The sequence below is a fragment of the Phocaeicola sp. RTP21359st1_B8_RTP21360_211022 genome (assembly GCF_040911965.1).
Taxonomy (GTDB): domain Bacteria; phylum Bacteroidota; class Bacteroidia; order Bacteroidales; family Bacteroidaceae; genus Phocaeicola; species Phocaeicola vulgatus.
The window spans coordinates 1-83395 of record NZ_JBDFXP010000022.1; the positions used below are offsets into that span (position 1 = coordinate 1).

The 83395-nt window shown below is 44.0% G+C and carries 58 protein-coding genes and 1 pseudogene; 43 read left to right on the top strand and 16 right to left on the bottom strand.

Annotated features, from left to right (window positions below):
* From AB5062_RS12545 to AB5062_RS12560, 4 genes and pseudogenes are all read left to right on the top strand, one after another.
* Nucleotides 1–316, top strand: a pseudogene (locus AB5062_RS12545) (glycosyl transferase family 2); the annotation flags it as partial.
* Between the two features lie 73 nt (nucleotides 317–389).
* Nucleotides 390–1079, top strand: a complete 690-nt coding sequence (radC, locus tag AB5062_RS12550) for a DNA repair protein RadC (RefSeq protein WP_005840682.1) — start codon at nucleotides 390–392, stop codon at nucleotides 1077–1079.
* Nucleotides 1080–1115: 36 nt separating this feature from the next.
* A complete protein-coding gene (locus AB5062_RS12555) occupies nucleotides 1116–1436 on the top strand; it encodes an iron-sulfur cluster assembly protein (RefSeq protein ID WP_005840684.1) in 321 nt (106 codons plus the stop codon).
* A gap of 131 nt (nucleotides 1437–1567) precedes the next feature.
* On the top strand, nucleotides 1568–2335 hold the full coding sequence (locus AB5062_RS12560) for a UDP-2,3-diacylglucosamine diphosphatase (protein WP_005840686.1): 768 nt from the start codon (nucleotides 1568–1570) through the stop codon (nucleotides 2333–2335).
* 65 nt (nucleotides 2336–2400) lie between these two features.
* On the opposite strand, the gene AB5062_RS12565 is transcribed toward AB5062_RS12560, so the two are convergent.
* Together AB5062_RS12565 and pta are read right to left on the bottom strand one after the other, a co-directional pair.
* The gene (locus tag AB5062_RS12565) at nucleotides 2401–3597 is read right to left on the bottom strand and encodes an acetate kinase (protein WP_005840688.1); all 1197 of its coding nucleotides are present in this window, start codon (nucleotides 3595–3597) and stop codon (nucleotides 2401–2403) included.
* 25 nt (nucleotides 3598–3622) lie between these two features.
* The gene (gene pta, locus AB5062_RS12570) at nucleotides 3623–4636 is read right to left on the bottom strand and encodes a phosphate acetyltransferase (RefSeq protein WP_005840690.1); all 1014 of its coding nucleotides are present in this window, start codon (nucleotides 4634–4636) and stop codon (nucleotides 3623–3625) included.
* 202 nt (nucleotides 4637–4838) lie between these two features.
* Here pta and AB5062_RS12575 point away from each other — a divergent pair, with 202 nt between their 5' ends.
* From AB5062_RS12575 to AB5062_RS12590, 4 genes are all read left to right on the top strand, one after another.
* A complete protein-coding gene (locus AB5062_RS12575) occupies nucleotides 4839–5192 on the top strand; it encodes a CidA/LrgA family protein (RefSeq protein WP_005840692.1) in 354 nt (117 codons plus the stop codon).
* Nucleotides 5173–5868, top strand: coding sequence for an LrgB family protein (locus tag AB5062_RS12580; protein ID WP_005840694.1), 696 nt, complete (start codon nucleotides 5173–5175; stop codon nucleotides 5866–5868). Before AB5062_RS12575 ends, AB5062_RS12580 begins: the two co-directional genes overlap by 20 nt.
* Nucleotides 5869–6091: 223 nt before the next feature.
* Nucleotides 6092–6994 carry a DUF2156 domain-containing protein gene (locus AB5062_RS12585; RefSeq protein WP_118292371.1) on the top strand — a complete coding sequence of 301 codons (903 nt, stop codon included), beginning with the start codon at nucleotides 6092–6094 and terminating at the stop codon, nucleotides 6992–6994.
* Nucleotides 6978–7988 (top strand): GNAT family N-acetyltransferase, encoded by a 1011-nt coding sequence (locus AB5062_RS12590; RefSeq protein WP_118292372.1) that lies wholly within the window; start codon nucleotides 6978–6980, stop codon nucleotides 7986–7988. The genes AB5062_RS12585 and AB5062_RS12590 overlap by 17 nt, the downstream gene beginning before the upstream one ends.
* Nucleotides 7989–8065: 77 nt before the next feature.
* On the opposite strand, the gene cdaA is transcribed toward AB5062_RS12590, so the two are convergent.
* Both cdaA and folP read right to left on the bottom strand, forming a co-directional pair.
* Nucleotides 8066–8830 carry a diadenylate cyclase CdaA gene (cdaA, locus tag AB5062_RS12595; protein ID WP_005840698.1) on the bottom strand — a complete coding sequence of 255 codons (765 nt, stop codon included), beginning with the start codon at nucleotides 8828–8830 and terminating at the stop codon, nucleotides 8066–8068.
* Between the two features lie 31 nt (nucleotides 8831–8861).
* Complete coding sequence (folP, locus tag AB5062_RS12600) at nucleotides 8862–9719, bottom strand: dihydropteroate synthase (RefSeq protein WP_022508186.1); 858 nt, start codon at nucleotides 9717–9719, stop codon at nucleotides 8862–8864.
* Between the two features lie 118 nt (nucleotides 9720–9837).
* Here folP and murF point away from each other — a divergent pair, with 118 nt between their 5' ends.
* From murF to AB5062_RS12620, 4 genes are all read left to right on the top strand, one after another.
* Nucleotides 9838–11136, top strand: a complete 1299-nt coding sequence (murF, locus tag AB5062_RS12605; protein ID WP_005840702.1) for a UDP-N-acetylmuramoyl-tripeptide--D-alanyl-D-alanine ligase — start codon at nucleotides 9838–9840, stop codon at nucleotides 11134–11136.
* A 422-nt stretch (nucleotides 11137–11558) separates the two neighbouring features.
* Complete coding sequence (locus AB5062_RS12610; protein ID WP_118292373.1) at nucleotides 11559–12833, top strand: BNR repeat-containing protein; 1275 nt, start codon at nucleotides 11559–11561, stop codon at nucleotides 12831–12833.
* Between the two features lie 91 nt (nucleotides 12834–12924).
* Nucleotides 12925–15240, top strand: a complete 2316-nt coding sequence (locus AB5062_RS12615) for a DUF2264 domain-containing protein (RefSeq protein ID WP_057280237.1) — start codon at nucleotides 12925–12927, stop codon at nucleotides 15238–15240.
* A gap of 141 nt (nucleotides 15241–15381) precedes the next feature.
* Nucleotides 15382–16422, top strand: a complete 1041-nt coding sequence (locus AB5062_RS12620; protein ID WP_005840707.1) for a DUF3810 domain-containing protein — start codon at nucleotides 15382–15384, stop codon at nucleotides 16420–16422.
* Nucleotides 16423–16630: 208 nt separating this feature from the next.
* On the opposite strand, the gene AB5062_RS12625 is transcribed toward AB5062_RS12620, so the two are convergent.
* Nucleotides 16631–20554 (bottom strand): hybrid sensor histidine kinase/response regulator transcription factor, encoded by a 3924-nt coding sequence (locus AB5062_RS12625; protein ID WP_230326081.1) that lies wholly within the window; start codon nucleotides 20552–20554, stop codon nucleotides 16631–16633.
* Between the two features lie 410 nt (nucleotides 20555–20964).
* On the opposite strand from AB5062_RS12625, the gene AB5062_RS12630 reads away from it, so the two are divergent.
* The 5 genes from AB5062_RS12630 to AB5062_RS12650 all read left to right on the top strand — a co-directional run bounded on the left by AB5062_RS12630 (nucleotide 20965) and on the right by AB5062_RS12650 (nucleotide 31005).
* Nucleotides 20965–24066, top strand: coding sequence for a TonB-dependent receptor (locus tag AB5062_RS12630; protein WP_022508191.1), 3102 nt, complete (start codon nucleotides 20965–20967; stop codon nucleotides 24064–24066).
* 13 nt (nucleotides 24067–24079) lie between these two features.
* Nucleotides 24080–25771 carry a RagB/SusD family nutrient uptake outer membrane protein gene (locus AB5062_RS12635; protein ID WP_032953026.1) on the top strand — a complete coding sequence of 564 codons (1692 nt, stop codon included), beginning with the start codon at nucleotides 24080–24082 and terminating at the stop codon, nucleotides 25769–25771.
* Between the two features lie 284 nt (nucleotides 25772–26055).
* Nucleotides 26056–28512, top strand: a complete 2457-nt coding sequence (locus AB5062_RS12640) for a family 43 glycosylhydrolase (protein WP_032953025.1) — start codon at nucleotides 26056–26058, stop codon at nucleotides 28510–28512.
* Nucleotides 28513–28536: 24 nt separating this feature from the next.
* On the top strand, nucleotides 28537–29679 hold the full coding sequence (locus AB5062_RS12645) for a glycoside hydrolase family 43 protein (RefSeq protein ID WP_005840720.1): 1143 nt from the start codon (nucleotides 28537–28539) through the stop codon (nucleotides 29677–29679).
* A 324-nt stretch (nucleotides 29680–30003) separates the two neighbouring features.
* The gene (locus AB5062_RS12650) at nucleotides 30004–31005 is read left to right on the top strand and encodes a glycoside hydrolase family 43 protein (protein WP_032953024.1); all 1002 of its coding nucleotides are present in this window, start codon (nucleotides 30004–30006) and stop codon (nucleotides 31003–31005) included.
* A gap of 119 nt (nucleotides 31006–31124) precedes the next feature.
* On the opposite strand, the gene AB5062_RS12655 is transcribed toward AB5062_RS12650, so the two are convergent.
* The gene (locus AB5062_RS12655; RefSeq protein ID WP_005840724.1) at nucleotides 31125–32678 is read right to left on the bottom strand and encodes a RagB/SusD family nutrient uptake outer membrane protein; all 1554 of its coding nucleotides are present in this window, start codon (nucleotides 32676–32678) and stop codon (nucleotides 31125–31127) included.
* A 12-nt stretch (nucleotides 32679–32690) separates the two neighbouring features.
* On the bottom strand, nucleotides 32691–35762 hold the full coding sequence (locus AB5062_RS12660) for a TonB-dependent receptor (RefSeq protein ID WP_022508518.1): 3072 nt from the start codon (nucleotides 35760–35762) through the stop codon (nucleotides 32691–32693).
* Nucleotides 35763–36342: 580 nt separating this feature from the next.
* On the opposite strand from AB5062_RS12660, the gene AB5062_RS12665 reads away from it, so the two are divergent.
* The 8 genes from AB5062_RS12665 to AB5062_RS12700 all read left to right on the top strand — a co-directional run bounded on the left by AB5062_RS12665 (nucleotide 36343) and on the right by AB5062_RS12700 (nucleotide 55955).
* Nucleotides 36343–38286: a family 43 glycosylhydrolase gene (locus AB5062_RS12665; RefSeq protein ID WP_032953023.1), complete on the top strand. Its 1944-nt coding sequence runs from the start codon at nucleotides 36343–36345 to the stop codon at nucleotides 38284–38286.
* A 27-nt stretch (nucleotides 38287–38313) separates the two neighbouring features.
* Complete coding sequence (locus tag AB5062_RS12670) at nucleotides 38314–40812, top strand: alpha-L-arabinofuranosidase C-terminal domain-containing protein (RefSeq protein WP_032953022.1); 2499 nt, start codon at nucleotides 38314–38316, stop codon at nucleotides 40810–40812.
* A gap of 16 nt (nucleotides 40813–40828) precedes the next feature.
* Nucleotides 40829–43177, top strand: coding sequence for a beta-galactosidase (locus tag AB5062_RS12675; protein WP_032939354.1), 2349 nt, complete (start codon nucleotides 40829–40831; stop codon nucleotides 43175–43177).
* Between the two features lie 187 nt (nucleotides 43178–43364).
* Nucleotides 43365–46205 (top strand): helix-turn-helix domain-containing protein, encoded by a 2841-nt coding sequence (locus tag AB5062_RS12680; RefSeq protein ID WP_032947441.1) that lies wholly within the window; start codon nucleotides 43365–43367, stop codon nucleotides 46203–46205.
* Between the two features lie 211 nt (nucleotides 46206–46416).
* A complete protein-coding gene (locus AB5062_RS12685) occupies nucleotides 46417–49365 on the top strand; it encodes a TonB-dependent receptor (protein ID WP_005850901.1) in 2949 nt (982 codons plus the stop codon).
* A 21-nt stretch (nucleotides 49366–49386) separates the two neighbouring features.
* Nucleotides 49387–51021, top strand: a complete 1635-nt coding sequence (locus tag AB5062_RS12690) for a RagB/SusD family nutrient uptake outer membrane protein (RefSeq protein ID WP_005850903.1) — start codon at nucleotides 49387–49389, stop codon at nucleotides 51019–51021.
* 69 nt (nucleotides 51022–51090) lie between these two features.
* Nucleotides 51091–53550 carry a glycoside hydrolase family 31 protein gene (locus AB5062_RS12695; RefSeq protein ID WP_005850905.1) on the top strand — a complete coding sequence of 820 codons (2460 nt, stop codon included), beginning with the start codon at nucleotides 51091–51093 and terminating at the stop codon, nucleotides 53548–53550.
* 53 nt (nucleotides 53551–53603) lie between these two features.
* Nucleotides 53604–55955 (top strand): glycoside hydrolase family 127 protein, encoded by a 2352-nt coding sequence (locus AB5062_RS12700; protein ID WP_032953020.1) that lies wholly within the window; start codon nucleotides 53604–53606, stop codon nucleotides 55953–55955.
* Between the two features lie 52 nt (nucleotides 55956–56007).
* Here the strand turns inward: AB5062_RS12700 and AB5062_RS12705 are convergent, their stop codons facing one another.
* Both AB5062_RS12705 and AB5062_RS12710 read right to left on the bottom strand, forming a co-directional pair.
* The gene (locus tag AB5062_RS12705) at nucleotides 56008–56349 is read right to left on the bottom strand and encodes a type II toxin-antitoxin system RelE/ParE family toxin (RefSeq protein WP_005840761.1); all 342 of its coding nucleotides are present in this window, start codon (nucleotides 56347–56349) and stop codon (nucleotides 56008–56010) included.
* On the bottom strand, nucleotides 56339–56614 hold the full coding sequence (locus AB5062_RS12710; protein ID WP_005850911.1) for a hypothetical protein: 276 nt from the start codon (nucleotides 56612–56614) through the stop codon (nucleotides 56339–56341). Before AB5062_RS12710 ends, AB5062_RS12705 begins: the two co-directional genes overlap by 11 nt.
* A 171-nt stretch (nucleotides 56615–56785) precedes the next feature.
* On the opposite strand from AB5062_RS12710, the gene AB5062_RS12715 reads away from it, so the two are divergent.
* The 4 genes from AB5062_RS12715 to AB5062_RS12730 all read left to right on the top strand — a co-directional run bounded on the left by AB5062_RS12715 (nucleotide 56786) and on the right by AB5062_RS12730 (nucleotide 62643).
* Nucleotides 56786–57988 carry an exonuclease SbcCD subunit D C-terminal domain-containing protein gene (locus tag AB5062_RS12715; protein WP_005840765.1) on the top strand — a complete coding sequence of 401 codons (1203 nt, stop codon included), beginning with the start codon at nucleotides 56786–56788 and terminating at the stop codon, nucleotides 57986–57988.
* Entirely contained in the window at nucleotides 57985–61068 is a 3084-nt protein-coding gene (locus AB5062_RS12720) for an AAA family ATPase (RefSeq protein ID WP_032953019.1), read from the top strand. Before AB5062_RS12715 ends, AB5062_RS12720 begins: the two co-directional genes overlap by 4 nt.
* A gap of 414 nt (nucleotides 61069–61482) precedes the next feature.
* Nucleotides 61483–61935: a hypothetical protein gene (locus tag AB5062_RS12725; protein WP_005850918.1), complete on the top strand. Its 453-nt coding sequence runs from the start codon at nucleotides 61483–61485 to the stop codon at nucleotides 61933–61935.
* Between the two features lie 291 nt (nucleotides 61936–62226).
* Complete coding sequence (locus AB5062_RS12730) at nucleotides 62227–62643, top strand: hypothetical protein (RefSeq protein ID WP_229096956.1); 417 nt, start codon at nucleotides 62227–62229, stop codon at nucleotides 62641–62643.
* 250 nt (nucleotides 62644–62893) lie between these two features.
* On the opposite strand, the gene AB5062_RS12735 is transcribed toward AB5062_RS12730, so the two are convergent.
* Together AB5062_RS12735 and AB5062_RS12740 are read right to left on the bottom strand one after the other, a co-directional pair.
* The gene (locus tag AB5062_RS12735) at nucleotides 62894–64204 is read right to left on the bottom strand and encodes an acyloxyacyl hydrolase (protein ID WP_032953017.1); all 1311 of its coding nucleotides are present in this window, start codon (nucleotides 64202–64204) and stop codon (nucleotides 62894–62896) included.
* A gap of 171 nt (nucleotides 64205–64375) precedes the next feature.
* The gene (locus AB5062_RS12740) at nucleotides 64376–65248 is read right to left on the bottom strand and encodes an NAD kinase (RefSeq protein ID WP_005840775.1); all 873 of its coding nucleotides are present in this window, start codon (nucleotides 65246–65248) and stop codon (nucleotides 64376–64378) included.
* A 118-nt stretch (nucleotides 65249–65366) separates the two neighbouring features.
* Here AB5062_RS12740 and AB5062_RS12745 point away from each other — a divergent pair, with 118 nt between their 5' ends.
* The 14 genes from AB5062_RS12745 (at nucleotide 65367) to folE (ending at nucleotide 76927) form a co-directional block, all read left to right on the top strand.
* Nucleotides 65367–66083: a pyridoxine 5'-phosphate synthase gene (locus AB5062_RS12745; protein WP_005840777.1), complete on the top strand. Its 717-nt coding sequence runs from the start codon at nucleotides 65367–65369 to the stop codon at nucleotides 66081–66083.
* The gene (locus tag AB5062_RS12750; RefSeq protein WP_005840779.1) at nucleotides 66080–66796 is read left to right on the top strand and encodes a MotA/TolQ/ExbB proton channel family protein; all 717 of its coding nucleotides are present in this window, start codon (nucleotides 66080–66082) and stop codon (nucleotides 66794–66796) included. The genes AB5062_RS12745 and AB5062_RS12750 overlap by 4 nt, the downstream gene beginning before the upstream one ends.
* A 6-nt stretch (nucleotides 66797–66802) precedes the next feature.
* Nucleotides 66803–67222, top strand: coding sequence for a biopolymer transporter ExbD (locus AB5062_RS12755; RefSeq protein WP_008781468.1), 420 nt, complete (start codon nucleotides 66803–66805; stop codon nucleotides 67220–67222).
* 9 nt (nucleotides 67223–67231) lie between these two features.
* Nucleotides 67232–68125, top strand: coding sequence for a TonB family protein (locus AB5062_RS12760; protein WP_005850928.1), 894 nt, complete (start codon nucleotides 67232–67234; stop codon nucleotides 68123–68125).
* A gap of 3 nt (nucleotides 68126–68128) precedes the next feature.
* On the top strand, nucleotides 68129–68680 hold the full coding sequence (locus AB5062_RS12765) for a DJ-1 family glyoxalase III (RefSeq protein ID WP_005840787.1): 552 nt from the start codon (nucleotides 68129–68131) through the stop codon (nucleotides 68678–68680).
* Entirely contained in the window at nucleotides 68677–69336 is a 660-nt protein-coding gene (locus AB5062_RS12770) for a 2-C-methyl-D-erythritol 4-phosphate cytidylyltransferase (protein ID WP_032953016.1), read from the top strand. The genes AB5062_RS12765 and AB5062_RS12770 overlap by 4 nt, the downstream gene beginning before the upstream one ends.
* A gap of 1 nt (nucleotide 69337) precedes the next feature.
* A complete protein-coding gene (recG, locus tag AB5062_RS12775) occupies nucleotides 69338–71434 on the top strand; it encodes an ATP-dependent DNA helicase RecG (protein ID WP_368326823.1) in 2097 nt (698 codons plus the stop codon).
* Between the two features lie 220 nt (nucleotides 71435–71654).
* Nucleotides 71655–72119 (top strand): nucleoside-diphosphate kinase, encoded by a 465-nt coding sequence (ndk, locus tag AB5062_RS12780; protein WP_005840793.1) that lies wholly within the window; start codon nucleotides 71655–71657, stop codon nucleotides 72117–72119.
* 22 nt (nucleotides 72120–72141) lie between these two features.
* A complete protein-coding gene (locus AB5062_RS12785) occupies nucleotides 72142–73032 on the top strand; it encodes a M23 family metallopeptidase (protein WP_005840796.1) in 891 nt (296 codons plus the stop codon).
* Nucleotides 73033–73145: 113 nt separating this feature from the next.
* Nucleotides 73146–73688 carry a DUF1599 domain-containing protein gene (locus AB5062_RS12790; protein WP_005840798.1) on the top strand — a complete coding sequence of 181 codons (543 nt, stop codon included), beginning with the start codon at nucleotides 73146–73148 and terminating at the stop codon, nucleotides 73686–73688.
* Entirely contained in the window at nucleotides 73678–74979 is a 1302-nt protein-coding gene (locus tag AB5062_RS12795; RefSeq protein WP_005850935.1) for a BT_3928 family protein, read from the top strand. The genes AB5062_RS12790 and AB5062_RS12795 overlap by 11 nt, the downstream gene beginning before the upstream one ends.
* Nucleotides 74980–75009: 30 nt before the next feature.
* Nucleotides 75010–75765, top strand: coding sequence for a triose-phosphate isomerase (gene tpiA / locus AB5062_RS12800; RefSeq protein WP_005840803.1), 756 nt, complete (start codon nucleotides 75010–75012; stop codon nucleotides 75763–75765).
* 105 nt (nucleotides 75766–75870) lie between these two features.
* Nucleotides 75871–76329 carry an SPOR domain-containing protein gene (locus AB5062_RS12805; RefSeq protein WP_005840806.1) on the top strand — a complete coding sequence of 153 codons (459 nt, stop codon included), beginning with the start codon at nucleotides 75871–75873 and terminating at the stop codon, nucleotides 76327–76329.
* Between the two features lie 4 nt (nucleotides 76330–76333).
* The gene (gene folE / locus AB5062_RS12810) at nucleotides 76334–76927 is read left to right on the top strand and encodes a GTP cyclohydrolase I FolE (RefSeq protein WP_005840808.1); all 594 of its coding nucleotides are present in this window, start codon (nucleotides 76334–76336) and stop codon (nucleotides 76925–76927) included.
* A 12-nt stretch (nucleotides 76928–76939) separates the two neighbouring features.
* On the opposite strand, the gene dnaG is transcribed toward folE, so the two are convergent.
* The 5 genes from dnaG to AB5062_RS12835 all read right to left on the bottom strand — a co-directional run bounded on the left by dnaG (nucleotide 76940) and on the right by AB5062_RS12835 (nucleotide 83011).
* The gene (dnaG, locus tag AB5062_RS12815; RefSeq protein WP_005840811.1) at nucleotides 76940–79015 is read right to left on the bottom strand and encodes a DNA primase; all 2076 of its coding nucleotides are present in this window, start codon (nucleotides 79013–79015) and stop codon (nucleotides 76940–76942) included.
* Nucleotides 79016–79092: 77 nt separating this feature from the next.
* Complete coding sequence (locus AB5062_RS12820) at nucleotides 79093–80094, bottom strand: malate dehydrogenase (protein WP_005840814.1); 1002 nt, start codon at nucleotides 80092–80094, stop codon at nucleotides 79093–79095.
* A 182-nt stretch (nucleotides 80095–80276) separates the two neighbouring features.
* The gene (locus AB5062_RS12825; protein ID WP_011965362.1) at nucleotides 80277–81932 is read right to left on the bottom strand and encodes an IS1182 family transposase; all 1656 of its coding nucleotides are present in this window, start codon (nucleotides 81930–81932) and stop codon (nucleotides 80277–80279) included.
* Between the two features lie 220 nt (nucleotides 81933–82152).
* A complete protein-coding gene (locus tag AB5062_RS12830; protein WP_005840816.1) occupies nucleotides 82153–82443 on the bottom strand; it encodes a transcriptional regulator in 291 nt (96 codons plus the stop codon).
* A 10-nt stretch (nucleotides 82444–82453) separates the two neighbouring features.
* Nucleotides 82454–83011 carry a hypothetical protein gene (locus AB5062_RS12835; RefSeq protein WP_032947443.1) on the bottom strand — a complete coding sequence of 186 codons (558 nt, stop codon included), beginning with the start codon at nucleotides 83009–83011 and terminating at the stop codon, nucleotides 82454–82456.
* Nucleotides 83012–83395: the final 384 nt, after the last annotated feature.

Here is an 83395-nt window from a genome sequence, read left to right on the forward strand (position 1 = left end):
CAATCTGTATAAAAAGTATCCTGAATCATTGAAAGTTGTACATTTGTTACCGGCACTTTTTACTATAGGAATTGTATTCCTGTTGTTATGTTCGTTGGTTTGTAGCTGGAGTTTGTCTTTGCTGCTGCTTTTTGCTCTTATCATTTGTGTAGACTCCACATTGCGAAATAAAAGTTTCAAAATAGGATTATTATCCATCCTTGCTTCTTTTATTCAGTTGATTGGCTATGGAACTGGTTTCCTGCGGGCCTGGTGGAAACGCTGTGTGTTGGGGAAAAACGAATTTGCCGCATTTGAGAAGAATTTTTATAAATAGAATTTTACCATGAAGAGGTATTAAAAGTGATGGACTTTTTATGCGTCTTTATGGCGGGGAAAAATAAAGAAAGATGGCAGAAAAACTAACCATAAACCAATGGGCGGAAGAAGATCGTCCTCGTGAAAAGATGATGTTGCATGGAGTGGGGACACTTTCGGATGCTGAGTTGCTTGCTATTCTGATAGGTTCGGGAAATACGGAGGATTCTGCTGTGGAGTTAATGCGTAAAGTGTTGAGTGATTATCATAATAGTTTGAATGAATTGGGTAAAACTACCGTAGATGAACTGTGTCACTATAAAGGAATAGGTCCTGCCAAAGCTATCACCATTTTGGCGGCTTCCGAATTGGGAAAGCGCCGAAAGGAGGAAGAAGGAAAAGAACGTAAGGTCATTCTCAGCTCCCGTGATGTTTATCAATATTTTTATCCGTTGATGTGTGATTTGCCTACAGAGGAATGCTGGGTCTTGTTGTTGAATCAAGCTTCCAAAGTAATTGACCGTATAAAGATAAGTTCCGGAGGCCTGGTCTCTACAGCGGTAGATGTCCGTTGTGTATTGAGGGAAGCATTATTGAAACGGGCCGTTGCCATGGCACTTTGTCACAACCATCCTTCCGGCAGTATGCGACCTAGTACAGAGGATGATCGGTTGACGGAACATCTTGACAAGGCGGCAAAAGTAATGAACATAAGACTGATAGATCATGTTATTTTAACGGATGGCAAATTTTATAGCTATGCTGATGAAGGAAAAATATAGAAAATCATTAAATTTGCAATTAAAACAACGAGAGATATGGATGCAGATACCCGTTTAAAAACAGAAGAGAAGATTATAGCCATGTTGAAAACCGTATATGATCCCGAGATTCCGGTGAATATATACGATTTAGGCTTGATATATAAGATTGATTTGCAAGATGATGGAGAAGTAGTGTTAGATATGACATTGACTGCCCCCAATTGTCCTGCTGCTGATTTTATTATGGAGGATGTCCGTCAGAAAGTCGACTCTGTGGAAGGAGTTACTTCATCGGTCGTGAACTTGGTTTTTGAACCCGAATGGGATAAAGATATGATGAGTGAAGAAGCTAAATTGGAATTGGGTTTCCTCTGATAAATTGAAAGTTGAGAATTAAAATTGGAAAATAAGAATTGCCAATATGTCTAAGTTATTGGACAAGGTGTTGTTTTTTAATTCTCTATTCTCGGATTTTTAATTTATGAGGTATTTAATTTAGTAAGATTATGAAGAATGTATATTTCCTTTCCGATGCACATTTAGGTTCTCGTGCCATAGCACACGGGCGGACACAGGAGCGCCGTTTGGTGAATTTTCTGGATAGTATAAAACATAATGCTGCAGCAGTGTACCTGTTGGGAGATATATTCGACTTTTGGTACGAGTTCAAACTGGTAGTGCCGAAAGGCTATACTCGTTTCTTGGGGAAGATTTCCGAGTTGACCGATTTGGGAGTGGAGGTGCATTTCTTTATCGGTAATCATGACATCTGGTGTGGTGATTATTTGGAAAAAGAGTGCGGGGTAACTATTCATCGTCAGCCGTTGACCTGTGAGATTTATGGGAAGGAGTTTTTCTTGGCGCATGGGGACGGATTGGGAGATAAAGATGCCAAGTTCAAATTGTTGCGTTCCATGTTTCATAGTACCACTTTACAAACGCTGTTTTCTACCATACATCCCCGTTGGAGCATAGAACTTGGCTTGGAATGGGCCAAGCATAGCCGTCTGAAGCGTGAAGGCGGTAAGGAACCCGAGTATATGGGAGAGGATAAGGAACCGTTGGTCTTGTTTACTAAAAATTACCTTAAAGACCATCCGGATATCAATTATTTTATTTATGGTCATCGCCACATTATGCTAGACTTGATGCTGAGCCGTACTTCACGTATGTTGATTCTTGGTGACTGGATACAAGATTTTTCGTATGCTGTATTTGATGGTGAAAATATGTTCCTTGAGCAGTATGTTGAGGGAGAAAGTCAATATTCCTAAAAAAGGCTACTATGCATCACGCGTAGCAGCCTTCTATAATTTATATATTTAACCAAACAATAAAATTACTTATTCAGAATAGCCAGAGTATCGCTGGCAATCATCAGCTCTTCATCAGTTGGGATAACAGCTACTGTCACTTTGGAGTCATCGGCAGAAATAATAGCTTCTTCTCCACGAACCTTGTTCTTTTCAAGGTCAATCTTCACACCCATGAATTCCAAACCTTCACAAACTTCAGAACGGCAATTGGCTTGATTTTCACCTACACCGCCAGTGAACAGGATGATGTCTACACCACCTAGAGCGGCAGCATATGCACCAATATATTTCTTGATGCGGTAGAAATACATCTTTTCAGCCAAAATAGCTTTCGGATTTCCGGCGGCAACAGCGGCTTCCAGTTCGCGCATATCGCTGGATACACCTGAAACGCCTAATACACCACTCTTCTTGTTTAGTAAGTTGGATACGCCGGTTGCATTTAATCCTTCTTTTTCCATGATGAAAGTAACGGCGCCTGCATCGATGTCACCACTACGAGTTCCCATTACAAGACCTTCCAATGGGGTCAGCCCCATACTGGTGTCTATACATTTACCATCTTTGATAGCTGAAATGGAACCACCGTTACCGATGTGGCAAGTGATAATTTTCTTTCCTTTCGGATCAACGCCAAGGAATTCGCATACACGTTGTGAAACATAGCGATGAGAAGTTCCATGGAAGCCATAACGGCGCACACCGTATTTTTCATACAGTTCGTATGGAATGGCATACATATATGCATAGTCGGGCATTGTTTGATGGAATGCCGTATCAAATACACCTACTTGGGGAACGTTGGGCAGAATGGCAGAAACAGCATTCACACCTTTCAGGTTAGCCGGGTTATGAAGCGGGGCTAAATCGTTGCAAGCGATAAAAGCATCCAGTACTTCTTTATTCAGCAATACGGATTCGCTGAAACGTTCTCCGCCATGTACCATACGGTGACCTACTGCGTTGATTTCATCCAATGACTTGATTGCGCCATATTCCGGGCTCACCAATGTATTCAGAATGAACTCGATACCTGCGGTATGTTCTGGGATGTCTTTTTCTAATATTTTCTTTTCACCGTTGGGCAAAGTCAGTTTCAGGAAAGAGCCTACCAAGCCGATTTTTTCTATACCGCCCTGTGCCAGGACTTCTTTGGTAGTCATATCAAATAATTTATATTTAATAGAAGAACTACCGCAATTGAGCACTAATATTTTCATGATGTTGTTGTTTTTTGGAGAATGATTATTTGTTTTCTTTAGCGGCAATTGCTTGATTGGCAGTAATGGCAATCATCTTATAAACATCGTCGATAGAGCAACCGCGTGACAGGTCATTCACCGGACGAGCGATACCTTGCAGGATCGGGCCGATAGCGGTAGCGTGTCCCAGACGTTCTACTAATTTATAAGAAATATTACCTACTTCCAGACAAGGAACAACCAATACGTTTGCCTTACCTGCAATTTCTGATCCCGGGGCTTTGCTTGCACCGATGTGCGGAACCAAAGCTGCATCAGCTTGCAGTTCACCGTCAATCTTCAAATCGGGAGCCATTTCCTTAGCGATTGCCAAAGCTTCCACCACTTTATCTACCACTTCATGTTTGGCAGAACCCTTGGTTGAAAAACTTAACATAGCTACGCGAGGATCAATTCCGGCAACAGCTTTGGCGGTCTGAGCGGTACAAACTGCAATTTGAGCCAGTTGGTTGGCATCCGGTACCGGGGTTACAGCAACGTCACCCATTACGATTACACCGTTATTTCCGTATTCGGGAGCATGAGTCAGCAACAGCATGGCACCGGATACGCAAGTGATACCCGGAGTAGTCTTGATAATCTGTAAAGCGGGACGAAGTACGTTACCTGTTGTGTTGCGTGCGCCGGCCAACTGTCCGTCGGCATCACCAGCCTTGATAATGAGACATCCTAGATACAGCGGATCGACAACCAGTTTGCGGGCCTCTTCGATGGTCATACCTTTTTTCTTGCGGAGTTCGCACAGCAATTGTGCATACTCTTCTTTTTTCGGGTGGTCTGTGGGATCGATAATAGTGGCTTTACCGATGTTCCCTAACCCCCATTGTTTAGCCAGGCTCATGATTTCATCGGGGTTTCCCAATAAAATAAGGTCGGCAACACCGTCTGTCAATATTTGGTTGGCAGCTTTTAAAGTACGTTCTTCAGTTCCTTCCGGAAGAACAATGCGCTGTTTGTTTGCTTTCGCGCGCTCAACGATTTGAGAAATTAAATCCATGATAATATATTAATTATGTACGTTCTAAAGACGAGTGTTGTTTTTCACGATGCAAAATTAGCTAATTTTGCAATATCTACATTGCAAAATCAATATTATTTTTGGTTTAAAGTATGCTAAAAGTGTATGTTATTGAACACCAAACGGGATGTTTCCTTAACTTTGCGCAGTTTTCAATAAGTATTTAATAAATTTATAAGGTATGATTCGTCAGTGCGCCATTTTATTTGGCTGTTTGGCTTTGGGTGAATTGATTGTTTTTTTGACGGGTATCAAGCTGCCGTCCAGTATTATAGGAATGCTGTTACTCACCCTTTTTCTCAAATTGGGTTGGATAAAACTGCAATGGGTGCAGGGGCTGTCCGATTTCTTGGTTGCTAATCTGGGCTTTTTCTTCGTTCCGCCCGGTGTGGCACTGATGCTTTATTTTGATGTCATTGAAGCACAGTTTTGGCCGATAGTAATTGCGACAGTGGTCAGTACGGTTTTGGTACTGGTCGTAACAGGATGGGTTCACCAATTAGTTAGAAAATCAAATGGAATATTTAGAAAATAAGTTCTTTTTGCTGGCATTCACCTTCGGGGTGTTTTTTTTGTCACGTGTCTTGCAGAAAAAGACTGGATGGGTGGTGTTAAACCCGATCCTGCTTACCATTGCCGTGTTGATTCTGTTTTTGAAATTTACCGGCATCAGTTATGAAACATATAATGAAGGAGGTCACCTGATTGAATTTTGGTTGAAACCAGCGGTGGTAGCGTTGGGCGTGCCACTTTATTTGCAGTTGGAGATGATAAAGAAACAGTTGCTTCCTATTGTCATTTCACAGTTGGCAGGTTGTTTGGTGGGATTGGTGGCCGTGGTGGTCATTGCCAAATTGCTGGGAGCCACTCCGGAGATTATTTGTTCATTGGCTCCTAAATCTGTGACTACTCCTATCGCTATGGAGGTTTCGAAAGCCACGGGAGGAATTCCGTCTTTGACGGCCGCTGTTGTGGTGGTAGTCGGTCTGTTCGGGGCAGTGTTCGGTTTCAAGGTACTTCGGGTAGGTCATGTGGGGAGTCCTATTGCGCAAGGTCTTTCTATGGGTACGGCTACTCATGCGGTAGGTACTTCTACAGCAATGGAAATCAGTGGGAAATATGGAGCATACGCTAGTCTGGGATTGACTTTGAACGGAATTATGACAGCGATTTTCACACCGACAATTCTTAGATTATTAGGTGTGATTTAACAAAAAAGCTGTTATCTTTGTTATATATAGAAAATCATCACAGATTATAGAGGATTGATTTGATTTTCAATAGGTATGGTCATTGGGGTGAGCATTGCTTATAAAAAGTCTATCCGCATTTAGTAGTAACAGAGCATTCTTACAGCAGTCTGATAACTATTGTCACTTTGAATGAAATGAAGATTCTGTGATTTGTGGTGAGAAAACAAGCAACCCATATTTTATGATAGAATTTAAAGATATAACTTTAGCGGATAAAGACTTGATACAGTCCTTTACCTTAGGCAGTTTGCGTCGTAATTGCGACTTGTCGTTTGCCAATCTGTGTAGTTGGATTTTCCTGTACCAGACTAAATATGCCGTGATGGATAATTACCTGTTGCTGCGTTTCTATGCGGGAGAAGAATTGGCCTACATGATGCCCGTCGGAACTGGAGATGTGAAACCAGTTCTTGAAGCATTGATAAAGGATGCTGAAGAGATGGGGGCAAAATTGCGTATGCTGGGGGTATGCGTGGGGATGAAAGCGGACATAGAGGCGGCGATGCCCGGACGTTTCACTTTTACAGAAGACTGGGATTACTTTGATTATATCTACTTGCGTACTGACCTGGCAACCTTGAAAGGAAAGAAGTTTCAAGCCAAACGTAATCATATCAACAAGTTCAAGAAGCAGTATCCTGATTATGAATACAAACCGTTGACTCCAGATCTAGTTCCCGAATGTTTGAAGCTGGAAGAGGAATGGTGTCGTGCCAATAACTGCGAGGAACAATTGGCATTGGGGGCAGAACGTAAGTCCATGACATATGCCTTGAACCATATGGAGGCGTTGGGTTTGACGGGCGGCGTGCTTCATGTCAACGGGAAGATTGCCGCTTTTACATACGGTGCTCCCATCAATCATGAAACATGGGATACTTGTGTTGAAAAGGCGGATACGGGAATAGAAGGGTCGTATGCCATGATTAACTATGAATATGCAAATCATATCGACGAACAATATATATATGTAAACCGCGAGGAAGACCTTGGTCTGGAAGGTTTGCGCAAAGCAAAACTTTCTTATCAGCCCGTTATTTTACTCGAGAAATGTATAGCAGAGCTCAATGACTACAAAGGATGAAGTGAAAACATTATGGAAACTCTGCTTCAATGATAGCGATGAGTTTACCGACTTATATTTCAAGATGAGATATAAGGATGAAGTGAACAGGGTGATTCGTGAAGACGGAAAGATTATTTCCGCATTGCAGATGATACCTTATCCTATGACTTTTTGTGATGAGGTGATTTCTACTTCGTATATATCGGGTGCTTGTACGCATCCGGATTACAGGAAGCATGGAGCCATGAAACGCCTGCTGAAGGAAACACATCGGTGTATGTATGAAGATGGAGTTTTGCTGGCTTCGTTGATTCCTGCAGAGGAATGGTTGTTCGGTTATTATGCCAGGTCGGGATATGCTCCAGTTTTTGGGTATGCGGTTGAGCAGGTAAGGGTAGACAGATTACGCCCTGCGCCCGGTTGCCGGATAGAGGTATGCGAATTTCCCGCTGTGGAACATTATCATTATTTTGATTCCCGTATGCATGGACGCAGGAGTTGCATTCAGCATCCTAAAGAAGATTTTCTAGTTATTATGGCCGATTTAAGACTGGGTAATGGCAAATTGCTGGTTGCCTGGGAAGCGGATAAAATAGTGGGGATGGCATTTACGGTAATGGGGGATGATACATTATATATAAAGGAATTGCTGGCAGATACGGATGCGGTGCAGGATACTTTATTGTATGAAGCGGCCCATATATATAAGGTACAGCGTATGGATTATTTCATTCCGTCGTCTGCCGATACTTTGTTTTTGGGGATGGCAAGAGTTATCCGTGCAGAGGAGTTGTTGAAGGTTTTCGCCCATAAGTATCCGGCATCCGAACTTTATATACATATTGAGGGAGATGAAGCGATTCAGGAGAATAACGGCTATTATACGGTACGGGATGGTTTCTGTTTTCGTGAGAGAGTACCGGAAAAAAAATATCACACTTATACGTTGGATGGTTTTACCCGGTTGTTACTGGAAGCGGAGCATCCTTATATGAGTTTGATGCTGAATTGATCTTTATTACTGGTTGCCTAGGTTGAATTTCTATGTTTAAGATTGATAATCAGTGGAGTAAAAATCCGGATAGGTTATTAGTCTTCTTTTGTCAGAATACGTTCCAGCTCTTCGGCAGTCAGTCTGAGATGGAATTGTCCTTTATAAGCCACGGATATGCCACCTGTTTCTTCTGAAACGATAATGGCCAATGCATCTGTTTCCTGCGATACGCCCATGGCAGCCCGATGCCTTAATCCCAATTCTTTAGGGATATTCAAGTCGTGAGATACCGGGAGAATACAACCGGCTGCTTCTATCCGTTTATGGCGGATAATCATGGCTCCGTCATGTAATGGACTGTTTTTGAAGAAAATATTTTCTATCAGTCGTTGGTTCACATTGGCGTTGATAATTTCTCCTGTACGGATGATGTCATTCAGAGGTACACTTTTTTCGATGACAATCAGTGCCCCCACCTTCCCTTTGCTCATGCTCATACAGGCAAGTACAATCGGCATAATATCCGCTTTTTCCGTCTTTTCCTGCTTGTTTCCCGTCAGGAAGCGGAAAAAACGTCCCAACTGTTTATGCGAGCCCAGTGTGACAAGGAACCGGCGTATATCATCCTGAAAAAGAATAATCAGGGCTAGGACACCTACACTGACCAATTTATCGAAGATAGACCCTAGCAGTTTCATTTCCAAAACCTGAGATACAATCAGCCAGATACCTATAAATACCAGGATACCGATGAAGATATTGATAGAACCCGAATCTTTCATCAGACGGTAAGTCTGATAAAGCAGATAGGCTACCAGCAGGATATCGATGAGGTCTTTTATACTAAAATCAATAAACATCTTTCTAGAATTAAAAATTGAAAATTAAGAATTAAAAGGCAGCGGAGTCTTTCATCTTCTGTACTATCTTCACGGTTTCTACAGCAGCTTTTACATCGTGCACTCTGAGAATATCCGCTCCTTTTAGTAGGGAAATGGTATCCAGCACTGTTGTTCCGTTCAAGGCATCATCAGGGGTTCCGCCTAGTAGCTTGTAAATCATTGATTTACGTGATATGCCGACCAGTAACGGTAGTTCGAACAGGCTGAATTCTTCCAAATGATTCATCAACTGGTAATTATGTTCCACTGTTTTTCCGAAACCGAAACCAGGGTCTAGAATAATATCTTTTACTCCTAAGTCGCGTAATTTCTGTACTTTTTCCGAGAAATAGAGAAAGACTTCTTTCAACAGATTGTCATAATGCGGATTCATTTGCATATTTTGCGGCGTGCCTTGCATATGCATAATAATATAAGGTACTCCCAGCCTGGCAATCATGTCGAACATCTGCGGGTCCATTTCTCCGGCGGCAATGTCATTGATGATTGCCACTCCGTACTCCTCTACACACATCCGGGCTACATCCGCACGGAAAGTGTCCACGGACACCACACAACCGGGATGATAGCGATTGATGATTTCCAGTCCGGTACGCAGACGGCGCATCTCTTCCTCGGGGCTGATGTGCTCGGCATTGGGACGTGAGGAATAGGCACCTATATCAATGATGGAAGCTCCTTCTTCTATTATTTGGGAGGTACGGTTGATAATATCTTTTTCCGTTTGCTGCCGGCTGCCGGCATAGAAAGAATCGGGTGTCACATTCAGGATTCCCATTACTTGCGGATGGGAGAGATCCATCAGTTTCCCATTAACATTAATATATTTGACGGTTTTGGTTTCCATTGTTTACGGCTTGTCATTTAGGTCGTACAAAAGTACGCACAATTCTTGAGTTTTTGTTATTTCATGAACTATTTTTCAGTTATCTTTGTTGCAACTTAATTTAAAAGCAAAGCGAAAGATGGATATTTCAGCTTTATATAAGTGTTTTACGGAATGCGGCAAGGTAACTACCGACAGCCGTAACTGCCCTGAGGGCTCTATGTTCATAGCTCTGAAGGGGGAAACATTCAATGGAAATGCATACGCGCTTCAGGCGCTGGAAAAAGGTTGCCAGTATGCCGTAGTAGATGAAAAAGAATATGCCGCCGATGGGCATCCGCGTATCTTGTTAGTAGACGATTGCTTGAAAGCATTGCAGGAACTGGCTAATTATCACCGGCATAAAATGGGTACCCGAATCATCGGCATCACGGGAACCAATGGGAAGACTACTACCAAGGAATTGATAGCCTCAGTGCTGCAAAAAAGATATGAAGTGCTTTATACACAGGGTAACTTGAATAACCATATCGGTGTTCCTCTGACTTTGCTGAGGCTGACTCCCGAGCATGAACTGGCTGTCATCGAGATGGGAGCGAACCATCCGGGTGAAATCAAGGCACTGACCCGTATTGTAGAACCGGATTACGGTATGATCACTAATGTGGGTAAGGCGCATTTGGAAGGCTTCGGGTCTTTTGAAGGGGTCATCAAGACTAAAGGTGAGTTGTATGAGCATCTGCGTTACAATGGCAAGCATATTATTTTCATAGACAAGGACAATGAGTATCTCACAGCTATCTCTCAGGGCCTTACCCGTATTTGTTATGGTATGGAAGGAGGAGAGGGACTTTATATCAGCGGCAAGCTGGGCGCTTGTGCTCCGTTTCTTTCGTTTGAGTGGGAACACGAGGGACAGAAGTTCGAGGTGAATACCCACCTTATCGGCAGTTATAACATGAAGAATGCATTGGCCGCCATTACGGTGGGCCGGTTCTTCAGTGTACCGTCCCGGCAGATTTGTGAGGCACTGGAGGCGTATGTTCCTCATAATAACCGTTCGCAATTGACAGAAACCACGGATAATAAACTGATAGTTGATGCATACAATGCGAATCCTACCAGTATGATGGCGGCTTTGGAGAATTTCCGGTTGATGAATGTCGCTCATAAAATGGTTATTCTGGGTGATATGAAAGAACTGGGAGAAACCAGTCATGAGGAACATCAGAAGATTGCGGATTATCTGGATGAATGTAAATTTGACCGGGTACTTTTGGCAGGAGAGGAGTTTGGCAAAGTGATTCCGTCCTTTGAACATTTTAAAGATGTGGTTGCATTGAAAGAGTCGTTGGAAAGATATAAGCCGAAAGGATATTATATTCTGATTAAAGGTTCCAACAGTATGAAGTTGGGCCAGCTTCAGGAAATATTATAGTTAACCGGTTGGCAGTTTCATTCACAGTAGGAGGATGAATGTGTCAAAAGTCCAAAGTAACTATTAAATGTGCTGTTTGCACCTGTATAGGTATATTGTCCCACCTGGGTGGAACTGCCATTTCACAAAGGTGGAACTACGCTCTCACCTGGGTGAAATGCCCATTTCACCCAGGTGGGATTTCTATATATGCTGCATGGAAACATGAATGGCAAAGATTCTTTGGGGAATGATCCTTCACATAGTCTGCCTCTATGGTAAATGTAATCATAGAATCTTTCTTCTTTATTATTTCTCTGAATTTTTCTTTAAAATAGATATAATAATCGGTTTTGACCGTTTTCTGACTCCTTCCTGCCGAATTATTATCCCGTGTTATTACAGAAATCAGTTACTTTTGCAATGTTATCAATAGAATTGCTATGAGGAACTTATTTCTACTAATCGCATTATGCTGTGTGGCTTTTTCTGTTTGTGCCCAACGTCTGGTTGAAGTGGGGAAAGGCTTTAGCAGTACTTCGGTAAATACTACTGTATTCCGTAATAACTCCATTGTGACGCATGGAAACACACAATACATTTCTTATTATGACGCTGAAGGATGGCTGATGTTAGGCAAACGCCGTCTGGGCACTGGGGAATGGATTTTGCACCGTACCCAATACAAAGGACATGTAAAAGATGCACATAACATTATCAGTATGATGGTGGACGGCGACGGCTATCTTCATCTTTCTTTTGACCACCACGGACATAAACTGAACTATTGCCGCAGCATTGCCCCCGATACACTTGTTTTGGGAGATAAAGAGCCGATGATAGGCAACGAAGAAGAGGATGTGACCTATCCTGAATTTCATTTGTTGGCTGATGGCGGTTTGCTTTTTGTATATCGCTCGGGCGCTTCCGGAAGAGGAAATATGGTAATGAACCGATATGATGTGAAATCCCGTAAGTGGGAGCGTGTGCAGGATGTCCTTGTAGATGGAGAAAACAAGCGGAATGCCTATTGGCAGTTGTATGTGGACCAATCAGGAACCATCCATCTTTCCTGGGTGTGGCGTGAAACCTGGCATGTGGAAACCAACCATGACTTATGCTACGCCCGTTCTTTTGACGGAGGTAGAACCTGGTATAAGACCAACGGACAGAAGTATGAGCTTCCTATCCGCCTGGGCAATGCCGAATATGCCTGCCGTATTCCTCAGAATGCCGAACTGATAAACCAGACCAGTATGAGTACGGATGCCGGAGGTCATCCGTACATCGCTACCTACTGGCGCAATCCCGATAGTGATGTTCCCCAATACCGCATCGTTTGGCATGATGGCGTGAACTGGCACAACCGACAGGTTTCCGAACGCAAGACCCCTTTCTCGCTCAAAGGGGGAGGAACCAAGATGATTCCCATGTCCCGTCCCCGGATGGTGGTGGACAATGGAGAAGTGTACTATCTGTTCCGTGACCAGGAGCGTGGAAGCAAAGTTTCCATGTACTATACCAAAGACATACAGTTTGGTGAATGGCACGTGAAAGACCTGACGGATTTTGCCGTAAATGCGTGGGAACCCAGTCATGACACGGAGTTATGGAAAATGAAGAAGCAACTTCATATTTATGTACAGGATACCCGACAGGGAGATGGCGAGAAGCAGGTGGAAACAGAACCGCAAATGGTTTATGTGCTGGAATTGTAAATAATGTGCTGATTTGCCAATGACCATGCGGCATATAGCGCAAGCACATTAACACATTAGTAAATTGGCAAATTGATAAATTATTAATATGATGAACAAATTATTGAAACAAACCCTTGTTTGTGCAGGTACCTTGCTGCTTTCCATGCAGGTTGCCGCCAAACCTTCTTCCGAAGCCAAGGAAGTACGGGGGATTATAGACAAGGTAAACACTTATTGGCAAACGCATAACAAGCCCGAAGTCCGTTCGTTTTGGGACAATGCCGCTTACCACACCGGAAACATGGAGGCATACTTTCTGACCGGTAATGAAAACTACCGTGCATATTCTGAAGCCTGGGCTATACACAATGAATGGAAGGGAGCCAAGGAAAAGGATAAGTCTAAATGGAAATACTCTTACGGTGAGAGTGATGAATATGTATTGTTCGGAGATTATCAGGTTTGTTTTCAGACATATATCGACCTTTATACTATTCTTCCGGACAACTATAAGATAGCCCGTGCCCGCGAAGTGATGGAGTATGAGATGAGTACACCCAATCATGATTACTGGTGGTGGAGCGACGGTCTGTATATGGTAATGCCTGTCATGACCAAACTGTATAAGGTGACGGGTAATCATCTCTATTTGGATAAATTGTATGAATATATTGTATATTCGGACAGTATCATGCTCGACCGGGAAACCGGCCTGTATTATCGGGATGCCAAATATGTTTATCCTAAACACAAGACTTCCAGCGGAAAGAAGGACTTTTGGGCACGTGGTGACGGATGGGTGCTTGCCGGACTGGCGAAGGTGCTGAAAGATCTTCCCGCTGATTACGAGCATCGTTCTTTTTTCGTAAACAAGTATGTGAAACTGGCCGAAGCAGTCGCAGCCATCCAGCAACCGGAAGGCTATTGGACCCGTAGCATGATGGATCCCACTCATGCTCCCGGACCGGAAACCAGCGGAACGGCTTTCTTTACTTACGGTTTCCTTTGGGGAATCAATAATGGCTATCTGGATGAGGCAGTGTATAAACCGGTGATAGATAAAGCATGGAACTATTTGGCAAAGACTGCTTTGCAGAAGAATGGTAAGATTGGTTACGTACAGCCGATTGGTGAGAAGGCCATTCCGGGACAAGTAGTCGATGCTGATTCTGAAGCTAATTTCGGGGTAGGTGCTTTTCTGTTGGCTGCTTGTGAATATGTCCGTTATCTGGAAGCTCCTGAAAATCAGGATCGCGCCTACTGGTGCAATCTGCTTTATAAGATGGCAGCTCCCGTACTGAGCAATATGGCGGAAGGTAATCTGAAAAAGAATATGCTGGTAGAGGTGAGCCCTAATTGGGATGGACGTAACAAAGGGGTGACTTATATGGAAACCTTCGGACGCCTTATGGCAGGTGTCGCTCCCTGGTTGACACTTCCCGATGATGATACGGAAGAAGGACAGATGCGTAAGCAACTCCGTGAATGGGCATTGAAAAGCTATGCCAATGCGGTGGACCCTGCCAATCCCGACTATCTGTTGTGGAGAGGACACGGACAGGCCTTGGTGGATGCGGCATACGTGGCCGAAAGTTTTCTGCGTGCTTACGACCAGCTTTGGATGCCTTTGGATGATACAACCAAGAAACGTTATTTTGAAGAATTTACCCAGTTGCGCCGTGTGGACCCGCCTTACACCAACTGGCTGCTGTTTTCTTCTACCATCGAGAGTTTCCTGGCAAAGGCAGGAGCGGAATGTGACGAATATCGTATCAATTCGGCTATCCGCAAGGTGGAGGAATGGTACACGGGAGATGGCTGGTATGCGGACGGCCCTTCTTTCGCTTTCGACTATTATAGCAGTTATGTCTTCCATCCCATGTATCTGGAAACGTTGCAGGGCATGAAGGATGCAGGGAAATACACTCGTATTCATTATAAAAAATATTATGACCGCGCCTTGAAACGTGCCAGGAAATTCAGCCTTGTACTGGAACGCTTGATTTCTCCTGAGGGTACTTTCCCGGTATTCGGCCGTTCCATTCCTTACCGTTTGGCCACTATGCAACCCTTGGCGCTGATGGCTTGGTATCAGCAGTTGCCCGAAGGGGTGAGCAACGGACAGGCGCGTGCCGCACTGACTTCTGTGATGCACCGGATGTATGACAACACCGAGAACTTCAATGAGGCGGGCTTCCTGACCATCGGTTTTGCAGGCCGTCAGCCCAATGTGGCGGATTGGTACACCAATAACGGCAGTCTTTATATGACATCATTGGCGTTCCTTCCGCTGGGGCTTCCTGCCGCACATCCGTTCTGGACAGATGCCGCACAACCTTGCACACAAGCCAAGGCATGGGGCGGACAGCCTTTCCCGAAAGACCATCACTGGAGTGATGATATACGCACTTGGGATTTATTCTGATTGCTTTTAAATCCGAACGCCGCAGATGATACGAAGTTGTTTTTATACTTATCCGTATCATCTGCGTTGTTCGTGTTTAAAAAATAAAAGCTTTGTGTCATCTGTATCTGAAAATGGCAAAAAGATAGTAGCTTTGCATCCATGAAAACAAAACTTCTCCCTATTCTGAGATATATAGTACTTGCATTGCTTCTTCTGTGCATTGTACTTTGCCGTTTTTTTCCCGTCATGGCCGAAGGGTATGCCCGTCATATCTATCCGTGGCTGTCGGCGGCGTTGTCCGCTATAGCTTCTGTTTTCCCTTTTTCCTTGGAGGAGGCGCTGGTGGTCGTAATCATTTTATGGATGATTATTTATCCTTTTCTTAAACGCCGGAAGAAGAAAAGCTGGAGATTTATTGTGGGCAGGGAAGTGGAGTTGCTGGCATGGGTCTATATCTGGTTTTATCTGGGATGGGGCTTGAATTATTTCCGTTACGATATTTACCGGCGGATGGAGGTGGAGCCTGCCGGTTACGATGAACAGGCTTTCCATCGTTTCCTTGCTTCCTATACAGATAGTCTGAATCAGTCCTATACGGCTGAGGTGAAAACGGACCCTGAAAGGATGCGGCAGGAGATAAAGGAGATTTACCGGCAGGTTCCGTCTATGTATGGTTTGGCTCTTCCCCGGGATTATCAGCATCCCAAGCAGGTGTGGTTCAATCCGTTTTATTCGGGTGTGGGGGTATTGGGATATATGGGACCTTTTTTTGCGGAGTCGCAATTGAATGAAGAATTGCTTCCTGTACAATTGCCATTTACGTATGCCCATGAACTGTCTCACCTGTTGGGGGTAAGTAATGAGGCGGAAGCGAATTATTGGGCTTACAGGGTTTGTCGCTCTTCAAAGCGGCCGGCGGTGCGTTATAGTGCCTATTTCGGTCTGTTGCCCTATGTGCTGGTCAATGCATCTTCTGTGTTGACGGAAGAGGAATTCCGTGAATGGATTAAGACGATCCGTCCCGAAGTGGTGAAGGATTATGAATATAAACGTATGTATTGGCATGAGCGTTATAGTACCCTGTTGGGTGAAGTGCAGAATAAAATTTATAACCTGTTTTTAAAGGGTAACAACATTCCTTCCGGTAGAAAGAATTATGCGGAAGTGATCGGGATACTGCTTTCTTTGGAAGAAAAATAGAAACAGAATGTTCAGGCTGGACTTGAATTCGATTGTGACAGTTATAACTTGATCCAAGAGTTCTACAACAAACGAGCTTTATATTGTTGCTCCACTGCTACCACTTTTCATCGGCATTTCAGCAGGAAGGGTGGTAGCAGAAATATAAAACTCTAAAGAAGAACTGCTCAGGATGATACCAAGCAATGATCAGAATCCGCCAGGGAGTCTACTGTTTCTGTTTCACATAATCCGAAGGCGACATTCCGTATTCGTCCTTGAAACATTGGCGGAAATAGGCCACACTGCTGAATCCTATCATATAGGCTATTTCTGAAATAGTATATTGTCCGGACATCAGCAGTTCCACTCCCTTGCGCATTTTTACCTTACGGATAAATTCGTTGGCGGACATATCTGTCAGTCCTTTTATCTTGCGGTAAAGGGTAGAGTGACTCATGCACATCTTGTCGGCAATGAAAGCGATATCCATCTTTTCCATTTCCAGATTCTCTTCGATTATTTGCGTGATTTTCTGCAAGAATTCATTATCCAGTTTGTTTAACGAACTCACGGCACTTTCCTGTTTGGGCTGTATATCGGCCAGTGCCAGCAAAGAGGCTATTTTCTTACGGGTTTCCAACAGATTGTTGATGCGACTGTGCAACAGCTTGGCACTGAACGGTTTGGTAAGATAGGAATCTGCTCCGGATGCATATCCTTCTTCCTTGTCTTGTAAAGAATCTTTAGCCGTCAGTAAGATTACAGGGATATGGCTGGTGCGCATATCCTCTTTTATTCGCTTGCAAAGTTCGATACCGTCCATGACCGGCATCATGATATCACTGACAATGATGTTGGGAATTCGTGCCTGTGCCAGTTCCCAGCCTTCTTTACCATCCTTGGCAGTGATTACTTCATAGAGTTCAGTAAAAGAACTCCGGATATATTCCCGTATGTCTGTATTGTCTTCTACCACCAGTACAATGGGATGATTCTCGGTTGGTGTATCGGTAATGGTGGTTTCCTCTGCATCCATCGGCTTCTTTTCCATATCATGTTGTGTATGAATAGCGTTGGGATACGTATTCTCGGTGGGCAGGCGCAGTGTGAATGTGGTTCCCGCATCCACTGTGCTTTCTACTTTCAGGATTCCTTCGTGTAACTCACTCAAACCTTTGACCAGAGCGAGCCCGATTCCCGAACCCGATGCCTGATATTTGCTTTTTGCCTGATAATAGCGATCGAAAATGTGTGGTAACGCTTCGGCGTCAATGCCATGACCGGTATCACTGACACTGATTTCCGTGTATTTTATCTGGTTCTCTTCTACTGAACGGAGTGATAAGGTGATATCTCCCTCGGAAGTATATTTGGCAGCATTGCTCATCAGGTTGTCCAGTATGATGGTGATCATGTCCGCGTCATAGAAGATTTCCGTATCTTCCGTTTCGATATGAATATGATAATTTACTTTGTTATTGGGATTCAGCTCTTTGTAACGCAATCCCACTTCCTGTACCAATTGTCCCAGATCTCCCTTGACCACAGATAATTTACGGTTCTGGGTCTCGGTCTTGCGGAATTCCAGTATGCGGTTTATCAGATTCAGCAGACGGGTGGCGCTATCATGAATGATGCTGATTTTGTTGGCGTGTTTGGGAGATAAGGTGGCATCACTCAACAGGTCTTCCAATGGACCTAGAATCAGCGTGAGCGGAGTACGCAGTTCGTGGGTGATGTTGGTGTAGAAGCGCAGGCGTTCTTCATTCAGTTCTTGTTTGTTCAGACTTTGCTTGCGCTCCACTTCCAGTGAACTCTCTAAGTCCAGTTTGCGTTTATAAAAACGTGACACTCCGTAAATGATCAGTATTATCAGCAAGGCGTAAATTAGTTTAGCATACCAGCTCAACCAGAATGGAGGGGTGATGCGGATATGCAGTGTAGCTTCGTCCTTTTCCCATTCCTGATTCCTTAAACGTGTTTTTACTTTAAAGGTATAATGTCCGGGTGGAATATTTCTGAAAATGATTTGCTTTTCGCCTTGTGTGTTGTACCAAGTGTTTTCCAATCCTTCCAGAATGTAAGAAAACTCTACTTGTGAGCTGATGGCATAGTCTAGTACATTGAATGAAATCTTGAATGTATTTTGATTATAGGGGAGCTGTATGTTGGCATCGGTGAGAGGAAGGGGATGCTCTGTATCTTTGCTTTCTGTCTGTTTGTCGTAAATAGAAAATTGTGTGATGGTGACCGGTGCCGGTTTACGGATAGAGTTGACTTCACCGGGAGTAAAGTAACAGGCTCCGCCTTGTGAACCGAAATAGAGGATTCCGTCAGTGGAAATGCAGGTAGATCCGTCCATAAAGTCTCCCATGGGTACTCCGTCATAGTGGTTGTAATTGTAGAAAGTCTTTGTCTTTTCGTCCAATCGTGAAATACCGGCATTGGTACTGAGCCAGATGGTTCCGTCATGGTCTTCCTGTATGGCGCGTACATTGGTGTTTTGCAGTCCTTCTTTCGTCCCATAATGGGAATAATCTTCCAGATGGCTGGCATCTCGGAAAACCAGGATTCCGTCATTGGTTCCTACCCAGATTCGTTTACGCGAATCCTCCATCAAATAATTGACGGAGCGTATGGGGAAACTTTGCTCTGTTGTCAGTTCCTGGAACAGTTGTCCTTTGTCATCGAACAGAAACAATCCTTTGGCTCCTATCCATAGTTTGCCGTTCTTGTCCCTTAGGATGCTTCTTATTCCTTTATTGGTCAATAGTCTGTTAATTTTATCTTCTTGTGTCAGCTCCCGGTTGTAGGCGGAATAAAGTCCACTTTGGGTACCTATCCATATTTTTCCGTCTGTATCTTCGTAGAAGCATAGGATGTCCAGGCTTCCATCTTTATCATCTCCGATACAGGTTATGCGTTTGGTGTCAGGATGATAGATGGCTACACCATGTTTGTGGGTACCCAGCCACAAGTCGCCATGTTTGTCCTGATGGATGACGCTGATATGTGTTTGTTTGTTTAGACGACATTGGTTTAGGGGGATGATTTCTATTTCTTTCCCTTCTTTGTAAATACCTAATTCGCCTTCTCCACCCAACCATATTTGTCGGTTGTTGTCTGCCCATAGCCCCCAGACTTGTTTGTTGCAGTTATGACCATACTTTTCTGTTTTGTAAGTGATGGTATTGAACAGGGGTTGGGTATGACTGATAAAGTCAATTCCTCCCCGATAGTTGCCTATCCATATGTTGCCGAAAGAATCCTGTATGATGCTTTGTGCATTGGGACTAGACAAACCGTGTCCGTCATTGCTGGCTGTGATACGGGTAAAGATGGCTTGTGCTGGAGGGGTGAACGTATTCTCGAGTAGGTTGAAGATGCTGACCCCGCCCAGATAGGTGGAAATCCATAACGTGCCGTCATTCATTTGTTTGATATCGGCTACTTGGTTACCTAACAGGGAGTGTTCATTATCCTCCATCTGTCTGAAAGTGGTGAAACTTTCTTTTTGAGGGTTGAATAGTACTAGTCCGTTATTGGTGCCTAACCAGATATTATGGCTTTTATCCTTATAAATGACGTTTACGCTGTTGTCGGGCAGACTATTTTGATTTCCGGGGATATGCCGATAGTTCTTGCAAAAGTTGTTTTTTATTGAAATGATACTCAACCCTTTGTCACTGTGGCCGATGTATAGGTTACCGTTTCCGTCATCGACAGCTGTCTGGAAAGGGCCTTTTAATCCCAGTACCGTCTGTGGGGTATAGCAGGTGGTGTCTTGTGCAGACCAATGTATAACTCCTGCAGTATAATGGGTAATCCATATACCGGAGTCGGTAGCAGCGGTCAGCCCCGTGATGTTTTTGTCCAAGTGACTTAGCGGAGTGGCATGGGGCATCATGCTTCCGGTAGGATAGTCAAAATAAAATAGCCCTTGATCAGTTCCAACCCATACGTTATCATTCGTGGGGTCGGCTAGCAGACTGTTGATCCAGTTTTGCTCTGTCTTATGATTGTCTTGTCCATAAAGAATGAATTTTTGTCCGTCGAACCGGTTGAGTCCTGATGAGGTCGCTACCCAGATATATCCTTTTTGGTCTTGGATAATTTTTTGTGTGTAGTTGCTGGATAGTCCGTCTTCCATTCCCAGGCGTTTAATGGTATAGGGCTGCGCTGATATTTTCTCAAAGCTTGAAAGTGAGACGATAAAAAATAAAGTAATAATGAACGATATGTTTTTCATGAGGATATTAATTTGTGTATGGCAAAATTAGCATAAATCTTTGATATGACATGCTGACGGAGGGTTAAGAATTCGGCAATAGGCTATTAAAAACTCGTTATGAACGATTTTTCTATGTTTCGTGAACGGTTTTTATTCATTTGTGTTTGATAACACCTTTTATATTTGCAGAAGAAAAATAAACCCGTTTGATGCTTATGAAGACATAAAGTTAACCAATTTTATCGAAGAGGATGTCTTTTAGGAAAAAAATCTTCTAGTGATAAAGTGAATAATTAATCACCTTGTAATAATCTAATAAAAGAAAAACGATGAAATCAAACTCGTTCTTAAAAAATCGAAAGGCTTTGACAGCCTTATTGCTTTGCACAGGTTTCGTTGCGACTCAGCCGTTCAGTGTGATGGCCGAAGAAATTGTAACTGCCGTACAAACTGTCCAGCAACAGAAACAATCCGTATCAGGTACGATTAAAGATCCGGTAGGGGAACCGGTTATTGGTGCCAGTATTTTAGAGAAAGGTACTACCAATGGTACAATTACTGATTTCGATGGTAATTTTACATTGAATGTGGCTCCAGGAGCTACATTGGTTATTTCTTATATAGGATATAAGAATCAAGAGATGAAAGTTATTCCGGGAAAATCACTTAACATTATTTTGCAAGAGGATACAGAAACGTTGGAGGAAGTGGTGGTAGTCGGTTATGGTGTGCAGAAGAAATCAGATGTGACCGGTTCTGTTACTTCAGTAGGGAAGGAGCGTTTGGGAAAACTTCCGGTGACGAATGTATTACAAGCTGTTCAAGGTGCGGCGGCAGGTGTTACTATTACACAAACATCTTCCATTCCGGGCGATGCACCGGATGCTTTGGTGCGTGGCCAGAATTCCATCAATGCTAATTCCGGGCCATATATTGTTGTGGACGGTGTGCCTATCAGCAAGTCGGGAGGTACATTGAATGATATCAATCCGAATGATATTGAATCCATGGAAATTTTGAAGGATGCTTCGGCCACTGCCATTTATGGTACAAACGGTGCAAATGGTGTTATTTTGATTACTACTAAGCGTGGTACTTCCGGCAAGCCGACTATTCGTTATAACGGATATTTCGGAGTGGAGGATTTTTCTCATAAACTAGATTTCTGTGATGGTGCGCAAATCACTCAACGTTATAGAGATTATGTGTCACAGAACCCCGGAGAAACCATGTATAATGATTATGTGAAGAATGCATACGAAGCGGAAAATCAGGCCAATGGTATAGAGAATGATTGGATTGATGCTGTATCGCAAACTGGTATCATCCAAGACCATAACGTAAGTATCGGCGGTGGGGCGGATAATGTGAAGTATTACGTTTCTGCCGACTATATGAGTCAGAAAGGTGTGTTGAAAGGGTTCAACTACAAACGTTACTCTATTCGTACGAATATTGATATGAATGTGACTGATTATATGAAGGTGGGAACTAATTCCTATATAGTATCTCATAACCGTGACGGTGGACGTGTTAACTTTCTGATGGCTGAGGCTATGTCTCCTTATGCAAAAATGTATGAAGAAGACGGCAGCTATTGCATTAATCCGATGTACAGTGAAACTTTGTTTACCAATCCGTTGATGTGGACTACTACTAATCCCGAGCGTCGTCAGTGGAATATCAATATAAACGGTTATGCCGAGATTGATTTCGGAAAGTTGATTTCTCCTCTTAAAGGATTGACCTATAAATTCAATGGTGGTTATGCATATATGCCCAAACGTTATAATAATTATGAAGGTAAGTCGGTGAATAATAAGACCGGTTATGCTGAAATAAAGAATGAAGAAACACAAAGTTATACCATAGAGAATATCCTTGCTTATAATCGTGATTTTGGAAAGCATCATTTGGATTTGACAGCTTTGTATGCCGCTTCACGTAAGAAATATCAACGTTCGCAAGCTATGGCCAGCAAATTTATTAATGACGACCAGCAGTGGCATAACATGGGTAGTGCGGAAACACCTAGCGTAGCTTCATATACCGACCTTTATACTACTGTTTCACAAATGGGACGAATTAATTATTCTTATGACAGCCGTTACTTGTTTACATTTACAGTGCGTCGGGACGGTTCTTCTGTTTTCGGTGATAATAACAAATACGGTGTATTCCCTTCTGTCGCTTTAGGTTGGAATATTGCTCGTGAATCATTTATGGAATCTTCCAGTAATTGGTTGAACACATTAAAGCTGCGTGCGTCTTATGGTAAAGCGGGTAATGAGGCCATCGGAGTATATCAGTCACGTGTGAAGATGGATTCAGGCATGTTGGCTTTAGGCGGAGCTTCGAATGCAGGTTTATGGCCCAATGATTTGATGGGGAATGCGGATCTGACTTGGGAAACCACAAAGAGTTTCAATGTCGGTCTGGACTTCGGACTTTGGAATAACCGTTTGACAGGTAATATTGATGTCTATTTCTCAAAGACCAACGATTTGCTTCTGAAACGTAATTTACCTAAAGTAACTGGTTACAATACCGTGTACTCCAATATGGGTGAAACAGCTAATAAAGGTGTGGAATTGACACTGAATTCCCGTAATATTGTTTCAGGCGATTTTACCTGGAGTTCCAATTTGGTATTTTCATGGAATAAGAATGAGATAAAAGACCTTTATGGAGACGGACAGAACGACTTGGGTAACCGTTGGTTCCTTGGACATCCGATAGGCGTGATTTATGATTATACAATGGTTGGAATCTGGCAGGAAGATGAGATAGCCCGTGGCGACCATTTGAATTGGGACCCGATTGCAGAAGCTGGTGATGTGAAGTTGGCGGATATCAGTGGCCCTGACGGAGTACCTGATGGCAAGATTGATGACAATGACCGTACCATCAAAGGGCAGACAACACCGAAATGGATTGGTGGTCTGACGAATACGTTCACTTATAAGGATTTTACATTGAGTATCTTTATCCAGACTACACAAGGATTGAAAAAGAACAATTCATTGATCGGTATGGCAGGTGATGAAATGGGACGTCGTAATACCACTACTGAAATAGGTTATTGGACTCCGGAAAACAAGAGTAACGAATGGCGTTCATTGCGTAAGAACTCAAACAAACATGGATATGGTTTCCCTTGTGATGCCAGTTATACACGTATCAAAGACATCACATTAAGTTATACTTTCCCACAGCGCATGATTCAGAAGATGGGTATCGGTGGTTTGCAGCTTTATGTGAGTGGACGTAACCTGTTTACTTTCACGGATTGGGTAGGTTGGGATCCTGAAGCTCGTCAGGTAGCTCGTGGTAATAGTTCATGGGATAGTACAAGAGGTGAAACTGTATATGACAGCAGTAACTACCCGATGACTAAGAGTTGTGTATTTGGAGTTAATTTAACATTCTAAAAAACGAAGAACTATGAAATTTAGAAATATATTATTAACAACTTTTGCTGCATCGGCATTTGTTATTGGGACTACATCATGCAGCGATAGTTTTCTGGATGAGAAAATGTACTCTAGTTATGGTCCGGAAGTATCAGATGTAAATGCGAAATTGGTAGGTCTGCACCGTCAATATGCTGCTATATGGGGAATGTCCAGTCAGCAGGGATTTGTAGGATGCTGGCAGGTAGGTACGGATGTAGGTGCTCCCGGTGACACTCAGGGGGTAGAGGTTCCTTTTTACAGATATCAGGAATTGAATGCAGAGAATGCAGGGGTAAGTTTCCTTTGGGAAAAATTATATGAGCTCATTAATAGTGCGAATCAGATTATCGCTTCACAAGCTGAAGGCGGTGATGCGGCGGCAATAGCCGAAGCCATGTTCTTTCGTGCTTATGCATACAATATGTTGGTGACATTATGGGGGGATGTACCTTTGGTGACAGAATCTACTAGTATTCCGCGTACAGATTATACCCGTAATGCGGTTGCCGAGGTGGATGGAGTCATTGATTCTGACTTGGTTTATGCCATGTCTAATCTTCCGGTAGTGGGAGCTGCCAAAAATGAAAGCCGTATAAATCAGGACATGGCAAGACAGTTGGCAGGAGAAGCCTATCTTCGGATGGGTATGCGTGATGCTTCCTATTTCAAGAAGGCGGAAGATGCGGTGACGCCTATTATAACAGGTGGTAAATATGAACTGATTTCAGCAAGATATGGTAAATATGCGGCCGAGCCGGGTGATTATTATCATGATATGTTCCGTTGGGGGAATCAGCGTCGTTCACAGGGGAATATGGAGGCTATTTGGACTTTCGAAATGGAGTATAACCGTGATGTGAATGGCGGTACAATTGATAATCCGCAACAACGTCGTAACTGGGTTCCTGCTTTCCATAAACTGGATGGTATGGTGAATGCGGATTCCATAGGCGGTCGTGGTAATGGTCGTTTGCGTATCAGCAATTTTGTGAAATACGGATTGTATGAGAAAGGTGATATCCGTAATTCTAATTATAATATCCGTCGTGTAATGTGGTATAACAAGCCCGGTTTTTCAAAAGAAGTTGGTATTGATGCTAAAGGGTTCTTGGTGGATAAAGACAAAGGTGTAAGAAATGTGACATTAAAAACGGGCGACCAGGTCATCCCTCACGAGGGAGATTCATTGAACGTATTTTATCCTCATCCCACTAAATGGGGGGCTTATGATGAAACCGATGATTTTGGTTATGCTGTAGTGAAGGACTGGCCTGTGATGCGTTTGGGAGAAACTTACTTGCTCCGTGCAGAGGCTCGTTTCCGTCAGGGGAATACACAGGGGGCGGCTGATGACATCAATGTGTTGCGCGACCGTGCCTTTAAAGACTATCGTGCGGTGGCTCCGGGTGCTGGTAAAGTAACGGCTGATCAGATTGACATTGACTTTATTTTGGATGAACGTGCCCGTGAATTGATTAGTGAGGAGAATCGTCGTATGACTTTAGTCCGGACCAATACGTTGGCCGAACGTATCAAATTGAATGGGGATGTGGAACCTGCCGCACCAAGCAATAAGGTGATTACAGGTTTTGATGCCAATATCCATACATTGCTTCCGATACCTCTCACCGAGATTCAATTGAACAAAGACGGAGATTTGAAACAGAATCCGGGTTATTAATTCTGTCGGATATAAGTAAGAAGATAGATATATAAAATATTGAAAGAGCATGAAGGGCATATCTCTTAAAGAGAGTGCCCTTATTTTATTTCCTCTAGTTTGGTGAATCCGACGTGATTTATTTCTTTAGAAAGAATAAAAAGCGGCTTTTGGCTGATTTCTGTCCTATTTTGCACGAATTATACCCCCTTTTTTATTAGCAGAATATGTATTTTTGAAGAATAAAAAACAGCTGTATCGGGTTGGAACTCGATGACAGGTAATGAATAACCCCATAAAATACTATGATGCGACTTTTATTATCTCTTTTATTGCTTTTGTCATTTTTGCAGATAAATGCACAGACTTATCCTAAAGTGATTCTTCCGGGTGATTATCCTGACCCTTCTATTATGCGTGACGGCAAGGATTACTACATGACTCATTCTCCTTTCTATTACGCTCCCGGATTCTTAATCTGGCACTCGCAGGATTTAATGAACTGGGAGCCGTTATGTCGTGTCATGCCTCAATATGAAGGCTCTGCCATGGCACCTGATTTGTTGAAATACAAAGATACTTATTATATTTATTATCCTGCCGCAGGAACCAATTGGGTGATGTGGGCGAAAGATATTCGTGGGCCGTGGAGCCTTCCCGTAGACTTGAAGGTAGGAGGAATTGACCCTGGTCATGTCGTGGATAGGGAGGGAAATCGCTATCTTTATGTGGATAAAGGGGAGGTGATCCGGTTAACAGAAGACGGACTTGCTACCGTTGGGGAGAAGAAGAAAGTATATGACGGATGGAAATATCCTGATCATTGGGATACGGAATGTATGTGTCTGGAGTCCCCGAAACTGAATGAACACAACGGATATTATTATCTTACTTCTGCCCAAGGAGGGACTGCGGGACCCGCAACGAGCCACATGGTTGTGTCCGCCCGTTCAAAAAGTGTGACCGGCCCCTGGGAGAATTCACCTTACAATCCCATTGTGCATACATATAGTGTAACGGATAGTTGGTGGTCTAAAGGCCACGGCACGTTGATAGATGATGTGAACGGTAACTGGTGGATCGTTTATCATGCGTATGCCAATGGCTATCACACGTTGGGACGCTCCACTCTGATTGAACCGGTAGAATGGACGGAGGACGGCTGGTATCGTACCGTATCTGCCGCTACCCCTGTCACTCCGGAGCAGGAAATCAAACATGGATTGGAACTGTCCGATGATTTCAAAGGTCCTCAATTGGGACTTCAGTGGACTTTTTGGAAAGAATATGCTCCCAAATCCCTGACTTTCAAGGAGGATATCTTATGGATGAAGGCCAAAGGTCGGACTCCTGCCGACGGACGGGTGTTGTTGACTACCGCTGAAGACAAAAATTACGAAACACAAGTGGAAATCCGGACAGGGAATGGAAATGTGGCCGGGCTTATCCTGTATTATAATGAAAAGGCTTATGCCGGAGTCGTTTCCGATGGAAAGAGATTCTATATTTACCGGAATGCGGAGCACAAGACGGAACTTCCCAATCGTATTGGGAAACATTTCTTTGCCAGACTGCACAATTGCGGTAACCGTCTGTCCGTCGAGGTGAGTAAAGACGGGGAAGAATGGACTGTCCTTGCCAGTGATATGGATGTTTCCTCCTTGCATCACAATAATTATGGTGGTTTTTATGCTTTGCGTGTTGGTCTGTTTTCCGCTGGAAAAGGAAGTTCGGGTTTCAGCCGCTTCCGTTATCGGAATGCAGTTCCGCGAGAGAAAGATATGAGCGCCTATCTGATGGTCTTCCACAAAGACGAGGACCATGGACTTCACATGGCAATCAGTCCCGACGGCTACACTTTTACCGCCTTGAACGAAGGAAAGCCCGTCATAGCCGGAGATACGATAGCTGAACAGAAAGGTATCCGCGATCCGCATATCTTCCGTGGTCCGGATGGAGCATTCTATCTGTCGATGACCGATTTGCATATTTATGCGCAGCGTGACGGATATCGTGATACAGAATGGGAACGCGATGGAAAAGAGTACGGATGGGGTAACAACCGGGGGCTGGTATTGATGAAATCTTGGGATCTGATTCACTGGAAGCGTACTAATCTGCGCTTTGACAAATTATCTGCTGCTTACAGTGAGGTAGGTTGCGCTTGGGCTCCTGAAGTGACCTATGATGATAAAAAAGGAAAGTTGATGATGTATTTCACCATGCGCTTTAAGAATGAAGCGAACAAACTTTATTATGTATATGTCAATGACGACTTTGATAAGTTGGAAACTTTACCTCAGCTTCTTTTTCAATATCCCGATGAGAAGATTTCTGCTATCGATGCGGATATTACCCGTATAGAAGATAAATATCACATGTTTTACGTTTCGCACGATGGGGGCGCCGGTATCAAGCAGGCTGTTTCGGATAGGGTAAACAGTGATTACGAGTATAATGCCCGTTGGTATGATCCTGAACCCACGGCGTGCGAAGCTCCGAACTTGTGGAAACGCATTGGTGAGGATAGATGGGTGTTGATGTATGATGTGTACGGGCAGAAGGTTCATAATTTCGGATTCAGTGAAACTTCCGACTTCGTACATTTCACTCCTTTGGGACAGTTTAACCAAGGAGTGATGAGGACTACTAACTTTACTTCTCCCAAACATGGGGCAATCATTCATCTTACCCGCCAGGAAGCGGAACGCCTGGCAGAACATTGGGGGATGTCTTACGATGCTTTGCTTCCATCTGAATAAGAAACATTTTATATAAAATAATTCATGATGAGTAAACTGAGAAACAGCTTGTGTGAGTTGTGCACAGCTTTGATTTTCTTTTGCGGATGCAGCAATGAACCGTTGCAACCCATTCGTTCAGGTGAGATATGGCCTGATAACAACGGAGAGCATATCAATGCCCATGGGGGCGGAGTAATGTACCATGATGGAACATACTATTGGTTCGGTGAGAATAAATGCGATACTACCAGCAGTGCCATGGTGGGAGTAATGTGCTATTCTTCTCGGAATCTTACTGACTGGAAGAACGAAGGCGTAGCGCTTTCTGTTGTTGATAACGACAGCAGCGACATAGCGCGTGGATGTATATTGGAACGTCCTAAAGTGATATATAATGCGAAAACAGGGAAGTTTGTGATGTGGTTCCATCTGGAATTGAAAGGAAAAGGTTATGCAGCCGCCCGTGCCGGGGTGGCAGTCAGTGATACTCCTGCCGGTCCTTACCGTTTCATCCGTTCGGGACGTGTCAATGCTGGTAAGCTGCCTGTGGATATGGACGGACAGGCTGTTGCAGTGCTGGATACTCTGAATGCCAAGAATTATGAAAAATGGTGGACTCCCGAATGGACGGATGCTGTGAACAAAGGCTTGATAGTAAAGCGTGATTTGGATGGCGGACAGATGTCTCGCGATATGACTCTTTATGTAGATGAGGATGGTAAAGCCTACCATATTTACTCTTCCGAAGAAAACCTCACACTCCAAATAGCGGAATTGAGCGATGACTATCTTTCACACACAGGGAATTATGTGCGTGTGGCTCCGGCAGGACACAATGAGGCACCTGCTATCTTCAAAAAAGACGGAACCTACTGGATGATCACTTCCGGTTGTACCGGTTGGGCTCCCAATGAGGCTCGTATGTTCTCGTCTTCTTCCATCTTCGGACCGTGGTCTCAGCACCCCAACCCTTGTGTGGGACCTAAGTCGGAACTTACGTTTGGCGGACAGAGCACTTATATTCTGAAAGTGGAGGGGAAGAAAGATGCTTTTATATTTATGGCGGATATCTGGCGTCCAGAGCATCCCAGTGATGCCCGTTACATTTGGTTACCTGTTCAATTCAAGGAAGGAATTCCATACGTGGAGTGGATGGACAACTGGACACTGGATTTCTTTCAGTAATCCCTGTTGAAAATAGTCTGAAGGATGGAAAATAGTGCAATAGTCTGTTCTTGACTGATTATTGCATCCATCTTGCTCGATTTTACCCCTATGGTTGTCAATCAGATTTTTTATCTTTGCTATCGGTAAAAAGAGATAATAGGTATTAAAGATAGGTTTTTAGGAAGAAGGTTAACATACTGTGATGTGATAATAGAATTTTAGGTTAGGTTAAGTTAGAATTGAAGGCATATTTCGTGAGGAAATGTGCCTTTCTGTTTTCATTACCTTTCTAGGTTCGTATATTTGTAATGTCGAATTTGTGAAACTTAAAATAGAATATGCATGAAAAAGATTGGATTGTTTTTGTTGTTAGGCTTTTCTCTTTCGTGGTTGGTGTCTGCTTGCCAAGGATGTCAGCAGGAAAGACGGAAGGAAGTGCCTTTGGATTCTATTGTACTAAGTGACCCTTGCATTTTGGCAGACAGGAAGACGGCTATGTATTATATGACCGGAACCGGCGGTATGCTTTGGAAAAGCAAGGATTTGAAACTTTGGGAAGGACCGTTCCATGTGGCAAAGACTGATTCCGGTTCGTGGATGGGACCGAAACCAATGATTTGGGCTGCCGAGTTACATCCGTATAAGGGCAAGTATTATTATTTTGCCACTTTCACCAATCAGGAGGTGAAGATTGATACGGTACAAGGGAATGTAATAGAGCGCCGTGCCAGTCATGTTTTGGTGAGCGATAACCCGGACGGACCTTACGTTCCGATGAAGGATTCCACTTACCTGCCTGCTGATAAACCAACCTTGGATGGGACTTTCTGGGTGGATAAGGACGGAAAGCCTTATATGGTATATTGTTATGAATGGTTGCAAGCCTTGGATGGTACGATAGAGAAAATAGAACTGAAGCCTGACTTAAGTGGAACCATAGGCGAAGGGAAATTGCTGTTCCGTGCCAGCGAATCGCCGTGGAGCCGTGAAAAAGATGCGGATGGCAAGGAGAAACCGAATAAAGTCACTGACGGTCCGTATCTGTTCCGTACAGGAACAGGTAGACTCGGTATGATTTGGACTAGTTGGATTTATAATGTGTACACTCAGGGAGTGGCTTATTCTGAAAGCGGAACCTTGGATGGACCATGGATACAGGAGAAAGACCCGATAACTCCTCCCAATTTCGGTCATGGGATGTTGTTTCAGACCTTGGACGGTAAATGGTTGATGTCTGTACATAGTCATAAGGATGTAAACGGACGTTATATTCGTACTCCTCGCTTGTTTGAAGTCGATTTTTCCGGAGATAAATTGGTGGTGGGAAAACCATATACTCCTTGAAAGTGCTTTATCTTTTTTCGAGAGGAAAGGTAATTACTTTTGCCTTCAATGAAAAGAGATGTGTAGAAAGAGTTGGAAGGACAGCTTTATGAGTCTGTCCCTCCAAATAAATGACCGGGTTAATCCCAACCCGGATTCTGTTTCAGTGCCCCCTGAGCCAGGTCTACCTCTTCCAAGGGGATAGCCCACAGATAGTCACGGTTGGCATTGAACTTGCGGGTTTCAATAAAAATGCTTTCTCCTTTTGCATTTACCCCGTATACTGGTTTAGTAACATCCTTTTCAGTTGTTTTATAGCTACGGGTATCAAACAGGTGCATTCCCTCGAAAGCAAATTCCAAACGACGTTCCAAACGGATAGCTTCGCGCATTTGATCTTTGGACAAGCCGGAAGGCAGAGGAGGAAGATTTACGCTGGGACGCTGACGGATTTGATTGACCGCATCATATACTTCCGTATCCGGAGCAGACAGATTTTCGTTACGAGCCTCGGCGAAGGTCAGCAGCACTTCTGCATAGCGGATATAGATAAAGTTGGTCCAGTCATAATTATTGATACCGTCATTGTCCGGATTGATGTACTTTTTCATGCTATATCCTGTACGGGTATGGCTGCCATCTCCCATATTGTTCAGGTTGAAAGTCTTTCCTGCTATTTGTGACCCGTTCCACAGTACAGAGAAGCCTAGACGGGGGTCACGGTCGGCAAACGGGTCTTCCGGATTATAGAAAGGAGACTCTTTGATTGATTTGCCATCTTTGCATGGATAGGAGTCTATCAAGTCTTGAGTAGGTGATAAAGCTTCCCATCCTCCCATCATGACGGGAGCGAAGAACTGTCCTATATAACTGCCTTCATTAGAGTTTTTCGGGTTTTCCAGATATTCGCGATCAAAGATGATTTCGTTACATAACTCTGCTACAGGTTGGAACAAGTCACCATAGTTATCATACAGTCCATACACATTCATGCCCATTACTTTGCGTGCGGCGGCTTCCGCCACATCATATTTGTGTGCGTAGAAAGCAACTCTGGCTTTCAGTGCGTAGCAGGCTCCGGCACTCGGTTTTCCGTGGTCACTGTTGCTGCGGATATCGGGCAAGCTGGCTGCTGCTTTATCCAATAATCCTACTATATGATTATAAGTCTCCTCTTCAGAACTGCGTGAAGGAAGTTTCTCGTTCAGTTCCAACGGATGATCCAGCAGGGAGGCGCCACCCATATATTTTAATATGTTAGCGTATGAGAAAGCTTCGAGAAACTGTACTTCAGCTGTCAGTTGCGCTTTTTCTTTTTCATCCATCGGCACATCGCCTATATGTTCGTAAAATACCAGGCATCTGCGGATGCATTGATAGGCATTTTTCCATAATTGTAGGAAATGTGGGTTGCTGGAAGTTGCCGTACCAGCAGACAACTGTCCCTGTTCGGCTGTGACATGTACAGGAATAGCATTATCTGTGTAGCAGTCTGTCATGATAGTATGGTTTTCCGGTTCTATCAGATACAGATAAATTCCGGTTGCAAATTTCTGGGCATCTTCTGCGTTTTTCCAGAAAGATGCATCGGATAATTGGTCTTTAGGATTTCTGTCCAGAAAACTGTCATTGCAAGAGCTCAGACCAAGGCCACATGCCAATATTAATCCTATAAAGTTATATTTTAGTCTCATAGTTGTCAGTGTTTAGAATGTTACATTCAGACCGAAGGAATAATTTCGGGTCAATGGATAATAGTTGCCGCTGATGGCTTCGGGGTCTACACCGTCGAAGCCGGAAATCATAAAGAGATTGTCGATACTGCAATACACTCTCAGACGGCTGATTCCGTATTTGGATATCAGCTGTTTGGGCAGGCTGTAACCTACTTGCAGGTTTCTCAGCTTGGCATAAGAGGCGTCCTGCATCCAGAAACTGGAAGTCACACGGTTTTTGGAGTCACTCATGGATAATCGGGGATAAGTGGCATTCGGGTTTTCCGGAGTCCAACGGTCCAGATGCTGTTCCGTTACTTTACCGCCATTGTAGAAGGCATATCTGATTTCAGCTACAGGAGCACTCTTTACATCAGCTGCACCTTGCAGCAGTGCACTTAGGTCGAAGTCTTTATATTGAACTGAAAGATTCAGACCGAAGTTGATTTTCGGGAAGTAGGAACCCAATACTTGCCGGTCTTTGCTGTCTACTACTTTGTCTCCGTTCAGGTCACGGTATTTTAAGTCACCCGGAACCGGAGTACCCATGCTCTGTGTAGGATGATTCTTGATCTCTTCTTCGTTTTGGAAGATGCCGTCGCATACGTAGCCGTAATATGCCCACAGTGGGTCGCCTACGGATTGCCCCGGTGTGTCACCGCCTTTCAAATCCATGATTTTGGTAGTTACATAGCTGAAATTGGCTCCGATAGAATAGCTCCAATCATTGATACGGTTGTTATGTCCCAGTTGCAGTTCGATACCGGTATTACGCACTACACCGGCATTTTGCATCGGAGCGCTGACTCCCATCATGTTGGGAACTGGAAGTTGCAGTAATATGTCCCGTGTTTCCTTGCGGAACCAGTCTGCGCCCAATGTCAGTTTATTGCCCCAGAAAGCGGCGTCCACACCTACGTTCCATTGATCGGTTTTCTCCCACGTAATATCTTGGTTAGCCATCGGGTTGGAAATGGAAATACCCGGAGTCAAAGTGTTGCCGAAACTATAGTCATAACCGAACAGATAGGTGTTCTGATACGGATAATAGTTAGAACTGTTGTCCGAGTTTACGGTTTCCTGATTACCTAGCAATCCCCATGATGCACGTAGTTTCAAATTATCCACCCAATCGGCTTTGAAGAACTCTTCTTCCGATATTCTCCATCCGATGGAGAAAGAGGGGAATGCGCCGAAGCGGTTGTTCTTGGGGAAGCGTGAAGTGCCGTCATAACGCAGGTTGGCTTCTAGCAGATAGCGGTCATCGTATGAATAATTCACGCGTCCGAAAGCTGAGCGGAGGGCGTATTCTATTTCTGTACCGTATGTTGTCTGTCCTGTCACTTCACCGGCGTTGATCTGGTCCAGTGAGTTGGAGTTGGGCAGGTTCTTACGGTAAGCTTGCAGATAGCGTGTCTGTTTATAAATTTGTGAGTAACCTAATAAGGCTCCTATTGTGTGTTTGCCGAAGGTTTTATTATAGTCCAGATAAGCTTGCAAGTTCAGTTCCATACTTTTGATGTCATATTCTGTGATGGAGTTAGTGGTTTTCTTTACCGGTGTGTCTGAACCTGCCTGATAGAATGTCATAGTATTGACGTGGGTGGGATTGTCGGTCAGGTTGAAAGTCGAGGCGGCGACTCCTCTCAGTTTCAGTCCGTCTATGATGTCCAGTTCCATTCCTACGTTACCTTGGAAATTGCTGTTTATCTCTTTGTAGGTTCCTCCTTCACGTGCATAGGCTACGGAGTTGTGCTCGTTTTTGAATAAAGCATAGTTGCCGTTGCTCAATTGGATGGGAGTAACCGGAGTCTCACGGAAAGCATAGTGCATCAGGTTGCTGATACCTGCCGCCGGAGCAGTCATATTACTGCGGTATACCGCCATATTTGTAGTCAGTTTCAGACGACTGTTTATCTGAGCGTCAATGTTGGCACGTACATTGAACTTGTTGTAGTTGGTATTGACTATCAATCCGTCTTTATCATGATAGTTGAATGCCAGCGAGTAAGTTACTTTGTCCCCACCGCCTTTGATACTCAAGTGGTGGTTGTTGAACAGGCCGTTTTCACTTAATAGCGTACCCAGCCAGTCGGAATTGGGATAAAAGTCGGGATCACTTCCGTCTTTGAACTTTTGTAGGGCTGTTTCGTCATACGGACCTTTCAAACCGTCATTGGTGTAAGCTTCATTCATCAGCACTGCATAATTGTAAGAATCCAAAAATTTGGGCATACGTGAGGCACTTTGCCAGCCTACATACCCATCGTATGATACAATGGTACGTCCTTTGGTTCCCTTTTTGGTTGTGATAAGGATAACGCCATTGGCAGCACGTACTCCATAAATGGCTGAGGCGGCTGCATCTTTTAATATAGAGATGTTTTCAATATCGTTGGGGTCCACGCTGCTCATGGTAGATTCTACACCATCCACCACAACCATGGCACTGGCATCTCCCATAGTTCCTAGACCACGCACACGCAGTACTCCGGCATCAGCTCCCGGCTGGCCGGTATTTTGGATAATGGTGACACCTGGCATTTGTCCTGCCAGCATGTTGGTGACATTGGCACTGGTGCGGTTGACTAGCTTATCGGATGAGATGGTTGCCACAGAACCTGTCAGGTTTACTTTTTTTTGAGTACCGTATCCTACTACTACCACTTCATCTAAAGATTCTGTATCTTCTTTCAAGATAATGGTGTAACTGTTGCTGTTGCCTACGGTAATTTGTTGGTCGTTGTAACCGATATACGAAACTTTCAGTTTAGCCCCTACGGGTACATTTAATGTGAATTTGCCATCCACATCTGTAATAGTACCGTTGGTGCTTCCCACTTGTACTACATTGGCACCGATTACAGGAGCTCCGCTTGCATCATTTACGATACCCGTAATTTGTTTGACATGCTGTTGCACGATGGCAGTTGACTGCGAAGCCCACAAAGGCATTGGGAAAGCCATTCCGGCAAATAGTGTAAGACATGCATAAAAAGAGGCTTTTTTCAAAATTACGTGTGTCTTTACACAATTTTCCCTTCTTTTCTGGTAGAATTGCATAGATTTATAAGGTTAAATTAGTAAATAGTTTGGTTTAGGGATCTTATTCCCTTTCTATTTCAGTTGCTGCAAATGTATTATTTTATAAGAATATAACGCTATCTTTTCTTTTATTTTTTTTTATTATTCTTAATAAATTACAGGTTATGACTAACCTGCTGTAGTTTTTGGTGGGTTATTCTTGTTATTTTGTATCTAGCGAGGAAGTAGAATGGTACATATTGCTTGAGAAATCAAACAATGAAATTCATATGGATAGAAATGTTAAATATGTCCTTTCTAAGGATTATTTTTGTATCTTTCTCAAAAGGTGTGATGAAAACTGAATATATTTCGCTAATAGTTATCATTTATAATGAATAATCAGAATTTATTGTGTAGCTGATTCTTTTGCTTTTTCCTTTTACTGAAACTGTAGTTTAATAGGGAAGAACTTTTTGTTTTTTTCTATGCCAGTCTTTCATAAACTTCCATTTTTCCCCCATTTGACCGAATAAAGTCCCTCTTTTGAAAGATTTATATACCTGAAAATAGGTTCCTATACTATATCTTTGCATCAAACAAATTCAGGACTAATTATATGAAAAACAAATTTTTTATCACCTTATTTGCCTGTTTGCTACCTTGGATGGCAGGGGCGCAGCAGACTATTTCCAAACAAAACAATGTAGCCGAAAAAGATTACATAGCTTATCTCTTTACCTATTTTACAGGTAACCACATCAGCGAGGAAGCCGTATGCTATGCGGTAAGTACGGACGGATATACCTATTGGGCATTGAATGACAACAAACCTGTCATTGATTCCAAAATCATCAGTTCTACCGGTGGTGTGCGCGACCCGCATATCCTGCGTTGCGAAGACGGAAAGACATTCTATATGGTGGTTACCGATATGGTTTCTGACAATGGATGGGATTCCAATCGTGCCATGGTGTTGCTGAAATCTACAGACTTGGTGAACTGGAACCATTCTGTCATCAATATGCAGAAACGTTATGTCGGACAGGAAAAACTGAAACGGGTATGGGCTCCTCAGACTATCTTCGATGCGGAAGCCGGAAAATACTTGGTTTATTGGTCAATGAAATATGGTGATGGGGCAGATGTGATTTATTATGCTTATGCCAATAAAGAATTTACCGACCTGGAAGGTGAACCGAAACCGCTTTTCATCCCTGAAAACAAGAAATCTTGCATAGACGGTGATATCGTATATAAAGATGGAATCTACCACCTGTTTTATAAAACCGAAGGACATGGAAACGGCATCCGGGTAGCAACTACCCGTTCACTGACTTCGGGACAATGGGAGGAAGAACCCGACTACAAGCAGCAGACCCCGGAAGCGGTGGAAGGTGCGGGAACTTTCAAACTGATAGGTCAGAATAAATACATCTTGATGTATGATGTCTATATGAAAGGTAAATACCAGTTTACCGAAACGACCGATTTGAAAAACTTTAAAGTGATAGACAGTGAGGTGAAGATGAATTTTCATCCGCGTCACGGAACTATCATCCCCATTACCCGTGCCGAGTTGAAGCGCATCACCGACAAATGGCCTTCAAAGGAAATGGGCAATATGACGATTCCCAACAATCCCGTGCTGCAAGGTTTCCATGCTGACCCCGAGATATTGTATTCTCATCAGACTAAAAAATATTATATCTATTCCACCACCGACGGACAGCCCGGATGGGGCGGATGGTATTTCAGTGTCTTCTCTTCGGATAATCTGAAGGACTGGAAAGATGAAGGGGTGATGCTTGATTTGAAATCCGATCAGGTGGCATGGGCAGATGGAAACGCATGGGCTCCGTGCATTGAAGAGAAAATGGTGGATGGAAAGTATAAATATTTCTTCTATTTCAGTGGTAATCCTGTAGCCGGAGGCGGCAAGCAGATTGGGGTGGCGGTAGCCGATTCACCCATTGGTCCGTTCAAAGACTTGGGACATCCCATTATTACTGAATCTCCCGTGGGCCACGGACAGCAGATTGATGTGGATGTGTTTACCGATCCGGTTTCGGGAAAATCCTATCTGTACTGGGGCAATGGTTATATGGCGGGCGCCGAACTGAATGAGGATATGGTTTCCATCAAAAAGAATACCTTGACCGTATTGACACCGAAAGGAGGAAGTCTGAAAGATTACGCTTTCCGTGAAGCGGCATATGTGTTCTATCGTAATGGTCTTTACTACTTTATGTGGTCGGTGGATGATACCGGTTCGCCCAACTATCATGTGGCATACGGTACGTCGAAATCTCCGCTAGGTCCTATAAAGGTTGCTAAGAAACCGGTGGTACTGATTCAGGATCCTGCAAAGGAAATCTATGGACCTGCGCACAATGCAGTCCTACAAATTCCGGGTACGGATGAGTGGTACATTGTATATCATCGTATTAATAAGAACTTTATAGATCGTGAGAAGGGTCCTGGCGTGCATCGTGAAGTATGTATAGACCGTATGGAATTTAATCCGGACGGAACCATCAGGAAGGTTGTTCCCACGTTATAAAAGAAACATGACAATAAAGCATATACCATGAAAAAGACCTTATTATCTCTGGCAATCGCCTCATTGGCAGCAGGCCAATCCGTCTGTGCTGCCGTGGAAAAAGTATATAATGAGCCCGATTCGGTCTACATCTTCTCTTACGCCCATCCGGAAGACGAGGGACGCAGCGGACTGAAATTCGCATGGAGCCCCGATGGCGACAAGTGGCTGAGTGTATCCGACGGCTTTGCCTATCTGAAATGTGATTTCGGGCGTTGGGGGGCGGAAAAGAGAATGATTAAACCTCTTCTGGAAAAAGCGGAAGATGGACGTTGGTATTGCCGGTGGCAGCTTACCCCCAGCGGAAAAGTATGGGGTACTTCCCATTCTTCCGACTTGTTGAAGTGGGCTCCCCAACAATATGTCAATGCGGAGAAGCCTGCCGTGCCCCGACTGGTCACTGCCCGGCAGATTGTCCTTGATAAAGATACCTTGAACGGTTATATGCAGAAAGTACCTTATGCGGATATAGAACAGTTGATTCGTTTTGCTGAGCATAAGAAATTCCGCGATATACAGAATAATGAGCGTACCGAACAGGATGCCGTCCGCTTTGCCGGACTGAAACCGGTCGCTGCCACCATCCGGGTGGATACCGGACGGGTGAAGCCCATTAGCGAGCATCTGATAGGTATTTTCTTTGAGGATATCAATTATGGAGCCGATGGTGGACTTTATGCGGAGCTGGTTCAGAACCGTGATTTTGAATATTCTGCCAAAGACGGTGCAAGAGATAAGAACTGGAACAGCACGTATGCGTGGAGTATACAGGGTACTGATGCGGAACTGTCTGTCAGTGAGGACAGTCCCATCCATGCTAACAATGCTCACTATGCAGTGTTAGAGGTACACCGCCCGGGTGCTGCCTTGGTGAATAACGGTTTTGACGGTATTGCCGTGAAAAAAGGTGAGAAGTATGACTTCTCTGTGTTTTCCAAAGTGCTGGATGATACGAAAGGTGGAAAAGTGCTTGTGAGACTGACTGCCAAAGATGGCAAGGAGATTGCGCAGGCTGCTATTCGGGTTTCATCTACAGAGTGGAAAAAACAAAAGGCTGTACTGACGGCAACGGCGGATGCTGCGGATGCCGTGTTGTCCGTTTGTCCGCAGATGGCTGGGAAGTATGCCTTGGATATGGTTTCTCTTTTCCCACAGAATACATTTAAAGGCAGGAAGAACGGGCTGCGCGCCGATTTGGCACAGACTTTGGCGGACCTTCATCCCCGTTTTGTCCGTTTCCCCGGCGGATGTGTGGCTCACGGAGATGGTGTGGACAATATTTATGATTGGAAAGGCTCTATAGGAGCGTTGGAGGAACGCAAGCCTCTGCGCAATTTGTGGGGGTATCATCAGACCCGCGGTCTGGGATATCATGAATATTTTTTGTTCTGCGAGGATATGGGGGCCGAACCTGTTCCTGTAGTGGCAGCCGGAGTGCCTTGTCAGAATTCGGGTACTTGCAGTCATCACTCGGTAGGCGAACTGGGTTGCGGCGGTCAGCAAGGCGGAATCCCGATGGAGGAAATGCCGCAGTACGTGCAGGATGTACTGGATTTGATAGAATATGCGAATGGAGATGCGAAGAAGACCGTGTGGGGAAAGAAGCGTGCGCAAGCCGGACATCCCAAACCTTTCAATCTGAAGTACATCGGTATTGGTAACGAGGATTTGATTACCGATATCTTTGAAGAACGTTTCACCATGATTTACAATGCGGTGAAGGAGAAATATCCCGAAGTGACCGTTATCGGAACGGTAGGCCCGTTCTATGAGGGCAGTGATTATGAGGAAGGCTGGAAATTCGCCACTAAGATGAGTATTCCGATGGTGGATGAACATTATTATAACACCCCGGGATGGTTTATCAACAATCAGGATTTCTATGACCGTTATGACCGTAACAAGGCGAAAGTGTATTTGGGAGAGTATGCGGCTCATTTGCCGGGACGTCCCAACAATATAGAAACAGCTTTGGCCGAGGCCTTGTACCTGACTTCCGTGGAGCGTAATGCCGATGTGGTGACCATGACTTCTTACGCTCCGTTACTGGCTAAGGAGGGACATACCCAGTGGAATCCGGATTTGATTTATTTCAATAATACGGAGGTAAAACCCACCGTAGGTTACTATGCGCAGCAGATGTACGGACAAAATGCGGGCAGTGAATACATCGCTTCTTCCGTGACTTTGGATAATGCGCAAGATGCGGTGAAGAAACGGGTAGGTGTGTCGGTAGTTCGCGACGGAAAGACAGGAGATATGATCGTGAAACTGGTGAATCTGCTGCCGGTAGCGGTGAATGCGCAAGTGGAGCTCCCCTCTTTGGAAGGAATGAACACCACTGCCGTAAAGACGGTTCTGGCAGGCAAGCCGACCGACAAGCAGGCTCGTCCTGTAGCCGGTACAATGGAAGTAAGCGAGAAATTCGGATATGAATTGCCGGCTTATTCATTTACGGTAATCCGGATAAATAAGAATGAAAAATAATAATAGATAAATGAAGATGAAGAAATTACTGACTTTGTTGCTGGCGGTCCTGCTGCTGGCAGGATGTGCCGGCAATAAGCCCGGGACATTCGAAGCGGGTAAGAATACCTTTCTGCTGAATGGGAAACCGTTCGTGGTCAAAGCGGCAGAGGTGCATTATCCGCGTATTCCCCGTGAATACTGGGAACATCGTATTGAAATGTGTAAAGCATTGGGCATGAATACGCTTTGTCTGTATGTCTTTTGGAATTTGCATGAGGAAACTCCCGGTAAGTATGATTTTACAGGTAATAAAGATATTGCAGCTTTCTGTAAATTGGCTCAGAAGCATGGTATGTACGTCATTGTGCGTCCCGGTCCGTATGTATGTGCGGAATGGGAAATGGGTGGGCTGCCTTGGTGGCTGCTGAAGAACGACAGCGTGCAGCTTCGTACTCTCGATCCTTTCTATATGCAGCACGTGGGAGCCTTTATGCATGAAGTGGGCAAGCAGTTGCAGGATTTGCAGATTACCCGTGGTGGTAACATCATCATGGTGCAGGTGGAAAACGAATATGGTTCGTATGGCACGGACAAGCCCTATGTGTCTGCCATCCGTGATACGGTACGCGCCGCAGGCTTTACTGAAGTGCCTTTGTTCCAATGTGACTGGAGTTCTAATTTCCTGAATAATGGTTTGGATGATTTGCTTTGGACTATAAATTTTGGTACGGGAGCTGATATCGACAAGCAGTTTGCCAAACTGAAAGAAGTACGTCCCGACGCTCCGTTGATGTGCAGCGAGTTCTGGAGCGGATGGTTTGATCACTGGGGGCGCAAGCACGAAACCCGTGACGGACAAATCATGGTGGATGGCCTGAAAGAGATGATGGACAAAGGTATTTCTTTCAGTTTGTACATGACCCACGGAGGAACGACCTTTGGCTGGTGGGGCGGTGCCAATAATCCGGCTTACTCGGCTATGTGCAGCAGCTATGACTATGACGCTCCTATCAGCGAAGCAGGCTGGACCACCGACAAGTATTTTGCTTTACGTGATATGTTGAAGGACTACTTGGACGAAGGACAGACATTGCCTGAAGTTCCTGAAGCTTTACCGGTTATGGAAATCCCTGCCATTAAATTCACTCAAATAGCTCCGTTGGTTGACAATCTGCCCGAACCGAAGCAGACAGAGGAAATCCAGCCGATGGAGAAATTTGACCAAGGCTGGGGAAGTATCCTGTACCGTACCCATTTGCCGGAAGATGTGAAAGCGGGAACCGTTCTGAAAATCACCGAACAGCATGACTGGACACAGGTTTTTGCCGACGGGAAACTGTTGGGGCGTCTGGATCGCCGTGGTGGAGAACAGGAACTTACACTGCCTGCATTAAAAGCCGGTACACAGCTTGATTTATTGGTGGAAGCCATGGGGCGTGTGAACTTTGACAAGTCCATTCACGACCGCAAGGGAATTACCGAGAAAGTGGAACTGGTGAACGGTAAGAATGCCGAAACGTTGAAAGGCTGGACTGTTTATAATCTTCCCGTAGATTATGAATTTGTATCTTCCCGGAACTTTCAGGATATGAACTCGTCTGCCGCCTGTGGCATAGAGAAAAATGATGAAAGTGTTCCGGCCTACTATCGCGCTACTTTTACCTTGGATAAGGTGGCTGATACATTCCTGAACATGGAGTCTTGGGGAAAAGGTATGGTATGGGTGAACGGTCATGCCATGGGACGTTTCTGGGAAATCGGTCCTCAACAAACCCTGTTCATGCCGGGCTGCTGGCTGAAAAAAGGAGTGAATGAAATCATCGTTCTTGACTTGAAAGGCCCGAAAGAGGCAACCATCGTCGGATTGAACAAACCTATCCTGGATATGCTTCGTGTGGCTGTTCCTGAAACGCATCGTAAACAGGGGCAGACCATCAAACTGGAGAAGGAAACACCGGTATCTGCCGGTACTTTCAAACCAGGTAACGGTTGGCAAGAAGTGAAAGTTCCTGTTACGAAAGGACGTTACTTCTGTCTGGAAGGGCTGTCTTCTTTTGATAATACCAACATTGCCGCCATTGCGGAGTTTGATGTGCTGGATGAGAAAGGACAGAAAATCTCTCGTGAAAACTGGAAGATTGTTTATGCCGACAGCGAGGAAACCCGTAGCGGTAACCGCACAGCCGACAAGATTTATGACTTGCAAGAAAGTACTTTCTGGCAGACGGTGGATAATACGGCTTATCCTCATCAGGTGGTGATAGATCTCGGCAAAGAATATAACGTGACCGGTTTCCGTATTCTGCCACGTGCGGAACAGGGAGCTCCCGGCATGATTAAAGATTATAAGGTGTATGTAAAAGCAACCGGTTTCGATTATTGATATACTTTTCCCGTAGGGGTGGAAACACAGACTGCTGAAGAAGCTACCGAAAAGAATTAAAGACACAGATGTAATGAGGAAGCTTCAAAAGAAGGAAACCTGTGAGTGGAGCAATTATCGGATACTTTAGCAAATTTTAAAATTTGCTAGAGTATCCGGTTTCTTTTTTATAACTTTGTGGCAGTCTATGATTCTAACCGAAAGCACAATGAAATATATATTGACCTTTATACTATCTTTTCTCTCCTTCTTGGTGTGTTCTCAGAACATAACTATTACAGATATCCCTACCATTGACCAGCTGCCGGTAAATGCCATTCATCGCGTATTCAGAGACAGCGAAGGATATATGTGGTATGGCACGGTGAACGGATTATGTCGTGATGACGGTTATCATGTGAAAGTGTTTCGTTCGGACATTGAAACTCCGGGATTATTAGAGGATAATTTGGTGGAGTGTATCGCTGAGGATAAGAAGGGGAATATATGGTTCGGTACAGACAAAGGGGTGTATATTCTTGATAAATCGGACTACAGTGTACATCCTATGGACCGGGAGCGTTTGAAGAATATTCCGGTGATGTATCTATATGCTACCAGTGACGGCTATATGTGGCTGAGCTATCGTTCTATATTGGCCAAATATGACATCAACGGACAGTTGGTCAAAGAGTATCCCCTCCGGAATAAGTACGGAAGAACTACTATTTCCGGATTTTGTGAGAGCCGCAACCATGAGATTATTATTTCTGTGTGGAATGGCCGGGTATATCATTTGGACAAAGAAAAAGACGAGTTCGTTCCTTATCCTGATAAGATGAGAAGACAAAATCCTACGGTGATGGTTCAGGATAATGAACAGGACTACTTCTGGTTGGCAACCTGGGGGGATGGTGTGGTGCGTTTTGACCCTTCGGCTCCTGAAGATTCTATGTTTGTATATTCTGAAATACCGGTCAATGCTGCCGGTGAGGAGGATGGGGTCATCCTTAGTCTGGTACAGGATGATAAACTGGGGTATATCTGGTTAACCACCGGGCACGATTTCATGTCCTTACAAATACAACCGGATAAGACGTTAAAACAATTGAAATTCCAGACAGGGCTTCTGCCTGTTAATCATATGTTGGTAGAAGTCCTGAAAGGGAGGGGATGTCTATGGGTGTCGGCCTTTGACCGTCCTAGTTTCATTGTACATCTGATGGATAATATGACCAAGGATTATGCCTTGCCCGCTTTGGCGGACAGAGTAAACCGCAGTCCGGCTGTAATGGCTTTGTGTGATGACGGAGACGGTATGATGTGGATGATGCAAGAAAGAACCGGGTTGGTGTTATATGACTTGAAGCAGGATAAAGTGAAAATCTATTCGGATTTTCCCGAGCTTGTTTCGTTGTCTTTGGATAACGGACGAGAGATGACTCGAGCACGTATTAATAACGGTATTTGGGTGGCAAAAGATTTGAATAGATTGGTTTATGGTATGATCCGTAAGGGTATGGAGATGTATCTGGTGGATCTTATTGATTTGAACGGGCAGGTGGAATCGAACGCTACGGTGACCAAATTGTATGAAGACTCGCACGGAATCTTGTGGATAGGCTTGAACAAAGGACTTTGCAGTTATGATGTCCGTCAGAAAAGAATTAAACAGGTTTATCCCGATGTGGGGCATGTGATGGGAATCGTGGAGAATAAGGAAGGGCTGATATGGATTTGTACTCAAGACAACGGTTTGTTTCAGACAACGGCGGATGAAAAACTTCGTTCTTTCAAATTGGACAAGAATTTCTCTTGTCTGTCTATTGCTCCCGATTGGATTTTGTGGTTGGGAACTTGTGACGGAGGAGTCTATTCTTATGATCCTTCAGAGAATAAGTTGGTCAGTTATAATGAGGCTTGCGGTATGAACGGTAATCAGGTGAATCAAATAGTGGCTGATGCATATAATCATATTTGGATTGATACAAACCAGAAACTGATAGAATTTAATCCTCGTAACGGTTCGTTCCGCACCTATCTTACCACGGATGGTTCTATCTTGTTGCGTCGCTTTCTTCCCACTGCTGTTTGTCAAGCAAAAGATGGCAATATTTATTGGGGCGGCATTCCGGGTATTTGCATGGTTACTCCATCAAACGGGTTGGAAAGAAAGGCTAGTGCAGTGAAGACCAAGATAACTGATATAAAGTTGCAAGGAGAATCATTGATATTCGGAGATAGAAAGAGTAGCAATTCCATTAACCGGATAGAATTGCATCCCGATGATCAGAATTTGGAAATTAGTTTTTCTTCTCTTAACCACCGTTATGCTTCAAAAATACGCTATGCTTATCGGTTGATAGGAGTGGACAAAGCGTGGGTATATGTGGAAGGTGGAAAAAACTCGGCTTTTTATAATCATCTGAGTAAGGGCACTTATACTTTTCAGGTGAAAGCGACGGATGAAAATGGTCTTTGGAGTAAAGAGGTAACTGAACTGACTATCCGACGCCTTCCTGCTTTTTATGAAACTTGGTGGGCGTATTTGTTCTATGTATTGATAGTGATGGGTGTATCCGGTTATAGTCTGTATCTTTATCTGAAACGCGTGGACCGTAAGAATAATGAAATGTGGGCGGACAGCAAGGAGATGATTAAAATGCGTATTTATTTGGATAGTAAGGTGAATTTGCCTGAACCTGAGTTTGTACAACTGGACAAACTTCTATTGGAGAAAGCGGTAAAAGCCGTGGAAGATAACCTTACTGAGCCTGATTTTGATGTGACAGCTCTAGCTGATGCCATGAATATGTCCCGTTCTACTTTGACCCGTAAATTGAAAGCCATAACAGGCCGAACTCCATTGGATTTTATCCGGAACATCAAGATGAAGCATGCCAGACACATGTTGGAAGATAAAGACAAAAGTGTAACAGAGGTTGCCGCTACGTTGGGGTATTTTAATCGGAAGTATTTCACCACTTGCTTTAAGGAGGAATTTGGAATGACTCCCAGTGAGTTCCAGAAATCACAACACGAAGAATAAACATCTTCCTGTCCTTTAATTGTTGCAAATAGGGGGTACAAATGCGTCAAGTTATAGCTAGAGCTATTTGTATCCCCTGTTAGCATGGTTCTTCACCTGTATTTCTATTTCCTATTTCATTCTTTTGCCACAACCTTTTACGGGGAGAAAAACACATCTTCTTCATTCATTCCCGCAGTAAAGGTATGTATAACTTTAAATTTAATATAGAATGAAACATTTGTTTTTGTTGCTTACTCTGTTAAGCTTTTCATTAACGGCCTTAGCCCAGCAAAAAGTGACGGGTAAGGTGAAAGATTCTTCCGGCGAGCCTGTCATAGGAGCCAGTGTTGTTGTAAAAGGCAATAATACCATGGGAACCATTACCGATTTTGATGGAAACTTTATGTTGGATGTTCCGGCAAAGAGTGTGTTGGTTATTTCTTATATTGGCTATGTCACTCAGGAAGTCCCGACAGCAGGAAAGAATTCATTAGAGATTGTTTTAAAGGAGGATACCAAAACCTTGGATGAAGTGGTGGTGATTGGTTACGGTACACAGCGTAAAGGTGATGTGACCAGTTCTGTAGCTAGTGTGAAAGCCGACAACTTTGTAAAAGGAGCCGTGAAAGATGTGGGACAGCTGATTCAAGGAAAAGTAGCCGGTCTGGCCATTACCAATCCTAACGGTGACCCGACGGGAAGTACTCAGATACGTCTTCGTGGTACAAATACCATTGGTGGAGCTAATACAGCTCCTTTGGTATTGATTGACGGAATTCCGGGAGAACTCGGTACAGTGGCTCCCGAAGATGTGGAGAGCGTGGACGTGCTGAAGGATGGTTCTGCTGCCGCTATTTATGGTACGCGCGGTACGAATGGTGTGATTTTAATTACTACCAAACAGGCTAAAGGAGTGGATATTAACCAGGTGGAGTATAATGGCTACGTCAGTACTTCTCTTATAGCCAAAAAGTTGGATATGCTGAATGCAGATGAGTTCCGTACCCTTTATCCTGACCAGGACCATGGGGCTGATACGGATTGGATTGATGAGATTAGCCGTACACCGGTTAGCCATGTTCATAACTTGTCATTGATGGGTGGCAATTCAAAGACTAATTATATTGCCAACTTGAACTATGCCTCTCGTCAAGGGATCATGAAAAAATCGGATTTCGAAAGTTTTCAAGGACGTATTGAGGTAACCCACCGTATGTTTGATGATAAGTTGAAGTTGAAATTCGGTTTGTTTGGTAAGAAAAACCAGATGGAATCTACAACTAGTGGGGGTAGTTTCAGAGGTTGGGTATATGGCCAGGCAACTCGTAGAAACCCGACTGATCCGGTAAGAAATGAGGATGGTACATGGAATGAGAATGTGAGCAAATTCGAATACGAGAATCCGTTGGCTTTGTTGTATGAGGCTGAAGGAAATGTAAAAAAGACGCAGTTGCGTTACAATGGAAATATTGTTTATAATCCTATCAAAGATTTGACTCTTTCTGCCGTATTCTCTTATATTCGTGACAATATGAACCGTGGCTACGGTGAAACTTTGAACCATATTTCTGCTTTGCGTGATGGATTGGCTGGTTGGTCTTCGGTAGGTGCTTATACCAAGATGGAGAAGTTGATGGAACTTACTGCACAATATAACAAAGAAATCGGTGCGCATAAATTTAGTGTCTTGGGTGGTTATAGCTACAATGAAACAGACTTTGAAGAGCTTTGGATTGATAACTATGGTTTTCAGGATGATTATTTTGGCGGATGGCATAATATTGGCATTGGTTCTGCTTTGAAAGACGGTAAAGCGAATATCGGCTCAAAGAAAACTCCTACAAATTTGATCGGTTTTTTTGGGCGGGCTACCTATTCGTTCAAGAATCGTTATTTGTTGATGGGAGCTCTTCGTTATGAAGGAGCCAGCCAGTTATGGGGTACTGATAATGCATGGGGGCTTTTCCCATCTATATCTGTAGGATGGAGAATTACCGAAGAAGCATTTATGAAGAATCAGAAGATATTTGATGATTTGAAACTTCGTGTGGGATATGGTGTGACGGGTTCACAGCCTAAAGATCCTTTCCTGGGGGTGGCTATGTTGAAATACGGCTCGTATGCTTTTGTAAATGGGAATTGGGTACAGACCATTGTTCCGGCATCCAATCCGAATCCTGATTTGAAATGGGAGGAAAAGAAAGAAACCAATATTGGTTTGGACTTCGTTTCATGGGGTGGCCGTTTGTCCGGTTCTATTGATTATTATAACCGTGATGTGGATGGCTTGATATACGAATATGGAGTACCGACTCCTCCGAACTTGTATAATAAGACGATGGCCAATGGGGGTACAATGAGAAACCGTGGTGTGGAAGTGTTGGTAACTGTGGTTCCTGTTCAGAATAAAGATTTTGAATGGAGCACTACCGGAACATTCTCTTTGAACTCTAATAAGCTAATCAGTTTGTCTGGCAGCATCTTTAAGTCGGATTATGACTATTTTAATACGGGTACAGTGGAATACTCCGGTCAGGTAGCCGATTCTCACAGAGTACAGGTAGGTGAAAGCATCGGTAATTTTTATGGCTTTAAAGTAGTAGATGTGGACAGTGAAGGTCGTTGGATCTACGAAGACAGGAATGGTGAGTTGGTGAACTATAAAGATTTTACTCATGCTCCCGAAGATAAGCATGTTATTGGTAACGGTCTTCCTAAATGGTATGCGGGATGGAACAATACTCTTCGTTATAAAAACTTCGACTTGAATGTGACGATGCGTGGCGCGTTTGGTTTCCAGATAATCAATGGTGGACGTATGAATTATGAGAATGTAAAAAACAGCCGTTTTGAAAATCGTTTGAAGTCTGTGAATGACTTGGTATTTGGCAAGCATACGTTGAGTCCGGAAGTGGAACCGGAATTCAATAGCTATTATGTAGAAGATGGTGACTACTGGAAGATTGACAATATCACTTTGGGATATAGCTTCGGTCAGGTAGGTAAATATATAAAGTCACTCCGTATTTATGGTTCGGTATTGAATGCTTTGACTATAACCGGATATAAAGGTATTGATCCGGAAGTATCAACAGATGGTTTGACTCCGGGGTATGATACACGTGACAGATATCCGAGTGTGCGCTCATTTACTTTCGGCGTTAATGTGAAATTTTAATGAACTAAAAAGGAATTGAAGATGAAAACAAATATAAAATTATGGACAATGGGACTGATGACAGCCGCATTGTTGGGAAATACAGCTTGTACTGATTTACTGCATGAGAGCTATGGACAGGTAGTGTCTGAGGATTACGTACCGAAAACGGAGGAAGATGTCAGTTATCTGGTAAATGCCGCTTATATACCTTGGCGTGAAACGTTGCTGCAATGGAACGGAGTGGTTCGTGCACAGGAATTGTGTGCGGATCAAGATGTTCTTCCTGCCCGTGATGGTATTGGATGGGTAGACGGTTATATCTATAAAAGATGGCATCAGCATACTTGGACTACCGAGGATGACGGTGTGCTTCAAGGATGGGAACGTACGTACAATGGTGTGAATACCTGTAACCGTATTTTATCTCAGATAGAAGAAGGTGTGATCAGTGTGGATGGAGAAACGAAAGAAAAGTTGATTGCCGAATTGAAAGTACTGAGGGCTTCATATTATTATATTTTGATTGATTTGTATGGTAATGTGCCCATTGTGACAGATTTTAAAGATACTTCTTTGCCGCAACAGTCTACTCGTAAAGAGGTCTTTGACTTTATTGTGAAAGAAATAACGGAGAATATGGATTTGTTGTCCGAAACGCCGAGAGGTTATTATTATGGACGTTTCAATAAGTGGGCGGCTCATACATTGCTGGCCAAAATGTATTTGAATGCTGAAGTTTGGTCGGGTACTGCTCAATGGCAGAAATGTATTGACGAGTGTGATATCGTGATTAATTATGCCGAGAAGTCCGGAGAATATGCATTGGAGAATAATCAGAAGGATGTTTTTGTAACGCATAATGAGAATTCTAAAGAAATTATCTTTGCATTGCCGTTTGATGAAATTTATGTGACAGGATGGAATGATTTTGATTTTCATATGTACACTTTAGCACCTGAGAATCAAGATACTTACCAATTGACTGCACGTCCTTGGGGAGGCGTGTGCGCAGTGCCTCAGTTTATTAATTCTTTTGATGAGGATGATGCACGTTTAGAGGATAACTATATTCAAGGTCAGCAATATACCTATTCCGGTGAAATCTTGAAGCGTAGTATTGATGGAAAACCATTGATTTATACGGTAGATGTCCCCTCTATTGATCAGTCGGATGTGGATGATGGGTTCCGTTGGGGTAAATTTGAATATGCCACCGGTATAACCAACCGTTTGAGCAATGACTGGCCGTTGTTACGATATGCGGATGTATTGATGATGAAAGCGGAGTCATTGATGCGTTTGGGCAAATCGGGAGCAGGTGCTTTGGTGACTCAGGTACGTGAACGCGCCTTCAAGAATGAACCTGAAAAAGCGCAAGTTACAGACGCGGAACTGATGGGAGGAAGTGTATATGATTATGGTCGGAGAGATAGTTATAAGACAGAACATGATGGAGGAACGGATATTAAATATGGTCGTTTCCTTGATGAGCTTGGTTGGGAGTTTTGTCAGGAAGGACGCCGCCGTCAGGACATGATTCGTTTTGGCATCTTCACTACAAAAGCTTGGTTCTCTCATGATAAGAGTGATGAAACCAAAAATCTGTATCCTATTCCAAATAAAGTATTGTTGACCAATAGTAATCTGAAACAGAATCCGGGATATTCTAAATAGTATTTATTGGATGTTTTTTTAAGGATGAAAAGGTTGTTTTTTCTTTTCTACATTAAATTAGAAAGAATTATGAGTAAAAAGATTTCAATAATTTTGTTGCTCCTCTGTCTGGGATTATTTTCCCAGGCACAGAGCTATCAGAAAATATCGCAAGGAGTTAAGACTACTGTACAAGGTATGGATGTTGAAGTGGCATTTTATTCTCCATCCATTGTCCGGGTTTATAAGACACCGGAGGGAAGTTCGTATGACAAGAAGAGCCTTGTAGTAATGAAAGAGCCTGAGGAGACCTTTGTGGAGTTTGCAATGAATAAAGAGTATATTCGTTTAAAGTCGGATGTATTACAAGTAGAGGTAAATTCATCTACAGGTGGAATCAATTTCTATGATGCAACCGGAAGGGTGTTGTTAAAAGACAAGGATTATGGAACACAGTTCACCCCGTTTGATGATGCGGGTACTTTTTCTTACAATGTCCGGCAGGCTTTTTTATTAGATAAGGATGAAGTGATTTATGGATTGGGGCAACAACAGACTGGAAAAGTGAATCAGCGCAATCAAAAACTTTTTCTTCGTAACAAGAATATGAGTATCTGTATTCCTTTTATTCATTCAGTGAAAGGTTACGGACTTTATTGGGACAATTATTCCCCAACTATGTTTACGGATAATCCGCAAGAAATGTCATTCGATTCTGAAGTGGGCGATTGTGCCGACTATTATTTCATTTATGGTAGCAATGCGGACGGCGTGATAGCCGGAGTCCGTGATTTGACCGGGCAGGCTCCTCTTTATCCGCTGTGGACACTTGGATTCTGGCAGTGCCGCGAGCGTTATAAGAGTCCGGATGAACTGTGCGAAGTGGTTGATGAATACCGTGATCGGAAAGTTCCTTTGGATGGAATCATTCAGGATTGGCAGTATTGGGGATGTGATTCTAACTGGAACTCCATGAAGTTCCAGAATCCTCGCTATATTAATAAGATGGGCGACAAAGAATACATGAAATATCTTCCGAATGGTGAGAATCCGGATGCACGTTATGGTACTCCAAGAATAAAAAGCCCTCAAGAAATGATTGACTATATACACAAGCGGAATGCGCATATCATGATTTCTGTATGGGCCTCTTTTGGTCCGTGGACAGAGATGTATCATAAGATGGACAGTCTGAATGCTTTGCTTCATTTTGAGACTTGGCCGCCTAAAGCCGGAGTGAAACCTTACGATCCGTTCAATCCTGTAGCAAGAAGTATTTATTGGAATGAAATGAAAAAGAATATCTTTGATCTAGGTATGGACGGCTGGTGGTTGGATTCTACCGAACCCGATCATCTGGAGATTCAAGATAAAGATTTTGATACAAAAACTTATTTAGGTTCTTTCCGAAGAGTTCACAATGCTTTTCCTTTGATGTCCAATAAAGGTGTTTATGAGCACCAGCGTGCTACCACTTCCGACAAGCGGGTATTCTTACTTACCCGTTCTTCATTCTTGGGACAGCAGCGTTATGCTTCACATTCATGGAGTGGAGATGTCGTTTCTACTTGGGAAGTGATGCGCAAGCAACTGGCAGCTGGCCTGAATTATTCTTTGTGTGGTATTCCTTACTGGAACACTGACTTGGGAGGATTTTTTGCTTGGAAATATAATAATGATGTTAATAATATTGCTTATCATGAGTTACACGTCCGTTGGTATCAGTGGGGAGCTTTCCAACCTATCATGCGTTCTCATAATTCCAGTCCTGTTGCTGTAGAGATCTATCAGTTCGGCGATAAAGGTGATTGGGCTTATGATGCATTGGAGAAATATACCCATTTGCGTTATCGCTTATTACCTTATTTATATAGTACTACTTGGGAAGTAACAAATAAGGCAGGCAGCATTATTCGTCCTTTGGTGATGGATTTTCCGAAAGACAAGAAAGTACTTGATATGGATACGGAGTATATGTTCGGACGTAGTTTTTTAGTACGTCCGGTAACTGATTCTCTCTATACATGGCAGGATAAAAAACAGAATGGTTATCAGAAAAATATGCGGAAAATAGAGAAAACGGATGTATATTTGCCTGAGGGAAGTAACTGGTTTGATTTCTGGACTGGGGCAAAGTTGGCTGGTGGCCAAACCATACAGCGTGAAGTACCTATTGATATCATGCCTGTTTATATCCGTGCCGGTTCTATAATTCCTTGGGGACCTGCGGTGCAGTATGCCACAGAAAAAAGTTGGGATGACCTGGAGATTCGTGTTTATCCGGGTGCTAATGCAACTTTTATTCTTTATGAGGATGAGAACGATAATTACAATTATGAAAAGGGAGTTTATTCTACTATCACTTTCCGTTGGGATGATAGTAACCGTACTTTGCACATCAGCGACCGTGAAGGAAGATATCCCGGAATGTTGGAAAAGAGGAAGTTCAAAGTAGTTCTCGTAAATCATAGATCAGGAGAAGGCGATAAACCATTGAAGGGAGGAAAGATGGTGAATTATACCGGTACAGCAATTGAGGTGAAACTTTAGAATGTTCATATTGAATATCCAGCAGAATAAATAAAGAAACGATAAAATACATTATGAATTTACTTAAAACCATTTTATCCACTTCCGTTTTTGCTATAGCTTCTGTAGCTTTACATGCTCAGCTACCCGCAAAAGTAGAAAGTTTTCCAGTCAGGGATGTGCGGCTCACCGCCAGCCCTTTCAAACACGCAGAGGATATGGATATCCGTTATCTGCTGGGAATAGACCCCGACCGTCTGTTAGCTCCTTATTTGAAGGAAGCTGGTCTTTCCCCTAAAGCCGAAAATTATACCAATTGGGAAAATACAGGGCTGGACGGTCATATTGGCGGACATTATTTATCGGCCCTTTCCTATATGTATGCCGCTACGGGAAATAAGGAGATCAAGGCGCGTCTGGATTATATGATAAGTAAACTGAAACGCTGCCAGGATGCCGCCGGTGACGGTTATCTGTGTGGAGTTCCAAACGGGCGCAAAATGTGGAAAGAAATAGAGGAAGGAAACATTCGCGCGTCCGGTTTCGGATTGAACGACCGCTGGGTTCCTCTTTACAATATTCATAAAATATATGCCGGCCTTCGTGATGCAACTCTTCAGACCGATAGCCGGGAGGCAAAGGAAATGTTGGTGAAACTCACGGACTGGATGATTCGTCTGGTATCCAAGTTGAGCGATGAACAGATACAGGATATGCTGCGCAGCGAACATGGAGGGTTGAACGAAACATTTGCCGATGTGGCCGCTATCACCGGCGACAAACGCTACTTGAAACTGGCTCACCAATTTTCTCATCACACCGTGTTGCAGCCTTTGTTGAGACAGGAGGATAAACTGACTGGTATGCACGCCAATACCCAAATACCGAAAGTGATAGGTTTCAAACGTATTGCCGATTTGGAAGGCAACCGGGACTGGAGCGAAGCTGCCCGCTATTTCTGGGAAACGGTGGTAAATCATTGCAGCATCACTATTGGAGGTAACAGTGTGCGTGAGCATTTTCATCCGGCTGATGACTTCAGCAGTATGCTCACCAGCGAGCAGGGGCCTGAGACTTGTAACACCTACAATATGCTCCGCCTTACAAAAATGCTGTATGAAACGAGTGCGGACGTTCATTTTATGGATTATTACGAACGGGCGCTTTATAACCATATCCTTTCCACGCAAGATCCTGTGCAAGGCGGATTTGTTTATTTTACCCCGATGCGTGCCGGTCATTACAGGGTCTATTCGCAGCCTCAGACCAGTTTCTGGTGTTGTGTGGGATCGGGGATGGAAAATCATGCCCGTTATGGTGAAATGATTTATGGACACAAGGATAATAATCTGTATGTCAATCTTTTCATTCCGTCTACCTTGCGCTGGGGAGATACCCAAATTGAGCAACAGACGGCTTTTCCCGATGAGGAGGGGAGTACTCTTGTTATTTCTCCGGAAAAGGGAAAGAAAGAATTTACCCTTCTTTTCCGTATTCCCGAATGGACGAAGCCGGAAGCATTACGCTTGTCTGTTAATGGTAAACGGCAGAACGTAACGGTCAAAGAGGGATATGTTAGCCTGAACCGTACTTGGTCAAAAGGTGACAAAGTAAGGCTGGAACTGCCGATGCATTTGCGTGCCATTGCACTGCCGGATGGTTCTGCCAACTATTCCATCTTATACGGACCGATTGTGCTGGCCGCCCGGTTGGGCAAGCAAAATCAGGATGGCATGTTTGCCGATGACAGTCGTGGCGGACACATTGCTGCCGGACCGCGCCTGCCTTTACAAACGATGCCTGTCATTGTGGGGGATAAGAACAATCTTCTTTCTCATCTGAAAAAAGTGGAAGGTAAGCCGTTGACATTTACATTGTCCGGAGTTTATCCCGAACGCTATGAGGGTATGACTGTGGAACCGTTTTTCCGTTTATATGAGTGCCGGTATATGGTCTATTGGCCTGTGCTGTCCGTACAGGAGTTGCAGGCAAGGCAGGAACAGTTGGCAAAAGAGGAAAAGGAGCGTGCCGCATTGGATGGTATGACCGCCGATAAAGTGATTTGTGGGGAACAACAACCGGAAAGCGACCATTTCATCCGGATGGAGAATTCCCGTACGGGGGATGATGAAGGGATTCACTGGCGTGAGGCGGCCGGTTGGTTCAGTTATCGTATGAAGACGAACGGAAAGCAGGTCAATAAAGTGCGTATCCGGTTCCGTTCCGAGATTCGTAAGGATGCAAAAGTATGGATAAACGGGCAGGAAGTAGGACGATTGGCTGGTAAACCGGCTTCGGATGTATCGGTTGGGATATTTGATGTACCTGCATCTATGCAATCCAATGAGCAACTGGAGATAAAGATCGGTAAAGGAAATGAGAAAGTGACTCCGCATATTTATGAGGTGCGGCTGGTGACTGAATGATGATAGATATACAAACCGGCCATGCCTCAGTTGGCATGACCGGTTCGTCTTTTCAGATAATTCCGTTGTCTTTCAAGACCGCTTGTAACTCTTTATCAGTGATATTCTCACGCTCTGATTTATCATAAATGAAATGTAAGCCAATCTCTTTTTCTTCTTTGGATAGAGTGGCGATGAGAGTGATCACTCTTGCTCCACCTCTTTTCCCTTTTCCTTTTGATGCTATACTCATGCGTACTTTGTGTAGGCCATTGCCTAAATCAGTACCCATGTCAGGGTTCTGCATGAGTTCTGCGGCTAAAATTGTCAAGTCTTGCTTCAATGATTTATATCGCTTGGAAAGTTTCTTAACTTCTTTTTCGAAGTGGCGATATACTTTGATTTTATAGTTCATTGAGCAATTCTTCTATGGGACGGCCTTTCAGCTTTCCTTCACGCATCAGTTTGATGTCTTTGCAAGCCTCGGACAGCCCGTCCATTATTTCACTTTTGGTCATGTAGGGTTCTTCATCCTCTGCCACCATGGTAGAAACAGATTCCATTTCCTTTTTAGCATGAACAAGAGTCTTCCTTACAGACTCCAACACCTTTACATTCTTGATGTCCAAGATTTCCCGAATCAGTTCGTTTTGTATTGATTCCAATGTGATTGTACTCATGACGTTCTCCTTTCTTCTTATTATTTATCTCGTATGGCAAAGATAGCGAAAAGGTGGCATGTCTGCTTGTTTTCTGCATGAAAAATAGTTTTCATTTAGAGGTTGTACCTAAAAGAAATACCTTTTTTCATTTAGTTTTCCTATTTTTGCAGGAAACAAACCGAACAGCTAATGAAAATTCTCCATACAGCAGACTGGCATCTGGGCCAGACTTTTTATGAATACGACCGGCGGGAAGAGCATCTCCATTTTCTAGAATGGCTGAAACAGCAGATAAGACAGCATGAAATAGATGTATTGTTGATAGCAGGTGATGTATTCGACAGCCCGAACCCTTCGGCGGAATCACAACGAATGTATTATCGTTTTCTAAGAGAAGTTACGTCCGAAAACCCTTCTTTGCAAATTATCATCATTGCCGGAAATCATGACTCGGCAGCCCGTTTGGAGGCTCCCAATCCCCTGTTGGAGGATATGAATGTCACCGTTCGCGGTGTCGTGCGCCGCAATGCGGAAGGTGATATAGACTTGCAACACCTGATTGTCCCCCTTTACACAGAAGGGGAAGTGACCGCCTATTGCCTTGCCGTCCCCTATCTGCGTCAGGGGGATTATCCTTCGGCTGAAAATTACTCAAAAGGAGTCCAACTGCTTTATGAGCAGCTTTTCAATGAAGTGAAGGAGAAAGGACTTCCCGTTATCGCCATGGGACATCTGCAAGCCACCGGCTCGGAAATCTCGGAGGACGACCGTTCGGAACGTACCGTTATCGGAGGCTTGGAATGTGTATCCCCCGATGCTTTTGATGAGGCTATCGCCTATACTGCATTGGGGCATCTGCATCGCTCCCAGCGTGTGTCCCATCGGGAGAATGTGCGTTATTCCGGAACTCCTATGCCCATGTCTTTTGCTGAGAGGAACAATGCTTCGGGAGTGGTCATGATAACGATAAGTGCTGAGGGTACCGGCATAGAGAGATTGGCATTTGAACCGCTAGCCGGCGTGATGAGTATTCCTCGTCAGGCCCGTCCGCTGGAAGAAGTGCTGCAAGCCATCGGCGATTTGCCCGATGGGGATGTCACGTTGCGGTCGCCCTATCTGGAAATAAAGATTTTGATGACCGAGCCGGAACCTTCTTATAAGTATAAGATAGAGGAAGCGTTGAAAGGAAAAGCAGTCCGCCTGGCACGCATCGCCGCTATGCTTCCACAAAAAAAGGCAAGCGGCATTGTCGCCACTTCCTACGAGGAGTTGCAAACCATCCGTCCGCTGGATATGGCACTGGATGTCTTTAAACGGAAATATGGAGGGACGGAGATGCCCGATACCATGAAACAATTGCTGGAAAGTGTAATCAAGGAGGCAGGAGTATGAAAATAGTAGCGATAAGAGGAAAGAATCTGGCTTCATTGGAAGGTGAATTTATGATAGACTTTACCGTCGAACCTTTGTGCTCGGCAGGTATATTCGCCATTACAGGCAGTACCGGAGCCGGAAAATCAACCTTGCTGGATGCTTTGTGTCTGGCTTTGTTTGACTGTACGCCACGTATGAACAAGGCGAAAGAGAATAACGTCTCTGTCATGGATGTTGCCGACAGAGGAATTGCACAGAACGATAGCCGTTCCATCCTTCGCCGGGGTACTGCCGAGGGGTATTCGGAAGTGGATTTCGTCGCTTTGACAGGAGAGGTGTTCCGTTCACGTTGGACGGTGCGACGTTCGCGTGGGAAGGTTAGCGGTTCCTTGCAAAAAGTGGAAATGACGTTGACCAACCTTACCTCCGGAGTGGAACAGCAAGGGACGAAGACCGAATTATTATCCCGCATCAGTGAACTGATCGGACTCTCTTTCGAACAGTTCAACCGCTCTGTGTTGCTGGCTCAAGGAGATTTTGCTACCTTCCTGAAGGCTCGTCAGCCTGATAAAGCCGAAATCTTGGAAAAACTGACCGGAACGGAAATTTACTCGCGTATCTCTGCTTCCATCTATGAACGCACCAAGCGGGCGGAAAGCGAATATAAATTATTGCAGGAGCGTATCAAAGGCATTGAGTTGCTGACAGATGAGCAATTACAGCAACTTTCGGCTGAAAAGGAAGAATTACAAGTCCGCTTGTCCGTTTCGAAGAAGAAAGAGGAGGCGTTGTCCGGCAAGTTGAAATGGCTGGAAGAAGAAGGACGCTTGAATACAGGATGCATACAGGCGGAAGAATCACTTTCCGGCATCAGAAAAGAAATAGAAGCCGCCCGTCCACGTTATGAACTGTTGGCCCGTATAGAGCAGGCTCAGGATATCCGCGATGTGTATATGGAACAGCGTAACGCCCGGAAGCAGATAGATGCCGGTCGTTCCCGGTTAGGCGAAATAGAGGTTGCCATCCGGCAGAATGCGGCTTTACAGACTTCCGCGAACGTGCAGTGGGAAGCCGCTCAGAAAGAACTGGCGGAATTTAAGACCTATTTGTCGCAGCAAGAACCGCAATTGGATAAAGCCAGAGCATTGGATGTGCAGTTGGTGGAAAATAGAAAGCAATTAGCGGAAAGTCAGAAAGAAGCGGCTTTGGCATTGCAGGCTAAAGATAATCTGCATCAATCCGTTTGTAAGACAGAGAAGGATATAAGTTTGTTGATGGAGAAGCAAACCGCCTTGCAAACCTGGTTTGAACGATATACCGCTTATTCCCAATTGATTCCTGCCGTTGAACTGATTACCAGCTTGCTTACCAATCTGGAAATGGCAAGGGCGCAAAGCGTATCGAACCGTCAACTGCTGGATAAAGTAAAGAAAGCGAGTGAAGCGGAGGAACAGCGGTTGAAATCGGTACAACAGGAAGCCGAGCGTCTGAACCGACTGTTGCCGGCAGAGGTGCTGTTGCTTCGTGAGCAGTTGGAGGAAGGAAAGCCATGTCCGGTTTGCGGGAGTTTCCATCATCCGATGAGGGAACAGACCAATGTCCAATCCTTGCAGGAAGAGGAACTGAACCGTGCGAAAGAACAGGTTGCTAAAGAAACGGAACAACTGAAAAACACGCTGAATGCCCGCCAACTGGAGATGGCCCGTCTTTCCGCATTGATTGAAAATTATGTGGCGCAAGTGGATGATACGCTGAAAAAAGTAGAAACATACGTATCCATTATTCCCAATTGGAAAGATTTGTTGGAGCAGGGCACATTGAAACATTATGTCCGGCAATTCGGCAGGCAATGGAATGCCCGTTTGCAAGAGCAGACCGAAATAAAAGAGGCTCTTACCTCAAAATCAGCCCAAAGAGATAGTTTGAAAAAAGAAGAAGCCAATGCCATTGGTTTGTACGAAGAAAAGAAACAAAAAGAAGAAAGACAGCAGGCAGAATTGAACGAACGTGCTCGTCTGCGGTCTTCCCTGCTGAATGGTGAATCCACCGAAACAGTGGTTGCAACCCATGCAAGACGGCAAAAGGAACTGGAACAACAACTGGAAAAAGCCATGAACTTGCATCATTCTTTAACTGTGCAGGCGGAATCTTACAAAGGGCAGACCGCACAGATGGAAAAGGAATTAGTCCGTCTGACTGCTGTCTTGCAACAAGACGAATTGAAAATAAACGAGTGGCTCACGCTTCAAAAGGAAACGTATGCCGAGTTGGAACAATTGCTTTCCAAAGACAAAAGCTGGATACTGGCTGAGAAACAAGCGTTGGGCACACTGAAAGAGAAGGAAACCACTCTTCAGGCGATCCTTGCGGAGCGAAGGCAGAAAAGGGAGGAGCATCAGCAAGCTCCTCTGAAACCGGATACCACGGAAAACAAGGAGTCGCTGATTGAAACATTGACTGCCTGCACTGCTGCTAAAGAAATGGAAACCGGACGTTTGGCCCAAATAGAGGTGACGATACAGAACCATATAAAAGGTAAGGAACGCATAGCCGGCATCGAGAAAGAGTTGGAGGAAAAAAACTCTATCTACGAGAATTGGGCGAAACTGAACGAACTGTTCGGTTCCCAGACTGGCGCCAAGTTTAAGGAAATAGCCCAAGGTTATACGCTTGATGTCCTTTTGCTTTATGCCAACAGGCATTTGCAAGACCTTGCCCCCCGTTACGAACTGCAACGCATCCCTGATACGCTGGCCTTGCAGATTGTGGATCTTGATATGATGGGTGAGGTGCGTAGTGTCCATTCCCTTTCGGGCGGGGAATCTTTCTTGGTATCTCTCGCCTTGGCATTGGGCTTGTCTTCCTTGTCCTCCAACCGGATGAATGTGGAATCGTTGTTTATTGACGAAGGTTTCGGGTCGCTGGATATGGACACTCTGCGCATTGCGATGGATGCTTTGGAGCGGTTGCAGATGCAAGGGCGTAAGATAGGGGTGATTTCCCATGTGGCGGAGATGATGGAACGTATCCCTGCGCAGGTGCAGGTGGTGAAGACCGGAAGCGGAAGGAGCAAGGTGCAGGTGATGGGATCAATATAAGGATTGGACTCCATTACAGATGATGAGTTATAAAGGCAAGTTACAAGGATAGCATGTGGCAGGTGATATTCTATGTGGAAAGATCTGTCATATTTCGTGTATGTGAAAGTGCTTTGTATGGTTTGTTAAAAAAATGTTTTCCAACAAAAAAAGTTCTTGACATTGTTGCTTTTTTGGTAAAATACATGTATGTTTGGAATGTTCATCAAAATGGACAAGGAATTATAAACAAAAGCGTTTAGCTGGTTCTGTATAAGTGAAAAGTCGAAATTTCCGATACAAGGCTGATTCGGTTAAATTGAAAAATATGTTGCAATGAATAAGAACGGTATCGGTATAAATGCCGGACTATCAGATGAAAGCTGCAACTTACCGTTTTTACAGGCATTCAATAAAATAAAAAAGTGACGGACTATGAAAAAAACATTAATTGGATTATTGGGCTCGACAGTTATATGCGTACTGTTTCTTGCAGGTTGTATTGATGAACATTACGGGGAGGATAGCAATACCATTGTTACCAATCTGACCGGTTATGCATGGGAGAGAACATTTCAGATACGTACTGAGGATGGCAGGGATGCGGAAGTCTGTGAACATTATGAGTTCGGGCTGAATGGTAAGGCTTCCTGTAAATCACGGACGACGTGTGATGGCGAGGAAGTGGAAGAGCATGTACATTATTTCCGATATGATTTTATCACTCCCAATAACAGATATCTTCTTCTGGATTACTGCTACTGGCAGATTGACAGGATCAGTTCTTCAGTATTGAGCATATATGAAACCTTTGAGAATCCTGTGGTTGTGATGGGGCAGACCAGGGAATATAAGAGTTTCTCGGCTGTCCCGTTGGGGGATGACTGATGCGCTATGTCTGATGTGTTTTTAGGAACAGAGGCGTTACAGGCATAAGTGAGGGAAAAATATGATTTTTGTCTCCATATTGAATACTGTTTTTACTTATTGCTTATGAGAATCGGACCGGTGTTTTTGATGGGATTTTGTATTAATGTTATAACTGTACGATTACACCGGAAATTCCATATCAAAGACAAGGACGTTTTTTTAAAAGATCAAGAGCTTTTTAAAAAAGAACAGGAGCTTTTTCAAAAACAACAGGATGTTTTTGATGCTTTTCTACTCGTATTGCATAACATGGCAAAATACCTTGTTTTTCTTTCAGAAGTTTCAGCTTCTCCGCAAACGTCCTGTTCATCGGCTTTTCGGCTGAAGGATATACACGATAAAATCCTTCAGCCGAAAAAGATCTTTCAGCGTGACAGGGTAAGCGATGTCGTATTGGTTGGTTTTCTATCGGTATTCGGATTTACCTTTATACATTTATTGACTACGGCTGAAAGAAAGAACTACGCGGTTGAAGGATCTCGGTGCATCAATCTGTCAGCCGGAATGCCGATGAACAGGACGTTTGCGGAGAGGCTGAAACTTCTGAAGGATTTTTGGGGGCATTCTTCAAGAGAGGGGTGCTTCTCTTCAAAAGATGGATACGCATATCAAAAAGAAGGTGGAAAGACTTTGAAAACTTGTCACAAGATGTCACAATTCTTGTAGCAAGTTTTTCGGAATCTTGTAGCAGGATTGCAGATTCTTGGTATAGGAATATCTTGTTTGATTTTATAGCTGTCCGGTAAAAATGCCGAAGTTCCCCCAAAAAGGTCTAGCTTTGGGATAAACAGATTCGGTTTTAATGGTAAACAAATATGATTGTATCATTCCACAAACATGTAGCTTGTTTGCGATATATATTCCGATAATTTTGGTATATTTTGTAGAATGTGTCTGTGCAAATTAGACGTAGCATTTACCGTCTGTGAAAAGTAGGATACTTATTATTGAACCTGAATCCGAATCCCAGCATCAGATAGTTGGGATCATGGAAATCCTGTAAATTATATCCGATATGAAGGAATGAGTTGCGCGTAACTTCTATCTTCAGTGCCAATATCTGGTAGAAAGATTTTAAATCTCCGCCTGCATGAATCACATTTGTGCCCAATCCTATTCCTACTGTGAAGTAAGGCATCACGTACTCGGCACGTCCCGAAACTCCCAGTGCCAGTTGTTTGCCGGCAGACGGCTTGAGGAGCTCATCGCCGTATCCGTCCGGGCTATACACATTCGCACTGCCGTCATAAACCCCGTCTAATGAAATACCCGCACGGAATTTATACCCGAAATTATACATTGGCGCGAAATTAAATCCCAGTACCGGATAAGTTTCAGGAGAAGCAACCATTTGCCCCTCTCCAATCGTTACTCCTTTTCTGCGCCATGAACCGAACAATACCAGGTCATAACTGATATGACGGGGAAATTTAGGTACGGGTGATTGATACAAGGGCTTTGCAAAACATTCTTCTTTTCTATTGATATTGTAAACCAATCCTACCTTTAGTCCGATGGAATTGAGTCCCGCATTCGGGAATTTGGTATTACCGTTAGAGAAATGCGTTACTGCCACACCTGTTGTGAAATCAAATTTGGGAGAAAGCATCCAGTTGAAATAGAAGTTTGTATTCAGATAGGCGTTTACTTTCGAACCTATCACTTTATTATATGGATTCAAATCGCTGTGGTATGGTTTCCAGCCAAATGAAGCGCCGAAATTCCATTCATAGTTTAATGACAATCGTTGGTTGAAACGGGCGATACGCGCTCCTTGAAATAAATAGACAGTAAGCGGGTTGCCCAATTGCGGCTTCTCATACATATTGTAGTAGCCCACGCCAATACCTTGGTAGGCCCCTCTGTAAATACGGTCGTTATAGGTGTTCGGATGAAACTGGAATGAGTACTTCAAGTGAAGCGACAGGGAATTCTCTATGGGTTTCAAATTCAGATTTTCTCCTCTGAAAAAGGAACTGGTGGGGAAAATATATCCGGGACGTGCCTCAATGCCGATACGGTGGATAAAATGACGTTTCAATGACAGGGAATCTACATAAAGCCGGTCGGGGATGTTGGTTTTGTCTGAAATGGAAACCGCTGTTGTGTCTATAGGGTTTCCCTCTGTATATTGATTGATTGTGTCTTTAGCAAAGGTCATGTTACTTAAGAACAGTAATGCATCCAGAAGTATCACGAGTTTCCATTTTTGTATTGTGCCTTTCATATGCCGTGTAATGTTTTTGTGCGTTTTACCGATCTATCGTATGGTCTGATTTTTTTATTTGTGGCACAAATATAATCATAGTATTTGAAAAAAGAAATTTGTTAGATATAAAAAGGTTTTGTATAACCTTGATAACCACTATTTAAACTATTTTGAGGATGGATTGTAATGTCATCCTCTACCATCGGCTCCCCACATCATTTTATTGCGGAGTGTGTTGAAAAAGATATGGCTGTTTCGTTTTACTACATTTATTTTATAGTCGGCTTTGCGGATAGTGAGCCGGCTTCCTTCACGGCAAGTTTCGCTACGTCCGTCGATGGCAATCAGGAAATTGTGGCTGCGGCTCTCTATATCCAATGTGATTTCCCAGTCGTCGTTGATGACAATGGGGCGTACATTCAGGCTATGCGGTGCTACCGGAGTGATGGCGATGGTGTTGCTGTGTGGCACGATGACAGGTCCCCCGATGCTCAGCGAATAGGCTGTAGAACCGGTAGGAGTGGCGATGACCAGCCCGTCCGCCTGGTAGGTGGTGAGATAGGCTCCATTGATGGCTGTGTGGATGGAAATCATGGAAGAACTGTCACGCTTCAGTACCGCTATCTCATTCAGACCGAAAGGGTAACCTTTCAGTTCCTGTTCTTTGCAGGATACTTGCAATACGCTGCGGTCTTCTATCCGGTAGTTTCCATTGTAGATGTCATTGAATGTGTCTTCCATCTCTTCAGGAGAAACATCAGCCAGAAAACCTAATCGTCCGGTGTTGATACCTAGTATGGGAATGTTGCGTGAACCCACACGGCTGGCGGCTTTCAGGAAAGTGCCGTCGCCTCCGATACTTAGTATCATGTCGGCTTCAAAATTATTTCCATCGAAAACACCGGCGTGACGGATGCTTATCTTGAGGTCGTCCGTCAGAAACTCGTAGAACTCCCGGCAGATGTGAACTTCAGCGTTATGTTGTGATAGAATGGATAGCAAACGTTCCACATGAGCCGATTTCTTGGCTTGATAAGTGTTTCCGAAAAGGGCGAATTTCATTGGGCGTATATTCATTAGTTAATTTTATAAATCTTTTGTTTGTCAAAATGGACCAGGTTTTAATAAAACCTGCTAACTTTGCACATCAGAACTGCAAAGATAATAATATATTGCCAAGATGACAAAGTTAAGTGTAAATATAAACAAGGTAGCCACCTTGCGTAATGCCCGGGGAGGCAACAATCCGGACGTGGTGAAAGTAGCCTTGGACTGTGAGGCGTTTGGTGCGGAAGGTATCACTGTACATCCCCGTCCCGATGAACGGCATATCCGCCGCAGCGATGTGTACGAACTTCGTCCGCTGCTTACCACAGAGTTTAACATTGAAGGGTATCCCTCACCGGAATTCGTTGATCTGGTGCTGAAAGTGAAACCTCATCAAGTAACGTTGGTGCCCGATGCGCCCGATCAGATTACGTCTAATGCCGGATGGGATACCAAGACCAATCTTTCTTTCCTTACCGAACTGATGGATACGTTCGGCCAGGCAGGTATCCGCACCTCTATCTTTGTCGGTACGGACAAGGAGATGATAGAATATGCCGCCAAAGCGGGAGCCGACCGGGTGGAACTTTATACGGAACCATACGCTACGATGTACCCTCGGAATCCCGAAGCAGCCATTGCTCCTTTTATAGAAGCGGCGAAGGTGACACGTAGCCTGGGAATGGGGCTGAATGCAGGTCATGACCTTAGTCTGGTGAATCTGAAATATATGCATACGCATATTCCTTGGCTGGACGAGGTGTCTATCGGTCATGCATTGATAAGCGATGCGCTTTATATGGGATTAAAACAAACTATTGAAGAATATAAAAATTGTCTTCGTTCATGATGAATATCACTTTACTGGCTGCACAGGCGGCTTTGGCGGATACCCTTGCCGGGGGTAATCCCGTATTGACTCCCGTTTCAGAGGAGGCTCGGATGAATCTTTGGGATATGGCGATGAAAGGTGGATGGATCATGCTTGTGCTGGCATTGTTGTCTGTCGTCTGTTTTTATATTTTCTTTGAACGCATGGCGGTTATCCGCAAGGCGGGGAAGGATGATCCTTTGTTTATGGAACGTATTCGTGATTATATCCGCACGGGTGAGATAAAGTCGGCTATAAACTATTGCCGCATCACCAATACTCCTTCTGCCCGTATGATTGAGAAAGGTATTACCCGTATGGGACGTCCTGTTGCCGATGTGCAGGCTGCTATCGAAAATTCCGGCAATATAGAAGTGGCAAAACTGGAGAACGGACTGCCTGTTGTGGCGACTATTGCCGGCGGTGCTCCGATGATTGGTTTCCTTGGTACTGTAACCGGTATGGTGCAGGCTTTTTGGGAAATGTCCAATGCCGGGAACAACATTGATATCACGTTGCTTTCAGGAGGTATTTATGAAGCGATGATTACTACTGTGGGTGGTCTGGTTGTGGGTATTGCGGCTATGTTTGCCTATAATTATCTGGTAACCCGTGTGGACAAGGTGGTAAGTCAAATGGAAGCGCGTACCATGGACTTCATGGATTTACTGAACGAACCCGTTCAAAAGTAATAGCGTATGGCACTGAAAAGAAGACATAAAATATCACCTAACTTCAGTATGGCGTCTATGACAGACATCATATTCCTGTTGCTGATATTCTTCATGATTACCTCTACCATGGTGTCGCCCAATGCCATCAAGGTATTGCTTCCGCAAGGCAGGCAGCAGACTTCGGCAAAGCCGCTTACGAGGGTAATCATTGACAAGAACCTGAACTTCTATACTGCTTTCGGCAATGAGGATGAAATGCCGATAGACTTGGAAGAACTGCCCGCATTCCTGCAAAGGTGTGCCGAGAAGGAACCCGATATGTATGTGGCTCTTTATGCGGATGAGGCTGTGCCTTACCGCGAAATAGTAAGGGTACTGAATATTGCTAATGAAAATCACTTCAAGATGGTGTTGGCTACACGTCCGCCTGAGAAGAAACGTTAAGCTGTAAGCATGAAGAAAAATAAGATAACAGGACTGATTGGTACGGCTGTACTGCATATACTTCTCCTTATCCTGCTGCTGGTGATTGCTATCCGCCGTCCGCAGGTTCAGGAAGAGGGGGGTGTTCCTGTTATGCTGGGAAATACAGAGCTTTCTCAAGGGAATGCCGACCCTTATACGTTGACGGATATAGATATAATGAATGAGCCTGAGGCTCCGGCTCCCGATGTATCTGAACCGGAAACGGTTCCTCCCGTTGAAGCGAAAGAGGAAATCATCACGCAGACAGAAGAGGAAACGGTGGCAGTCCCTAAAAAGGAACCTAAAAAAGAAACCCCTAAAAAAGAAAAACCCAAGAAGGAAACTCCTAAAAAGGACGTACCGAAAAAGGAGGCGGTGAAGCCGAAAGAGAAGACTGAGGCCGAGAAACGCGCTGAAGCAGAAAAAGCGGCGGCTGAGAAGAAAGCGGCTGCCGAAAGGGCGGCAGCGGAAGCGGCGGCGAAGAAGATAGCCGGTGCTTTTGGCAAGGGAACCCAAATGGGAAATAAAGGAACCGGTACCACAGGCTCCGGTCTGGAGGGCAGTCCGACGGGAAACTCTTCGGAAGGGAAGTCCGGCGGAGTGGGCGGTTACGGAACATTTGACCTCAACGGACGTTCTTTGGGTAGTGGCGGTTTGCCGATGCCTGTCTATAATGTGCAGGATGAGGGACGGGTGGTAGTGACTATTACCGTAAATCCCGCAGGACAGGTGATAAGTACCAGTATCAACAAACGTACCAATACAGTAAACGCTTCGTTGCGGAAGGCGGCGGAAGAGGCCGCCCGTAAAGCACGCTTTAACCAAGTGGACGGAGTGAATAACCAGACAGGTACTATTACATATTACTTTAAACTGAAGTAGCTTATGAAAACAATTTATGTATTTTTGGCAGAAGGCTTCGAGGAAGTGGAGGCGCTGACCCCGGTAGATGTGTTGAGACGTGCAGGTTTGCCTGTGAAGACTGTTTCCGTAACAGGTGTGCTGACCGTAAACGGTGCGCATGGTGTTCCGGTAGTAGCCGATATGGTGTTTGAAGAAGTAAAAGAAGGGGATGCGGAGATGATTGTATTGCCTGGTGGTCTGCCCGGAGCGACAAATCTGGATGCTCACGAAGGTTTGGGCAAGTTGATTATGACATTTGCTGAAGCCGGACGTCCGTTGTCTGCCATCTGTGCCGCTCCGTTGGTATATGGAAAGCGTGGTTTGTTGAAAGGTAAGAAAGTAACTTGCTATCCGGGATTCGAAAAGTATCTGGAAGGTGCTGAGTATACGGCCGCTTTGGTAGAGAAAGACGGTAATTTTATTACCGGTAAAGGACCCGGTGCCGCTATGGCATTCTCATTTGCCATTGCCGAGAAATATGTCGGTGCGGAAAAGGTGACAGAATTGAAGCAAGGGATGATGATTGCAGAATGAACAGGCATGTCATTATAGTTGCAGGAGGCAAAGGGTTGCGTATGGGAGGGGATATTCCCAAACAGTTTTTGCCTGTAGGGGGCAAACCTGTGTTGATGCGTACCATAGAGGCTTTTTACGCTTTTGATTCTTCTATGCATATTATATTAGTTCTTCCGGTGAGCCAGCAGGTTTACTGGAAAGATCTTTGTGAAACGTATCATTTTGCTTTGCGTCATGATATTGCCGATGGGGGCGAAACTCGTTTCCATTCTGTAAAGAATGGGTTGGCATACGTGAAGGGAGAAGGCTTGGTAGGTGTTCATGATGGCGTGCGTCCTTTTGTTTCCCGGGAAGTGATAGCCGGATGTTATGAGGCAGCGCAGACTAAGCAAGCGGTTATTCCTGTAATTGATGTGGTGGAAACCGTGCGTCATCTTACGAAGCCGGGAAGTGAAACGGTTCCGCGTAATGACTATAAACTGGTTCAGACTCCTCAGGTCTTTGAAGTGCAGTTGTTGAAAAAGGCATATCAACAGGAATATACGGATGCCTTTACTGATGATGCTTCTGTAGTGGAGGCGATGGGCAGGGAGGTCTGTCTGGTGCAGGGAAATAGAGAAAATATTAAATTAACCACCCCTTTTGATTTGAAAATAGCGGAAGTCTTAATTTGAAATGTTCGATATCACTACGCGTGACATAAAATATTTGCAAGGAGTAGGCCCGCAGCGTGCAACCGTCTTGAACAAGGAATTGAATCTTTTTTCCTTGCATGATTTGTTGTACTATTTTCCATATAAATATGTAGACCGCAGCCGCCTTTATCATATCCATGAAATAGACGGAAATATGCCTTATATCCAGTTGAAAGGCGAAATCCTCAGTTTTGAGACTTTGGGTGAGGGAAGACAGCGCAGACTTGTCGGTCATTTTTCTGATGGTACGGGCATCATTGATTTAGTCTGGTTTCAAGGAATTAAATATCTGCTAGAGCATTATAAGACCAGGACAGAGTATATTGTCTTTGGTAAACCGACCGTATTCAATGGCCGTATCAATGTGGCTCATCCCGATATGGATCCTTCAGGCGAACTTACCTTATCTACGATGGGGTTGCAGCCTTATTATAACACAACGGAAAGGATGAAGCGCGGTTTCTTGAACTCTCATGGGCTGGAGAAGTTGATGAAGAATGCGCTTGCCCTGCTACAGGAACCTCTTGCTGAAACATTGCCCCCTCGGTTAGTGGAGGAGCATCATTTAATGTCTTTGGATGAGGCCATCCGTAATATTCATTTCCCCAAGAATCCCGAATTGCTGCGGAAGGCCCAATATCGTTTGAAGTTTGAAGAGCTGTTCTATGTGCAGCTCAATATTCTACGTTACAGTAAAGACAGGCAGCGTAAATATCGGGGCCTGCGTTTTGAACGGGTGGGTGAGATCTTTAATACTTTTTATTCACAGAATCTTCCTTTTGAACTGACCGGAGCGCAAAAACGGGTGATAAAGGAGATAAGAAAAGATATGGGAAGCGGACGGCAGATGAACCGTTTGCTGCAAGGTGACGTGGGAAGTGGGAAAACATTGGTGGCCTTGATGTCCATGCTTATCGCACTGGATAATGGCTATCAGGCATGTATGATGGCTCCTACAGAGATTCTTGCCGCCCAGCATTATGAAACCATTCGGAAATTCCTGTTTGGCATGGATGTGCGCGTGGAACTTTTAATGGGATCTGTCAAAGGAAAGAAGCGTGAGAAGATATTGAAGGATTTGCTGACGGGGGATGTTCAGATTCTTATAGGCACGCATGCCGTTTTGGAAGATACTGTGGGCTTTTCTTCTTTAGGAATGGTGATTATAGACGAGCAACATCGTTTCGGAGTGGCTCAGCGTGCCAAGTTATGGAGCAAGAATGTTTGTCCGCCTCATGTGCTGGTCATGACGGCTACCCCTATTCCCCGTACCTTGGCTATGACACTGTATGGTGATCTTGATGTATCAGTTATTGACGAATTGCCGCCGGGCCGTAAACCCATCCAGACTATCCATCAGTTTGACAATCGCCGTGTCAGTCTTTATGCTTCCATTCGCAAACAGATAGAAGAAGGGCGGCAAATCTATATTGTTTATCCTTTGATAAAGGAGAGTGAAAAAATGGATATCAAGAATCTGGAAGAGGGGTATGAACTGATTTGTGCGGAATTTCCCGATTGCCAGGTCAGCAAGGTGCATGGTAAGATGAAACCGGCGGAGAAGGATGCTGAGATGCAGCGTTTTGTCAGTGGTGAAACCCAGATTATGGTGGCCACTACAGTGATTGAGGTCGGGGTGAATGTCCCGAATGCCTCGGTGATGGTCATTGAAAACGCCGAACGTTTCGGACTTTCACAATTGCATCAGTTGCGTGGGCGTGTGGGACGTGGAGCTGATCAGTCTTATTGTATTTTGGTCACCACTTACAAACTGACCGAAGAAACTCGCAAGCGGCTTGAAATAATGGTACAGACCAATGATGGTTTCGAGATAGCGGAAGCCGATTTGAAGTTGCGCGGTCCTGGTGACTTGGAGGGAACCCAGCAGAGTGGTGTCGCTTTTGACTTGAAGATAGCCGATATTGCCCGTGACGGTCAATTATTGCAATATGTCCGTGATGTGGCAAATCGTATTGTAGATGAAGACCCTGCAGGAACTCATCCGGAAAATGCTATTCTTTGGCAGCAATTGCAAGCATTGCGTAAAACAAATATAAATTGGGCGGCTATCTCTTAGTTTATGTTACTGCATTGTTAAAAGCAAGGATATATGTTGCATAACATGTTTGTGGCGTTTCCCCTTTATTTATAGAGGTTTCTGAACATTTTATCGAAGCATTGTATATAACTTACATACAAAAAGAGTTAAAGAAGTTCCTTCTTTCTCAAGGAAAATCTTTATCTTTGGAAGAATTTTTGGAAAAAGCACAGTATAAACCTTAAATGAACCCAATATTATGATGGAAAAAACGTTGGTTATTTTGAAACCTTGCACTCTGCAGAGGGGCTTGGTGGGTGAGATTATTAATAGATTTGAAAGAAAAGGCCTGCGTTTAGCCGGAATGAAAATGGTTCAGTTGACGGATGAAGTGCTTAGCGAACATTACGCTCATTTGAGTTCAAAGCCGTTCTTTCAGCGAGTGAAAGATGCAATGATGGTTTGTCCTGTTATTGTATGCTGCTTTGAAGGTGTGGACGCTGTCCAAGTAGTGAGAACATTAACCGGTCCTACTAACGGACGTCTGGCGGCTCCCGGTACTATCCGTGGAGATTACAGCATGAGCTTTCAGGAGAATATAGTTCATGCTTCCGATTCGCCGGAAACCGCTGAAGTGGAACTTAAACGATTTTTTAAACCAGAAGAGATATTCGAGTATAAGCAAGCCGTGTTCGGTTCCCTTTATGCTAATGACGAATATTAAAAAGAAAAACCTAAAAAAACGGATGATTTTGAAATGTGTTAAAGTAGTCGCAGCGGCAGCCTTCGCCCTGGTTAGCCTGAATGTGTCAGGACAGGATCTGTTGGCACGCCAGGCACCTATCGACCGAAAATTGAAAGCAGTAGATTCTGTTGCATTGATTCGTCAGATAAAGGCGGAAAAGTCAGCTTATCCTGCATATAGTCTCTACCCTAATTGGAGTAACGAGCGTGTACACGCTTATGGTAATACTGTTACTATTCCTGATACATTCCGTATTGATATGACCGGTTTCCGTATGCCGACAGAACACACAAAAATAACTTCTAAATTTGGTCCCCGTCGTCGTCGTATGCACAATGGATTGGATATAAAAGTATATATAGGTGATACGATTCGTGCAGCTTTCAGTGGAAAGGTACGTATGGTGAAGTATGAACGCCGCGGATATGGAAAATATGTGGTGATTCGTCACGAGAATGGATTGGAAACAGTATATGGTCACTTGTCAAAGCAGATTGTGGATGAGAACCAGTACGTAGAAGCAGGAGAACCTATCGGATTGGGTGGAAACACCGGACGTTCCACCGGGTCACATCTTCATTTTGAAACGCGTTTCTTGGGACAGGCCATTAATCCGGCATTGTTATTTGATTTTGAGAAACAGGATATTGTAGCCGATTCTTATTTGTTCAGAAAAGGTAATAACAGATACCAGCGTAACAGGACTAATAGTAAGAATGTGAATTTGCTTGCTTCATCAGATGGTACTATCCGTTACCATAAGGTAAGAAGTGGGGATACATTGAGCCGCATTGCACAGAAAACAGGTACATCTATTGATGCTTTATGCAAGTTGAACCACATTACCCGCAGAACTATTCTTCGTCCGGGACAAGTGTTAAGATGTTCTTAAGCTTTAGTTAATTAAGAAATATAAAATAGGGCGGGAAAGAGTATTCTTTTCCGCCTTTTTGTTTACGCTTAAGCAGAAAAATGCGTAACTTTGCCGCCTAATCATAGAGTGTGATGAAAGATACGAAACAACAATTTGAACATGTGATAGCTATTTGCCGTGATTTGTTTGCGAAAAAACTGCACGATTACGGTGCAGCATGGCGTATCATGCGCCCTTCATCTGTTACCGATCAGATATTTATCAAGGCAAACCGTATTCGTAGCATTGAAACCAAAGGGGTGGCGATGGTGGATGAAGGTATCCGTTCGGAGTTTATCGCTATTGTAAATTATGGAATAATCGGCTTGGTCCAATTGGAACTGGGATATGCTGAAACGGATGACATGACTGAAGAGCGTGCTTTGGAATTGTATGACCGGTATGCCAAACAGGCTTTGGAACTGATGTTGGCCAAAAATCATGATTATGACGAAGCGTGGCGCAGCATGCGTGTCAGTTCGTATACTGATTTGATTTTGATGAAAATCTATCGTACCAAGCAGATTGAAGGTCACGATGGAGCTACATTGGTATCAGAGGGCATTGATGCCAACTATATGGATATGATTAATTATTCTGTATTCGGATTGATCAAGTTGGAATTTGGAGAGTAAACAGTTACATAGTATCATTGGAATCTGGACAAACGCCTGCCGTTTTTTGCTGGCGGCAGTATTTATATTTTCCGGTTTTGTCAAAGCGGTAGATCCGCTGGGTACCCAATATAAAATTCAGGATTATTTGGAGGTTTTCGGTTGGGCTGCTTCGGTGCCTGCCTTTCTTCCGTTTCTGGCGTCTGTATTGCAGGCAATGGTCGAGTTTTGTTTAGGAGTATATCTTTTGTTTGGTATCCGCAGGAGAATGACCACCTTGTTTGTTGTGCTTATCATGGGGGTGATGACTCCGCTCACCTTATGGTTGGCTCTTTCCAATCCGATATCGGATTGTGGATGTTTCGGTGATGCTGTGACTTTGACTAATTGGGAAACTTTTGGGAAGAATGTACTTTTGTTGATAGCGGCGGTGTCCGTTTTTAAATGGGGAAACCGTATAACTCCTTTGGTGACCAAGCGTTTCGATTGGTTGGTGGCTATGTATACGTTTCTCTATATTTCGGGGATGACTTTGTATTGTTACCGTGAGTTGCCTGTCTTTGATTTCCGCCCTTATCATATCGGGGCAGATATACGTAAAGGGATGGAAATTCCGGAAGGAGAGAAGCCTACTGTTTATGAGACCCGTTTTATTCTTCAAAAAGATGGAGTGGAGAAAGAGTTTACATTAGAAAATTATCCTGATAGCACATGGACTTTTGTGGATTCCAAAACGATGGTGAAGGAACAAGGATACGAACCGCCTATTCATGACTTTTCCATTATTCGTCAAGAAGACGGGGAAGATATAACCGATGAAGTACTGGATGATGATAATTATACCTTTCTGTTGGTGGCGCATCAGCTGAGCCAGGCGGATGATAGTACCATTGACCTGATAAATGAACTGTATGATTATAGTGTGGAGTATGGATATCAATTCTATTGTCTTACCTCATCACCCGATAGTGATATTGAAGACTGGCAGGAGCGTACGGGAGCCGAGTATCCTTTCTGCCTGATGGATGACATTACACTGAAAACCATGATACGCTCTAATCCCGGACTGATGTTGCTGAAGAACGGAGTGGTTATAAACAAGTGGAGTGTGAATAGTCTGCCCGATGAATATGTGCTGACCGACAGGCTGGAAAAACTGCCTTTGGCACAAATCAATGAAAAGACTTTCAGTCATAAAGTGGTGCTGGTATTGGCATGGTTTGTCTTTCCGTTGTTGTTTTTCAGCATGGTGGATGTCATTTGGGAGCATTTTCATAGGAAAAAGAAATTGAAAGAGAATCGAACAAAATAATTTCATTAACCCTTTAATAAAACAAACAAAATGAGAAAAAACATTGTTGCAGGAAACTGGAAAATGAACAAGAACCTTCAGGAAGGTATTGCTCTGGCAAAAGAATTGAATGAAGCTTTGGCTGCTGACAAACCTAATTGTGATGTGGTAATCTGTACTCCGTTTATTCACTTGGCTTCTGTTACTCCTATTGTTGACAAGGCTGTAATTGGTGTAGGTGCAGAAAACTGTGCAGATAAAGTATCAGGTGCATATACCGGTGAGGTTTCTGCTGAAATGGTAGCTTCTACAGGTGCTGAATATGTAATTCTGGGTCACTCGGAACGTCGTGCTTACTATCACGAAACTGTGGAAATCCTGGAAGAAAAAGTTAAATTGGCTTTGGCTAATAACTTGAAGCCTATCTTCTGCATCGGTGAGGTATTGGAAGAGCGTGAAGCTAACAAACAAAATGAAGTGGTTGCTGCTCAGTTGGCATCGGTATTCTCTTTGTCTGCCGAAGATTTTAGTAAGATTATCTTGGCTTACGAACCGGTTTGGGCTATTGGTACAGGTAAGACTGCTACTGCTGAACAGGCTCAGGAAATCCACGCGTTTATCCGTTCTTTGATTGCCGACAAGTATGGTAAAGAAGTTGCTGATAATACTTCAATCCTTTATGGTGGAAGCTGCAAGCCTTCTAATGCTAAAGAATTGTTTGCTAACCCTGACGTAGACGGTGGCTTGATTGGTGGTGCTGCTTTGAAAGTTGTTGACTTCAAAGGCATTATCGATGCATTCAAATAATTAATTTCATCACAGATTGCTCAAGCTTACACAGATAAAGAATCATAAAATCGTCTGTGGAAATCTGAGTAATCTGTGATGATTTACTTAAATTCATAAAACGACATGAGATACATTTTTATCCTACTCTTTTTGAGTCTCGGACTTTCCGCTTTGGCACAGCAGAACATAGTAGAAAGCTTGCAGCGTAACCGTGCCGGAGAAGGTACTGTAACCATCCGTCAAGATCCTAAAATAACAGGCTTGATTGGTAGTATCTATACAGGAAATGTTACGGGAGGTGAGCAGAAAATGTTGAAAGCCAGAGGGTATCGGGTTCAGGTCTATGCAGGAAACAATTCGCGGGTGGCTCGTAATGAAGCTAATAATGTGGCTGCCAAGGTGAAAGAGGAGTTTCCCGATATGCCTGTCTATGCCTATTTCCAGCCTCCTCGTTGGCTGTGTCGTGTAGGTGATTTCCGCAGTATTGAGGAAGCGGATGCCGCCATGCGCCGTCTGAAGGCTACCGGTGTTTTTAAAGAAGTATCTATTGTTCGTGAACAAATTAATATTCCCCTGGACTAATAACATGGAAGAACTATTGCATCCCGAATGGTCAGCAGAGAAAATTGAACAGTTGAAAGGCCATTATCAGAGTATTTTATCCCTATTGGGTGAAGATGTAGAAAGAGAAGGATTGCTGAAAACTCCTGAGCGCGTAGCCAAAGCTATGCTGACATTGACACGCGGTTATGAACAAGATCCGCATGCCATTTTGTTGGGAGCTAAATTCAAAGAAGAGTATAGTCAGATGGTTATCGTGAAAGATATTGATTTCTTCTCTTTGTGCGAACACCATATGCTTCCGTTTTATGGAAAGGCACATGTTGCTTATATTCCCAATGGTTATATCACCGGTTTGAGTAAGATTGCCCGGGTAGTGGATGTGTTTTCTCATCGGTTGCAGGTACAGGAACGTATGACACTGCAAATAAAAGAATGTATTCAGGAAACCTTGAATCCGCTGGGAGTGATGGTAGTGGTCGAAGCCAAGCACATGTGCATGCAGATGCGCGGGGTGGAGAAACAAAATGCCATTACTACTACTTCTGATTTCACTGGTGCGTTTAACCAGGCTAAAACACGTGAGGAATTTATGAATTTGATACGGCATAACCGATAAGGAGTTATGCCTTTATTTTAGTACTACCCGGTCGCCGGCACGCTTGGCCATAATTTTTTGTAATTCACTTAATTCTTTAAAGTGGGCCATAACTTCAAGGCATTTATCGGCATTGGCTACTACTTCAGGTTTGTTCAATGCTTGCAGCGTATATTTCATATCCTCTTCTAATATGGCAAGTTTGAAGTCGATAAGTTGGTGCGGTACCAATTCGTGTAAGCGTTCTTCATCTTTAACCATCGCTTGTGAATTGCTTTTACTCAGTTGGTAACGATCATTTATCATATCTGCCGCCAGTTTGCTGATTGTAGGATCGGGATGAGCCAGAAAATAACGCTCTGCCGTGAAGTTGGGGTCATGCAGATGAGCTTCTGCTTCTGCCAGTATTTTCCGGTGCAACGGATTATGGAACTGTAATTCATCCTGTTTCAAATCCATAGAAATATATTCTATCACAGTAAGAGGAGTTTCCGTATTTTCTTCCGTTTCTACATAGCACATGACTTTCTCTCCGTGGCGTATCAAAGTTTGAAGCAGTAACTGCTCTTTTACATAAAAAACGTACTTTTCCCGTCCTTCTTGGGGAATATACGATTGATATCCCGCTTCTGCTTCTGCAGGAGGAAACGGAGGGGGAACATTATCATCCACGCCTAGGGGGGGCATATCGGCAGGAGGTATGCTGCCGGCAGGAAAAGGAGTATCCGCTGGAGGCAGAGAGCCGGTAGTGGCGGATGCGTCTTTTTCTTTCTTGATTTGTTCCAGATAGTTATCATCCCGTTGAAGCAGATGCTTTTTGATCTCGTCTAAAATAATTTGCTCGTTTACGTTCAAGAGGGTAGCACATTCTGTCAAGCAGGTATATCGAATTACTTTATCCGGAATCAGTCCGATACTTCGTGCCATGTCCGATATCAATCCGGCCCGTTTGATGGGGTCCCTTTGTGCGTCTTTTAGTAAAAGGTTGGTCTTGAAACGGATAAAGTTCTCTTCGTGATCATCAATGTATTTTCTGAATTCCGTGGCATTGTGTTTTCTGGAAAAACTATCGGGATCATCTCCGTCAGGCAGCAACAGCACTTTGATATTCATGCCTTCTGCAAGTAACATATCGATGCCTCGGATACTTGCTTTTATACCGGCTTCGTCACCATCATATAATAAGGTGATATTGGAGGTGAAGCGGTGTAGCAACCGGATTTGTTGTTCGCTCAATGCTGTACCCGAGTTGGCCACCACATTCTCCAGCCCGCACTGGTGCATGGCAATTACATCGGTGTATCCTTCTACCATGTAAACACAGTCGGCTTTTACAATGGCAGCTTTAGCCTGATAAATGCCATATAGTTCTTTTCGTTTACTGAAGATTTCGGATTCGGGCGAATTGACGTATTTTTGGTTTACTCCCTTGGTACGGCTGTCCAGTACACGTCCGCCGAAGCCAAGCACTTTTCCGCTGATGTTAAACCATGGAAATATCACACGTCCCCAAAAACGGTCGCGTAAACTGCCATCTTCTTTTTCGTAGCATAGTCCGGTCTTGAGCAAAAATTCTTTTTTATATCCTTTTCGCATGGCTTCTTGTGCCAATGCGTCAGGAGCGGTAGTGCTGTATCCCAATTGGAATTTCTTGACAATATCGTCACGGATGCCCCGTTGGCGGAAATAAGACATGGCAATGGCTTTTCCGTCAGCGTGATTGTAGAGGATATTTTGAAAATAATCGCGGGCAAACTCATTGACAACAAAGAGACTTTCCCGTATATTTTGTACTTGTTTCTCCTCATCGGTCAATTCGCGTTCCTTTATTTCTATATTGTATTTCTTTGCCAGCCAGCGTAGTGCTTCGGGATAGGTCATCTGCTCGTGTTCCATAACGAAATGGACAGCATTTCCACCTTTGCCACAGGCGAAGCATTTGCATAATCCTTTGGCCGGTGATACATAGAATGAAGGGGTTTTGTCATCATGGAATGGACAAAGTCCGACAAAATTCACACCGCGTTTCCGCAGAGTGACAAACTCGGATACCACATCTACAATTTGTGCGGCATCCAGTATCCGGTCTATGGTGGGTTGGTCTATCATTGCGAGTGCGAAGATACAAAAAAAACATCGCCAAGGGTGAACCCGGCGATGTTTTTAACGGAATATTGTAATCAGAATTATTTAATATAAGGATTCAGTTTGTTCCATTCGGAAACTGGAGGAAGTACTCCCATAGCAATCACTTCATCACGCAAAGCACAAAGATGTGCATAACTTTTTTCTAATGCGGCTTCTTCTTCGGGCGTGCCTTTCACTTCTTTTAAGTGGCAGCCATCCTTGGTGATGGAAGTTTCCCAGGCCATCATGATATGGTCGAATTTACCATTGGATACGTAAGTTCCTGCAGGCCAGCGGAATGGTTTTCCTCCCATAGCGGCGGCAATCATTTCGATAGAAACATAGGACGGGCTTTGGAAAGAAGAGCGGCCGCGCAGGTTGATGATGTTTGCACCGCCTTTAGTTACTTTTTGTTGTATTTCGGTCCATTGTTCTTTTGTCAAAGCATCAGTGCCGATGATATCAAGTAATGCTTTTCCGTTTACTTTAGCGGTAGAAGCATAAACAGCCATCTGCTCACCATGACCGCCATACGTGCGGCAGTTTTCTACGTTATCCATAGCGATGCCGAAATGCTTGGACAATTCGCTGCGCAAGCGTGTAGAGTCAAGAGCGGCAAGGGTTGTAACTTGTGATGGTTTCAAACCTGAATATAATAAGGTGATCAGACCGGTGATATCAGCCGGATTGAAAATAACCACGATATGTTTTACGTCCGGACAGTAGGCCTTTACATTTTTTCCGAATTCTTCAGCGATGGCTGCGTTTCCTTTCAGCAAGTCTTCACGGGTCATGCCGGCTTTACGTGCCGCACCACCTGAGTTTACAATATATTTAGCATCGGTCAAAGCTTCCTTGATATCGGAAGTGAATGTGATGTTCATGCCTTCGAAACCGCAATGGTATAGTTCTTCTGCCACACCTTCCAGGCCGGGAGCGTATGGGTCATACAAACAAATATTGGGAGTAAGACCCATCATGATAGCAGTTTGAGCCATGTTCGATCCAATCATTCCGGCAGCGCCTACGATTGTCAGCTTTTCATTCGTTACAAATTCCATAATTCTATTATTTAAAGTTTGTATAATATAAACACTTTTGTGGGAGAGGATGTTCTCTCTTCCGGGTACAAATTTACAAAACCTTTTATTATGGTGTTTATTCTAAAAAATTATGGAGGTGTGTCGTAATGCACGATGCACCTCTTTTTTTGTTCATCACTATACAAATCTGTTCACTTTCTTTAAGCTGCGATCTTTTGAAGATTTCTTTGATTTATGTGTTCCCAGCATCTAAAAACAGCAGTTGTAAGCTCATAAAACAGTCTAATCAGCCAGTTCATACCCTTTTTTGTCAGTTTTGCACACATCTTTTTTATATTGAAGGCAATGGCTAGGAAGGCAAAGTCCATGAAGACCTTGTCCTTTCCAAAATGTCGGAAACGTTTGTAGTTCATATTGTTTTTAATTTGTCCGAACACGGCTTCCGGTTCTATGCATCTCTGCCCTCTGTGTTTCAGTCCTTTCTCAGAGCAGAGCAGTTCTTTGGCTCTCCGCTTGTATTGTCTAAGCCTATGATTCAGTTCTATCGTCCTGTTTCCTTTTGCTTTAAAACAGCGGCATCGCAGGGGACATCCTTCACACCTGACAGCTCTGTACCGTGCATTTTCGTTGACATATCCGGATGCGGTTTTCACATTCCTGGTGCCTATCCTCCGCATCCTTTGCCCCGTAGGGCAGATGCAGAAGTCATGTTCTTCATTGTAGTAGAAGTTTTCGGCCTTGAACGGGTCCGGTTTGAATCTCGGCCGCTGCTCCATGTGGAAATAGTTGTACTTTACGTAGGCTTCCATGCCGTTTTCGGACATGAAGCGGTAATTCTCTTCGGAGCCATAGCCGGAATCAGCAACCACCGTATGGGCCATCCGGTCATACCTGTTTGAAAAAGATTGCAGGAAAGGAATCAGGGTCAGTGTATCCGTAGGGTTCGGGAAGAGTGCAAAATCGGTGATGAACTGATTTTCGGTGCCGATTTGAAGGTTGTAACCGGGCTTCGTCTGTCCGTTGCGCATGGCATCCTCCTTCATTCTCATGAAAGTAGCGTCATTGTCCGTTTTGGAATAGGAATTCCTGTCCTGCAGCGTGTCCAGACGGTTGTCGTATTCCTGTAGCTTGTCCCTGTGCTCTTCCAACTCCTTCAGCTGTTTGCGTTTCTTTTTCAACGCAGTCTTTTCCTCTTTCGTGGAGGGTTCAGGAACCTGTTCGAGTGCTTGACGCAATTCTCCTGCCATTTCAGTCAGCATGGCCGGAGTGAACTCAATCTCCTCATTGCTTTCCGATGAGTTCTCCTGGGCGATGACATTGTCTATCTGCCCTAGCAGGATATGTATCTTCTTCATCAGGCGTTCACGGTTCCGCTCAACCGTTTTCCGCCAGACGAAAGTATACTTATTGGCTTTGGACTCAATCTTTGTCCCGTCAATGTATTCCACATTCAAGCTGATGAAGCCTTTGGAAGAGAGAAGGAGTACGGTTTGGGTAAACACCTCGTTGATTTCATTCTTCACCCGGTTGCGGAAACGGTTGATGGTAATGAAATCCGGTTTCTCATATCCGGCCAGCCAGATATAATGGATGTCACGGTGAAGGAGCTTTTCAATTTTCCGGCAGGAGTAGATGTTGTTCATATAGGCATACAGAATGACCTTGAGCATCATCCTGGGGTGGTAAGGGCTGCGCCCGCATTCCTTATACAGCTTTCTGAAACTTTCAAGATTCAAGCCCTCAACCAGGGCGTCAACCATGCGCACCGGATCGTTTTCTGCAATATCCTCATCAATTCTTTGAGGAAAAAGAACGGTTTGGTTGGGATTGTAAGAACGAAAATGTATCTTTGTCATAGTGAAATTCTTATTACCTAAAGATACAAAATCTTTAGGTAATAACAAAGCCCCAGCTTGTGAAAGTCGGGGCTTTGTGCGTAAAAAACAGAAGGTGTGCATTTTGACACACCTTCATAATCATCTTGGGATGGTAAGTTCCAGAATACTTGTCAATCAAGATGTTAAACAGTATTTATTCAAACAGGTTTGTGGATGTGACAAATAATGATATGATCTGTTATGTATTGATGTTTATATAGCTTTTTAATGCGTCTACATATTCTTCAAAGGCTTCAAGCCCTTTTAGTGTAATCTTACAAATGGTACAAGGCATTTTTCCCTTGAAAGTCTTGATGACTTCTACATAGCCAGCCTTGTTCAGCTTGTCTATTTGCACACTCAGATTACCTGCCGTCGCTCCTGTCTGTTGTTTCAGATAGCTGAACTCGGCCTCTTCCACTGAAACCAGTATGGACATCACGGCAAGTCTCAGTTCGGAATGTAGTAATGGATTCAATTCTTTGAACATAGGCGCAAAGTTACGATTTTTTTTGTTTACGGGCAGCATGATTCAATACATGTCCCGGAATAACCATCATGAAAATAAAGACAGGAGCGAAGATTAATATCTGGTTTGGACCTGGATAAAAAAGGCATCCGATGGAGCTTAACGCTCCCAGTGTGCCGCAAATAGTGACAGTTTTATAACCTACCACCAGTCCTGTTAGTGTAGTCCCCATGCCCATCAGCAGAAGGATTATGAACAGGATGGGAAGTTGCCAGAAAAACATGGCGAGCATGGATATCAGAAAGCCGGTTATGCCGAATACCAACCAAATATAATTGATTACTTTGTCCAAATGAGTCTTGATACCCGGCTGCTGATTACGTGTAGAGAGGTAAGTTCCTGTTCCTGCGATGATAGGGAGTAAGAACCATAGGTATTGCCAATAATAATTCCCGGTAGTTACTACCAGAAACCAGACCAGCAGGCTGACAAAGAGGGTGGTATATCCCCAAAAGAGGAATGGCATGCCACAATTGGTTTCTAGCCTGTTTTTTGTATTTCTTTCTTGGAGTTTTTCAGCAGTGGCAATAGCTTTTGAAAACTCACTTGTGTGTGTTGTGTATATCGTACTGCGTTTTTCATAGCTGTTTTCCTGTCCATTCCTTGCCCTGCCCTGGCTTGCGGTGTCCGGTTGTCCTTCGGATTTGCTTCTTTTCCGTCTTTTCTTGTTTTCCGTCTGCTGTTTTCGTATGGGTCCCTTCCTTTTTCCGTCCTTATACGCGCGTGCGAATATTATAATGTGTGTGTCTTTTTCCTCCGGTGTCCTCCGTTATAAAAACATGCTTTGTAACACATCTGTTATTCAGAGTATTACAAAAAAGTTTCAGGAAATCCGTATAATTTTTCCTTCGTATGTTTGCTGGTAATCGTTAAAAGGTCTACCTTTGCATCCGCAATCGAGAGAGATGCGGCA

What these genes read in the sequence shown, in the direction of transcription:
- AB5062_RS12725 (WP_005850918.1), top strand. Translation starts at nt 61,483, where the DNA reads ATGAAAAAAACATTAATTGGATTATTGGGCTCGACAGTTATATGCGTA.
- AB5062_RS12665 (WP_032953023.1), top strand. Translation starts at nt 36,343, where the DNA reads ATGAAAAACAAATTTTTTATCACCTTATTTGCCTGTTTGCTACCTTGG.
- AB5062_RS12790 (WP_005840798.1), top strand. Translation starts at nt 73,146, where the DNA reads ATGAAAGATACGAAACAACAATTTGAACATGTGATAGCTATTTGCCGT.
- AB5062_RS12680 (WP_032947441.1), top strand. Translation starts at nt 43,365, where the DNA reads ATGATTCTAACCGAAAGCACAATGAAATATATATTGACCTTTATACTA.
- AB5062_RS12575 (WP_005840692.1), top strand. Translation starts at nt 4,839, where the DNA reads ATGATTCGTCAGTGCGCCATTTTATTTGGCTGTTTGGCTTTGGGTGAA.
- AB5062_RS12785 (WP_005840796.1), top strand. Translation starts at nt 72,142, where the DNA reads ATGATTTTGAAATGTGTTAAAGTAGTCGCAGCGGCAGCCTTCGCCCTG.
- AB5062_RS12745 (WP_005840777.1), top strand. Translation starts at nt 65,367, where the DNA reads ATGACAAAGTTAAGTGTAAATATAAACAAGGTAGCCACCTTGCGTAAT.
- pta (WP_005840690.1), bottom strand. Translation starts at nt 4,636, where the DNA reads ATGGATTTAATTTCTCAAATCGTTGAGCGCGCGAAAGCAAACAAACAG.
- AB5062_RS12735 (WP_032953017.1), bottom strand. Translation starts at nt 64,204, where the DNA reads ATGAAAGGCACAATACAAAAATGGAAACTCGTGATACTTCTGGATGCA.
- folP (WP_022508186.1), bottom strand. Translation starts at nt 9,719, where the DNA reads ATGGAAACCAAAACCGTCAAATATATTAATGTTAATGGGAAACTGATG.
- AB5062_RS12565 (WP_005840688.1), bottom strand. Translation starts at nt 3,597, where the DNA reads ATGAAAATATTAGTGCTCAATTGCGGTAGTTCTTCTATTAAATATAAA.
- AB5062_RS12695 (WP_005850905.1), top strand. Translation starts at nt 51,091, where the DNA reads ATGAGTAAAAAGATTTCAATAATTTTGTTGCTCCTCTGTCTGGGATTA.
- recG (WP_368326823.1), top strand. Translation starts at nt 69,338, where the DNA reads ATGTTCGATATCACTACGCGTGACATAAAATATTTGCAAGGAGTAGGC.
- AB5062_RS12670 (WP_032953022.1), top strand. Translation starts at nt 38,314, where the DNA reads ATGAAAAAGACCTTATTATCTCTGGCAATCGCCTCATTGGCAGCAGGC.
- AB5062_RS12650 (WP_032953024.1), top strand. Translation starts at nt 30,004, where the DNA reads ATGAAAAAGATTGGATTGTTTTTGTTGTTAGGCTTTTCTCTTTCGTGG.
- AB5062_RS12740 (WP_005840775.1), bottom strand. Translation starts at nt 65,248, where the DNA reads ATGAAATTCGCCCTTTTCGGAAACACTTATCAAGCCAAGAAATCGGCT.
- AB5062_RS12640 (WP_032953025.1), top strand. Translation starts at nt 26,056, where the DNA reads ATGATGCGACTTTTATTATCTCTTTTATTGCTTTTGTCATTTTTGCAG.
- AB5062_RS12805 (WP_005840806.1), top strand. Translation starts at nt 75,871, where the DNA reads ATGAGATACATTTTTATCCTACTCTTTTTGAGTCTCGGACTTTCCGCT.
- AB5062_RS12720 (WP_032953019.1), top strand. Translation starts at nt 57,985, where the DNA reads ATGAAAATAGTAGCGATAAGAGGAAAGAATCTGGCTTCATTGGAAGGT.
- AB5062_RS12625 (WP_230326081.1), bottom strand. Translation starts at nt 20,554, where the DNA reads ATGGAAGACGGACTATCCAGCAACTACACACAAAAAATTATCCAAGAC.
- ndk (WP_005840793.1), top strand. Translation starts at nt 71,655, where the DNA reads ATGATGGAAAAAACGTTGGTTATTTTGAAACCTTGCACTCTGCAGAGG.
- AB5062_RS12555 (WP_005840684.1), top strand. Translation starts at nt 1,116, where the DNA reads ATGGATGCAGATACCCGTTTAAAAACAGAAGAGAAGATTATAGCCATG.
- AB5062_RS12760 (WP_005850928.1), top strand. Translation starts at nt 67,232, where the DNA reads ATGAAGAAAAATAAGATAACAGGACTGATTGGTACGGCTGTACTGCAT.
- AB5062_RS12635 (WP_032953026.1), top strand. Translation starts at nt 24,080, where the DNA reads ATGAAATTTAGAAATATATTATTAACAACTTTTGCTGCATCGGCATTT.
- AB5062_RS12715 (WP_005840765.1), top strand. Translation starts at nt 56,786, where the DNA reads ATGAAAATTCTCCATACAGCAGACTGGCATCTGGGCCAGACTTTTTAT.
- AB5062_RS12730 (WP_229096956.1), top strand. Translation starts at nt 62,227, where the DNA reads ATGGCAAAATACCTTGTTTTTCTTTCAGAAGTTTCAGCTTCTCCGCAA.
- AB5062_RS12755 (WP_008781468.1), top strand. Translation starts at nt 66,803, where the DNA reads ATGGCACTGAAAAGAAGACATAAAATATCACCTAACTTCAGTATGGCG.
- AB5062_RS12560 (WP_005840686.1), top strand. Translation starts at nt 1,568, where the DNA reads ATGAAGAATGTATATTTCCTTTCCGATGCACATTTAGGTTCTCGTGCC.
- AB5062_RS12655 (WP_005840724.1), bottom strand. Translation starts at nt 32,678, where the DNA reads ATGAGACTAAAATATAACTTTATAGGATTAATATTGGCATGTGGCCTT.
- AB5062_RS12765 (WP_005840787.1), top strand. Translation starts at nt 68,129, where the DNA reads ATGAAAACAATTTATGTATTTTTGGCAGAAGGCTTCGAGGAAGTGGAG.
- AB5062_RS12750 (WP_005840779.1), top strand. Translation starts at nt 66,080, where the DNA reads ATGATGAATATCACTTTACTGGCTGCACAGGCGGCTTTGGCGGATACC.
- AB5062_RS12825 (WP_011965362.1), bottom strand. Translation starts at nt 81,932, where the DNA reads ATGACAAAGATACATTTTCGTTCTTACAATCCCAACCAAACCGTTCTT.
- tpiA (WP_005840803.1), top strand. Translation starts at nt 75,010, where the DNA reads ATGAGAAAAAACATTGTTGCAGGAAACTGGAAAATGAACAAGAACCTT.
- AB5062_RS12710 (WP_005850911.1), bottom strand. Translation starts at nt 56,614, where the DNA reads ATGAGTACAATCACATTGGAATCAATACAAAACGAACTGATTCGGGAA.
- AB5062_RS12615 (WP_057280237.1), top strand. Translation starts at nt 12,925, where the DNA reads ATGAACAAATTATTGAAACAAACCCTTGTTTGTGCAGGTACCTTGCTG.
- dnaG (WP_005840811.1), bottom strand. Translation starts at nt 79,015, where the DNA reads ATGATAGACCAACCCACCATAGACCGGATACTGGATGCCGCACAAATT.
- AB5062_RS12690 (WP_005850903.1), top strand. Translation starts at nt 49,387, where the DNA reads ATGAAAACAAATATAAAATTATGGACAATGGGACTGATGACAGCCGCA.
- AB5062_RS12585 (WP_118292371.1), top strand. Translation starts at nt 6,092, where the DNA reads ATGATAGAATTTAAAGATATAACTTTAGCGGATAAAGACTTGATACAG.
- AB5062_RS12820 (WP_005840814.1), bottom strand. Translation starts at nt 80,094, where the DNA reads ATGGAATTTGTAACGAATGAAAAGCTGACAATCGTAGGCGCTGCCGGA.
- AB5062_RS12770 (WP_032953016.1), top strand. Translation starts at nt 68,677, where the DNA reads ATGAACAGGCATGTCATTATAGTTGCAGGAGGCAAAGGGTTGCGTATG.
- AB5062_RS12645 (WP_005840720.1), top strand. Translation starts at nt 28,537, where the DNA reads ATGATGAGTAAACTGAGAAACAGCTTGTGTGAGTTGTGCACAGCTTTG.
- murF (WP_005840702.1), top strand. Translation starts at nt 9,838, where the DNA reads ATGGATATTTCAGCTTTATATAAGTGTTTTACGGAATGCGGCAAGGTA.
- AB5062_RS12580 (WP_005840694.1), top strand. Translation starts at nt 5,173, where the DNA reads ATGGAATATTTAGAAAATAAGTTCTTTTTGCTGGCATTCACCTTCGGG.
- AB5062_RS12700 (WP_032953020.1), top strand. Translation starts at nt 53,604, where the DNA reads ATGAATTTACTTAAAACCATTTTATCCACTTCCGTTTTTGCTATAGCT.
- AB5062_RS12675 (WP_032939354.1), top strand. Translation starts at nt 40,829, where the DNA reads ATGAAGAAATTACTGACTTTGTTGCTGGCGGTCCTGCTGCTGGCAGGA.
- AB5062_RS12705 (WP_005840761.1), bottom strand. Translation starts at nt 56,349, where the DNA reads ATGAACTATAAAATCAAAGTATATCGCCACTTCGAAAAAGAAGTTAAG.
- folE (WP_005840808.1), top strand. Translation starts at nt 76,334, where the DNA reads ATGGAAGAACTATTGCATCCCGAATGGTCAGCAGAGAAAATTGAACAG.
- radC (WP_005840682.1), top strand. Translation starts at nt 390, where the DNA reads ATGGCAGAAAAACTAACCATAAACCAATGGGCGGAAGAAGATCGTCCT.
- AB5062_RS12685 (WP_005850901.1), top strand. Translation starts at nt 46,417, where the DNA reads ATGAAACATTTGTTTTTGTTGCTTACTCTGTTAAGCTTTTCATTAACG.
- AB5062_RS12630 (WP_022508191.1), top strand. Translation starts at nt 20,965, where the DNA reads ATGAAATCAAACTCGTTCTTAAAAAATCGAAAGGCTTTGACAGCCTTA.
- AB5062_RS12610 (WP_118292373.1), top strand. Translation starts at nt 11,559, where the DNA reads ATGAGGAACTTATTTCTACTAATCGCATTATGCTGTGTGGCTTTTTCT.
- AB5062_RS12620 (WP_005840707.1), top strand. Translation starts at nt 15,382, where the DNA reads ATGAAAACAAAACTTCTCCCTATTCTGAGATATATAGTACTTGCATTG.
- AB5062_RS12660 (WP_022508518.1), bottom strand. Translation starts at nt 35,762, where the DNA reads ATGCAATTCTACCAGAAAAGAAGGGAAAATTGTGTAAAGACACACGTA.
- AB5062_RS12590 (WP_118292372.1), top strand. Translation starts at nt 6,978, where the DNA reads ATGACTACAAAGGATGAAGTGAAAACATTATGGAAACTCTGCTTCAAT.
- AB5062_RS12830 (WP_005840816.1), bottom strand. Translation starts at nt 82,443, where the DNA reads ATGTTCAAAGAATTGAATCCATTACTACATTCCGAACTGAGACTTGCC.
- cdaA (WP_005840698.1), bottom strand. Translation starts at nt 8,830, where the DNA reads ATGTTTATTGATTTTAGTATAAAAGACCTCATCGATATCCTGCTGGTA.